This is a genomic window from Nocardioides sp., assembly GCF_041393715.1.
Taxonomy (GTDB): Bacteria; Actinomycetota; Actinomycetes; order Propionibacteriales; family Nocardioidaceae; genus Nocardioides.
The window spans coordinates 1-111,775 of sequence record NZ_JAWKJQ010000008.1 but is presented as its reverse complement, the minus strand read 5'-3'; the positions used below and the strand labels follow the sequence as shown (position 1 = coordinate 111,775).

General features: G+C 71.9%; 110 protein-coding genes, 4 tRNA genes, 1 other RNA gene and 3 pseudogenes. 29 read left to right on the top strand and 89 right to left on the bottom strand.

All coding sequences use genetic code 11. The annotated features are described in order from the left end of the window. Nucleotides 1–103: 103 nt before the first annotated feature. The 3 genes from metG to R2740_RS14010 are packed head-to-tail and all read right to left on the bottom strand — an operon-like array spanning nt 104 to nt 3,461. The gene (gene metG, locus R2740_RS14020; RefSeq protein WP_371303310.1) at nt 104–1,684 is read right to left on the bottom strand and encodes a methionine--tRNA ligase; all 1,581 of its coding nucleotides are present in this window, start codon (nt 1,682–1,684) and stop codon (nt 104–106) included. 51 nt (nt 1,685–1,735) lie between these two features. Further along, nucleotides 1,736–2,833: a peptidoglycan recognition protein gene (locus tag R2740_RS14015; protein ID WP_371303309.1), complete on the bottom strand. Its 1,098-nt coding sequence runs from the start codon at nt 2,831–2,833 to the stop codon at nt 1,736–1,738. A 10-nt stretch (nt 2,834–2,843) separates the two neighbouring features. Next, the gene (locus R2740_RS14010; protein ID WP_371303308.1) at nt 2,844–3,461 is read right to left on the bottom strand and encodes a DsbA family protein; all 618 of its coding nucleotides are present in this window, start codon (nt 3,459–3,461) and stop codon (nt 2,844–2,846) included. Nucleotides 3,462–3,543: 82 nt separating this feature from the next. On the opposite strand from R2740_RS14010, the gene R2740_RS14005 reads away from it, so the two are divergent. Beyond that, entirely contained in the window at nt 3,544–3,678 is a 135-nt protein-coding gene (locus R2740_RS14005; protein WP_371303307.1) for a hypothetical protein, read from the top strand. 33 nt (nt 3,679–3,711) lie between these two features. Further along, nucleotides 3,712–6,270 carry an aminopeptidase N gene (pepN, locus tag R2740_RS14000; RefSeq protein ID WP_371303306.1) on the top strand — a complete coding sequence of 853 codons (2,559 nt, stop codon included), beginning with the start codon at nt 3,712–3,714 and terminating at the stop codon, nt 6,268–6,270. Here the strand turns inward: pepN and R2740_RS13995 are convergent. Beyond that, nucleotides 6,267–6,611: a hypothetical protein gene (locus tag R2740_RS13995; protein ID WP_371303305.1), complete on the bottom strand. Its 345-nt coding sequence runs from the start codon at nt 6,609–6,611 to the stop codon at nt 6,267–6,269. The genes pepN and R2740_RS13995 overlap by 4 nt on opposite strands. A gap of 98 nt (nt 6,612–6,709) precedes the next feature. Here R2740_RS13995 and R2740_RS13990 point away from each other — a divergent pair, with 98 nt between their 5' ends. Then, entirely contained in the window at nt 6,710–7,663 is a 954-nt protein-coding gene (locus R2740_RS13990) for a mechanosensitive ion channel family protein (protein WP_371303304.1), read from the top strand. 46 nt (nt 7,664–7,709) lie between these two features. Here the strand turns inward: R2740_RS13990 and R2740_RS13985 are convergent, their stop codons facing one another. After that, a complete protein-coding gene (locus R2740_RS13985) occupies nt 7,710–8,135 on the bottom strand; it encodes an OsmC family peroxiredoxin (protein ID WP_371303303.1) in 426 nt (141 codons plus the stop codon). A 114-nt stretch (nt 8,136–8,249) separates the two neighbouring features. Here R2740_RS13985 and R2740_RS13980 point away from each other — a divergent pair, with 114 nt between their 5' ends. Then, nucleotides 8,250–8,636 (top strand): globin, encoded by a 387-nt coding sequence (locus tag R2740_RS13980; RefSeq protein ID WP_371303302.1) that lies wholly within the window; start codon nt 8,250–8,252, stop codon nt 8,634–8,636. Here the strand turns inward: R2740_RS13980 and R2740_RS13975 are convergent. Next, the gene (locus R2740_RS13975; protein WP_371303301.1) at nt 8,625–9,524 is read right to left on the bottom strand and encodes an acyl-CoA thioesterase; all 900 of its coding nucleotides are present in this window, start codon (nt 9,522–9,524) and stop codon (nt 8,625–8,627) included. The two genes, R2740_RS13980 and R2740_RS13975, sit on opposite strands and share 12 nt — an antisense overlap. A 73-nt stretch (nt 9,525–9,597) precedes the next feature. Next, on the bottom strand, nt 9,598–9,780 hold the full coding sequence (locus R2740_RS13970) for a hypothetical protein (RefSeq protein ID WP_371303300.1): 183 nt from the start codon (nt 9,778–9,780) through the stop codon (nt 9,598–9,600). A gap of 164 nt (nt 9,781–9,944) precedes the next feature. Between R2740_RS13970 and R2740_RS13965 the strand changes: the two genes are divergently transcribed. Next, on the top strand, nt 9,945–10,532 hold the full coding sequence (locus R2740_RS13965; RefSeq protein ID WP_371303299.1) for a TetR/AcrR family transcriptional regulator: 588 nt from the start codon (nt 9,945–9,947) through the stop codon (nt 10,530–10,532). 102 nt (nt 10,533–10,634) lie between these two features. After that, nucleotides 10,635–11,853: pseudogene (locus R2740_RS13960) on the top strand (acetyl-CoA C-acetyltransferase). 21 nt (nt 11,854–11,874) lie between these two features. Here R2740_RS13960 and R2740_RS13955 read toward each other — a convergent pair. The 6 genes from R2740_RS13955 to R2740_RS13930 all read right to left on the bottom strand — a co-directional run bounded on the left by R2740_RS13955 (nt 11,875) and on the right by R2740_RS13930 (nt 19,561). Continuing rightward, nucleotides 11,875–12,360 carry a MarR family winged helix-turn-helix transcriptional regulator gene (locus R2740_RS13955; protein WP_371303298.1) on the bottom strand — a complete coding sequence of 162 codons (486 nt, stop codon included), beginning with the start codon at nt 12,358–12,360 and terminating at the stop codon, nt 11,875–11,877. Between the two features lie 48 nt (nt 12,361–12,408). Next, nucleotides 12,409–14,091 carry an energy-dependent translational throttle protein EttA gene (gene ettA / locus R2740_RS13950; RefSeq protein ID WP_371303297.1) on the bottom strand — a complete coding sequence of 561 codons (1,683 nt, stop codon included), beginning with the start codon at nt 14,089–14,091 and terminating at the stop codon, nt 12,409–12,411. Next, the gene (locus tag R2740_RS13945) at nt 14,084–14,704 is read right to left on the bottom strand and encodes a single-stranded DNA-binding protein (RefSeq protein ID WP_371303296.1); all 621 of its coding nucleotides are present in this window, start codon (nt 14,702–14,704) and stop codon (nt 14,084–14,086) included. The genes ettA and R2740_RS13945 overlap by 8 nt, the downstream gene beginning before the upstream one ends. Nucleotides 14,705–14,898: 194 nt before the next feature. Next, nucleotides 14,899–16,554, bottom strand: a complete 1,656-nt coding sequence (locus R2740_RS13940; protein ID WP_371303295.1) for a GTPase — start codon at nt 16,552–16,554, stop codon at nt 14,899–14,901. A gap of 77 nt (nt 16,555–16,631) precedes the next feature. Further along, complete coding sequence (locus R2740_RS13935) at nt 16,632–18,422, bottom strand: dynamin family protein (protein WP_371303294.1); 1,791 nt, start codon at nt 18,420–18,422, stop codon at nt 16,632–16,634. Beyond that, on the bottom strand, nt 18,419–19,561 hold the full coding sequence (locus tag R2740_RS13930) for a PrsW family intramembrane metalloprotease (protein ID WP_371303293.1): 1,143 nt from the start codon (nt 19,559–19,561) through the stop codon (nt 18,419–18,421). Before R2740_RS13930 ends, R2740_RS13935 begins: the two co-directional genes overlap by 4 nt. A 71-nt stretch (nt 19,562–19,632) precedes the next feature. On the opposite strand from R2740_RS13930, the gene R2740_RS13925 reads away from it, so the two are divergent. Continuing rightward, nucleotides 19,633–21,105: an aminopeptidase P family protein gene (locus tag R2740_RS13925; RefSeq protein ID WP_371303292.1), complete on the top strand. Its 1,473-nt coding sequence runs from the start codon at nt 19,633–19,635 to the stop codon at nt 21,103–21,105. Nucleotides 21,106–21,337: 232 nt separating this feature from the next. Here R2740_RS13925 and R2740_RS13920 read toward each other — a convergent pair whose 3' ends face one another. Further along, entirely contained in the window at nt 21,338–22,012 is a 675-nt protein-coding gene (locus tag R2740_RS13920) for a TetR/AcrR family transcriptional regulator C-terminal domain-containing protein (RefSeq protein ID WP_371303291.1), read from the bottom strand. 95 nt (nt 22,013–22,107) lie between these two features. Here R2740_RS13920 and R2740_RS13915 point away from each other — a divergent pair, with 95 nt between their 5' ends. Beyond that, nucleotides 22,108–23,076 carry an NAD(P)-dependent alcohol dehydrogenase gene (locus R2740_RS13915; protein ID WP_371303290.1) on the top strand — a complete coding sequence of 323 codons (969 nt, stop codon included), beginning with the start codon at nt 22,108–22,110 and terminating at the stop codon, nt 23,074–23,076. Nucleotides 23,077–23,119: 43 nt separating this feature from the next. Further along, complete coding sequence (locus tag R2740_RS13910) at nt 23,120–23,893, top strand: DUF4386 domain-containing protein (RefSeq protein ID WP_371303289.1); 774 nt, start codon at nt 23,120–23,122, stop codon at nt 23,891–23,893. Here R2740_RS13910 and R2740_RS13905 read toward each other — a convergent pair. Next, the gene (locus tag R2740_RS13905) at nt 23,884–25,074 is read right to left on the bottom strand and encodes a cation:proton antiporter (protein ID WP_371303288.1); all 1,191 of its coding nucleotides are present in this window, start codon (nt 25,072–25,074) and stop codon (nt 23,884–23,886) included. The genes R2740_RS13910 and R2740_RS13905 overlap by 10 nt on opposite strands. A 143-nt stretch (nt 25,075–25,217) precedes the next feature. Here R2740_RS13905 and R2740_RS13900 point away from each other — a divergent pair. The 3 genes from R2740_RS13900 (at nt 25,218) to aqpZ (ending at nt 27,163) form a co-directional block, all read left to right on the top strand. Next, nucleotides 25,218–25,294: transfer RNA gene (locus R2740_RS13900), tRNA-Arg, on the top strand. Between the two features lie 200 nt (nt 25,295–25,494). Then, complete coding sequence (locus R2740_RS13895; protein ID WP_371303287.1) at nt 25,495–26,340, top strand: hypothetical protein; 846 nt, start codon at nt 25,495–25,497, stop codon at nt 26,338–26,340. A 112-nt stretch (nt 26,341–26,452) separates the two neighbouring features. Beyond that, nucleotides 26,453–27,163: an aquaporin Z gene (gene aqpZ / locus R2740_RS13890; RefSeq protein WP_371303286.1), complete on the top strand. Its 711-nt coding sequence runs from the start codon at nt 26,453–26,455 to the stop codon at nt 27,161–27,163. 35 nt (nt 27,164–27,198) lie between these two features. Here aqpZ and R2740_RS13885 read toward each other — a convergent pair whose 3' ends face one another. Both R2740_RS13885 and R2740_RS13880 read right to left on the bottom strand, forming a co-directional pair. Next, the gene (locus tag R2740_RS13885) at nt 27,199–28,086 is read right to left on the bottom strand and encodes a catalase family peroxidase (protein ID WP_371303285.1); all 888 of its coding nucleotides are present in this window, start codon (nt 28,084–28,086) and stop codon (nt 27,199–27,201) included. Nucleotides 28,087–28,135: 49 nt separating this feature from the next. Beyond that, the gene (locus R2740_RS13880) at nt 28,136–28,606 is read right to left on the bottom strand and encodes a MarR family winged helix-turn-helix transcriptional regulator (RefSeq protein WP_371303284.1); all 471 of its coding nucleotides are present in this window, start codon (nt 28,604–28,606) and stop codon (nt 28,136–28,138) included. A gap of 221 nt (nt 28,607–28,827) precedes the next feature. Here R2740_RS13880 and R2740_RS13875 point away from each other — a divergent pair, with 221 nt between their 5' ends. Then, nucleotides 28,828–30,696, top strand: coding sequence for an MMPL family transporter (locus R2740_RS13875; RefSeq protein WP_371303283.1), 1,869 nt, complete (start codon nt 28,828–28,830; stop codon nt 30,694–30,696). A 37-nt stretch (nt 30,697–30,733) separates the two neighbouring features. Here the strand turns inward: R2740_RS13875 and R2740_RS13870 are convergent, their stop codons facing one another. The 4 genes from R2740_RS13870 to R2740_RS13855 all read right to left on the bottom strand — a co-directional run bounded on the left by R2740_RS13870 (nt 30,734) and on the right by R2740_RS13855 (nt 34,416). Next, nucleotides 30,734–31,774, bottom strand: a complete 1,041-nt coding sequence (locus R2740_RS13870) for a TerC/Alx family metal homeostasis membrane protein (protein WP_371303282.1) — start codon at nt 31,772–31,774, stop codon at nt 30,734–30,736. Nucleotides 31,775–32,149: 375 nt separating this feature from the next. Continuing rightward, nucleotides 32,150–33,202 carry an adenosine deaminase gene (locus R2740_RS13865; protein ID WP_371303281.1) on the bottom strand — a complete coding sequence of 351 codons (1,053 nt, stop codon included), beginning with the start codon at nt 33,200–33,202 and terminating at the stop codon, nt 32,150–32,152. 4 nt (nt 33,203–33,206) lie between these two features. Then, nucleotides 33,207–33,923 carry a thioredoxin domain-containing protein gene (locus R2740_RS13860; RefSeq protein WP_371303280.1) on the bottom strand — a complete coding sequence of 239 codons (717 nt, stop codon included), beginning with the start codon at nt 33,921–33,923 and terminating at the stop codon, nt 33,207–33,209. After that, nucleotides 33,904–34,416 carry a MauE/DoxX family redox-associated membrane protein gene (locus tag R2740_RS13855; RefSeq protein WP_371303279.1) on the bottom strand — a complete coding sequence of 171 codons (513 nt, stop codon included), beginning with the start codon at nt 34,414–34,416 and terminating at the stop codon, nt 33,904–33,906. The genes R2740_RS13860 and R2740_RS13855 overlap by 20 nt, the downstream gene beginning before the upstream one ends. A gap of 80 nt (nt 34,417–34,496) precedes the next feature. Between R2740_RS13855 and orn the strand changes: the two genes are divergently transcribed. The 3 genes from orn to R2740_RS13840 all read left to right on the top strand — a co-directional run bounded on the left by orn (nt 34,497) and on the right by R2740_RS13840 (nt 36,348). Next, a complete protein-coding gene (gene orn / locus R2740_RS13850) occupies nt 34,497–35,201 on the top strand; it encodes an oligoribonuclease (RefSeq protein WP_371303278.1) in 705 nt (234 codons plus the stop codon). Between the two features lie 66 nt (nt 35,202–35,267). After that, nucleotides 35,268–35,343: transfer RNA gene (locus R2740_RS13845), tRNA-His, on the top strand. Between the two features lie 117 nt (nt 35,344–35,460). Continuing rightward, nucleotides 35,461–36,348 carry a GNAT family N-acetyltransferase gene (locus R2740_RS13840; RefSeq protein ID WP_371303277.1) on the top strand — a complete coding sequence of 296 codons (888 nt, stop codon included), beginning with the start codon at nt 35,461–35,463 and terminating at the stop codon, nt 36,346–36,348. A 33-nt stretch (nt 36,349–36,381) separates the two neighbouring features. Here the strand turns inward: R2740_RS13840 and R2740_RS13835 are convergent, their stop codons facing one another. Then, complete coding sequence (locus R2740_RS13835; protein ID WP_371303275.1) at nt 36,382–37,329, bottom strand: pirin family protein; 948 nt, start codon at nt 37,327–37,329, stop codon at nt 36,382–36,384. Nucleotides 37,330–37,499: 170 nt separating this feature from the next. Here R2740_RS13835 and R2740_RS13830 point away from each other — a divergent pair. After that, nucleotides 37,500–37,575, top strand: a tRNA-Lys gene (locus R2740_RS13830). 204 nt (nt 37,576–37,779) lie between these two features. After that, entirely contained in the window at nt 37,780–38,955 is a 1,176-nt protein-coding gene (locus R2740_RS13825; protein ID WP_371303273.1) for a hypothetical protein, read from the top strand. 25 nt (nt 38,956–38,980) lie between these two features. Here the strand turns inward: R2740_RS13825 and R2740_RS13820 are convergent, their stop codons facing one another. From R2740_RS13820 to R2740_RS13730, 19 genes are all read right to left on the bottom strand, one after another. Continuing rightward, nucleotides 38,981–40,135, bottom strand: a complete 1,155-nt coding sequence (locus tag R2740_RS13820) for a choice-of-anchor P family protein (protein WP_371303272.1) — start codon at nt 40,133–40,135, stop codon at nt 38,981–38,983. A 270-nt stretch (nt 40,136–40,405) separates the two neighbouring features. Next, nucleotides 40,406–42,442, bottom strand: coding sequence for a S8 family serine peptidase (locus tag R2740_RS13815; protein ID WP_371303271.1), 2,037 nt, complete (start codon nt 42,440–42,442; stop codon nt 40,406–40,408). Next, nucleotides 42,439–44,280: a copper resistance CopC/CopD family protein gene (locus R2740_RS13810; RefSeq protein WP_371303270.1), complete on the bottom strand. Its 1,842-nt coding sequence runs from the start codon at nt 44,278–44,280 to the stop codon at nt 42,439–42,441. The genes R2740_RS13815 and R2740_RS13810 overlap by 4 nt, the downstream gene beginning before the upstream one ends. Before the next feature lie 3 nt (nt 44,281–44,283). Continuing rightward, nucleotides 44,284–44,781 carry a hypothetical protein gene (locus R2740_RS13805; protein WP_371303269.1) on the bottom strand — a complete coding sequence of 166 codons (498 nt, stop codon included), beginning with the start codon at nt 44,779–44,781 and terminating at the stop codon, nt 44,284–44,286. A 107-nt stretch (nt 44,782–44,888) separates the two neighbouring features. Then, on the bottom strand, nt 44,889–45,992 hold the full coding sequence (locus R2740_RS13800) for a hypothetical protein (RefSeq protein ID WP_371303268.1): 1,104 nt from the start codon (nt 45,990–45,992) through the stop codon (nt 44,889–44,891). After that, nucleotides 45,875–47,923, bottom strand: a complete 2,049-nt coding sequence (locus tag R2740_RS13795; RefSeq protein ID WP_371303267.1) for a multicopper oxidase domain-containing protein — start codon at nt 47,921–47,923, stop codon at nt 45,875–45,877. The genes R2740_RS13800 and R2740_RS13795 overlap by 118 nt, the downstream gene beginning before the upstream one ends. An 8-nt stretch (nt 47,924–47,931) precedes the next feature. Beyond that, a complete protein-coding gene (locus R2740_RS13790) occupies nt 47,932–49,275 on the bottom strand; it encodes a multicopper oxidase domain-containing protein (protein WP_371303266.1) in 1,344 nt (447 codons plus the stop codon). Continuing rightward, entirely contained in the window at nt 49,272–49,673 is a 402-nt protein-coding gene (locus R2740_RS13785) for a hypothetical protein (RefSeq protein WP_371303265.1), read from the bottom strand. Before R2740_RS13785 ends, R2740_RS13790 begins: the two co-directional genes overlap by 4 nt. 38 nt (nt 49,674–49,711) lie before the next feature. Next, nucleotides 49,712–50,713 carry a multicopper oxidase domain-containing protein gene (locus R2740_RS13780; protein ID WP_371303264.1) on the bottom strand — a complete coding sequence of 334 codons (1,002 nt, stop codon included), beginning with the start codon at nt 50,711–50,713 and terminating at the stop codon, nt 49,712–49,714. Nucleotides 50,714–50,745: 32 nt separating this feature from the next. Further along, the gene (locus tag R2740_RS13775) at nt 50,746–54,759 is read right to left on the bottom strand and encodes a choice-of-anchor Q domain-containing protein (RefSeq protein WP_371303401.1); all 4,014 of its coding nucleotides are present in this window, start codon (nt 54,757–54,759) and stop codon (nt 50,746–50,748) included. 43 nt (nt 54,760–54,802) lie between these two features. Further along, nucleotides 54,803–57,445, bottom strand: coding sequence for an SdrD B-like domain-containing protein (locus R2740_RS13770; protein WP_371303263.1), 2,643 nt, complete (start codon nt 57,443–57,445; stop codon nt 54,803–54,805). Nucleotides 57,446–57,722: 277 nt separating this feature from the next. After that, nucleotides 57,723–58,838, bottom strand: coding sequence for a sensor histidine kinase (locus R2740_RS13765; RefSeq protein ID WP_371303262.1), 1,116 nt, complete (start codon nt 58,836–58,838; stop codon nt 57,723–57,725). Nucleotide 58,839: 1 nt separating this feature from the next. Beyond that, a complete protein-coding gene (locus R2740_RS13760) occupies nt 58,840–59,520 on the bottom strand; it encodes a response regulator transcription factor (protein ID WP_371303261.1) in 681 nt (226 codons plus the stop codon). A gap of 228 nt (nt 59,521–59,748) precedes the next feature. Continuing rightward, entirely contained in the window at nt 59,749–60,048 is a 300-nt protein-coding gene (locus R2740_RS13755; protein WP_371303400.1) for a co-chaperone GroES, read from the bottom strand. Nucleotides 60,049–60,143: 95 nt separating this feature from the next. Next, a complete protein-coding gene (locus R2740_RS13750; protein ID WP_371303399.1) occupies nt 60,144–60,386 on the bottom strand; it encodes a DUF3618 domain-containing protein in 243 nt (80 codons plus the stop codon). A 2-nt stretch (nt 60,387–60,388) separates the two neighbouring features. Next, nucleotides 60,389–61,141 (bottom strand): energy-coupling factor ABC transporter ATP-binding protein, encoded by a 753-nt coding sequence (locus R2740_RS13745; RefSeq protein WP_371303260.1) that lies wholly within the window; start codon nt 61,139–61,141, stop codon nt 60,389–60,391. Further along, nucleotides 61,138–61,872, bottom strand: coding sequence for a cobalt ECF transporter T component CbiQ (gene cbiQ, locus R2740_RS13740; RefSeq protein ID WP_371303259.1), 735 nt, complete (start codon nt 61,870–61,872; stop codon nt 61,138–61,140). The genes R2740_RS13745 and cbiQ overlap by 4 nt, the downstream gene beginning before the upstream one ends. Nucleotide 61,873: 1 nt before the next feature. Beyond that, nucleotides 61,874–62,248: a PDGLE domain-containing protein gene (locus R2740_RS13735; RefSeq protein WP_371303258.1), complete on the bottom strand. Its 375-nt coding sequence runs from the start codon at nt 62,246–62,248 to the stop codon at nt 61,874–61,876. After that, nucleotides 62,245–62,934: an energy-coupling factor ABC transporter permease gene (locus R2740_RS13730; RefSeq protein ID WP_371303257.1), complete on the bottom strand. Its 690-nt coding sequence runs from the start codon at nt 62,932–62,934 to the stop codon at nt 62,245–62,247. Before R2740_RS13730 ends, R2740_RS13735 begins: the two co-directional genes overlap by 4 nt. Nucleotides 62,935–63,034: 100 nt before the next feature. On the opposite strand from R2740_RS13730, the gene bcp reads away from it, so the two are divergent. From bcp to R2740_RS13715, 3 genes are all read left to right on the top strand, one after another. Then, nucleotides 63,035–63,511 carry a thioredoxin-dependent thiol peroxidase gene (gene bcp / locus R2740_RS13725; RefSeq protein ID WP_371303256.1) on the top strand — a complete coding sequence of 159 codons (477 nt, stop codon included), beginning with the start codon at nt 63,035–63,037 and terminating at the stop codon, nt 63,509–63,511. Nucleotides 63,512–63,537: 26 nt separating this feature from the next. Next, a tRNA-Leu gene (locus R2740_RS13720) sits at nt 63,538–63,611 on the top strand. Between the two features lie 70 nt (nt 63,612–63,681). Further along, nucleotides 63,682–64,434 (top strand): flavodoxin family protein, encoded by a 753-nt coding sequence (locus tag R2740_RS13715; protein WP_371303255.1) that lies wholly within the window; start codon nt 63,682–63,684, stop codon nt 64,432–64,434. Here the strand turns inward: R2740_RS13715 and R2740_RS13710 are convergent. The 4 genes from R2740_RS13710 to R2740_RS13695 form a co-directional block, all read right to left on the bottom strand. After that, nucleotides 64,431–65,057, bottom strand: a complete 627-nt coding sequence (locus R2740_RS13710; RefSeq protein WP_371303254.1) for a non-canonical purine NTP pyrophosphatase — start codon at nt 65,055–65,057, stop codon at nt 64,431–64,433. The genes R2740_RS13715 and R2740_RS13710 overlap by 4 nt on opposite strands. Then, nucleotides 65,054–65,782, bottom strand: coding sequence for a ribonuclease PH (gene rph / locus R2740_RS13705; RefSeq protein WP_371303253.1), 729 nt, complete (start codon nt 65,780–65,782; stop codon nt 65,054–65,056). The genes R2740_RS13710 and rph overlap by 4 nt, the downstream gene beginning before the upstream one ends. Before the next feature lie 109 nt (nt 65,783–65,891). Beyond that, a complete protein-coding gene (locus R2740_RS13700; protein WP_371303252.1) occupies nt 65,892–66,695 on the bottom strand; it encodes an ABC transporter permease in 804 nt (267 codons plus the stop codon). Beyond that, on the bottom strand, nt 66,692–67,609 hold the full coding sequence (locus tag R2740_RS13695) for an ABC transporter ATP-binding protein (protein ID WP_371303251.1): 918 nt from the start codon (nt 67,607–67,609) through the stop codon (nt 66,692–66,694). The genes R2740_RS13700 and R2740_RS13695 overlap by 4 nt, the downstream gene beginning before the upstream one ends. Nucleotides 67,610–67,742: 133 nt before the next feature. Here R2740_RS13695 and R2740_RS13690 point away from each other — a divergent pair, with 133 nt between their 5' ends. Further along, on the top strand, nt 67,743–68,903 hold the full coding sequence (locus R2740_RS13690; RefSeq protein WP_371303250.1) for a sensor histidine kinase: 1,161 nt from the start codon (nt 67,743–67,745) through the stop codon (nt 68,901–68,903). After that, nucleotides 68,882–69,550 carry a response regulator gene (locus tag R2740_RS13685; RefSeq protein ID WP_371303249.1) on the top strand — a complete coding sequence of 223 codons (669 nt, stop codon included), beginning with the start codon at nt 68,882–68,884 and terminating at the stop codon, nt 69,548–69,550. The genes R2740_RS13690 and R2740_RS13685 overlap by 22 nt, the downstream gene beginning before the upstream one ends. Before the next feature lie 22 nt (nt 69,551–69,572). Here R2740_RS13685 and R2740_RS13680 read toward each other — a convergent pair whose 3' ends face one another. The 11 genes from R2740_RS13680 to clpS all read right to left on the bottom strand — a co-directional run bounded on the left by R2740_RS13680 (nt 69,573) and on the right by clpS (nt 78,768). Beyond that, entirely contained in the window at nt 69,573–70,331 is a 759-nt protein-coding gene (locus R2740_RS13680) for an MBL fold metallo-hydrolase (RefSeq protein ID WP_371303248.1), read from the bottom strand. Beyond that, a complete protein-coding gene (gene murI / locus R2740_RS13675) occupies nt 70,328–71,221 on the bottom strand; it encodes a glutamate racemase (protein WP_371303247.1) in 894 nt (297 codons plus the stop codon). The genes R2740_RS13680 and murI overlap by 4 nt, the downstream gene beginning before the upstream one ends. A gap of 84 nt (nt 71,222–71,305) precedes the next feature. Beyond that, nucleotides 71,306–72,340 carry a VanZ family protein gene (locus R2740_RS13670; protein ID WP_371303246.1) on the bottom strand — a complete coding sequence of 345 codons (1,035 nt, stop codon included), beginning with the start codon at nt 72,338–72,340 and terminating at the stop codon, nt 71,306–71,308. A gap of 27 nt (nt 72,341–72,367) precedes the next feature. Continuing rightward, nucleotides 72,368–73,357 (bottom strand): ribose-phosphate diphosphokinase, encoded by a 990-nt coding sequence (locus R2740_RS13665; RefSeq protein ID WP_371303245.1) that lies wholly within the window; start codon nt 73,355–73,357, stop codon nt 72,368–72,370. A 44-nt stretch (nt 73,358–73,401) separates the two neighbouring features. Continuing rightward, nucleotides 73,402–74,592, bottom strand: coding sequence for a DUF3152 domain-containing protein (locus R2740_RS13660; RefSeq protein ID WP_371303244.1), 1,191 nt, complete (start codon nt 74,590–74,592; stop codon nt 73,402–73,404). Next, on the bottom strand, nt 74,583–75,533 hold the full coding sequence (locus R2740_RS13655) for a PLP-dependent cysteine synthase family protein (RefSeq protein ID WP_371303243.1): 951 nt from the start codon (nt 75,531–75,533) through the stop codon (nt 74,583–74,585). The genes R2740_RS13660 and R2740_RS13655 overlap by 10 nt, the downstream gene beginning before the upstream one ends. A 24-nt stretch (nt 75,534–75,557) precedes the next feature. Next, nucleotides 75,558–75,830 (bottom strand): MoaD/ThiS family protein, encoded by a 273-nt coding sequence (locus R2740_RS13650; protein ID WP_371303242.1) that lies wholly within the window; start codon nt 75,828–75,830, stop codon nt 75,558–75,560. Then, on the bottom strand, nt 75,830–76,288 hold the full coding sequence (locus R2740_RS13645) for a Mov34/MPN/PAD-1 family protein (protein WP_371303241.1): 459 nt from the start codon (nt 76,286–76,288) through the stop codon (nt 75,830–75,832). The genes R2740_RS13650 and R2740_RS13645 overlap by 1 nt, the downstream gene beginning before the upstream one ends. Before the next feature lie 80 nt (nt 76,289–76,368). Then, nucleotides 76,369–77,862, bottom strand: a complete 1,494-nt coding sequence (locus R2740_RS13640) for a hypothetical protein (RefSeq protein ID WP_371303240.1) — start codon at nt 77,860–77,862, stop codon at nt 76,369–76,371. Between the two features lie 85 nt (nt 77,863–77,947). Beyond that, nucleotides 77,948–78,532, bottom strand: coding sequence for a DUF2017 domain-containing protein (locus R2740_RS13635; protein ID WP_371303239.1), 585 nt, complete (start codon nt 78,530–78,532; stop codon nt 77,948–77,950). Next, the gene (gene clpS / locus R2740_RS13630) at nt 78,529–78,768 is read right to left on the bottom strand and encodes an ATP-dependent Clp protease adapter ClpS (RefSeq protein ID WP_371303398.1); all 240 of its coding nucleotides are present in this window, start codon (nt 78,766–78,768) and stop codon (nt 78,529–78,531) included. Before clpS ends, R2740_RS13635 begins: the two co-directional genes overlap by 4 nt. Before the next feature lie 103 nt (nt 78,769–78,871). Between clpS and R2740_RS13625 the strand changes: the two genes are divergently transcribed. Further along, nucleotides 78,872–80,170, top strand: coding sequence for a nicotinate phosphoribosyltransferase (locus R2740_RS13625; protein ID WP_371303238.1), 1,299 nt, complete (start codon nt 78,872–78,874; stop codon nt 80,168–80,170). Nucleotides 80,171–80,230: 60 nt separating this feature from the next. Here R2740_RS13625 and R2740_RS13620 read toward each other — a convergent pair whose 3' ends face one another. From R2740_RS13620 to R2740_RS13595, 6 genes and pseudogenes are all read right to left on the bottom strand, one after another. Continuing rightward, nucleotides 80,231–80,665: an META domain-containing protein gene (locus tag R2740_RS13620; protein ID WP_371303237.1), complete on the bottom strand. Its 435-nt coding sequence runs from the start codon at nt 80,663–80,665 to the stop codon at nt 80,231–80,233. A gap of 20 nt (nt 80,666–80,685) precedes the next feature. Then, the gene (locus tag R2740_RS13615; RefSeq protein ID WP_371303236.1) at nt 80,686–80,820 is read right to left on the bottom strand and encodes an META domain-containing protein; all 135 of its coding nucleotides are present in this window, start codon (nt 80,818–80,820) and stop codon (nt 80,686–80,688) included. Nucleotides 80,821–81,076: 256 nt separating this feature from the next. Next, a pseudogene (locus tag R2740_RS13610) lies at nt 81,077–82,204 on the bottom strand (arginine deiminase). Nucleotides 82,205–82,339: 135 nt separating this feature from the next. Continuing rightward, nucleotides 82,340–82,561: a hypothetical protein gene (locus R2740_RS13605; RefSeq protein WP_371303235.1), complete on the bottom strand. Its 222-nt coding sequence runs from the start codon at nt 82,559–82,561 to the stop codon at nt 82,340–82,342. Continuing rightward, nucleotides 82,516–83,708: pseudogene (locus R2740_RS13600) on the bottom strand (amino acid permease). The gene R2740_RS13605 and the pseudogene R2740_RS13600 overlap by 46 nt, the downstream one beginning before the upstream one ends. 273 nt (nt 83,709–83,981) lie before the next feature. Then, on the bottom strand, nt 83,982–85,034 hold the full coding sequence (locus tag R2740_RS13595) for a lysylphosphatidylglycerol synthase domain-containing protein (protein WP_371303234.1): 1,053 nt from the start codon (nt 85,032–85,034) through the stop codon (nt 83,982–83,984). A 72-nt stretch (nt 85,035–85,106) separates the two neighbouring features. On the opposite strand from R2740_RS13595, the gene R2740_RS13590 reads away from it, so the two are divergent. Next, nucleotides 85,107–85,682, top strand: a complete 576-nt coding sequence (locus R2740_RS13590; protein ID WP_371303233.1) for a nicotinamidase — start codon at nt 85,107–85,109, stop codon at nt 85,680–85,682. Nucleotides 85,683–85,691: 9 nt separating this feature from the next. Here R2740_RS13590 and R2740_RS13585 read toward each other — a convergent pair whose 3' ends face one another. Further along, nucleotides 85,692–86,663, bottom strand: coding sequence for an RDD family protein (locus R2740_RS13585; RefSeq protein ID WP_371303232.1), 972 nt, complete (start codon nt 86,661–86,663; stop codon nt 85,692–85,694). Between the two features lie 65 nt (nt 86,664–86,728). Continuing rightward, on the bottom strand, nt 86,729–87,265 hold the full coding sequence (locus tag R2740_RS13580) for a DUF1697 domain-containing protein (RefSeq protein ID WP_371303231.1): 537 nt from the start codon (nt 87,263–87,265) through the stop codon (nt 86,729–86,731). Nucleotides 87,266–87,342: 77 nt separating this feature from the next. Between R2740_RS13580 and R2740_RS13575 the strand changes: the two genes are divergently transcribed. Then, complete coding sequence (locus R2740_RS13575) at nt 87,343–87,924, top strand: hypothetical protein (protein WP_371303230.1); 582 nt, start codon at nt 87,343–87,345, stop codon at nt 87,922–87,924. Nucleotides 87,925–87,936: 12 nt separating this feature from the next. Here the strand turns inward: R2740_RS13575 and R2740_RS13570 are convergent, their stop codons facing one another. The 13 genes from R2740_RS13570 to ftsE form a co-directional block, all read right to left on the bottom strand. Continuing rightward, nucleotides 87,937–89,700: a DEAD/DEAH box helicase gene (locus tag R2740_RS13570; protein ID WP_371303229.1), complete on the bottom strand. Its 1,764-nt coding sequence runs from the start codon at nt 89,698–89,700 to the stop codon at nt 87,937–87,939. Then, nucleotides 89,700–89,981, bottom strand: a complete 282-nt coding sequence (locus R2740_RS13565) for a DUF3039 domain-containing protein (RefSeq protein WP_371303228.1) — start codon at nt 89,979–89,981, stop codon at nt 89,700–89,702. The genes R2740_RS13570 and R2740_RS13565 overlap by 1 nt, the downstream gene beginning before the upstream one ends. Before the next feature lie 50 nt (nt 89,982–90,031). Further along, nucleotides 90,032–90,604 (bottom strand): YqgE/AlgH family protein, encoded by a 573-nt coding sequence (locus R2740_RS13560; RefSeq protein WP_371303227.1) that lies wholly within the window; start codon nt 90,602–90,604, stop codon nt 90,032–90,034. A gap of 79 nt (nt 90,605–90,683) precedes the next feature. Then, nucleotides 90,684–91,715, bottom strand: a complete 1,032-nt coding sequence (locus tag R2740_RS13555; RefSeq protein ID WP_371303226.1) for a DUF3048 domain-containing protein — start codon at nt 91,713–91,715, stop codon at nt 90,684–90,686. Between the two features lie 297 nt (nt 91,716–92,012). After that, on the bottom strand, nt 92,013–92,366 hold the full coding sequence (locus tag R2740_RS13550) for a cupin domain-containing protein (RefSeq protein WP_371303225.1): 354 nt from the start codon (nt 92,364–92,366) through the stop codon (nt 92,013–92,015). 41 nt (nt 92,367–92,407) lie between these two features. Then, complete coding sequence (locus tag R2740_RS13545) at nt 92,408–92,821, bottom strand: HIT family protein (RefSeq protein ID WP_371303224.1); 414 nt, start codon at nt 92,819–92,821, stop codon at nt 92,408–92,410. 65 nt (nt 92,822–92,886) lie between these two features. Continuing rightward, nucleotides 92,887–93,258, bottom strand: a transfer-messenger RNA (tmRNA) gene (gene ssrA, locus R2740_RS13540). Between the two features lie 50 nt (nt 93,259–93,308). Further along, a complete protein-coding gene (locus R2740_RS13535; RefSeq protein ID WP_371303223.1) occupies nt 93,309–94,190 on the bottom strand; it encodes an amidohydrolase family protein in 882 nt (293 codons plus the stop codon). Further along, nucleotides 94,187–95,434, bottom strand: a complete 1,248-nt coding sequence (locus R2740_RS13530) for a YibE/F family protein (RefSeq protein WP_371303222.1) — start codon at nt 95,432–95,434, stop codon at nt 94,187–94,189. Before R2740_RS13530 ends, R2740_RS13535 begins: the two co-directional genes overlap by 4 nt. Nucleotides 95,435–95,446: 12 nt before the next feature. Continuing rightward, entirely contained in the window at nt 95,447–95,923 is a 477-nt protein-coding gene (gene smpB, locus R2740_RS13525; RefSeq protein ID WP_371303221.1) for an SsrA-binding protein SmpB, read from the bottom strand. Nucleotides 95,924–95,993: 70 nt separating this feature from the next. After that, nucleotides 95,994–97,283 (bottom strand): peptidoglycan DD-metalloendopeptidase family protein, encoded by a 1,290-nt coding sequence (locus R2740_RS13520; RefSeq protein ID WP_371303220.1) that lies wholly within the window; start codon nt 97,281–97,283, stop codon nt 95,994–95,996. Between the two features lie 55 nt (nt 97,284–97,338). Next, nucleotides 97,339–98,244, bottom strand: a complete 906-nt coding sequence (gene ftsX, locus R2740_RS13515; protein ID WP_371303219.1) for a permease-like cell division protein FtsX — start codon at nt 98,242–98,244, stop codon at nt 97,339–97,341. A gap of 60 nt (nt 98,245–98,304) precedes the next feature. Further along, nucleotides 98,305–98,994, bottom strand: coding sequence for a cell division ATP-binding protein FtsE (gene ftsE / locus R2740_RS13510; RefSeq protein ID WP_371303218.1), 690 nt, complete (start codon nt 98,992–98,994; stop codon nt 98,305–98,307). Nucleotides 98,995–99,100: 106 nt separating this feature from the next. Between ftsE and R2740_RS13505 the strand changes: the two genes are divergently transcribed. Beyond that, a complete protein-coding gene (locus tag R2740_RS13505; protein WP_371303217.1) occupies nt 99,101–99,772 on the top strand; it encodes a hypothetical protein in 672 nt (223 codons plus the stop codon). 89 nt (nt 99,773–99,861) lie between these two features. On the opposite strand, the gene R2740_RS13500 is transcribed toward R2740_RS13505, so the two are convergent. The 9 genes from R2740_RS13500 to R2740_RS13460 form a co-directional block, all read right to left on the bottom strand. Continuing rightward, complete coding sequence (locus tag R2740_RS13500) at nt 99,862–100,212, bottom strand: iron chaperone (protein WP_371303216.1); 351 nt, start codon at nt 100,210–100,212, stop codon at nt 99,862–99,864. Between the two features lie 9 nt (nt 100,213–100,221). After that, nucleotides 100,222–101,340 (bottom strand): peptide chain release factor 2, encoded by a 1,119-nt coding sequence (gene prfB, locus R2740_RS13495; protein WP_371303215.1) that lies wholly within the window; start codon nt 101,338–101,340, stop codon nt 100,222–100,224. Nucleotides 101,341–101,385: 45 nt separating this feature from the next. Then, nucleotides 101,386–102,594 carry a hypothetical protein gene (locus R2740_RS13490; RefSeq protein WP_371303214.1) on the bottom strand — a complete coding sequence of 403 codons (1,209 nt, stop codon included), beginning with the start codon at nt 102,592–102,594 and terminating at the stop codon, nt 101,386–101,388. Nucleotides 102,595–102,661: 67 nt separating this feature from the next. After that, nucleotides 102,662–103,870 (bottom strand): calcium-binding protein, encoded by a 1,209-nt coding sequence (locus R2740_RS13485; protein WP_371303213.1) that lies wholly within the window; start codon nt 103,868–103,870, stop codon nt 102,662–102,664. Between the two features lie 313 nt (nt 103,871–104,183). Further along, nucleotides 104,184–104,675 (bottom strand): hypothetical protein, encoded by a 492-nt coding sequence (locus tag R2740_RS13480; protein WP_371303212.1) that lies wholly within the window; start codon nt 104,673–104,675, stop codon nt 104,184–104,186. Further along, nucleotides 104,672–105,967: a DUF58 domain-containing protein gene (locus R2740_RS13475; RefSeq protein ID WP_371303211.1), complete on the bottom strand. Its 1,296-nt coding sequence runs from the start codon at nt 105,965–105,967 to the stop codon at nt 104,672–104,674. Before R2740_RS13475 ends, R2740_RS13480 begins: the two co-directional genes overlap by 4 nt. Beyond that, nucleotides 105,964–106,929, bottom strand: coding sequence for an AAA family ATPase (locus R2740_RS13470; RefSeq protein WP_371303210.1), 966 nt, complete (start codon nt 106,927–106,929; stop codon nt 105,964–105,966). The genes R2740_RS13475 and R2740_RS13470 overlap by 4 nt, the downstream gene beginning before the upstream one ends. Next, nucleotides 106,926–107,336 (bottom strand): hypothetical protein, encoded by a 411-nt coding sequence (locus R2740_RS13465; protein ID WP_371303209.1) that lies wholly within the window; start codon nt 107,334–107,336, stop codon nt 106,926–106,928. Before R2740_RS13465 ends, R2740_RS13470 begins: the two co-directional genes overlap by 4 nt. Beyond that, entirely contained in the window at nt 107,333–108,055 is a 723-nt protein-coding gene (locus R2740_RS13460; protein WP_371303208.1) for a DUF4129 domain-containing protein, read from the bottom strand. Before R2740_RS13460 ends, R2740_RS13465 begins: the two co-directional genes overlap by 4 nt. A gap of 138 nt (nt 108,056–108,193) precedes the next feature. Between R2740_RS13460 and R2740_RS13455 the strand changes: the two genes are divergently transcribed. Together R2740_RS13455 and R2740_RS13450 are read left to right on the top strand one after the other, a co-directional pair. Continuing rightward, nucleotides 108,194–109,186, top strand: a complete 993-nt coding sequence (locus R2740_RS13455) for an ATP-binding cassette domain-containing protein (protein ID WP_371303207.1) — start codon at nt 108,194–108,196, stop codon at nt 109,184–109,186. Further along, on the top strand, nt 109,183–110,040 hold the full coding sequence (locus R2740_RS13450; RefSeq protein WP_371303206.1) for an ABC transporter permease: 858 nt from the start codon (nt 109,183–109,185) through the stop codon (nt 110,038–110,040). Before R2740_RS13455 ends, R2740_RS13450 begins: the two co-directional genes overlap by 4 nt. 15 nt (nt 110,041–110,055) lie before the next feature. Here R2740_RS13450 and R2740_RS13445 read toward each other — a convergent pair whose 3' ends face one another. From R2740_RS13445 to R2740_RS13435, 3 genes are all read right to left on the bottom strand, one after another. Beyond that, nucleotides 110,056–110,523 (bottom strand): hypothetical protein, encoded by a 468-nt coding sequence (locus tag R2740_RS13445; protein ID WP_371303205.1) that lies wholly within the window; start codon nt 110,521–110,523, stop codon nt 110,056–110,058. 3 nt (nt 110,524–110,526) lie between these two features. Then, nucleotides 110,527–111,120, bottom strand: coding sequence for an RNA polymerase sigma factor (locus tag R2740_RS13440; protein ID WP_371303204.1), 594 nt, complete (start codon nt 111,118–111,120; stop codon nt 110,527–110,529). Nucleotides 111,121–111,221: 101 nt separating this feature from the next. Next, nucleotides 111,222–111,775: CHAT domain-containing protein (locus R2740_RS13435; RefSeq protein ID WP_371303203.1), on the bottom strand; the 554-nt coding region annotated here is incomplete at its 5' end.

Genomic DNA, 111,775 nt, shown 5'->3' with positions numbered 1-111,775 from the left:
TGGAGTAGTCGCCGGTGATGACGGGTACGTCGTCAGGCCGGCGCCGTTGTCGGGCTCGAGCTCCTCGACCTGCTCGATGCGCGGCATCGGCATGAACTCCCCCTCACCGCCCAGCGCCAGCCACACGGCGTTGGCGGAGTGCGGGAGGAACGGCGAGAGCAGCGTGTTGCAGTCGACCACGCACTGGGCGGCGACGTGCAGCACGGTCTCGAGCCGAGCCCGCTGCGAGTCGTCCTTCATCTTGTAGGGCTCGGTGACGGTGAGGTACTTGTTGACCTCGCCGACGATCCGCATCGCCTCGCCGATCGCGGCCCGAGCCGGTGCCCTCGATCAGCTCGCCCACCGAGGCGAACCCGTCGCGGACGGCGGTCAGCACGGCCTCGTCGACCGGCTCGAGGTCGCCGCACGCGGGGATCGCGCCGACGTTCTTGGCGATCATGGTGGCGGTCCGGTTGACCAGGTTGCCCCACCCCGCGACGAGCTCGGAGTTGGTGCGCTGCACGAACTCCGCCCAGGTGAAGTCGGAGTCGGAGGTCTCGGGCCCGGCCGCGCAGATGAAGTAGCGCAGCGCGTCGGGCTGGTAGCGCGACAGCATGTCCTGGACCAGGATCACGTGACCGCGGCTCGAGGAGAGCTGCTTGCTCTCCATCGTGAGGAACTCGCTCGACACCACCTCGGTCGGCAGGTTGAGGACGCCGTACTCGCCCGGCTCCCCACCGCGGTCGCCCAGGCCGGCGTACCCCAGCAGCTCGGCGGGCCAGATCTGGGAGTGGAAGGTGATGTTGTCCTTGCCCATGAAGTAGAACGACTCGGCAGCCGGGTCGTTCCACCACTGCCGCCAGGCCTCGGGGTCATCGCTGCGTCGCGCCCACTCGATGCTGGCCGACAGATAGCCGATGACCGCGTCGAACCAGACGTAGAGCCGCTTCGTCGGCTGCTCCTGCCAGCCGTCGATCGGCACCGGGATGCCCCAGTCGATGTCACGGGTCATCGCCCGCGGCTTGATGTCCTTGAGGATGTTCTGGCTGAACTTGATGACGTTGGGCCGCCACAGCCCGGTCGCCTCGCGCCCGTCGAGCCACTCACCGAGCGCCCCGGCGAGGGCCGGAAGGTCGAGGAAGAAGTGCTGGGTCTCGACGAACTCCGGCGTCTCGCCGTTGATCTTGCTGCGCGGGTCGATCAGGTCGATCGGGTCGAGCTGGTTGCCGCAGTTGTCGCACTGGTCGCCGCGCGCCTCGGGGAACTTGCAGATCGGGCAGGTGCCCTCGATGTAGCGGTCGGGAAGGGTGCGGCCGGTCGACGGCGAGATGGCCGACTGCATCGTCTGCTCGATCATGTAGCCGTTGAGCCAGTTCTGGTGGAACAGCTCCTGGGCGACGCGGTAGTGGTTGCCCGTCGTGGTGCGGGTGAACAGGTCGTAGGACAGGCCGAGGTCGACCAGGTCCTGCACGATGACCGCGTTGTAGCGGTCGGCCAGTTCCTTGGCGGGTACGCCGGCCTGGTCGGCGGCGACCAGGATCGGGGTGCCGTGCTCGTCGGTGCCGGACACCATCAGGACGTCGTGGCCGGTCATCCGCATGTACCTGCTGAACACGTCGGAGGGCACGCCGAAACCGGCCACGTGGCCGATGTGGCGCGGGCCGTTGGCATACGGCCAGGCGACGGCGGACAGGACATGGGTCATGGGCTGAATCCTAGGAGGAGGTGTCCACCGGATTCCCAGGCGTCCCGAGATTCACGAGAACCGGTCGACCCGATGCGCGGCGCGCTTGCGGATGTCCGGCAGCAGGTCGTAGAGCAGCTGACCCGGGCAGGCGGTCTGGTTGGTGTCGCGATGACCGTCGATCACCGGGAGCTTCACCCGCTCCCCCTTGGCGAAGAGGTCGCTCCCCTTGGAGGTGACCCAGATCTTGCCCTGCGGGTCGAGGCCGGCCTTGTCGAGCTTCCAGGCCGACAGCCGCACCAGCATCGTCACCACGTCGGCGCGCGGACTCTTGTCCTCGAAGTTGCCGATCACCGCGATGCCCGTCGAGGCGTGGTTGAAGCCGAGCGTGTGTGCGCCGCGGACCAGCTTGGCCGCACCGCCGGCCCGGCCGACCCAGGCCCTGCCGAAGCGGTCGACGAGGAAGTTGTAGCCGATGTCGGACCAGCCCAGCGTGTGCGTGTGGTAGCGGTAGATCGCCCGGATGATGCCGCGCACCTCCTTGCGCTTGTAGTCGTTGGTGCCCGCCGTGTGGTGGATGTGCACCTGCTTCAGCTTGGCGTTGTACCTCGGCTTGCCGTTGCGCCACCGCTCGTTGGCGCCCCAGTCCTTGCGGGTGTGGATCTCCGGGCGCGGGGCGCGCTTCGGCGCCGCCGCCCGTCCGGTCCTCGCCGCTGTCCGGCCTCCGGCGGCCGACTGCCGTTCGGGGTCGGCGCCCGGGTCGATCACGGTCAGCCGGGCGGTGCCGTTGCCACCCTCCACGCGCACGGCGACGGTGCCCGCCGACCCGACCCACTGCGGCTCGGTGCCCTCGACGGCCGAGGACTCGCCGAGGTCGGCCAGCGGCTCCCACGCCTCCCACCGACCACCGGGCAGCCGGAGCTCGACCGTCGGTGCGGCGCCGGTCCAGGTGACCGCCAGCAGCGCATGGCCCGACACCCGCCACCGCGACCGTCCCTCGGGCAGCCGGGCGGCGCCCTCGCGGGTCCCACCGGCAGCCACGGCGCGCAGCGGCACCCGGTCGACGGAGACGGCGGCCGACCCCACGGGCGCCGCGACGCCGACCGCGGGTGCCACCGCCGCGCCGACCGCCAGTGCCCCGCCCAGGGCACCGGCCGTCAGCCGCAGCATCCAGCGCACGTCAGCTGAAGTCCGGATCGCCGCAGCGGGCACGCTTGAGCTCGGAGAAGCACGGAACGCCCGCGAGGGTGACGCAGCCGTCCCAGAGACGACCGGCCTCCTCACCACGGGGGATCCGGCTGAGCACCGGCCCGAAGAAGGCCTTCCCGCCGATCGCCACCGTGGGGGTCCCCACATCGACCCCGACCCGGTCCATCCCCTCGAGGTGCGAGGCGGCCACCGCCTCGTCGAGCCCGGCGTCGTCCATGGCGTCGACCAGCGCCTCGTCGAGACCCACCTCGGCCACGGCGGCCGCGATCAGCTCGCGGGTGATCGGCAGCTTCTCGAGGTGGATGCGGGTGCCGAGCGCGGTGTAGAGCGGCAGCAGCACCTCGGCGCCGTACTTCTGCTCGGCGGCGATGCACACCCGCACCGGCCCCCAGGTGGGCTCGAGCTTCGCCCGGTGGGCGTCGGTGACGTCCAGGTCGCGGTTGAGGTAGGCCAGGCTCATGACGTGCCAGCCGACCGTGATGTCGCGCACCTTCTGGACCTCCAGGATCCACCGCGAGGTGATCCAGGCGAACGGACAGAAGGGGTCGAACCAGAAGTCGGCGTCGCTTCCACCTCTCGCGTCACTCACGTGCGCCACGGTAACAAGGCGGTATCAGCGGTCATCCCCACGGCTCCTCACCTGAGACCAACCCGCAACCGGAGGACCTGACATGGCCAGCAACCCTCTCGCCCTCGGCATCGCCACCCTGATGGCGCGCCGCCCCGACACCCGGCCGCAGCCGGTACGCCGGCGCGCACGACGCGCCCACGCCCGGACCCCGCAGCGCCGCGACGGGGACGGCTGACGCGGCTCACCCCCGCGGTGACATGATGCGGGCATGCCTGGAACCAACCTGACCCGGGACGAGGCCGCCACCCGTGGCTCGCTCCTGTCCGTCACCTCCTACGACATCTCGCTCGACCTGACCGTCTCCGACAAGGTCTTCGACAGCACGACCGTGATCCGGTTCTCGTGCGCGGAGCCCGGGGCGAGCACCTTCGCCGACCTCAACGGCGCGACCGACGTCCACGAGATCGTCCTCAACGGCGAGCCGCTGGACCCGTTCGAGGTCTACCGCGACCAGCGGATCCGGCTCGACGGACTGGCCGGCGACAACGAGCTGCGCGTCCACTGCGAGCTCCCCTACTCCCACACCGGGGAGGGCCTGCACCGCTTCGTCGACCCCGCCGACCAGCGCGTCTACCTCTACAGCCAGTTCGAGGTGCCCGACGCGCGGCGCGTCTACACCACCTTCGAGCAGCCGGACCTCAAGTCGGTCTTCACCTTCCACGTGACCGCACCCGACCACTGGGTCGTGGTGTCCAACTCGCCGACCCCCGACCCCGAGGGCCTCGGAGACGGCAAGGCGGTCTGGCACTTCCCGACCACCGAGCGGATGTCGACCTACATCACCGCCCTGGTCGCCGGCGAGTACCACGCCGTCTACGACGAGTACGCCGGCGCGCACGGCACCATCGCGCTGGGCCACTTCTGCCGCCAGTCGCTCAAGGACCACCTCGACCACGAGCAGCTCAACCTGATCACCAAGCAGGGCTTCGCGTTCTTCGAGGAGGCCTTCGACTATCCCTACCCGTTCGGCAAGTACGACCAGCTCTACGTGCCGGAGTACAACATGGGCGCGATGGAGAACGCCGGCTGCGTGACGTTCCGCGACGAGTACCTCCCCCGGTCCCGCCAGGTCCACGCGTTCTACGAGGCCCGGGCCAACACCGTGCTGCACGAGATGGCGCACATGTGGTTCGGCGACCTGGTCACCATGCGCTGGTGGGACGACCTGTGGCTCAACGAGTCCTTCGCCGAGTGGGCCAGCCACCACGCCATGGTGCACGCCACCGAGTTCACCGAGGCGTGGACCGGGTTCACCAACGCCCGCAAGAACTGGGCCTACCGCCAGGACCAGCTCCCCTCCACCCACCCGATCGCGGCCGACAACTACGACCTGCAGGCCGTCGAGGTCAACTTCGACGGGATCACCTACGCCAAGGGGGCCTCGACCCTCAAGCAGCTGGTCGCGTGGGTCGGCATCGACGAGTTCCTGGCCGGGCTGCGCGAGTACTTCCGGGCGCATGCGTTCGCCAACTCCGAGTTCGCCGACCTGCTGTCCGCGCTCGAGAAGGCCTCCGGACGGGAGCTGCAGAGCTGGGCCGAGGAGTGGCTGCAGACCTCCGGGGTCAACACGTTGACCCCCGTGTTCGAGCTCGACGACGAGGGCCGCTACGCCTCGTTCTCGGTGGCCCAGTCGGCGGCCCCGGAGTTCCCCACGATCCGCCGGCACCGGATCGGCATCGGCCTCTACGACCTCACCGACGCCGGCCTGGTGCGCCGCTCCTCGGTCGAGGTCGACGTCGAGGGCGTCTCGACCGACATCGCCGACCTCGTCGGCGAGCGGCAGCCCGACCTGCTGCTGCTCAACGACGGCGACCTGACCTACGCCAAGATCCGCCTCGACGAGCGGTCCCTGGCCACCGCGGTCGACCACATCGACCGGATCGACGACTCGCTGGCGCGCGCGCTGCTGTGGGGCGCGACGTGGGACATGACCCGTGACGCCGAGATGGCGGCGAGCGACTTCGTCGAGCTGGTGCTGCGCGGCATCGGTCTCGAGACCGACACCACCGCCGTGAGCCGGCTGCCGCTCTATGCCCGCACCGCGCTGCACTACTACTCCGACCCCGGCCATCGCGACGGCCTCGCCGACCGCTGGGAGGCCGGGCTGCGCGACCTGCTGGAGTCGGCCGCCCCGGGCTCCGACCATCAGCTGGCCTTCGCGCGGGCCTTCGCCGGCGCGGCCCACTCCGCCGCCGGTCTCGACCTGATCGAGGGACTGCTCGACGGCACCCGGACGCTGCCCGGCCTCGACATCGACACCGACCTGCGCTGGACGCTGCTGACCGGGCTGGCCAAGCACGGCCGCGCGGAGGCGGAGCGGATCGACGAGGAGCTGGCCCGGGACAACACCATCTCCGGCCAGGAGCACGCGGCGATGGCGCTCACGGTCCGGCCCACCCCCGAGGCGAAGGCGCAGGCCTGGCGCGACGCCATCGAGCGCGACGACGTGGCCAACGAGACCCAGCGGCAGATCGCCTACGCCTTCCCGGTGGCCGGCCAGGCCGAGCTGTTGGCGCCGTACCTCGAGAAGTACCTCGAGACCGCCGACACCATCTGGGACGAGAAGGGCACCCAGCGCGCGTCCACCGCACTGGAGTACATGTTCCCGATGCCGCTGATCTCACCGGAGACGCTGGCCCGGGTCGACGCCTGGCTCGAGGGCTCCGCGGCCAACCCGGCCGCCAAGCGCTACGTGCGCGAGGGACGCGCCGACATGGCCCGGGCCCTGGCCGCGCAGGCCAGGGACGCCCAGGGCGCCGTCGGCTAGCTGTCGGCGGGCTCCTCGGCGGCCTCGAGCGCCTCGGGCTCGTCACCGGCGAACAGCTCGTCGAGGTGCGCGGTGTCGTCCTCGGTGGCGGTGACGGCCGGCGACTCCTTCGCCGCGCTCGCCCACTGCGGGAACATGGCCAGCGCCGCGACCACGGCGACCAGCGCGAGCGGACCGAAGACGAAGACCGTGAGGGCGGCCAACCCGGAGACCGGGTCGGGCTTGCTCCAGCCCTCGGGCACCGCCGACGCGGGGCCCGCCAGGAGCAGCGCCCCAGCCATCGGCAGGAGGAGGGCGAGGGCGCGCCAGGCGCCTCGGGCGAGGGGGGTCCTGGTGGTCACGCCGCCAGGATAACGGCCGCGCGCGTCCGGCGTCGGGCCCGGTCCGGCTCGCGGGCCCAGGGCCCGGACCATCCGGACCGCCCGCCATACTGGCCCGCATGACCTGGGAAGAGGTGGGCCATTTCGTGGTCGGCTGGCCGCTGACCGTCATCCTCCTGATGATGCTCGGCCTGGTCGCGAGGTTCCTCCTCTACCGGGCCGTGGACCGGCTGGTCCGCCGGGCCGAGGAGGGCGTGCTCCCCGACCGGCTCACCCAGCTCAGCACCGACCCCACGCGGAGGGTGCAGCGGGCGCGGACCATGGGCAGCCTGTTCAAGAGCATCATCAGCGCCGTCATCGTGGCGGTCGTCGGCACGATGATCCTCAGCGAGTTCGTCGACATCGGCCCGATCCTGGCCAGCGCCGGCATCGCGGGCGTGGCCCTCGGGTTCGGTGCCCAGAGCCTGGTCAAGGACTTCCTGTCCGGCATCTTCATGATCTTCGAGGACCAGTACGGCGTCGGCGACGTGGTCGACGCCGGCGAGGCCACCGGCACCGTGGAGGCCGTCGGCCTGCGGGTCACCCGGCTGCGCGACGTCGACGGCACGGTGTGGTACGTCCGCAACGGCGAGATCATCCGGATCGGCAACAAGAGCCAAAACTGGGCGCGCAGTGTGCTCGACATCGGCGTCGCCTACGGCGAGGACCTGTCCCGGGTGCGCCGCATCCTCGAAGAGGTGGCCCACACGCTGTGGGAGGACGACGAGTTCCAGGGCGTGATCATCGAGGAGCCCGAGGTGTGGGGGGTGGAGGACCTCGCCGCCGACGCGGTGACGGTCCGGGTGACCCTCAAGACCGCGCCCCTGGAGCAGTGGCGGGTGGCCCGGGTGATGCGGGAGCGGATCAAGGCGCGCTTCGACCACGAGGGCATCGAGATCCCGTTCCCGCAGCGGGTGGTGTGGCAGCGGTCCGAGACCGACGACACCGACGCCGAGGCCGGTCACGACAAGGCCGGCGACGACAAGGCCGACGACACCGAGGCGGCGGCCACCGGAGCGGCGGGCGACGGCTGACCTCGCCGCTGCTCGGCAGCAGGCGGGCTCGGTCAGGCGGGCTCGGTCAGGCGAGCCGGGCGTCGAGCGTGATCGTGGTGCCGGTCAGCGCCGCGCTGACCGGGCAGTTGGCCTTGGCGTCCGCGGCGGCGGCGGCGAAGTCCTCCGCCGACAGGCCGGGCACCGTGCCCACCACGGACAGGTGGATGCCGGTGATCCCCTCGCCGGGCTGGAAGGTCACCTCGGCCTTGGTGTCCAGCGAGGTCGGCGGGGTCCCGGCCTGGTCGAGACCGTGGGACAGCGCCATCGAGTAGCACGCCGAGTGAGCGGCCGCGATCAGCTCCTCGGGACTGGTCAGGCCGCCGGGCGCCTCGGCACGCGCCGGCCACGAGACGTCGTAGGTCCCGAGCCCGGAGGAGGCCAGCGTCACCTGGCCGGCGCCCTGCATCAGGTTGCCCTCCCAGTGCGTGTCGGCGGTGCGGGTGGTGGCCATCAGCGGCTCCCTTCGACGGTGGCGGTCGGCTGCGGCAGACCCCTCGGGACCGCCTGCGGCGAGTCTGGCACGCCCCGGCGCCGGACCCCAGTGCCGGATCGGCAGAATGGACGCGTGACCACGTTCTACGACGAGATCGGCGGCATGGAGACCATCCGCACCATCGTGTCGGCGTTCTACGCCGGCGTGGCCGAGGACGAGACGCTCCGCCCGCTCTACCCCGAGGCCGACCTCGGTCCGGCCGAGGAGCGACTCACGTTGTTCCTGGCGCAGTACTGGGGCGGCCCCACGACGTACTCCGAGCGCCGCGGCCACCCGCGGCTGCGGATGCGGCACGCGCCCTATGCCGTGACACCGCACGCGCGGGACCGCTGGCTGCACCACTTCCGCGCCGGCCTCGACGCCGCCGGGCTGACGCCGGAGCAGGACCAGCGGTTCTGGGAGTACGCCCACCACGCCGCGATGTTCATGGTCAACGCGATGGACGAGTCAGCCGGCTGAGCCAGGGTCGTCCGACAGCGCCACCAGCCGCTCCCTCAGCGCCTCGGGCGGGCGGGTCGGCCGCTGCGCCTCGCTGTCCCAGAACACGACGACCACCCGGGCACGGGACAGCACCGTCTCGCCGTCGCAGATCTCGGCGACCAGCGTCATCGAGGTGGTGCCCACCCGCTCCACCTGGGTCCACAGGTCATAGCTGTCCCGGCGGAACAGGATCGGCACGTGGTAGTCCACGTCGATCTGCGCGACCACCGATCGCAACCCACCCGAGCCGGGGACCGAGTAGACCGCCCGCTCGGTCAGCCCCTCGGCGAGGCGCGACATCATCGCGATCCGGGCCTCCTGGAAGTACTCGAAGTACTTCACGTTGTTGACGTGGCCGTAGACGTCGACGTCGGAGAAGCGGACGTGCATGTCGTAGTGCGCCTCCGGGCGGCGCGGCACGACCGGCCGCGGCGCGCGGGCGACGCGCTCACCGGGCTCGTAGAACCGCTGGAGGCCGGCCCGCTCGTCGTCGGTCAGTCGGCGCGGGCGCTCGGTGCCGAAGACGTACGGCGTGAGCACCGTGGTCGCCCGCAGGTAGGTCGTCCGGCCGCTGTCGGTGTCGTCGACGACCTCGTAGGCGATGGTGAAGGAGGCCGCCCGGATCTCGGTGACCCAGCACTCGATGCGCACCGGCCGGAACCGGAAGTCCAGCGGCGCCAGATAGCTGACCTCGTGCCGGACCACGACCACCCCCTCGGCCAGGTCGTCGACCCGCCGGTCGGGTGCGTGGACCCGCAGCATGTCGACCCTGGCCTCCTGCAGGTAGTCGACATAGACCACGTTGTTGACGTGCCCGAGCAGGTCGAGGTCGGCCCATCGGACGGGACACTCGTAGACGTGGCGCACGCTCCGATGGTGGCAGACCCCGCGCCGAGGTGGCCTCGCCGCCTGCGGGCCGGACCGCCGGGAGCCGCCCGGGTCAGTGGGCGAGGACGAGGTGGCGGTAGTAGGCGGGGATCGACTCGTGGCGAGCCACCCGGGTCGCGCGGTGGCGCAGCAGGTCGCTGACGACGACCCCGACGGTGAGGGCCGCGGTGAGTGCCGCGATCGAGAAGAGGGCGATCAGGACCCAGGTGAGTCCGGGGAGCAGGTCGATGACCATGACAGGTCTCCTTTCGGGTTTCTACATTTGTAGACTCTACATCTGTAGAACACCGGATCGCTAGTCTTGCTTCCGCGCTCCGACGTGGCCGCGGTCACGTCCGTCGCGTCGCTCGCAGTCACGACGCGCCCACCGAGGCGTTCCAGAGAGGGGACCCACCCGACGTGCCCGACTCGCCCACGGTGCTGACGCCGCGTCGGCGCGAGCTGCTCGACGCGGCCCTCACGGTCACCGCAGCCCACGGTCTGCGCGGGCTCACCCATCGCGCCGTCGACCGGGAGGCCGGCCTGCCCGAGGGCACCTGCTCGGCCTACTTCCGCACCCGGCAGGCGTTGCAGCACGCTCTGGCCGGACAGGTGGCCCGGCAGCTGACCACGGACGTCGAGGACCTCTCGTGCAACATGCGGGACACCCCCGGTGACGTGGACCGGGCGACCGAGCTCACGACCGGTCTGTTCGCGCGCTGGCTCGGCTCGTCCGACCTGCTGCGTTGCCTGCTGGAGCTGACCCTCGAGGCCACCCGCGACGACGAGCTGGCCGCGGTGCTGGCCGGCTGGCGGGAGGACCTCGTCGGCGTGGTGGCGACGTCGCTGCAGCAGAACGGACACGACCGCGCACGGGAGCGGGCGGAGGCCCTGGTCTCGGCGTCGTACGGCGTCCTGCTGGCGGCGCTGCTGCGCCCCGCCGCGCGTCGTCGCACCGAGCTTGAGCAGCACCTCGCGCTGGTCTTCGCGGGCATCTTCACCGCGTGAGGATGCTCACCCACGGAGCGGGTGGTCGGCTCCCGACACGGGACTAGGGTGGGCGACAGTCGCCTCGGAACGTCCGGGTGGCCCGTCTCCCCGGAGGTTCCCATGCCCGAGGCCGTGATCGTCTCCGCCGCCCGCTCGCCCATCGGCCGGGCCGGCAAGGGCTCGCTGAAGGACCTGCGCCCCGACGACCTGGCCGCGACCATCGTCCGGGCGGCGCTCGACAAGGTGCCCGCGCTGGACCCGGAGGCGATCGACGACCTCTACCTCGGCTGCGGGCTCCCCGGGGGCGAGTCCGGGTTCAACATGGCGCGGGTGGTCAACATCCTCAACGGGATGGACTCGGTGCCCGGTGCCACCGTGACCCGCTACTGCGCCTCGTCGGTGCAGACGACCCGCATGGCCTTCCACGCCATCAAGGCGGGCGAGGGCGACGTCTTCGTCTCCGCCGGCGTCGAGACCGTGTCCCGCTTCGGCCACGGCACCTCCGACACCTGGCCCGACACCGAGAACCCCCGCTTCGCCGACGCGGTCGCCCGGACCGCCGAGCTGGCCCAGGGCGGCCAGGACTGGCACGACCCGCGAGAAGACGGCCGGCTGCCCGACGTCTACATCGCGATGGGACAGACCGCCGAGAACGTCGCTCGGATGCGTGGGCTGTCACGCCAGGAGCTCGACGAGTTCGGCGTCCGCTCGCAGAACCTGGCCGAGAAGGCGATCGCCGACGGGTTCTGGGAGCGCGAGATCACGCCGGTGACCGCGCCGGACGGCACCCTGGTGACCGGCGACGACGGCCCCCGGGCCGGCGTGACCTACGAGGCGGTGTCGCAGCTGCAGCCGGTGTTCCGGCCCGACGGGGTGGTCACGGCGGGCAACTGCTGCGCGCTCAACGACGGCGCGGCCGCGGTCGTGATCATGTCCGACACCAAGGCCGCCGAGCTCGGCCTCACTCCCCTGGCCCGGATCGTGGCCACCGGGGTCTCCGGCCTCTCGCCGGAGATCATGGGGCTCGGCCCGGTCGAGGCGACCCAGCGCGCGCTCGCGCACGCGGGGATGAGCCATCGGCGACATCGACCTCGTGGAGATCAACGAGGCGTTCGCGGCGCAGGTCGTGCCGTCGTACCAGGATCTCGGCATCGACCTCGACCGGCTCAACGTCAACGGCGGCGCGATCGCGGTCGGCCACCCGTTCGGCATGACCGGTGCCCGCCTGCAGAACACCATGCTCAACTCGCTCGACTGGCACGACAAGAGCACCGGCCTGATCACCATGTGCGTCGGCGGCGGCCAGGGCATGGCGCTGATCCTGGAGCGCCTCGGCTGAGGGGCGGGCCCGCGCCGCGGGCTACTGCCGGATGTCCATCTCCGGGTGGCCGACGACGAGCTGGTCGGCCACGGCGTCCATCACCCGGCCGAGGGCCTCGAAGTCCTCGGGGGTGGCCAGGTCGACCAGGTGGTTGCGGACGCCGGTCACGTGGGTGTGCGCCGCGGCGACCAGCAGCTCCCAGCCCTTCGGCGTCAGCCGGGCCAGGACGCCGCGCCGGTCGTCGGGGGTCTCGCAGCGCTCGACCAGCCCCTGCTTCTCCATCCGGCTCACGGTGTGGGTGATCCGGCTGCGACTGTGGGCCATCGCCCCGGCCAGCTGGGCCATCCGCAGCTGGCGGCCCTCGCCCTCGGAGAGCCGCACCAGGATCTCGTACTCGGCGAGTGAGAGCCCGTGGGCCGCGCGCAGCTCGTCCTCGAGGCGGTCGCTGAGCAGCGTCATGCCGACCAGCAGGGCTCGCCACGAGCGTTGCTGGGACTCATCGAGCCACTGTGTTCCCCCGGTCATGGGGTCAGTGTAGGAACCGGAGGACCGGTTCGGGGGTCGGCGCGCGGGTCAGTCGCGGGTGAGGCGGCGGTGGGTGACCCGGTGCGGACGCGCCGCCTCGGCCCCGAGGCGCTCGATCTTGTTCTGCTCGTAGGCGTCGAAGTTGCCCTCGAACCAGAACCACTTCGCCTCGTCCTCGTCATCGCCCTCCCAGGCGAGGATGTGGGTGGCGACCCGGTCGAGGAACCACCGGTCGTGGGAGGTGACCACCGCGCAGCCCGGGAACTCCAGCAGCGCGTCCTCGAGCGACTGCAACGTCTCGACGTCGAGGTCGTTGGTGGGCTCGTCGAGGAGCAGCAGGTTGCCGCCCATCTTGAGGGTCAGTGCCAGGTTGAGGCGGTTGCGCTCGCCCCCGGACAGCACGCCCGCCTTCTTCTGCTGGTCGGGTCCCTTGAAGCCGAACGACGCGACGTAGGCGCGCGACGGCATCTCGAAGTTGGCGACCTTGATGTGGTCGAGGCCGTCGGAGACGACCTCCCAGACGTTCTTCTGGGGGTCGATGCCGCCCCGGCTCTGGTCGACGTAGGAGATCTTCACGGTCTGGCCGAGCTTGAGCTCTCCCTCGTCGGGCTGCTCCTGCCCGGTGATCATCCGGAACAGCGTGGTCTTGCCGACGCCGTTGGGACCGATCACGCCGACGATGCCGGCACGGGGCAGCTTGAAGGACAGGTCGTGCATCAGCGGCCGGTCGCCGAAGCCCTTGCCGAGGTCGTCGGCCTCCAGCACCACGTCGCCGAGCCGAGGCCCGGCCGGGATGTTGATCTCGGCGGTGTCGATCTTGCGGTTGCGGTCGGCCTCCGCCGCCAGCTCCTCGTAGCGCTGCAGCCGGGCCTTGCTCTTGGCCTGGCGGGCCTTGGGGTTGGAGCGCACCCAGTCGAGCTCGCGCTCGAGCATCTTGGCGCGCTTGGCGTCCTTGGCGCCCTCGATCTTGAGGCGCTCCTTCTTGGTCTCCAGGTAGGTGGAGTAGTTGCCCTCGTAGGGGTGCGTCTTGCCGCGGTCGAGCTCGAGGATCCACTGGGCGACGTTGTCGAGGAAGTAGCGGTCGTGGGTCACGGCGAGGACCGCGCCGGGGTAGGACGCGAGGTGGCCCTCCAGCCATTGCACCGACTCGGCGTCGAGGTGGTTCGTGGGCTCGTCGAGGAGCAGCAGGTCGGGCTGCTGGAGCAGCAGCTTGCACAGCGCCACCCGGCGCCGCTCACCACCGGACAGGTTGTCGACCAGTACGTCGCCGGGCGGGCAGCGCAGCGCGTCCATCGCCTGGTCCAGGCGGCTGTCGAGGTCCCACGCCCCCGCGTGGTCGAGGTCGGTCTGCAGGTCGCCCATCTCGGCGAGCAGCTTGTCGTAGTCGGCGTCGGGGTCGGCCAGCTCCTCCGAGACCTGGTTGAAGCGGTCGAGCTTGGCCTTGATCTCGTGGACGGCCTCCTCGACGTTCTCCTGGACGGTGCGGCCCTCGGTCAGCGGCGGCTCCTGCTGGAGCATCCCCACGGTCGCCTCGGGGTCGAGGATCGCGTCGCCGTTGTTGGGCTGGTCGAGCCCCGCCATGATCTTGAGCAGCGAGGACTTGCCGGTGCCGTTGGGGCCCACCACGCCGATCTTGGCGCCGTGCAGGAACGACAGGGTGACGTTGTCGAGGACGACCTTGTCGCCGTGGGCCTTGCGCACGTTGCGCAGCGTGAAGATGTAGTCAGCCATGATGCGCCCAGCGTAAGGGGGGTGCCGGCCACCGGCCGATTCGGCGAGCGAGCCCGGACCGACCGGCCCGGCGCTCAGGCGGCCCGCTCCGCCGCGCCTGACTCGGTCGACCTCTCGGTCGACGTCTCGGCTCCTTCTCGGGCTCCTTCTCGGCCGGGGCGACGACCTGCCCGTCGGCGTCGAGGTCGGGGCCGGTCTCGTCGTAGGAGTGGATCACCTCGCGGACCGCCGACTCGTCGACGCCGGCCTGCTCACGCCTGGCCGTGCGCGAGAAGACGCTGGTGCCGAGGTTGAGGTCGTGGCCGACCGAGTGCGCCACCACGACATAGCGGGTGCTGGTGGTGCCGTCCTCGCGCTTCCACACGTCGGCGACCAACCGCCCCTGGACGACGACCGGGTCGCCGCTGCTCACGCAGGCGCGCACGTGCTCGGCCAGCCGCCGCCAGGCCTTGACCGTGAACCACGACGTGGGGCCGTTCTCCCAGCTGCCGCTGCGGAAGCGCCGCGGCGTGGTGCCGACCCGGAAGGTGGCCACCGGCACCCCCGGCGCGACCTCGGCCACCGTGACCTCGCTGCCGACCCATCCGCAGAAGGTGATCTGGGTGTCGTTCATCTCTCGCTCCTCTGCCCGTCCGCGGGCCGGGTGCCCGCTGGCAGCCAGCCTGCTCGCCGGCGACCGCGACGCGAGGCGGTCGCGGGGCGGCCTGGGGAGAAGCGGTCCCGACAGCGGCCTGGGGACGGAATCCGGCACGTCCCCACTCAGCCGCCACCGGGTCGGCACCGCGCCGCCGGCGGGTCGCGCAGGTGTCAGCGCAGCGCCACGGCGAGGTTGTCGCGGACCTGCTGGTAGGCCGCCAGCTCGGCCGCGATCGGCTCGACGACCAGCTCCTGGGAGACCTCGTTGATGGCGCCGCGCAGGCGGGCGTCGGCAACCCGAGCCCGCTTGCGGGCGGTCAGCGCGACCAGCACCCGGGCCAGGAGCGCCAGCAGGATGCCGGCCCCGATGCCGCCCGCCACCATCAGCAGCGGCACGGCCACGCCCTGCCAGGAGGGCGTGCCCGGGTCGGGGACGTTGACGTAGGAGCTGGCCGCGACCAGGGCGTACCACCCCAGTCCGGCCACCGCGGTCAGGATCAGCAGCCACTGGACGACCCGGAGCAGACCGGCCCAGACGGGGATCCGGTCCGCGCCGAGGTCGGTGCGGGCGAGTGCCGCGTCGAGACGGTCGTGGAGGTCGTCGAGCCGCGAGGTCGAGGCGTGCCGCACCGCCGCGGCCCAGGGGTGCGCCATGCCGCGGGAGACGTCCTCGGCCAGTGCCCGGACCTCGGTGTCGACGCGTGCCTGCTGCATCTGGGTGGGCTTGGGCATCGAGGTGCGGGCCGTGCCGGTGAGCTGCTTGCCGACCGCGCCGAGGTCGAGGTGGAGCCGCTTGAGCGGGTCGGGCTTGAGCTTGCTGACCCAGGCGACCAGGGGCCAGCCGGTGGCTCGGTTGGCGCGCATCCGGGTGGACTTCTCGACCGCCTCGACCACCGTGGGCACGCCGGCCGCATCGGCCAGCGCGTCGTCGAGCGCGGCCACCCGCTCGTCGGAGAGGGAGCGGGTCTTGGCGGAACCGGTCGCCTCGTCGAGCCGGCGCGCGGTCGCCTTGATGTCGGCCTCGGTGCGGGCCCGGTTGGCCTTCTTGCTCGCGACCCGGGCGGCGATCAGCTCGCGCAGCTCGTCGACGCCCTCGCCCTGGCGGGCGGAGATCGCGATCACCGGCACCCCGTCGAGACCGTCGGCGGCGAGCAGCCGGCGTACGTCGGCGATCATCGAGTCGCGCTTGTCGGCCGGCACGGTGTCGATGTGGTTGAGCACGACGACCATCACGTCACGGTGGCTGGCCAGGGGCGCGAAGTAGCGGTCGTGGATGGCGGCGTCGGCGTACTTCTGCGGGTCGAGCACCCAGACCAGCAGGTCGGCGAGGACGACCAGCCGGTCGACCTCGAGGTGATGGGAGACCTCGGTGGAGTCGTGGTCGGGGAGGTCGAGGAGCACCACGCCCTGCAGCGCCTGGTCCTCGCGTCCGGTGTCGAGCATGGAGTCGCGCATCGTCTGGTGACGCGGCGGGATGCCGAGCCACTCGAGCAGCTCCTCGGCACCCTCCTGCCCCCAGATGCACGCGCTGGCCCACGACGTCGTGGGGCGGCGTACGCCGACCGAGGAGAGGTCGAGCCCGGTCAGGGCGTTGAACGTCGACGACTTGCCGGAGCCGGTGGCCCCGGCGATGCCGACGACCGTGTGCTCGGCGGACAGCCGCATCCGGCCGGCCGCCCGCTCCACGATCGTGTCGGCCTCCGCGACCAGGGAGTCGTCGAGCCGTCCTCGTGAAGCGTCGGCGGCGGCTTCGAGTGCCGCGACCCGGGCGCCCAGGTCGGTGCCCCGAGTCACCAGCTTCTTTGCTCCTTCGAGCAAGGACGTCATGGTCTCCCTCAAGCAACGCCGCACACCCGACCCTCGGGTGCCTCAGGGATCACCCTAGGGGGTCGGGTCCAGAATGCTCAGACTGGCGCGCGCTCGCTGCCGTCGTCGAGCCCGGTGGGCGCTCCCTGGGCGGCGAACCGCAGGTCGTCGATCCGGCGGGCCGCCGCACGCAGCTGGTCGGCGGCGTCGTCGGTGATCTGCAGACTGTCGAGGAGGTCGAGGTAGCGGGCCCGCTCGCCGGCCAGCAACGCCGCCACCCGCTCCTGGAGCTGCGCCTGGGCGCGGGCGGCGAGCTCGCGGACCGCCTGGTCGCCGAACACCGCCTCGAGGAGCTTCTGCCCGACCACGGCGCTGCCGCCCGCGATGCCGACCTCGGCGCCGGTCAGACCGGCGGTGTGCGCGAAGACGACGACCATCAGCGCCACCGAGAGCCCGTTGACGCCGTAGGCCATGAAGCGCGCGGTGGTGCGCTTGTCAGCACCCTCCGTGCGGATCATGTCGAGGAGGTCCTGCTGCCACTCGCGAACGGCTCGCTCCGCGCGGCGCCGGAAGTCGCGGGAGGCCCGGCCGAGGTCCTCGCCCGCGTCCGCCAGCAGCGCCTGGCCCGAGGCGAGCGACTGCCACGAGGCCTCGGCGCGCTCGGCGGCCGCCTCGGCGTGCTCGAGGATCAGCGACTCGAGGCCGGACTCGACCGCCACGGTCACCCGCTCGGCCTGGGCCGGCCGACCCTTGAGGGAGTTGACGATGCGGTCGCGCAGCGCGCCGATGCGGGTTTCCAGGGAGCGCAGCAGCTCGCCGGTGCCGACGAACTCCTGCCAGCGCGCCAGCACCTCGCCGCGCAGCAGGGTGCCGTCGGCGGAGGCGACGGCGACGGCGTCGATGGCCTGGTCGTAGGCCTTGTCGACGTCGCCGCGCAGCCGGTGCACCACCTCGGTCTGCTCCGCGGCGGCGTCGGCGACGCTGTGGGTGCGCCAGGCGAGGGTGCGGATCGCGCCGTCGAGCGTCTGCTTGACCACCGCACCCCGGGCCGTGGTGTCGGCGGCCAGCGACTCCAACCAGCCCCTGATGTCGCCGACGAAACCCGCGGGGAGCAGCCCGTCGTCGTCGATGGGCCCCTCCCGGACGATGAACATCGGGGAGTCCTTCAGACCGCGGCTGGCGAGCATCCGCGCGAGGTGGGCCGAGACGGTCTCGACGGCCTCGTCGGGGGTGCGGTCGAGCACGATCGCCACCGCGGCGCTGCGCTCGGCGGCCTTGCGCAGGAAGTCCCACGGCACCTGGTCGGCGTACCGCGCGGCCGAGGTGACGAACAGCCACAGGTCGGCGGCGGCGAGCAGCTGGGCGGCCAGGGTCCGGTTGCGCTCCTCGACCGAGTCGATGTCGGGTGCGTCGAGGATCGCCAGCCCGCGGGGCACGCTGTCGGAGGGCACCAGCTGGAGGGCGCCGGGGTCGTTGGTGGAGTGGGCGACCCGCTCCAGGTCGGGCAGCAGCCGGTCCTGGCCGAACCAGCGGGCATCGTCGGGGTGGTGGACCAGGACCGGAGACCGGGTCGTCGGCCGGAGGACGCCGGGCTCGGTGACCCGCCGTCCGACCAGCGAGTTGACGAGCGTGGACTTGCCGGCGCCGGTGGAGCCGCCGACCACGGTGAGCATCGGCGCGTCGATCGTCATCAGCCGCGGGATGACGTAGTCCTCGAGCTGGTCGACCATCTCGGACTGCGCGTCGCGCTGCTCGTCGGCGCCCGGCACGGCCAGCGGCAGCCGGGCCTGCTGGAGCGCGCCCCGAAGCCTGACCAGGGCGGTCAGCATCTGCGTGGCCTCCAGGCCGGCGTCCTGCCGCGGCTCGGGAACGCCGTGGATGTCGCTCATCGGGTGGGTACCACCTGTCCGGGGAAGGAGATGTACGGCCTCGCGGCCGCGATCCGTCCAACGTAGTGCTGTCCCCGCGCGGCGAAGTCGGGCGGGGGTGTGCCTCTCAGATAACGATGATGCAGGAAACCGAGCTCGATCGCCGCCTGCTGGTAGGCGCGCATCGCCCGCTCGCCCTCCGCGCCGCCCCGCTCGCGGGCCCAGGCGCGGGCCCGGCGGCGCGCCGTCAGGTCGACCACCCAGCCGATGTCGGTGGCCGGGATCAGCCCGCGCTGGGCAGCGTCGGAGAGCGCCGCGGTGAGCATCCGGCGCTCGCTGCTGCGGCTCCACACCGCGAGACCGACCAGGCCGAGGAAGACCGGCGCCATCACCACGACGTAGACGCCCACGAAGCCCTGGGCGCCGTAGAGCGTGGACGCGTTCCAGGTCGCGTGGGCGAGCACGGCCAGGGCGTATCCGCCGACGGGGGCGAGCACACGGACGGCCGGGCTGCGGCTCGCGACCGCGATCCCGACACCGATGCCGGTGAACGACGTGAACAGCGGGTGGGCGAACGGACTCGCCAGGCAGCGCACGACGAAGGTCCAGGTCAGCGCCTCCGTGCCGCCGGGGCCCATGCCGTCGGTGCCGTCGTAGGCCGCGGCGAGATAGAGGACGTTCTCCACGAAGGCGAACCCGATGCCGACCATGCCGGCATAGACGATGCCGTCGAGGACGCCGTCGATCTCGTGCCGGCGCCACCACAGGAGCAGCAGCAGGACGAAGCCCTTCGTGGCCTCCTCGGTCACCGGCGCCACCACCCCCAGCATCACGTCGTGGTCGAGCCCGGCCACGAAGCCGCCGACGCCCTGGATCAGGATCGCTGCGGCGGTCGCGACGAAGCCGCCCCACGCCAGCCCCGCGACCAGCAGCCAGCGCGGCTCCGGCTCGTAGCGGTCCAGCCACATGAACGCGCCGACCAGCGGGCCCACCGGGATCGCCGCCAGCGCCGCGGCCAGCAGCAGCGTGCCGGGCGCCCCGGACAGCGCGATCACCAGCATCATCAGGCCGCCGCCGAGGACGGACAGCACCGTCACCAGGACCGTGAAGCCGACCCCCGACCGCGGCACGGCAGGGCCTGGGGCGGGGGCGGCAGGCATGGGGCGAAGCCTAACCGAGCGGCGGCCCCGTGCCGGGTGTCGCGGGCGCGCCCCGGCGTACAGTGAACCGGGTGAGCGACGACACCCCAGGCACCGACGCCGAGCTGACGCTGACCGAGCCCGCGGAGACCCCGCCGGAGCACCACGAGCAAACGCTCAACACCGAGCAGCACGACCCGACGGTCCCGGATGCCTGGGCGGCGTTCATGCGCCAGGGCTGGGGCGATCGCGAGCTCGACCTGCCACCGCACGCCGTGGCGCCCTACGCCGCCGCGCGCCGGCAGCGGCTCGCCGAGCAGTTCCCCGGCGAGCGGCTGGTGCTGCCCGCGGGTGGCTACAAGGTGCGGGCCTACGACACCGACTACCGCTTCCGCTCCGACACCGCGCACACCTACTTCTCCGGCAACCAGACCTCCGACGCGGTGCTCGTCGTCGAGGACGGCGAGGCGGTGCTCTATGCCCGCCCGCGGTCCTCGCGCGAGACCGACGAGTTCTTCCGCGACCGGCAGTACGGCGAGCTGTGGGCCGGCCGACGGCCCTCGCTCGGCGAGATGACCGCGTCGCTCGGGCTTCCGGTGCGGCACCTCGACGAGCTCCCGGCGGCCCTGGAGGGGACCGGCAAGACGCGGGTGCACCGCGGCCTGGACCCGCGGGTCGACCACCTGGTCCCCGGCGACGAGTCGCTCGACACCGACTTCGCCCGGGCCATCTCCGAGATGCGTCTGGTCAAGGACGAGTGGGAGGTCGGCGAGCTGCAGCAGGCCTGCGACATCACCGCGCTCGGCTTCGAGGACTCCGTGCGCGAGTGGGACCGGGTGCTGGAGTTCGGTGAGCGCTGGCTCGAGGGCACCTTCTTCCGCCGGGCCCGGGCGATGGGCAACGACCTCGGCTACGACTCGATCGTCGCCGGCGGTTCGCACGCCACCACGCTGCACTGGATCGACAACTCCGGCCCGGTCACCCCGGGCGAGCTGATCCTGCTCGACATGGGCGTGGAGGGGCACAACCTCTACACCGCCGACGTGACCCGCACGCTGCCCGTCGACGGCCGCTACTCCCCGCTGCAGCGCGAGCTCTACGAGCTCGTGCTGGCCGCGCAGACCGCCGGCATCGAGGCGGTGCGACCGGGGGCCGCCTTCCTGGCCGCCCACCAGGCGGCGATGGAGGTGCTGGCCCGCGGACTGGAGTCGATGGGGCTGCTGCCGGTGTCGGCCGACGAGGCGCTCGACCCCGAGTCGAAGGTCTATGCCCGCTGGACCCTGCACGGCACCTCGCACATGCTCGGCATGGACGTGCACGACTGTGGGCACGCCTCGCCGGAGGCCTACAACAAGGGTGTCCTCGCGGCCGGCATGGTGCTGACCGTCGAGCCGGGGCTCTACTTCCAGGAGGACGACCTGCTCGTCCCCGAGGAGCTGCGCGGCATCGGCATCCGCATCGAGGACGACATCCTGGTCACACCCGAGGGGTCGCGCAACCTGTCCGCCTCGCTCCCCCGCGCCGCCGACGAGGTCGAGGCGTGGATGGCGCGGCTGCGCGGCTGAGCCGTCGTACGCCGGGCGCCGGCGGCGGGGTTCAGCGGCCGCGTGGGGCGTCATACCGACCGGTCGCCCCCACGCCCCCTCCGGATGACATCCGCAACGCGGCGTCGTCGGGCGACCGGCGTCTCGTCGTCTACTGGTGCGTACGACGCAACACGCGCGTCGTACGCACCAGTAGTCGCCACCCGACGAAGCGGGTGAGACCCCCGAGGAGCCGCACCCGACGACCCACGGATCAGCCGTCGGACTCCTCGGCCAGCCGGCGCGCCAAGGCGTCGAGCACCAGGTCGAGCGTCACCTCGAACTCGTCGCCGAAGTCGTAGCCCGGCTGCAGGGCCTGCTCGAGCGTGAACTCGCGGAAGTAGGGCAGCTGACCCTCCGGGAGCGCCGACAGGATCTGCTCCCCCAGCGCGGCCAGGTCGGCGCCCGGCTCGAACGGCAGCGCCAGCTCCTGGAGCAGGAAGCCGTAGAGATGGGCGTCGATGACCGCGAAGGCATGTCCGGTCAGGGTCAGCGAGAAGCCGGCCTCCCGCAGACAGCCGAGCACGGCGTCGTGGTGGAGCAGGGTCTCCCACCCGGAGTTGCGGCGCGAGTCCATCAGGCCGAGCGCCCACGGGTGCCGCTTGATCGCCTGCCGGGCCGACACCGACCGCCGCCGGAGCTCGGAGCGCCACTCGGCCCCCGGCACCGGCGCGTGGAACTCCGCATGCACGACGTCGACCATCCCGTCGAGGATCGCCTCCTTGTTGGCGACGTGGTGGTAGAGCGACATCGCCTCCACCCCCAGACGGCGGGCCACGGCCCGCATGGAGAGCGCCGCGATCCCCTCCTGGTCGGCGAGCTCGACGGCCGCCGCGACGATCGCCGCGCGGGTCAGCCCGGTGCTTCGCGACCGAGGTCGACCTGACATCCACCCCACCCCCCTTCGGCCTGCATCTTGACGAAACTTACGGCGTAAGTCTACTCTGGACGAACATTCCTTACAACGTAAGAAACGAGATCGAGATGCGTGCAGTGACCCAGGCCCAGTACGGCGGCACCGACCAGCTGTCCCTCAGCGAGATCGCCGCCCCCACCCCCGGCCCCCGCGACGTGCTGGTCCGGGTCCGAGCCGCGGGCGTCGACCGCGGCACCTGGCACCTGATGACGGGCCTCCCCTACGCCGTCCGGATGATGTTCGGTCTGCGCCGGCCCAAGTCCCCGGTGCCGGGCCGCGACCTCGCCGGCGTCGTCGAGGCGGTCGGCAGCGAGGTCACGACGGTCGCCGTCGGCGACGAGGTGGTCGGCACCGCCGACGGCTCGTTCGCGGAGCTGGCACTGGTGCCCGAGAAGCGCGTCGGCCCCAAGCCGACCGACCTGTCCTTCGAGGAGGCCGCCGTGCTGCCCGTCTCCGGGCTGACCGCGCTCCAGCTCGTCCGCGACGCCGCCCGGGTGCGGTCGGGCGACCGGGTGCTCGTCATCGGCGCCTCCGGCGGGGTCGGGTCCTACGCCGTCCAGCTCGCGGCCGCGGCCGGGGCCGACGTCACCGGGGTGGCCAGTGGCGCGAAGGCCGACCTGGTCCGCTCCCTCGGCGCCGGCCGGGTCATCGACTACACCCGCGAGGAGATCGGCGCCGACGGCACGCGCTACGACGTGATCATCGACCTCGCCGGCCTCCGGCCGCTCCGCGAGCTGCGCCGTTCCCTCGCCTCCCGCGGCACGCTCGTGATCGCCGGCGGCGAGGGAGGCGATCGTTGGGTCGGCGGCATCCATCGACAGCTCGCGGCGCTGGCGCTGTCGCCGTTCACCCGGCAGCGGCTGACCAGCCACCTCAGCAAGGAGAGCGGCGCCGACCTGGCCGAGCTCGCTCGTCTGGTCGACGCCGGCGAGGTGCGGCCGCTGCTGGAGCGGACCTTCACCCTCGACGAGGCCGCGCTGGCGATCGACCACGTCGCCGACGGCCACGCCCGCGGCAAGGTCGCGCTCGTCGTCTGACCGCGCTCGCCCATCCCCAGACCCGACCCACGAAGGACCCGACATGACCTCCCAGACCCTCGACCAGACCCCCGGCCCGACCCTCGACCAGACCCTCGACCCGCCGCCCACGCGGGGCCGCGCGACCTCGGCCCGCAGCGCCGCCGGCTGGGCCGGGGCCTGCTACGTCGCCATCTTCGTGCTGGCGATGTTCGCCAACTTCCTCGCGCTCGACGCGGTGCTGCAGCCCGGCGACGCCACGGCCACCGCCGACGCGCTGCGCGAGCACGACGGCATGTTCCGCCTCGGGACGACCGCCTTCCTCGGCATCTTCCTCGCCGACCTGGTCGTCGCGTGGGCGCTCTATGTGCTGTTCCGTCCCACGCATCGCGACCTGGCCCTCGCGGCGGCCTGGTTCCGGATCGCCTACACCGTGGTGCTCGGCGCCGCCCTCGGGCTGCTCTACGCCGCCCTGTGGCTGGCCGACGCCCCCGCAGAGCTCTCCGGCGGGGCCGCCGACGGCGGCGTGCTGCTGGCGCTACAGACCTTCGACTTCACCTGGGTGATGGGCCTCGCGGCCTTCGGCGTGCACCTGGTGCTGGTCGCCCGGCTGCTCTGGATGGCTCGGGGGCCCCGCTGGATCGCGACCCTGCTGGCCCTCGCGGGCCTCGGCTACGCCCTGGACACGGTCGCCCACATCGTGCTCGCCGACTACGAGTCCTACGCGACGGTCTTCCTGGCGATCCTCGCGGTCCCCTCGATCGTCGGGGAGCTCAGCCTCGCAGGCTGGCTGATGCTGGTCGCGCTCGGCCGTCGTACGGCGCCGGCTCAGGCCTGAGCGTCGGCCGGCGCGTCGTGTCGGCCGAGCACCAGGATCGCCGAGGGCGGGCAGAGCAGCACGGTCATCGCCCCCGCCGCCACCAGGATCGAGGCGTTCTCGGTCGACATCTGGCCGGCCGCCACGGACACCGAGGTGACCGCGACGATGATCGGCAGTCCGGTGGCGGCGAACAGCCCCACGGACGCGGACGGCCGGCCGGCCATCGGGTCGCGGCGGTCGGTCCGCTGACCGAGGAAGACCACCGCACCGCGCGCGACCAGGATCAGCAGCACCGCGGCCACGAACGCCCTCGGCTTGGCGGCGATCGCGGCCGGGTCGATGGTCATCCCGGACGTGACGAAGAACAGCGGCACCAGCAACCCGAACGCGATGCCCTCCAGCCGGGTCTCCAGGCGCGCGTCGCCCTCGGGCAGCGCGGCCCGCAGGATGAACCCGGCGGCGAAGGCGCCCAGCACGATGTCGAGGTGGAAGACCTCCGCGACGGTCACCAGCGTGATCAGCAGCAGCATCGTCAGCCGCACCGGCGTCTGGCCCGTGGTCTCGGCACCCGCCCGCACCAGCTGCAGCAGTGACCAGGTCCCCTGCCTGATCCGCAGCGACGGGAGCGCGACGACGACCGCGACCAGGGCGAACGCCGCGAGGATGGCCAGCGACAGTCCCGGGCCGCGAGCCCCGAGCAGCACCGCCATCGCCACGATCGGCCCGAGCTCGCCGTACGCACCGTGCCGCATCACGCTGGCGCCCACCCGGGTCGCGAGCAGCCGGTTGTCCTTGAGCACCGGCAGCAGCGTGCCGAGGGCGGTGCTGGTGACCGCGATCGCCACGGCGACCTCGTAGTCGACGACGTCGCTGACATCGAGCAGCACGACGACGCCCAGAGCGAACAGCAGCGAGGTCACCCAGGTGCCGAGCGCCCGACGCCCGGCGCGACCGGTCAGTTCACCCAGCTCGATCTCGAAGCCCGCCAGCAGGAACAGCATCGCCAGCCCCAGCTCGTGCAGCAGCTGCACGGCGTTGTCGGTCTCGGCGAGGTCGAGGACGTGCGGACCGAGCAGCGTGCCCAGCCCGAGCAGGATCACCACCTCGGGCACCAGCCGCCGGGGCACCAGGTGGGCGACCAACGGCGCCGCGACACCGGCCAGCGCGATCCACCACAGCGACAGGAACGTGTCCTCCACGGCCCACCCCCGGTGTCTGCCGGCGCCACCATGACGACTGGCAGGAGACTACCGGTGACCTGACGTGGTGCCGGGGCCGACAGCTGCCGGCCCCGGCGATCCCGCGGGACATGCGCACGCCGGATCAGTCACAATGTGGCCCTGCCTCCGTAGCTCAGCTGGATAGAGCAGCGGCCTTCTAATCCGCCGGTCACAGGTTCGAATCCTGTCGGGGGCGCCAGATGCGTGTGCTACTTCGGTTGAGAGGTGACACTCGGCCGCCGGCCTGCAAAGACGCCAGGTCGGGCGGAACGACCCACGATCATCGCAAGCTTCGGAGCGGTTGCACCGGTGCCCCGCGCGGCCCTCGATTCGCGACCCCGTTATCGGATCGTTATCCTGGGCCGCTGGCTCTCGGACCCCCACCCCAGGAGAACCCCCGTGCTCCGGACCCGGCCCCGCTCCGTCCGCTCCCTGCTCACTCTTCCCGCCCTCGTCGCCCTGGTCGTGTCCGGGCTGATCGCGGTGACCGGCTCGCCCGCGCAGGCGGCGAACTGGAAGAAGCTCACGAAGCTCTGCATCATCAAGGACACCCGCATCAAGGAGAACAGCGGGATGTCGCGCAGCACCTACCGCCGCAAGACGATGTTCGTCCACAACGACTCGGGCGGCGGGCCGCAGTTCTTCGCCCTGGGCGCGCACTGCAAGACCAAGGCGGTCTTCGACGTCCCGGGCGCGCCGGCCCGCGACTGGGAGGACATGGCGACCGGCCCCCATCACACGCTCTGGTTCGGCGACATCGGCGGCAACAACCCGCGCGAGGTCGTCAACGTCGTGAAGGTGAAGGAGCCGCGCAAGCTGAAGAGCCGCGACCTCGACCACACGGCGTACCCGCTGACCTACCCCGACGGGGCGCACAACGCGGAGACGCTGCTGGTGCACCCGCGCACCGGACGGGTGTACGTCGTCACGAAGTCGCCCCAGGGCGGAGCGATCTATCGCGCCCCCAAGACCCTGGACACCGCCGGCCCCAACACGATGAAGAAGCTCGGCGACGCCCCGATCGGGCTCACCGGCGGCGACTTCCTGCGCGACGGCAGCCGGATCGCGATCCGCGGCTACACCAAGCTCTACCTCTACCGCAGCATCAAGGACACCACGCCTCGGATGACCCGGCTGCCGAAGGCGGCCCAGAAGGGCGGCGAGGCGATCGCGTTCAGGCGCGGTGGCGCGCTGGTGTTCGGCAGCGAGGGCGTGGGCAAGTGGGTCTGGAAGGCCAAGCGCTGAGCGGCTCCCGCCTGAAAGTGCCCTCGGACCACCCCTAGGGGTGGCGCTCGACCCGCGACGGGCATAGGTTCCTGACGGCGCCCACTCGGCGGCGCCGGACAAGGAGACCGTGATGTCCGCACCCGAGCCCACCACCACCCACCGGCTGTCCGCCGAGTTCCTCGGCACCTTCGTGCTGGTCCTCGGCGGCTGCGGCGCGGCCGTCCTCGCCGGCGGCGAGATCGGCTACCTCGGCATCGCGCTGGCCTTCGGCCTGACCGTGCTCGCGATGGCCTTCGCGGTCGGCCACATCTCCGGCGGGCACTTCAACCCCGCGGTGACCCTGGGCCTCGCCGCGGCGAAGCGGTTCGCCTGGAAGGACGCGCCGGCGTACATCGCCACCCAGGTGGTCGCCGCCATCGCCGCCGCGGCGGTGCTGTTCGTGATCGCCAGCGGCAAGGACGGCTTCTCGGCGTCCGACGGCTTCGCCAGCAACGGGTACGGCGACCGGTCGCCCGACGGCTACACGCTGCTCGCCTGCCTGGTGGCCGAGCTGGTGCTGACCGCCGTGTTCCTCTTCGTCATCGTCGGCACCACCGACCCGCGCGGCGTGCCCGCGGGCTTCGCCCCGATCGCGATCGGCCTGGCGCTGACCCTGATCCACCTGGTCAGCATCCCGGTGACCAACACCTCGGTGAACCCCGCCCGCTCCATCGGGCCCGCGCTGTTCGCCGGTGGCGACGCGATCACCCAGCTGTGGCTGTTCATCCTGGCTCCGATCGCCGGAGCACTGATCGCCGGCTTCTCCTACCACGCCCTGGTCGGCCACGAGACCATCGACTGAGTCCCCGCCGCACCCACCGGTGGACCGGCCGGCCCTCAGACCCGCCGGTCCACCGACACGGAGTAGGCCGCCGGCCGGAACAGCAGGATCGGGTCGTCGGAGAGCTCGATGCCGTCGACGACCCGGGTCGGGTCGAACACCACGACCGCGCCCTCCCCCTCCGGGTCCGGCACCGCCGCCGTCACCTCGATCCGTCCCGCGGACAGGTCGGCTTGGCCACCCCACTGCGACATCGGGTCGTGCGGGTCGTCATCGGGGCCGGCCAGCGTCACCCGGAGGTCGAAGACGACCGGCCCCCGCTCCAGCCGGGCGAGGATCTCCTCGCGCAGCCGGTCCCGGCCGGCGAACTCCCCCGCCGGCCGCCCGGCCGGGGCGTCCACCGGAACGATGCGGTAGCGCACCCACCGCTCGTCCCCGCCGGCAGCGACCCAGCGATAGGCGTGGATCGGGAAGTAGGTCGCCTCGGCGTAGGACCTCGGCGGACGGAGCGCGCCGGCGCGGAAGTTGCCCAGCAGCGACATCGCGGTGGCCGGCCGAAGGGCCAAGAACAGCGGCAGCTTCCACGGCGTCGCCACCGCCTCGGTCAGCTCGACGAAGTCCTCGGGGGTCCGCACCGGGAAGTACGGCGCGGTCTGGCCGAGCAGGTCGGTGGCCGAGCCGTCAGGCAGCAGGAACTTCACCGCCATCCCCCGCACATCCGAACCGGAGTCCTTGTTGCGCGGATGGCCGGCACCGTTGGACCAGCGCACCTGCACGGGCACCGGGTCGCCCTGGAGGTGCCCGGCCCGACACAACGCGGCCGCCTCCGGGGAGGCGGTGAAGGTCCCCTCGAAGAACCATCCCTTGGCGTGCAGGGTGCGGGACCCGGGTTGCGACCCGGTCGCGGCGGCGATCCGGTCGACCGCCTCGGTGGGCTCGATCATCCCCGCACGCTAGCGCTCCGACGGCGCCGCGCACCACGCCCGCAGAGGGCTAGATGAGCCTCCGGATCGCCGCGATGGCACCGCGCAGATAGCGGTCGACGACGGCACGCTCGGCGTCGTCGAGCCCGGCGTCGAGCTGGGCGAGCGCGACGAACATCGGCATCAGTTGGCCCAGCACCTCCTCGCGGCCGGAGTCGGTCAGCACGACCCGGGTGCGCCGGCCGTCGCTCGCGTCGGCCTCGCGGGTGACGTGCCCCCGGGCCACCAGGCGGTCGACGATGCCGGAGGAGGCCGCCGAGGTGACGCCCAGGTGACGCGCCAGGTCGGCGGGGCCCACCTGGCGCTCGACGAGCAGCTCGAGGGCGGCCAGCTCGGTGTGCCCCAGCTCGGCCCGCTTCGCCACCGCGGGGCCCACCTGCTGGGCCACCTGCAGGAGCTCACGCAACGCGAGCAGCGTCGAGGTCTGGTGCCAGTCCTCGACGTACGCCGTGTGCGGGGCGCCGGGTCGCTCCTCAGTCATTTTTGCTCACTGTGTTAGTAATCTGATAAGTAATCAAGTGAACTACTTTCCTCATCCTACCCCCCCGAGGAGCACCCGATGCCGGACCTCACGTCGGTCACCGTCCGCCGCCGACGCAGCTGGTGGCTCGCGCCCCTGTTCCTGCTCGCCGCCGTCGGGGTGATCGGTGGCGTCGGCCAGGCCGAGCGGACGCCCAGCCCCTGGACAACCTCCCCCAGGGCATGGACTCCACGACGGCGGTGGAGCTCTCCGAGCAGCTGCCCCAGGACAGCGGCACCAGCGCGGTCGTGCTGTACACCGCCGACCAGGGCACGCTCAGCGACCAGGCGATCGGTCAGCTGCAGGCCCGCTACCCGGCGTCCGACCAGGGTCCGGGGCTGGTGGTCAGCGACGACGGCACCGCCGCGATCGCGGTGGTCCCGGTCACCGAGACCGGCGCGACCGCGATCGCCGACAAGGTGGCCGAGATCCGCCAGGAGGCGGCCGAGGCCCTGCCCGCCGGCGTCTCGTCGGCCGTCACCGGACCGGCCGCCATCCAGGCGGACCTCGCGGCCGTGTTCGAGGGTGCTGACCTCACCCTGCTCCTGGCGACGGCGACCGTCGTGGCGGTGCTGCTGCTGATCACCTATCGCAGCCCGTTCCTCTGGCTGGTCCCGCTCACGGTCGTGGGCGTCGCGGACCAGCTCGCCGCCACGCTGGCCACCCACGCCCTGTCGCTCGGCGGGCTGGCCTGGGACGAGTCCACCGTCGGCATCCTGTCCGTGCTCGTGTTCGGTGCCGGCACCGACTATGCGCTGTTGCTGATCTCGCGCTACCGCGACGAGCTGCGGACCACCGAGGACCGCTACGCCGCCATGCGGCACGCGCTGCGCCGCACCGCCGAGTCGATCATCGCCAGCGCCACCACGGTGGTGCTCGGCCTGCTGACCCTGCTCCTCTCGCTCGTCCCGGCGACCCGGGGCCTGGGCCTGGCCTGCGCCGTCGGCATCCTCGTGGCCGCGTCGTTCGCCCTGGTGGTGCTCCCCACCGTGCTGGTGCTGTTCGGGCGCTGGGTGTTCTGGCCCGTCGTGCCCCGGGTCGGGCAGCAGACCCTGGTCGAGTCCGACCGGTCGCTGTGGCGGCGGATCGGCAACGCCGTGGCACGACGGCCCGGCTCGTTCGTCGCCGGCAGCCTGGTGCTGCTCGCGGCCCTGTCCTTCGGCACCACGCAGATCACCTCCGGGCTCTCGGAGTCCGAGCAGTTCCTCGACACCCCGGAGGCGATCTCCGCCGGCCAGCGTCTCGCCGAGTCCTTCCCGGCCGGCGCGTCCGACCCGACCATCGTGCTGACCCGGGCCGACGTCGACGAGGTCGCCCGTACGGCGGGGGACGTGGACGGGGTGGTCTCGGCGACACCGACGGTGAGCGACGGCAGCCTCAGCCAGATCAACGTCGTGCTGGACGCCGGCGGCGGCAGCCCGGAGGCCCGCGCCCTCGTCGGCGACCTGCGCGACGCGCTGTCGTCGTACGACGACACCTGGGTCGGCGGCACCGAGGCCGAGTCGGTCGACGAGGCGGCCGCGGCGAGCCGGGACCGGCTGGTGATCATCCCGCTGATCCTGGTGCTGGTGCTCGGGGCCCTGGTGCTCCTGCTGCGCTCGGTGGCCGCGCCGATCATCCTGGTGGCCACGGTGGTCGCGACCTATCTGGCCGCGCTCGGCGCCTCGTGGTGGCTGTTCACCGGACCCCTCGGCTTCGAGCGGCTGGACAGTGGGGTGCCCCTGCTGGCCTTCCTCTTCCTGGTCGCCCTCGGCGTCGACTACAACATCTTCCTGGTCAGCCGGGCCGCCGAGGAGGCGAGGGACCACGGTCCCCGGGAGGGCATGCTGCGCGCACTCACGGCCACGGGAGGGGTGATCACCAGCGCCGGCATCCTGCTGGCCGCCGTGTTCGCGGTGCTCGGGGTGCTGCCGCTGGTGGTGCTCGCGCAGCTCGGGGTGGTCATCTTCGTCGGCGTCCTGCTCGACACGCTCCTGGTGCGCACCGTGCTGGTGCCGGCGATCGCGCTACGGACCGGCGCCCGCTTCTGGTGGCCGCGGCACGTCGGCTGACCGGCGTCCGACGGCGTGCGGAGACCCGGGTCGCCGGTCAGCCGGCGCCGACGGTCTCGCGGCGTCGGACGGCGCGGAGACTCGTCACGGTGGTGACGGCGAGGATGCCGATGATCACCACCAGCGACGCCGGTGTCGGGATCTCCGGCACCACCGGCCAGGTCAGGTGGGCCCAGTGCAGCACCAGCTTGGCGCCGATGAAGAGCAGGATCGCCGACAGACCGAAGCCCAGATGCACCAGCTTGTCCAGCGCGCCCTGGAGCACGAAGTAGAGCGAGCGCAGACCGAGCAGCGCGAAGGCGTTGGTCGCGAACACCAGGAACGGGTCGCCGGTGATGCCGTAGACCGCCGGCACCGAGTCGACGGCGAAGACCACGTCGGTGGCCAGGACCGCCACCACCACGACCGCGAGCGGCGTCAGCGCGCGACGCCCGTCGACGCGGGACAGCATCCGCGGGCCCTCATAGTCGTCGGTCACCGGGAAGAGCCGGCGCAGCCACCGCACGGCGCGCATCCGGTCCGCGTCGAAGGCGTGGTCGGCACCGGAACGGGCATCGCGCAGCACCTTGACGCCGGTCGCCACGAGGATCGCCCCGAAGAGCAGGAACACCCAGTCGAAGGCCGCGAGCGCGGCCGCCCCCGCGGCGATGAAGGCGCCGCGGAGCACCAGCGCACCCACGATGCCGAACAGCAGCACCCGCTGCTGGAGCTCGGCCGGCACGGCGAACGACGCCAGCAGCAGCATGAAGACGAACAGGTTGTCGACGCTCAGCGACTTCTCGACGAGGTAGCCGGAGTAGTACTCCAGGCCCCGTTGGCTGCCGTGGGCCGACCAGACGTAGCCGCCGAACGCCAGCGGCAGCGCGATGTAGAACGCCGACCAGGCGACCGCCTCGCGCATCGTGACGCGGTGCGGTCGCCGGGTGATCAGGAAGTCGAGCACCAGCAGCAGGGCCACGGCGCCCAGCAGCATCGCCCACAGCAGCGGTGTGCCGATGCTGTCGAGGGTCGCGTCGGCGGGCTGGGCGCCGGCGGTCTCGAGGGTCGACGAGACGACGGACGGTGGGAACGGGGGCACGGGGCTCCTCAGGTCGGACGGCCTGAGGTCTCCTTCGCCCGGAGGGCCGCCGCCCGGGGCACCGCACGGGCGGCGCCGGAATGACCGGGACGGACGTTGGGAAGTACTCCCCTCGCGGGGAAGTCTAGGCGCCGTCGGCGATGACCCCAAGTCGGCGCCGACGCGACCCTGTCGTGGCATCGGTCCTGCAGCCGCGCGACACACCCCGCGCTCCGGGGCCCAAATCCCCGGGATCGAGGCGACGAGTGGATACAAAGGGTGAGGCCCCGCAAAGTATGAGTTTGCGGGGCCTCGATGTCTTCGGGGCCTTGCGGCTCCTCCGACACTCCAGTTGTAGACCTCGGGCCGGGTGCGGCGCAAGAGGGCGGGCGGATTTCAGTCGGGCTCGGCGCGGGTCCACGTCGCCAGGTGGGCGTCGATCGCGGCGACCAGGTCGGTCTTGACGCCGTCGGGCGCCCACGAGGCCGCGACCGCGGCCCGGGCCAGGTCGGCGACCCCGGCCTCGTCGAGGTCGAGCAGCGTGGCCGCCAGGGCGTACTCCCGGGTGAGGGAGGTCCCGAACATCGGCGGGTCGTCGGAGTTGATGGTGACGGTGACGCCGGCGTCGACGAAGGCGCGCAGCGGGTGCTCTGACAGCGAGGCGACGGCACGGGTCGCGACGTTGGACGACGGGCACACCTCGAGGGCGATCCCCGTCTCCGCGAGGTGGGCCAGCAGCTCGGGGTCCTCGGCCGAGGAGGTGCCATGTCCGATCCGCTCCGCGCCCAGCAGCCGGAGCGCCTCCCAGACCGTCTCCGGGCCGGTGGTCTCGCCGGCGTGCGGCACCGAGCGGAGCCCCGCGGCGCGAGCCGCGTCGAAGTGTGGCTGGAAGAGCCGGCGCGGCCAGCCGATCTCGGGTCCGCCCAGCCCGAACCCGACGAGTCCGTCCGGGGCGTGTCGGAGGGCGATGTCGAGCGTGCCGTCGGCGCCGCGCAGCCCGGTCTCGCTGGGGATGTCGTAGATCCAGCGCAGCACGGTGCCGAAGTCGCGCTCGGCCGCCACCCGGGCGTCCTCGATCGCCTCGGTGTAGGCCTCGACCGCCATGCCGCGGTCGTCGTGGTGCGGCCACACCGAGGTGTACGGCGTGCAGGTCAGCTCGGCGTACCGGATCTGCTGGCCGGCCATCTCCCGAGCGATCTCGTAGGTGAGCAGCCGCACGTCGTCGGGCGTGCGCACCAGCCCCACCACCGCCATGTAGAGCTCGATGAAGTGGGCGAAGTCGCGGAACTCGAAGAAGTCGGCCAGCAGCGCCGGGTCGTCGGGCACCCGCCCGGGGTGGCGGCGGGCCAGCATCGCGACGATCTCCGGGGACGCGCTGCCGACATGGTGGACGTGGAGCTCGGCCTTGGGCAGGCCGGCCACGAACTCCTCGAGCCGGGGCTCGGTCATCGGGTCAGCCGACCGCGTCGAGGACCTGCTTCGCGACGTCGTCGAGGTTGCCGGCCTGCACCAGCTCACCGTTGAGGTAGACCGTCGGCGTGCTCCGGACCTCGCTGGCGTCGGCGGTGGCCTTGTCGACCCAGTCCATGTACTCCTTGTTCTCGATGGCCGGGCGCACCTTGGCCTCGTCGGCACCGGCGGCGACCGCCTTCTCGACGAACCAGTCGGAGTCGGGGAACGGTCCCTCCTCCGACGGCTGGTCCTTGAAGAGCGCGTCGTGGAACTTCATCGCGGCATCCTCGCCGGCCGTCTCCCACACCGCGCGGAAGGCGTTGGCCGCCTCGCCGGAGTAGGGGCCGAGCCGGGACAGGAAGTTGAAGGGGCGGTACTCGACGTAGACCTTGCCGTCGGCGGCGGCCTGCTCGAGCTTCTCGTGGGTCACGCTCTCGAAGTAGCCGCACGCCGGGCAGATGAAGTCCTCGTAGATCACGACCTTCGTGGGCGCGTTGGGGTCGCCGAGGGGGAAGCTGTAGGGGCTGGAGGCCACCGTGGACGAGCTGGTCTTGTCGGCCTTGCTCATCACGAAGAGCCCCGCGCCGACGATGACGGCGAGCACCACCATCACCGCGCCGACGATCATCAGCTGACGACGGCGCTCGGTTCGCGCCTGCTCCTTCATCAGCGCGGCGGTGCGCTCCGCGCGGGTGGCGTCAGTGGACTTCTTCGACATCGAGGATCCTTTCGGGGTCGCCCGACGGGGGGCTTCGGTGCAGCAAGACGTTGTCGACGGCGTACTTGGTCCTGGGCCACAGGACCAACCATCCGGCCATCAGGAACAGCCCGACGTCGCGCGCGATCTCCCAAGGGTAGTCGGCGGAGGCACCGGGCTTGGCACCGCCGTCACCGAAGCAGCCGCAGTCGATCTCCATGCCGCGGGCCCAGACCGAGGCGATGCCGATCACGAACATCACCATCAGGCCGGCCGCGAAGACGCCGGTCACCCGGGTGATCAGCCCGAGGATCAGACACAGGCCGACCAGCACCTCGATGATCGGCAGGGAGTAGCCGAGCAGCTTGACGAGCGGCTCAGGGAGCAGGTCGTAGGCGCGCACGGACATGACGCTGGCGTAGGGGTCCTTCAGCTTGTGCCAGCTGGCCGCCAGCAGCGTGCCACCCAGCACCAGACGGATGACCAGCCCCGCCCACTGCTTCCATTCGCTCACGAGACCTCAGACTAGGCCAGAGTTCTTAACCATTTCTGAGGAAGCGCGGACTTCGGCCGCTGTGAGTAGGGTGACATTCCGTGAACGACCGACTCGTCTGGATCGACTGCGAGATGACCGGGCTCGACCTCGGCGCCGACGCGCTGGTCGAGGTGGCCGCCCTGGTGACCGACTTCGACCTCAACGTCTTCGGCGAGGGCATCGACCTGGTCATCAAGCCACCGGCGGCGGCGCTGGCCCAGATGGGCGACTACGTCCGGACCATGCACGAGACCTCCGGGCTGCTCGACGAGCTCGACGCCGGCACCACCCTCGCCGAGGCCGAGGCGCAGGTGCTCGGCTACATCCGGGAGCACTGCCCCGGCGGCAGCCGGCCGCCGTTGGCCGGCAACACCGTGGCCACCGACCGGGCCTTCCTGGCCCGCGACATGCCCGACCTCGAGGCGTTCCTGCACTACCGGATCGTCGATGTGTCCTCGATCAAGGAGCTGGCCCGCCGCTGGTTCCCCAAGGCGTGGTTCCAGTCCCCCCTCAAGCAGGGCAACCACCGGGCGCTCGCGGACATCCAGGAGTCCATCGAGGAGCTCCGCTACTACCGCGAGGCGGTCTTCGTCGCACCGCCCGGCCCCGACACCGAGACCGCCCGAGGCATCGCCGCCCGGCACGGCGGTTCGCTGACCGGACTGTCCGCGCCGACGGCCGAGGCAGCCGACCCGACGGGCAGCGGCGCGGGCTCCGAGACCGGCTCCTCGGCGGCTGCCGCCGATGATGAGCGAACCGGCTGACAGCGCTACACTCTGACGTCGGACGCCCGGTTCTCCCGCCTCGCCGGCGGCGGGCGTCGTTGCATGGTGGGTGTAGCTCAGCTGGTAGAGCACCTGGTTGTGGTCCAGGTGGTCGCGGGTTCAAGTCCCGTCACTCACCCCATCGTCGAGGGGCCCCGGGCAGCCGCCCGGGGCCCTCGACCTTTCTCGGGCGCATGCTCGGGCCGCTTCTCGGGGCGCGGCTCTTCCGCACACGCCTTCCTCTGACTAAAGTCAGAGAATGCCGGAATCCGCCACCACGCTGCGCGCCTTCAACCGCACCTGGAGCCGCCACGTGGGCGTGCTCGAGGAGTCGTTCCTCGGCACCGGCCGCAGCCTCGGGGCGTCGCGACTGCTCTTCGAGATCGGCGGACAGCCGGAGGGGGTGGGCGTCCGCGCACTGCGCGGTCGCCTCGGCCTCGACTCGGGCTACCTGAGCCGGCTGCTGCGCGGCCTGGAGCGCGAGGGGCTGGTCGAGGTCCGGCCCGACCCGGCCGACGCACGCCGCCGGGTCGCCGTACTCACCGCCCGCGGGGGCGACGCCCGGGCCGAGCTCGACCGTCGGTCCGAGACGCTCGCTCGCGACCTGCTCGACCGCCTCTCCCCCGGCCAGCGGACCCGCCTCGACGAGGCGCTCGCCGTCGCCGAGCAGCTGCTGCGCGCCGGCTCGGTGCGGATCGAGCCGGTCGAGCCCGGCTCCCCCGAGGCGGTCGGCGCCGTCCGCCGCTACTTCGCCGAGCTCGACGCCCGCTTCCCGGGAGGATTCGACCCCGGTGACGCGGCCACCAGCGACGTGGCCGGGATGACCCCGCCCCGGGGCAGCTTCCTCGTCGCCCGGTCCGACAGCGCCGTGGTCGCCTGCGGAGGCGTGCAACCGCACGCCGACCACGTCGGAGAGATCAAGCGGATGTGGGTCGACCCCACCTGGCGCGGCCTGGGGCTCGGGCGCCGGATGCTCGCCGCTCTCGAGGAGGAGGTACGCCGGCTCGGCTACGCGACCGTCTACCTCGACACCAACGCGACCCTGACGGAGGCGGTGGCGATGTACGACCGGGCGGGCTACCACCCGATCGAGCGCTACAACGACAACCCCTACGCCCAGCGGTGGTTCGCCAAGGCGCTCGCCTGAGCAGCTCCCGACCGACGCGGGGGCGGACCCGGCTCAGACCGGGATGTGCCCGAAGCAGCCCTTCTGGAAGTCCTCGTAGGCCTGCAGGACCTCGGCCTTGCTGTTCATCACGAACGGGCCGGCCCAGGCCAGCGGCTCCCGGATCGGCCGGCCACCGAGCAGCACGATGTCGAGCTTCGGCGAGCGGCCCTCCTGGGCCCGGTCGGCCGCGACCGTGACGTAGTCGCCTCCACCGAACAGGGTCGCCTGCCCGGTGTGCACCGGTCGGCCCTCGCTGCCGACCGAGCCGTGCCCGTTGAGGACATAGCCCAGCGCGTTGAACTCCGGGTTCCACGGCAGCTCCAGCCGGGCGCCGGGCTCGATCGTCGCGTGCACCAGCGTCATCGGGGTGTAGGTCGACCCGGGACCGGCATGACCGTCGACGTCACCCGCGATGACCCGGACCAGCGCGCCGCCGTCGGGCGAGGACACCAGGGCGACCTCGCCGGAGCGCAGGTCCTGGTAGCGGGGGTCGGTCAGCTTGGCGTCGCGCGGCAGGTTGACCCAGAGCTGGAGTCCGTGGAACAGCCCGCCATTCTGCACCAGCCACTCGGGCGGGGTCTCGATGTGCAGGATGCCCGACCCGGCGGTCATCCACTGGGTGTCGCCGTTGGTGATGCTGCCGCCACCACCATGGGAGTCACGGTGGTCGAAGACGCCGTCGATGATGTAGGTGACCGTCTCGAAGCCGCGGTGCGGGTGCCACGGGGTCCCCTTGGGCTCGCCGGGGGCGTACTCCACCTCGCCCATCTGGTCCATCATGATGAACGGGTCGAGCCGCGCCAGGTCGATGCCCGCGAAGGCCCGGCGCACCGGGAAGCCCTCGCCCTCGTAGCCCGACGGCGCGGTGGAGACCTGCCAGACCGGCCGCGGCTGGTCGCCCAGTCCGGGCGTGCGCAGCCGGGGCAGCGTGGTCACGTCGTCGACGGTGATGGCGGGCATCGGAGACTCCTCAGGCAGCAGGGTGGCAGCTGTCCGGCACAACGGTAGTTGAAAGTTGGATATTCCCACCAGGGCGGTCGCGCCGCGCTCGGCGAGAGGCCCTTTTCGATTTCGCTCCCCCCTGGGCGCGCTGCTAGGCTGGACGTCGCTTCGGAGGCGACTCCGGACGGGCGCCATTAGCTCAATTGGCAGAGCAGCTGACTCTTAATCAGCGGGTTCGGGGTTCGAGTCCCTGATGGCGTACCACCTCAGTGTGATACCTCAGTGTTCCGGGCCCGGCACCCCTCAGGTGAGGGGCCGGGCCCGCGTCTTTCCGGGCCGTCTGTCCCGGCCGTCGGAACGGGCCGATGACCACCCGATGACGTTTTCGTCCAACTACCCGCCGTGGCCCTATGATGTGCGCGGAGTGCTGGCACACGCGAGGCACGCTCGACCTATGGGGAGGTCGTCATGTCGGCACACATCGTGGCCGGAGGACGCATCGGGATCCGGCTGCGCCACGCGGCACGCTCATCTCTGGCGATCGTGCTCGGCACGCTCGCCCTGGCGCTCGGCGTCGGCCTCTCCCCCGCCTCCGCGTCGCCGGCCCAGTTCGTCTCGCCGCCCATCCAGTCGTGGCGCCTCAACGGACAGGGCTACGCCACCGTCGTCATCGGCGACACGGCGTACGTCGGCGGCTCGTTCTCGACCGCCAAGTCCTTCGACGGCAAGAGCAAGGCGACCCGCCTCGACCTGGCGGCCTTCGACGTGCACACCGGCGCGCTGGTGACGACGTTCAGCGCCGACACCGACGGGGTCGTGCGGGCACTGGCGACCGACGGCACCCGACTGTTCGTCGGGGGCGGCTTCACCACCATCGGCGGTGTGGCCAGGCAGAACCTCGCGGCCCTCGACCCGGTCACCGGCGACGTGCTCACGGGCTGGCGGGCCGACGCCAACAAGGCGGTCTGGGCGCTCACCGAGGAGGCTGGCGTCCTCTACGTCGGCGGCGCCTTCGGCCAGCTCGGCGGCAAGACCCACGGCCGGATCGGGTCCGTCGACGCGACCACCGGAGCGGTCCGCGCCTGGGCGCCGAGCTCCACCGGCCAGATCCGCGCGCTGGCTGCCGACCCGGTGACCGGCGACGTCTACGCCGGCGGCCGACAGACCGCGGTCAACGGCCAGCCCGCGGCCTACCTCACCAAGCTCGACGCCGCGGGCAACGTCGTGCCGGTCACGTTCACGCTGCTCAAGGGCTACGGCCAGGGGCTCGACCTCAACGCCGACGGCAGTCGGATCGCGGTGGCCGGCGCCGACAACCAGGTCCGCTACTTCGACACCACCACCGGCGTCGAGTCGTGGCACTACCACTGCGACGGCAACGGCCAGGCGGTCAAGATCATCGGCGACACCGTCGTGGGTGGCTACCACGACGGATGCAACGGCGTGGCCGGCCGCGACCTCGCGCTGCTCGACCTCGCGACCGGTGCCCGCGACACCTCGTTCATGCCGGTGCTCGACCAGTTCTGGGGCGTCGCCTCGGTCGACGGCAACGCCGACGTGCTGGTGATGGCCGGCCGGCTGACGCAGGTCGACGGCCAGGTCGCCGGGGCGTTCGCGATCTTCCCGGCCGCGCCCACGCCCTGACCCTCGGATCGGCCGCTGCGCTGCGTCAGCGCCCGCTCGGGAGCACCTGCACGTTGGCCCGCGCCAGGTCGACCACCGCGCCGGACCCGTCCAGCAGGGTCAACCGCAGGCCGACCACCGAGATCTTGTCCTTGCCGCGGGTGACGACCTTGGTCTCGATCTTCGCCACTCCGGGAACCCTCAGCCGCCCGGACGCGGGCAGTCTCACCCGATGCCCGTCGACCCGGATGTCACCGAGACCGGTGCCCCGCGCGTCGGTCCTGACCCCGCTGCGGGTCCGCACGGCGTGGGCCTGGGCCACGATGTCGCGAATCACCAGGGCCCCGTCGCCGACGTCCACGCGCGCCACGGTGGCCGACTCCCGACCCCACGCCCTGCCCGACTCCTGGTCGGCCACCTGTCGGCTGGTCAGGGTGTCGACGACCAGGGCACCGAGGTCGACGGTGGTCATCGCCTTGCGGCGGGCCTTCCCGTCGGTGCCCTGGCAGGGCATCAGCGACAGCGGGTGCCGACCGACGGTGGCCGTGCCGCCCAGGGCGTCGGCGTCGACGGCGTACGACGAGCCGCGGAACAGGCCGACGGTCACCCCGCCGCTGATGGTCGCCTTCGCCCGCGCGATCTCCACCCGGGTGTCGGTGCCGGGCACCGTGAGCAGCAGCCCGGTCGTCCGCGCCCAGGCACCGCGCGAGCCGCCGCCGAGCTTCGGGTCTCCCATCGAGAGGGTGAGCACGCCAGGTACCACCAGCGGGTGGCCGACGGTCGGCACGTCTAGCGCCACGGCCGGCCCGGCCAGCGGGGTCAGCGTGATCGACCCGATCGTGGTCCCCGCGTCGCCGTGGTAGCCGCTGGCGTTGTGCCAGGCCCGCGCGGTGGAGGTGATCGCCTTGATCGACACGGTCCCCGCGACGGTGTCGGCCACGGTGACCTCCGCGACGGAGTGGGTCGAGACGGCCTTCGTGGTGCCCCCCGACCGCACCGTCGACACCTGGGTGTCGACCCCGGTGGCGGTCCCGAGACCGGCCAGGTCGACCGACTCGACGTGCTCCCCGTGCGCGACACCCGCCTTGTTCGTGCAGCCGATGGCGTCGTACGACGAGGTGCCCGACGACACCGGCACGTCACCGCCACGCACCCGGGTGCCGAACCCTGCGGCCGACATGGCATAGGCCGTGCGCGTCACGGTCGTGCCTCGCTGGGCGGCAGAAGCCGCTGCCACCGAGGGCAGGGAACCGGCCACGAGGGCCGTCGCCGACACGGCCACCAGACCGAGGGCGAGGCGATGAGAAGGGGACGTTGCGGACATGTTCACACTCCCGAGATCGATGAACAGTCCGTCAAGCATGCGTCCGCCCGGTCGGCCCCACGGGTGGGTTCGCCCGTTTCTTTACCCGCCGGTCTAGAGGTGCCGGCGGCCTCGGCCCCTGCGGGCGCGGCCCCGCCCCACTCGGACTCAGGGCAGGTCGACGGCGTCCAGGTCGAGGCCGCCCACTCCGCCGAGCCCGTGCGCAGAACCGTCGAAGGTCCGGGTCCACCGACCCCCGCGCGAGATGACGTCCTCGTCCTCGACCTTGCCCACGCCGCTGACCTTCAGCGAGTCGTTGCTGAGGGAGACCGCGAGCTTGGTCGAGCTGACCCAGGCGAGACCGTCGACGTTGGCCGCACTCGGCAGCCCGCGCTTGGTGGCCCGCCAGACCCGGGTGAACCGGCTGCCGTCCCATCGGTAGACGTCGGCGTTGTCCGGCGTGCCGCTCACGCCCTTCACCCGCACGTTGCCGCGGGTCGAGAAGAAGAGCTTGCCCTGGCGGACGGTCAGCGCGTCGATGTCGCCGCCGGCCGCACGCAGGCCGTGTCCGGTGCCGTTGAAGAACACCGACCAGGCGCCGGCGTCGTACTCCACGACGTCCTCGTCCTGGACCTTGCCCACGCCGGGCACCCAGGTGTCCACGTCGAAGGAGGCGTAGAAGTGGTCGGGCGCCACCACGTCGAGGCCGTCGATGTCGGCCTTGCCGCCGAGCCCGGCCGTGGCGGCCTCGACGCGGATGCCGAAGGTGTCTCCGTCCCAGGCATAGACATCGGCGTCATCGCCGGCGCCCAGCCCCGGGAGGGCGGCGCTGCCCAGGGTGGAGAACCACAGCTGGTCGGGCGCCGGGTCCGGCAACGCGGCGTAGGCGGCCGCGACGTCGAGCCGTCCGGCGCCGTAGACGTCGTCCGTGCCGGCGGCGCCCAGGTCGACGGCGCTGCTGGTCAGCAGCCCGGTCACCTGGTCGGGGGTGAGCGCGGGTCGCGCGCCCAGCAGCAGGGCCGCCGCGCCGGCCACCTGCGGCGCCGAGACCGACGTGCCGTTCGTGGAGTCGGCCAAGCCGTAGAGACCGACCGTGGGGATGCCGGTCCCCGGAGCCACCAGGTCGGGGAACGCCCGGGTCCGCCCACCGCAGTCGCTCGGCCCTCGGCTGCTGTCGGACCGGATCAGGTCGCTCGCGTTGACCGCGCCGACCGACAACGACTCGGGGTAGTTGGCCGGGCTGACGCTGCTCGAGGCACCACCGCCGAAGTTGCCACCGGCGAAGACCGGGAGGATGCCGGCGGAGCGGAGCGCCTGGACGTCGGACCGGAACTCCAGGTTGCAGGACGGGCCGCTGCCGATGGACCACGAGCCGTTGACGATGTCGGGGGCGTCGTCGGTGGCCGTGTTGCCGTCGGGGTCCAGCAACCACTGGAACGCCAGGTGGATGTCGCTCAGGGTGGCGCCGCCCGCGTCGTTGTAGATGCGGGCGGCGATCCAGCTCGCCCCCGGGGCCGTGCCGACGGCGGCACCCGTGTCATCACCGCCGACGAGCGCACCGAGCACGTTGGTGCCGTGACCGGTCAGGTCGGCGGGCGTCGCATGCTGACCGTAGGGGTCGTACCAGCTGTTGGAGCCGCCCCGCCAGCTCGCGGCCAGGTCGGCGTCGGTGGTGTCGACGCCGCTGTCGAGCGTCGCGACCACCACGCCCTGGCCGGTCTGACCGGCCGCCCACACCGTCGGGCTGCCGATGGTGACCTGGTTGGCACTCGGGTCCGCTGCCGGGGTGATCACCACCCGGTCGGGCTCGACGGACAGGACGTCGGAGCGGGCTGCCAGCCGCCGGACGACGCTCGGCGTGGCGGTCACCGCGATCTGGTTGGAGATCCACAGCGACCGCACCGAGGCGACCTCGCCCTGGCCCCGCCAGCCTTCCAGCGCGCCACGCAGCGCCCGTTGCGAGGACTCGGCGCGCGCCTGCAGCCGCCGCTTCACCGCCCCGGGCCTGAGCGCCTCGGCGGCGCCGGGACCGTCGAGGTCGGTGCCGGCCCGCAGGGTGACGACGACCGACTCCAGCGCGGGGGGTGGCGCCGGGGCCGCAGCGGAGGAGGGGGGAGTCCCCGCTGTCAGCCCCGGCACCGTGACGCAGAGCACCAGCGGTACGACGAACGTCCCGGTGACCCGGCCCGCCCGGAGCAGTCTCATGAACCGATCCGCTCGAGTGTGGGGTGGGGTCGGGCCGGGTCGCCGGGTGGTGTTCTGCGACGTCGGAGGGTGAACCCGGCCACGACCAGCGCGAACAGGATCAACAGCGCCGCGAGCCCGGTCAGGGTGCGCAGCGTGTGCGGCAGCTGGTCGGGGGTGGCCGACTGCTGCCAGGTGGTGGACACGACCGTGTCCGGGTGCGCCTGCCGGTGCAGGCGGAGGGTGGTCGACCAGCGACCGGGGGTCTCGGTCGGCAGGCTGCCTTCGTAGCGGCCCTCGTCGATCTGCTCCAGTGGCACGGTCGTGGTCTGCTGGTCGGGTGCCACCACGTCGGCCTCGACGGCCACGATCGGCGCCACCGCCGGAAGGACGGTGGGCACGGCACGGACCACGATCCGGCGCTGTCCCTCACCGGACGGCACGGCCTCGACGGTGACGAACATGCCGTCGACGTTCTCGACATGGGGCACGGCCGGACGGGTGGCGACGGCGATCTCGCGAGACGTGGGCACCGAGGTGAGCACGCCGGCCGCGAGCACGGCCACGACCAGCACGATCGCCTCGAGCGACACCGTCCGCCAGAAGGTACGCCGGACGTCGTCGCCCTGCGGGAGCCGGGCGCGCACGGCCGGCCACCGGGCCGCGAGGTCGGGGTTGACCAGCAGCGTGTTGAACCCGGCCACGGCCAGGGCGGCGACCACCAGCAGCATCTTCAGCAGCACGGCCCGGCCGTAGAGCGTGGAGGTGAAGCTGTCGACCGTCGGCAGGTGCCGACCGGCCTCGTAGAGCCCGGTGGCCACCAGCACCGCGGAGGCCACGGCGGCCCGAGGGCTGTAGGCCCGCCAGACCCCCGAGTCGGGGCGAGCGGCCGGGTCGGCCGAACCCCGCCGGAAGACCCGGAGCACGGTGGTCGCCAGGACCGCGAGTCCCCCGACCCAGACCCCTGCCGCCAGCACGTGGCCCGCCGCCATCAGCGCGGCGACGACCGACTGCTCGGGGAGCGCCGCCGCGTGCCCGGCGAAGCCCTCGACGAGGACGGCGCCGGCGAGCGCGGCCGCGGCGACCCGCCGCTCCGGGTCGGCGTCGCTGCGGCGCCACCGCCACAGGGCGACGGCGGCCACGACCAGCATCGCCTCGCGGGCCAGCCAGAGGTTGCCCCAGGCCGACGAGGTCAGCGACAGCCAGGTCTGGTCGACCCAGGCCTGGAGCGGAGCACCGGCCGCCCGGGTGCGCAGGAAGGCCAGCAGCACGCCGGTGTAGCAGGCGGCGATGGCCGCGTAGGCGGCGTACCGACGCACCCGCCGGCGGATCACCGACCCGCCCGGTCCGGCGGCCCGGAGAACCCGGCCCCCGACGCTGACCGCGCCGAGTGCGACCAGCAGTGCCGCGAGGTCGAGCCAGCGCGCCACGACCAGCTCGGTGGGAGCGGTCTCACCCCCGGTGGCGACCACGTCGGGTCGCAGCCCGGACCCGAAAATCACCTGCCCGGTGGAGGCGTGACCGTCGACCATCGAGAAGGCGTGCCAGTCGATGACGTAGGACCCGCGCTCGAGGGCCGTGGTGTGGATGACCATCCGGTGTCCGTCGTCGCTGATCTCGAAGTCCGACGTGACCACCTGGCCACCCAGGGTGCGCACCTCGACGTTGCTGAACGACGCGCCGACCGCCTCGTCGAACCACAGCGACAGCTCGGTGCGGCCCTCGGCGACCATGCCGCCGTTGGGCGGGTCGGAGCGCACCAGCTCCGTGTGCGCGGACGCCGGAGGCGCGCCCAGCAGCACCAGCGCTGCGATGGCCACCAGGGCCGCTGCCAGGCGGCCCCACCTCCCCGAACCCATGGCTCAGCCTTCGACGGTGAGGTGCTCGAGCCGAGCGTCCCCGATCACGAGCGTGACCAGCGAGCCCTGGTGCAGGGCGTTGCGGGTGTTGGCCATCAGGAAGAAGTACTCACCGCCCGGCCGCAGCTCGGCGCCGTGCCGGTGTGGCGGTGAGGCCATCTGCAAGGTGGCGCCGCTCGTCTCCTCGACCAGGACCGGCGCCAGCTCGTCGTCGTGGAGCAGCCGGTTGGCCTTGTCCGGGTCGACGACCTGGTAGCGGAGCTCGACGAGCCCGCCCCGGGCGGTGACCGCGATGAGGTTGACGTCGACGCCGTAGCGCCCCGCCATCTCATCGACGGTCACCGCATCCGTGCCCGCCCGTACGTCGGCCTGCCGGTGTGACCACCACGTCGCGCCGAGCACCACCGCCAGCACCAGCCCTGCGACCACCACCCAACGGCGACGGCGTCCTGACCGGGCCGGCGACGCGACCGCCGCCGGGTTCCGCACATCCTGACTCATCTCTCTTCTCCCCCCTCAAGGATCCGATGTGAGCTGTTCGTTTCCTACTGTGTGTCTCCTGCCCGGCTCGAACGCCGGCTCTTGTCCACGCTGTCCTCGGACTCCTCTCAGGGAATGTCGATCGCGTCGACGTCGCGGGCGCCACCGCTGACACCGTGCCGGCTGCCGTCGAAGTACGTCACCCAGCTGGCGCCGGGGCCGTACTTGTGGACGACGTCGTTCTCCGGCGTGTTGCCCAGCCCGGGGACGTTGGTCGTGGTGTCGAAGCTGACGTAGAAGTCGTTGTTCCCACGCCAGACCAGACCGTCGACGTTCTCGTTGCCCGCGATGCCGTTCTGGGTGGCGTCCCAGACCCGGGAGTAGTCGTTGCCGGTGCCGTTGTAGCGGTAGATGTCCGCGTTGTCACCGGGAGCGCCACCCACGTTGGGAGGCCGCACGTTGCCGCGGGTCGAGAAGTAGAACACCTGGTTGTCGACATCGGTGACGTGGAAGGCGTCGATGTCCTCGGCACCGGTGGTCAACCCGTGCGCGGTGCCGTCGAACCACACCGTCCACGCACCGCCGTCGTACTCGACGATGTCCTCGTCCTGGACGGTGGGACCGCCCGGGAGCGCCACGTTGGACGGCGCGAACGACAGCAGGTAGTGATCGGCGCCGAGTCGCTGGAACCCGTCGAGGTTGGCGTTGCCCGGCGTCAGGCCGCTCAGGTCGAGCTCCCGGGTGTGCGACACGCCGTTCCAGAAGTAGGCGTCACGTCGGTCCCCGCTGCCGCCGTTGGTGAGCGGCGACGGGTTGGAGTCGCCAGCGGTGGAGAACCACAGCTGCGGCGTCACGTCGACCGAGGTCGTCTTGGTGCCGCTCCAGTTGCCGGCGGCGTCCTGGACCCGCACCTTGACCGTGACGTTCCGGTCGCCGATCAGCGACAGGTCGATCGTCTCGTTGATCGTGGTGCCACCGGTCACGGTGAGCGGGGTGCCGGTGCCCGGAGACGCCGTGCCGACCCACCACTCGGCCGCGACCACACCGGTGCCGACGTCCGAGACCGTCGCCGCCAAGGTCGCCGTGGTCCCCTGCGTCGGGCTGGGCGTGATGCTCAGCGAGTCGACGACCGGGTTGTCGGTGTCCACCACCAGGGTGCCGGTGGCATAGGAGCTCCAGTTGCCGGCGCGGTCGCGGGCCCGGACGTAGATGGTGTGGTTGCCCGTGCCCATCTGCCGCACCGTCGAGAGCGGGATGTCGCCGTAGGCGCCTCCGCCTGCTCGTTGAACAGCCCGTCGAGCGACGTCATCGGGATCGCGAACGCGGTCGCCGGTGCCACCACGGTGTCCGGGTTCTCGTCGACGTACATCTCGACCTTGGCGATCGTGCCGGTGTAGCCGGCAGCGACGTCGGAGATCTGCTGCACCGAGACCCGAACGACCGGCTGGGAGCTGGTGAGCGGGATCAGGCCGTTGTTCGGCGACTTCTCCACGACCACGGGTCCGACCGCGGGCGCCGACAGGTCGACGTCCAGGTTGACCGAGACCGCGTCGCCCCAGTTGCCCTGGGCGTCCTGGGCGCGCACCCAGACGGGGTGGCTGCCCTCGGTGAGGGTGTCGAGCACGGTGGTCGGGATCGTGCCGGTCAGCTCGGCCACGGGGGCCGGGTTGGTCACGTCCATGTCGACCCAGCCGCCGTCACCGGCGCTGGTGCCGATGGAGTACTGCGCGGCGGTGACCTGGCTGTTGCCGCTCGCCGAGTCGTCGCCCGTGGCGGTGACCGTCACGTCCTTGGGTGCCGCCTGTCGGGTCACGTCGGGGTTGACCACCGGTCCGACGACCGTGGGGCCGCCGGCATCCGCACCGGTGACCAGCACCGAGGTCAGCGGACCCCAGGTGGTGCCGTCGAAGCCCTGCACATAGATCGTGTGCTCGCCGCTGACCACGGGCACCGAGCCCGTGACGTCCTCATCGGCGCTGTCGAACGTGCCGTCGGCCGCAGCGAGCCCGATCGGCGCGGTGGGCAGGTCGTCGAAGTAGGCGCGCGCCTCGGTGATCGCGTGGCCGCCACGGTTGGCGTCGCTGACGTGCGCGGTCAGCGTGTCGGCCAGCCAGGCGGCCCCCGAGCTGACCGGACCCTGGTCGTCGGTGCCCGGCGCCACGCCGTCCACCTGCAGGGTCGCGAGCATCCCGCCGAGGCCGTCCGCGTTGGCGTTGCGCAGCCGCATGCCGGCGTCATAGACCGAGAGCCGCTGGTCCACCGGGCCGGTGGCGGGGGTGTGCACCAGCGCGTCGAGCGTCTGGCCGGGGCCGATCGTCTCGGCGACGTAGGTGCGCGCGTCGTTCAGCGGGAAGCCGTCCATCGCGATGACGGTCTGGCCGGAGGCGCCGAGCACGCCCATGGAGTGGTTGGTGACACCCGCGTTGACGTAGCGAAGCAGCACGTCGGCGTCGGCGGGAGCCGAGATCGTGTCGATCTGCGGGTGCGCCTTGCCGTCGACCAGGAAGAAGCGCGGCTTGTAGTTGCGCATGTCGAACGCTGCCGGGTCGGCGGCGTTGTTCAGGTTGGGGTCGAGCTCGCTGAGCACGAGCACGGAGGCCGCGGCGTAGGAGGTGCTGGCGTCTCCGTAGGCCTGGTTGGCGATCGGCACGTCGGGAGCGCTCGTCGGCTGCACCACGAAGGCACCGTGCAGGCCCATGGCGGTCTGGTACTCCGTGTTGGGGAGCAGACCTGCCTCGTAGAGGAACGTGCCCGGCTCGTCGGCGGTGAAGGTGTAGGTCGCCGTGCCGGCGTCGGCCGCACCCACCAGGTCGGGCACCAGCGGCTGCCCCTTGATCAGCAGGCTGGTGTCCGCACCGGTCCCGAGCTCGTTGTGCAGCGTGATCGTCACCAAGTCACCCTGGTTGACCACGATCACCGGGCCACCGGGCTTGTCGACCGGGGCGTTGGTGGTGTTGTAGCCCAGGACGTCGACCGTCGTGCCGTTGGGCAGGGTGGTGCTGCCGGGGACGGCGTACAGGTCGATGGTCTGGTCGGCCGCGGCTGCCGGGCTGGCGGTCCCGAGCAGCACCCCGAGGGTGGCGGCGGCCGAGGCCCCGAGCAGGCCCAGCGCGGTGCGACGGAGGTTGCTCCAGCGCGACATCGTGATGTTCCGCATCGTCATCTCCCCCCTCACTGTCCGCAGCTGCCGTGGTCGGTGCCGGGCGGATCGATCCGCATGTAGGTGATGGGCCCGGTCATGTTCACTCCCCAGGAGGTGATCTGGTACAGGGCGTGGTTGTGCGAGATGATGTAGTACTCACCGCACTGGTTGAGTCCCTCGGAGCCGGTCGGCAGCGACTGCTGACCACCGAGGTAGGGGCTGCCGCTGTAGAACGTGCCGATCACGGAGTTCGCCAGGCTCGGCACCGTCACCGGCACCGGGTTCGCCTCGGAGTAGTGCTCCGCGTCGTACCACTTGAACAGCACGTCCCAGGTCTGGCCGGGGCCGATGTTGATGTCGAACTTCTCCATCGAGAGGTCGTCGCCGACCCCGTTCTTCAGCTCGTGGCCGTCACGACCGACCACCAGTCCGTTGTTCCCGTGCGGGTGGAACGGGTAGTTGTCGGAGCCGACGCTGAGGTAGCGCGCCATCGACGGCCGGTCGCCCGTCCCGGCGAACTCGAAGATCTCCGCGAGCGCACCGTAGGGCTGGTTGGGCAGCCACGAGGCGTAGTTGTCGGCGATGCTGTCCGGGAAGCCACGACCGTTGATCAGCCAGTAGCGCGGCTTGTAGTTGTTGACGTTGAAGGACCGCCCCTGCTCGACCGCCTGGTGCTGGTAGGGGTCGATCTCGGAGAGCAGGACCATGAACTCCTCGGACGGCTCGAACTGGCTGTCCGCGCTGTTGTAGGCGTAGTCGGCGCCCATGGTCGGCCGCACGATCAGCGCGCCGAACAGGCCCATCCGGACCTGCTTGTCGGGGTTGGTGCCGGACTCGTAGAGGAACGTCCCCGCGTGGTCGGCCTCGAAGGTGTAGGTCATCGTGCCGCTCAGGGCCGCGGCCGCCGGCGCCAGGGCCGTGGCGCTGCCCGCGGTGACCTCCTGGCTGGTCGGCAGTCCGTCGGCCAGTACGCCGGTCTGGCCCGGGAAGGTGACCGACACCGGCTCCTCGAGCGTGTTGTGGAGGATCACCGTCACCTGGTCGCCCTCGTTGACGCACAGGACGTTGCTCGGGTGCTGGAAGCCGCCGTGGCCGGCGGAGTAGCCCCACATGAAGGCGGTGTTGCCGTCGGGGAGGCTGATGTAGCCGGTCTTGGTGGTCAGGTTGAAGACGGGGTGTCCAGGGTTGTTGCCCTCGCCGTAGGTGCAGACGATCCCGATCGGCTGGTCGGGCGGCGCCGCGGCGTCGGCCTGGGACGACTGCCCGCTGATGGCAGTGACGGCGAGCGCCACGAGGCCGACCAGGACCAGCAGCGTCCGGCGCAGGTCCCGGCGCACCGCCGCGACGGCGTACGAGCTCACTCGGGTGCTCACGGCGCAACCTCCGCCCAGTCGTTGGGATGGACCTGTTCGAGGAGGTGTCCCGGTGGGTACACCTCGATGTGGGTGGCGGCACCGCCGAAGCCGCCGCCGGCGAGGTTGTTGGACCGCTCGTACTGGCGGTTGTAGAGGACGTAGATGTCCGGGTCGGTCCCGCCGCCCTGGTAGGCCGGGGCCTCGAAGATCACGTCGTAGCTCTCACCGGGGCTCATGTTGATCGTCTCGGTGACGTACGACGTGTCGTGGCCGTCGCGCCCCGTCATGTGGGTGGCGTCGCGGCCGACGACCCGCATCGGGATGCCGGCGATGCTCATCGCCGTCTCCTTGAAGCCCAGGTTGGCGAACCGCAGTGCGACCTTCTCCCCCGCGTTGCAGCGCACCCGCGAGGACATCGGCTGGAACTGCAGGTCGTCGCGGCCGTTCGGCGCGATCAGGTCGCCGTTGGCGTCGTAGCGCTGGCCGGCGGCGCGAACGGGTTCACGTCGGAGCCGTTGGGCTCCAGGGTGTCGGGGTAGGCGCGTCCGTTGAGCAGCACGAAGTCGGCCCGGTAGTCGCTCCACTCCGGGAGCTGGATGTGCGCGTCGGCCCAGTGCGACTCGGCCCACACCTCGCTGATGAACATCGCGAACTCGCGGTCGTAGGCCGTCGACGCCTCGGCGCTGACGGGCAGCCCGTCGTTGTAGATGTAGCCCATCGGCGCACCGGCCGCGGTGTTCCCGGCCACCCTGGCGACCGGCGCCCCCGTGGCGCCGGTCTCGTTCTGCAGCGGGCGGACGAAGACCATGCCGGTCATGCCCATGTGCACGTGCTCCACGTCCTCGACGTGGCAGTGGTACATGTAGGTGCCGGGGTCCCGCGGCCGGTAGGCGTAGGTGAAGACCCGACCCGAGGGCACCGAGATCGACCCCGACGGCTCGCCGTCGAAGAAGGGGATCACGTTACGGAACCCGTGCCAGTGCAGGGTGTGCGCGTCGAACAGGTCCGGCCGCAGGGCCAGGCCCAGGTTGGTGAGCTTGACGAAGAAGCCGGCGCCGCCGTCGTTGTACTGCGGCACCCAGAACAGCGGGGCCGTGTGCTGCGCCTTGTTCTTCTGGGCCAGCCGCTGCGCCTCCGACATCCCGGTCAGGTTCCGGAACCCGAAGATGTAGGTCGACAGTCCGTCCGGCGCCAGCGGGTCCGGGTGGAACGGCGGGATCGCCGGCGTCTGGGGCAGGCTGATCCAGCCGTCCGTGCCGCCGATGAACAGATCCGGGTCCCCGGCGCTCCCGGCTGCTGTCGCCGTCGGCTCGAGCACCTTGCCGGCCCAGGCCATGCCGCCGATGGCGGCCACACCACTGCCTGCGCGGAAGAGCCCTCGCCGGTCCAGCCGGAAGCGGCCACCCGCGGCCTCCACGGCCGGCACTGCCGGGGTCAGCTCCTGAGGTGAGTTCATCGTGTTCACCAGATCCCTTTCGTGCCTGCTGTTCACGGGATGTCGAACGCGTCGACGTCGAGGTCTGCGGATCCACCGAGACCGTGGGTGGAGCCGTCGAAGTAGATCGACCAGCTGTTGGCGACGACCATCAGCACGTCCTCGTCGTCCTGGAGCCCGATGCCGGGCAGCGTGACGCCGGTGTTGTTGCTGAAGGACACCAGCCACGAGTTGTTCGAGGACGGTCCGTTGCGCACCAGCCCGTCGACGTTGACCGCTCCGGGCACACCGTGTGCGGTGGCGTCCCAGGCCCGGTTGAACGAGCCGTTGACTCCGTTGGTGCCCCGCGCCCAGCGGTAGATGTCGGAGTTGTCCGCGTTGCCGCCCACCCCCGGTGGCGAGATGTTGCCGACCGTGGAGAAGAACAACGTGTTGTCGTCGAGCACCCAGATGCCGTCGACGTCCTCGCCGGCCTGGGTCAGTCCGTTGGCCGTGCCGTCGAAGAAGAGCTCCCAGGCGCCGTCGTTGTAGAAGACGACGTCCTCGTCCTGCACCGTCCCGAGGCCCGGCACGCTGGTGTTGTTGTCGAACGACGCGTAGAAGTGCGTGCCGTCCACGTAGTCCAGACCGTCGAGGTTGGCGCTGGCCGGCAGCCCGAGGGCGGTGGCGTCGAACGCACGCCCGAAGGCTGAGCCGTCCCAGGTGTAGACGTCGGCGTTGTCCGGTGCCGTCAGGATGCCGTCGGGCGACGTGCTCCCGACCGTGGAGAACACCAGTGGGCTCACCGTCGGCGGCCGCGCCCCGGCGTCGCCACCGAAGCTGAACGCGTCGATGTCCTGAGCGGCCTGCGCGTCGAGCCCGTAGGCCGACCCGTCGAACCAGCTGCTCCAGGTGCCGTTGTCGTACTCCACGATGTCCTCATCGGCCACCAGGCCCACGCCGGGCACGTTCTGGTCGGTGTTGTTGGAGAGCGACACCCAGAAGTGGGTCGCGCTGAGGAACCGCAGGCCATCGACGTTGAGGCCGTTGCCGACACCGAGCGTCGACAGGTCCACGACCTTCGTGTAGCTGGCGTTGGCACCGATGCCACCGTCGTAGCGGTAGACGTCGCCGTTGTTGTACGGCGCCGCCGCACCGGGCGGACCCGGGTTGTTGGCGCGCAGGCTGAAGTACAGCGTCTGCCCGTCGATGGCGATCGCGTCGATGTCGAACGCGGCGTCGGTCAGACCCGAGGCGCTGCCGTCGAACCACATCACCCAGGTGCCGTCGTCGTAGTAGACGACGTCCTCGTCACCGACCGTGCCGAGGCCCGGGACGGCGGTGTCCGCGGCGAACGACAGGTAGAAGTGCGTCGCGTCGACCGCTGCGTAGCCGTCCACGTCGGCGCCACCGGGGAGCGCGTGGTCCTGAGCGTCCCAGATCTTGCCGAACACCTCGCTCTCGAAGCTGTAGAGGTCAGCGTCGTCGTAGGGGCCAGACAGACCGGGCACCGTGCCGTTGCCGACCGTCGAGAAGGTGAAGTCGTGCGGCGCGGCGGGCGGCGGGGCCACGCCGGCCCCGAACTCGTCCGCGCCGATGTCGAAGCCACCGTCGGCGGGACGAAGCCCGTCGTCGAGGTCGGTGTCGGGCGCCGTGACCGCACCCACCGCCGGCGTACCGGCGTCGATCGCGGGCGAGCCGGCCGTCAGGTGGTAGTCACCCAGCTGCGACACCGGAGCGTCGACGGTGACCAGCGTGGCGTCCACGAAGGCAGGGTTCTGCCGCCAGGCGGTGAAGCTCACCGACACGTCGAGGGCGTCGGCCACGGCCGGGTCGCTGCCCACGTTGCTGGCGTCGGCGGCGTAGTCGTGCCCACCGTTGTCGTCCTGGATCACCGAGTACGTCGGCGCGAGCACCTGGCCCGGGTCGGTCGGGTCGGCCACGCCCAGGTCCCAGTGCTCGACATCCGTGGCACCGCCGAGCCCGAGGCCCTGCACCGTGCCGCCGGCACGGGTGCCCGCACGGTTGTCCCAGAAGATGTTGTTGAACAGGACCGGGTTGCTGAACAGCGGTGAGCCGGACGGCAGGGTTGCCTGCAGCTGGTCGCTGTTGAGCGAGGTCGACAGACCGGCGGGGGCCGGCGAGCCGTTCGAGGTCACCGCGGTGGCCGTCGTCAGGTTCTTCATGATCGTGTTGTTGACGATCCGCACGTTGGAGGCGTCGTTGAGCGAGATGCCGCCACCCTCGTGGGTCGAGACGTTGTCCGCGATCACGTTGTCGTTGACGTTCATGGCGGCGCTGCCGGCCATCAGGAAGCGGATGCCGCCACCGTCGTCGTTGGACATGTTGGCCTTGATCTGGTTGTGGTCGATCGAGACCGAGCCGCTGCCCGGCGACAGGTCGTCGGGGTTGGCCGGGAGCGCGCCGGCGATCATGATGCCGCCGCCCTCGTCGTTGGCCTGGTTGAGGTAGACCGCGTTGTGGTGGATGCGCCCGTTGGGGCTGCGGCCGTAGACCGAGATGCCGCCGCCGTACTCGAGCGTGAAGTTGCCACACACGTCGTTGTGGTCGATCTCGTAGTTGTCCGCCCCGGCGAACACACCGATCGCGCCGGCGAGGTTGGTCCCCGCGTTGTTGACGATGCGGTTGTGGGAGATCCGGATGTTCTCGTTCTGGCCGTCCGCCGCTGCCCCGGTCAGGTCGGGCGTGCCCAGCCGGATCGCGCCGTAGGCGCCACCGTTGTTCTGGATCACGTTGTTGGTGACCTGCAGGTAGCGGGCGTAGGAGTTGGCGAAGATCGCGCCACCCTGCGTGCTGATGTTGGCCGGCAGGCCGCTCGGCGCACCGGTCAGCTCGTTGATGTTGCCCGGGAAGCCGCGCTGGTCGCCGCCGCGGATGTCGAAGCCGTCGATCGAGGCCTTGAACCCGCTGGTGAACTGGCGGGCGTTGCCGCCACCGCCACCGCCGCCGCCGGACCGCGCGAGGACGTAGATGCCCTGGCCGTCGTTGACGGTCTGGTTGCCGTCCCAGTTGAGGGTGCCGAGCAGGTTGTACCAGGCCGTGGCGTGGTCGGTGTCACCACCGAAGGCGCCGGCGTCGAGGATCGTGCCGGGCACGTAGTCGCTGCCCTGGAAGCCGCCCGGACCGACACCCTGGAGCTTGACCGGCGAGGCCATGATCAGGTTCTCGTAGTAGGCGCCGAGCGGGTTCATCCGCGGGTTGGCGAGGTCGGGCACGCCCGGGTAGACCACGACGAGGTAGCCGTTGCCGGAGTTCTGCGAGCGGGCCTGGTTGAGGGCGTCCTGGATGGTGGCGAACGAGGAGCCCTCGTTGCCGACCTCCAGCACGTTCGGGTTGTAGCTGCCGCCGAGGACGTGGAACGTCAGGCCGTTGCGGGTGACGTTGCCGTTGTCAGCGGTGACGAGCAGCTGCTGTGGGCCGGTGGCGGCGCCGGAGGGCACCGACACGCTGATGGAGGTGTCGCTCCAGCTGGTCACCGGCAGCTCGACGCCGTCCAGGGTCACCGAGCCGGCGCCCTGGTTGGCCCCGAAGCCCAGGCCCTCGATGACGAAGTCGCCACTGCCGTTGACGTAGGGCTGGTTGACCGCGAACAGCTGCGGCACCGCGTTGTCCACGGGGCACTCGACCGGGACCACCTGACCGGTGACCGGACCGCGGATCTGCGCACCCACCTGGGTGGGCGCCAGGTCGGTCGGGATCGTGACGCCCGGAACCGCCTCGAACTCGGTCGCGATCACCCGGTAGCGCGGGTTGTAGTTGGGGTTCAGGGCGCCCGGAACACCGGGGTCGTTGCCCACGAACCGGTACATGCCGGCGCAGATGCCCGAGGGAGTCGGGCAGTTGATCTGGTTGGTCGAGGGAAGCAGCACGTCGTAGAAGCCGTTGAAGTCGGACTCCACGGTGGTCACGAGCCGGTTGGTGTAGTCGTAGATGCCGATCGGCACGAACTCGGCCGGCAGCTTCTCGCCGTACGCCGTGTGCTTGGGGTTGCCGGAGAAGTTGATGTCGTCGATGATCAGGCCGCGCAGCCGGCTGGGCAGCGGGACCTCGGTGAAGATGTTGAACATCGGCACGACCGACTTGCCGTTGTTGAGCTCGACCAGCTTGGTCTCACAGGTCGGCTTGGGCGTGCCCTCGTAGGGCGACCCGCCGATGTCGATGACCGTGGGGCTGTCGACCGGTTGGGACCGTCGCCACCGAACGCCGGGTTGGGGTCGCCGTTGTCGAGGAGCTGGAGGTCGCCCTCGGCGTCGATGCCCAGGACGTCGACCGTGTGCAGCGGGCCGGCGCACGCCGGCGGCGGCACCTGCGGCACGATCTCGTTGCCGTTGCCGATGTTGATGTCCTCCTCGCCGGTGGCCTTGTAGAGCGGCTGGTCGGTGACGGAGTCGTGCGGGATGTCGAGGCTGACCAGGTAGTCGCCGGCCGCCAGTGGCTGGAAGGTGCCGCCGTTGCAGCCCGGGTGGCCGGGCCGTTGCTCAGGTCGAGGGTGCCGGTGCAGCCGTCGCCGAAGCCGTAGTTGCCGTTGACCGTGGCGCCGAAGTTGGCGTCGGCGGTGCCCTGGTCGGTCGGGTAGGCGCCGATCTGGACGCTCTGGGAGAAGGCGGGGATGCACTTGCCGTCGACCTCCTGGTTGAGGGCCTGGTGGTCCTCGTCCACGCCGTGGACCAGCGGGTTGCCGTCGACGTCGCGGGCGGTGCAGCCGCGCGGGGTCTCCCAGCTCTCCGACAGGTAGCTGTTGATCAACGCGCCCTTGGCGTAGGAGCCGTCGGGGGCGAGCTCGTAGCGCTCGTCGGCGTCACACGGCGTACCGGTGTGGGTGCCGCAGGGGACGGTCTTGTAGAGCATCACCGGGATGTCCGGGACGCCGGGCTGCCAGTCCTCGGACGCGGCGTAGCGCGGGTCGAGCTCGTTGCGCGTCGTGTCGTAGGAGATGGAGCCGACGATGCCGCCGTTGCGCGGGTCGATGCCGTTGGCGCCGGTCGGGTCGTAGGCGTGCACGCCCCACTCGACGGTGGCGCCGAGACCGATGATGTTCAGCGTGCTGAGGTCGACGCCGGCACCCTTGATGGTCTCGGGCTCGGGCATGTTGTCGGCCTGCCAGGTGATGCCGGTGGTGTAGTAGGAGTCGCTGTAGGCCTCCATCACCGTGTAGCCGAACTCGCCCAGCGGGTAGGCGCCCTCGATGGCGTAGTTGCCGTTGGCGTCGGTGACGGCGCCGGTCTGGCCGCGGTCCATCAGCGTGTTGTCGCGCTTGCGCATCGTCAGGGCGAAGTTGGGGACGCCGTTCTCGCCCGGGTCCCGCTTGCCGTTGCGGTTCTTGTCGTTGAAGACGGTGCCGGTGTACTCGGTCCACCAGCCGCTCATCGGCAGCACGCCCAAGTCGACGGCCTCGCCGCCGGCCACGGTGACGTTCTGCAGCGCGAGCAGGTTGTTCTGCGCCTCGTCCCACCAGGTGATCTGGTAGTTGCCGTCGGGCACGTGGTCGATCGTGAAGTTGCCGTTGGGCTGGGCCTGGCCCACCCAGACGGCCTGGTCGCCGTTGTCGAGGTCGGCCAGCGAGATCCAGGCGTCGGGGATCGGCCGCTGGATCTTGGTGCCGGTGTAGCCGTTGAAGACGTCGAAGCTGCCGCCCTTCGGGGGCACGTAGTGCAGGGTCCGCATCACCCGGCCGGAGATCGAGCCGGCGACCGCGTTGCCACCCAGGGGCTGGCCGTTCTTGATCGCCTTGGCGAACCCGAACAGCGGCGTCGGGACCGCCTCGCCGGCCACCGCGAACTCGGTGTCGAAGCCGGTGGACCCCTCCATCACCCAGGTGTCCCAGTCGTGGTTGCCCTCGAGGGTGGTGGTCTGGATGTAGCCGGAGCCGTCCGGCGGGATGACCTGCTGGGTGTAGCGGTTCGTGCCCATGTGCGGGTAGGTGACGATGCCGTCGGCGTCGCTGCGGCAGATGCCACCGACCTTGTCGACCACCGGGGCGCCGTCGACCAGCTCGCTGTCGGGGATCTCGTGGGACACCGGGTCCTCACCGACGTACGTCGTGCACAGCGGGTTGCCGTAGACGTCGGTGCTGATCTCGCCGAGGGTGTCGAACAGGTGGCCCTCGAACCCCTCGAGGGGAACGTCGCCGTTGTCGAAGGCACCGTTGGTGGGCGCCATGTCCTCGAACACCAGGCCCTTGACCGTGGAGTCGGGCAGCGGGAACGGCTGGAGCCCGACGGTCACCGGGGACTCGTCGGGCAGCGGGATGGAGAAGTAGGCACCGTCGAGGCGGTAGCCGTCGGCGAGCACGGAGATCAGGTAGTCACCGTCGGGCAGGGCCAGCCCGGAGCCGATCGTGTCCTGGTCGCCCTGGGTCAGGATCGGGGAGGCGTCGGCCGCGGCGTTGATCGACGTCCAGGGGCAGTTGTCGGGGTAGTTCGGGTCGCCACCCGTCGGCGTGCAGTCGCCCGTGGGCGTGCGCACCGAGGTGTCACCGACGTTGTTCTCGTTGATGATGAACTTGTAGTCGGTGATCGGGTCGCCCTCGGAGACGCCGGCGCCGCCGAAGGCCCGAGCCTCGTCGCGGGCGCTCTGCACGTCCAGCGTGAGCACGTTGGTGGGCGCGGCGTGCGCCGCCGGGAGCGGCAGCCCCGCCAGCGTCGCCAGTGCCAGCGCCAACGCCAGCAGCCCGGACGCCATCCAGCGCACCCGGTCCTCCTGTCGGCCGCGTCCGCTTCGCGCGGCCGTCACCACGATCGTGCCCTTCGCCATGCCTGCCCCATCTCGCATCGACGTCACCCTTCTCGGGAACAAAGTTCGACGCGTCCCAAGATGCGGCCTGGGAAGGCGCACGAGGCGGTTCGTGACCGCGCTGTCATGCCGTTGTCATCAAGCGCTCATCAAGCGCAGAAAACGTGACCCTTCGGGGGTTGACAGGCTGAGGAAAGCCCTCCCTCAGCGCCGGGGCGGGCGCTTCCCTCCACTGTCCGTGCAGGTCAGCGCCGGGTTCCAGGCGTACGACGCCCGGTCGAGGACCCCGCGACCGGGGTCAGCCGGCCGCGAGCGCGTCGGTGGTGCTGCGGGCGACGGTCCGGGTCTGGCCGGGCTGGACGGCGGGCCGGGTGAGGTCGGGCACGACCATCAGCAGCAGGGCACCGCCCTCGGCCGAGCGGCCCGCCACCAGGCAACCACCCCGAGCCGCTGCCGCCTCGCGCACCAGGTGCAGCCCGAGGCCGGTCTTGCTGAGCGGGTCCGAGCCGTGCCGGGCGTCGAACTCGTAGGGGTCCGCGTCATAGGGCGTCGTGTTGATCGCCAGGGCCGTGTCGGTGGCCAGCCCCTGACCGGAGTCGGCGACGCCGATCACCAACCGATCCCCCAGCCGCCGCCCGATCACGCGGACGGTGTCGAGGTCGTCGGTGTAGCGCACGGCGTTCTCGATGAGCGTGTCGAGGCACGCTCGGACCCGGTCGGGTGAGCACGTCAGCACCACCGGGTCGGCCTCGACCAGCCAGCGTCGTTCGGCGACGACGTGCCAGCGCGCCGTCGTCTCGTCGATCAGCTCGGACAGGACGACCTCGTCGAGTCCGTCCTGCTCGGGCATCCGCATCATCCGTACCAACCGGTCACTGGCCAGCACCAGGCGCTGCAGCTCGCCGTGGATGACCTCGAGGTCCCGACGACTCTGCTCGTCGGTCTCCCGCGCGAGCAACAGGTCGGTGAAGCCCTGCGCGATCGTGGCCGGGGTGCGCATCTCGTGGGAGGTGAGCCGGCTCAGCCGGACCCGCAGCGCCGCGCGCCGTCGGTCGCGCTCGTGCACGCCGCGCAGCGCCTCGATCGCCTCGTAGCGGCGCCGGCTGTTCCACAGCACCAGCAGCAGCAGCGTCGTCATCAACGGGATCTCGGTGGTCTCCTCCCAGTGGAGGACACCCTCCCAGACCCGCAGCACCATCACGGCGCCGGTGATGGTGGTCGTCGCGATCACCGCGACCACGGTGGTGCGCCACGGCCAGACCTCGCGGTCGTGGGCGAGCGCCAGCCCGATCCAGATCAGGTGGTAGGCCACGGTCTCCGAGCCCGGGGCCATGATCATCGACGCGGTCTCGAGGACCGCGCACGTCAGCCAGAGGACGAGCAGCGGGTAGCGACCGAGGACTCCCAGCGGCACGTCACTCCCCGTAGAAGCAGTAGCCCAGACCGCGGACGGTCTCGATCGGCGGGTCACCGAGCTTGGTGCGCAGTCGGCGCATGCAGACGTCGACCACGTTGCTGCCAGGGTCGAAGTCGAGGCCCCACACGTCGTGGAGCAGCTCGTCGCGGCGGCACACCGACCCGCGGCGGCGCATCAGGTGGGAGAGCAGGCCGACCTCACGCTCGCTGAGCGCCACATCGGCTCCGGCGTGCCGGGCACGCCTGCGGTCGAGGTCGACGGAGACTCCGCCTGCGCTGAGGTAGCGGCTGGCGACCTCCTGCCGGGGCCGCGGCACCGCCGCGGCGAGGTGCCGGCGCACGCGGGCCATCAGCTCCGCGGCGTGGAACGGCTTGGACACGAAGTCGGCGGCGCCCTTGTCGAGAGCGGCCACCCGGGTGCCGACCTCCTCGACCGCGGACAGCACGATGACGGTCGGCGATGACTGGCGCTGCGCCAGGTTGTTGAGCACCGTCATGCCGTTGGTGCGCGGCATCGACAGGTCGAGCAGCACCAGGTCGACGCCCGGGCCTCGGTCGAGCACCTCGAGCGCCTCGGCGCCGTCGTAGGCCGACGCCACCTCATGTCCGTCGGCCACCAGGAAGCGGCTGATGAACTCGACGACACGCTTCTCGTCGTCGACAACCAAAACTCTGCTCACGACCCCCACGAGTTCATGAGTGCAGTGTGTGCTGTCCCGAGTCGCGAGACCTTCGCCTGCCCCGGCCCCGGTCTCGCTCGGAGATCGCCCCCATGGCTACCCCCCAGCCCACCAGTTATCTCCCGGACCCACGGGGGGTGTCAATGAAAATCTCGGGCTATTGCCATCGGTCCAGACAGGGTGTACGTACGTCTTGGCGGCCCGTGTGGTCCAGGGTCCGGGCCCGCGTCAGAGGTAGAGCCCGGTCGCCGAGTCGCCCAGCCGGTCGGCGGCCACGGCGTGGATATCGCGTTCCCGCAGCACGACGTAGATCTCGCCGTTGACCTCGACCTCGGCCTTGTCGTCGGGGTCGAACAGCACGCGGTCACCGGACTCGACCGAGCGGGCGTTGGGGCCGACCGCGACGACCTTCGACCAGGCCAGCCGCCGCGCGCCCATCGCCGCGGTGGCCGGGATCACGATGCCCCCGGACGAGCGGCGCTCGCCGGTCTCCTTGTCCAGCTCGACCAGGAGCCGGTCGTACATCATCTTGATGGGCGTCTTGTCGGCCACGGTCCTGGGCGTCTTCCGGGAGTCGTCATCGGCGGCCCCACCGCGGGTGGGTGGCGCCAGCGCCACGGAGCTCACCGGACCAGCTTGCGGATCACCGCGAAGGCGACGACCACGCCCACGACGCCGCCGACGACCTTGAGGATGTTGTCGGTGCGGGGGGCGCCGGTCTGCGGGTCGACGAAGTGGGCCTTCGTCGTGGCGACCTGGCGTCCGACGATCGTCTTCGGACTGACCCGGTAGACGAGTTCGTCGATGGTCGAGGCCAGCCGTTCGCGGGTCGCCTCGACGTCGGACTCGAGCGCAGTGGGATCCATGGTCACGTGGGAAGGCTATCAACCGTTCGCGGGTCGAACCCGAAGGGCAGCTCCAGCCTGTGGGCGGCCATCAGGTCCCGGTCGGTGAGCACGTCGCGGGTGCCGCCGTCGGCGACGATCGTGCCACCCGAGAGGACCACCGAGCGCGGGCACAGCTCGAGGGCGTAGGGCAGGTCGTGGGTCACCATCAGCACCGTGACGTCGAGGGAGCGCAGGATGTCGGCGAGCTCGCGACGCGAGGCGGGGTCGAGGTTGGACGACGGCTCGTCGAGCACCAGGACCTCGGGCTCCATCGCCAGCACGGTGGCCACGGCCACCCGCCGGCGCTGCCCGAACGACAGGTGGTGCGGGGGCCGGTCGGCGTACTCCGTCATGCCGACCTGGTCGAGCGCCGAGTGCACCCGCTCCTCCAGCTCGGCCCCGCGCAGCCCGAGGTTGGCCGGCCCGAACGCCACGTCCTGACGGACCGTGCCGAGGAACAGCTGGTCGTCGGGGTCCTGGAACACGATGCCGACCCGGCGCCGGATCTCCTGGAGGTGCTGCTTCTCGACCGGAAGGCCGCTGACCGACACCGTGCCGGCGCCAGCGGTGAGGATGCCGTTGAGGTGCAGCACGAGGGTCGTCTTGCCCGCGCCGTTGGGCCCGAGAAGAGCCACCCGCTCCCCGCGGTGGACGTGGAGGTCGACGCCGAAGAGCGCCTGGTGGCCGTCGGGATAGGCGTAGGCGAGACCGCGTACGTCGAGCACCGGCGTCATCGCGCCGCCTCCTCGATCGCTGCCGGCCGGCCGTGGTGGTGCTCGTGCCCCCGGGCGCCGGAAAGGTCCGGGAGCCGGCCCTGGTAGCCGCGGGACAGCATCGCGAGGTGGACCCGCTCGCCTCGCTCGTAGGACCGGATGAAGAGGCTGCCGAGGCCGCGGGCGAGCACCGGCCAGTGTCGAGGTGAGCGCGGGTCGAACCCGCGGGAGCGCATGCCGGTCAGCATCCGTCGCAGCTCGGCGGTGACGACGTCGAGGTAGCGGATCATCAGACCCATGATCTGCACCAGCAGGTCGGGGAGGTGCAGTCGCTGCATGCCGCGCAGGATCTCGTCGGGCTCGGTCGTCGCGGCGAAGGTCAGCGACGCCAGCACCCCCAGGGTCCCCTTGGCGACCAGCCCCCAGGCGGCCAGCAGCCCCGGTCGGCTGAGCTCGAGGCCGAGCACCTCCACGGTCGGACCGGTGGCCACGAACGGCATCAGCAGCGCGAAGAGCAGGAACGGCACCTCGATGACGAGCCGCTTGAGCAGGTAGGTCGGGGGCACCCGCGACCAGGCAATGACCACGGCCAGCACCAGGAGGTAGCCGCCGAAGACGGCGTACCAGGCGCGCGGGGTGCTCACCACGACGAGCATGAAGCCGACCAGGGCGAGGAGCTTGACGTGGCCGGCCGCGCGGTGGACCCGGCTATGGCCGTGGAAGTAGAGACGGTGCCCGTGCCCCGCGCCCACCTCAGTCGGACCCCGGGTCGCGGTGCGGGCCGGGTCCGGCGCCGGGTGCTGCGGCGGGACGGCGACGCAGAGCCCAGAACAGCCCGCCACCCACCAGCAGCACCACCCCGACCCCGACGACACCCGCGAGACCCTTGCCGAGGCGCCGGTCGTGGATGCCGGCCGTCTGATAGTCGGCGAACGGGCTGTCGGTCGCCGCAGAGTCCTTCTCGGTCGCGCTGAAACCGGTCTTCTCGGCCACGAACTCCAGGCCGTCGGGGTGGCTGCTGGCATAGAAGCTGGCGACGCCGGCGAGCAGGAGGGTGAGGACCAGCCCGGCCAGCAGGAGGCCACGGCGACCCACCCGGCGCCGCACCGTCTCAGGCGTGGCGGTCACGCGGTCGCCCCGCTGCGGATCTCGAGCTCGTGACCGGTCATCAGGCCGCGGGCGCCGTAGACCAGGTCGGGGCGTACGGCGACCACGGAGCCCACCACGAGCAGCGTGATCAGCGCCTCGCCCGTGCCGATGACCAGGTGCCAGCCGACCATCGCCGTGGCCACCGCCGTGGCGGACACCGGTGCGGTGCCGCCGATCGCGAACAGCACGGAGAAGGCCAGCGCCGCGACCGGGACGCTGACGAAGGCGCCGACGGCCGCCGCGACCGGCACCGACGAGACGCGCTTCGGCAGCACGGCGAGGACACCGCGGAACACCAGCCAGCCGACCAGCACCCCGATCAGTCCCATCAGCGTGATGTTGGTCCCGAGCGCGGTGATGCCTCCGTCGGCCATCAGCAGGCCCTGGACGAGCAGCACCACCGTGAGGCAGAGGATCGCGGTCGACGGCCCCACGAGCACCGCTGCGAGGGCACCCCCGAGAAGGTGGCCGCTGGTGCCGCCGCCGACCGGGAAGTTCATCATCTGGGCCGCGAACACGAAGGCGGCCACCAGTCCGGCCATCGGCGCCGTGCGGTCATCGAGCTCGCGCCGCGCCCCGCGCAGCGCGGCTGCCACGCCACCGACCGCCACGACCGCCGTGGCGACCGAGGTGGGTGCGTCGAGGAAGCCGTCGGGCACGTGCACGGGGTCGCCTCCGGGTCGGTAGATTGGAGCGGCGTCTGATGCCAACCCCACGTTATTGCGAACGATGTGCAATAACAACCTACCTCCGCCAGGAGCCGCGATGACCGAGCCCGCCCGCCTGTCCCCCGGAGACACCGCTCCCGACTTCACGCTGGCCGACGACACCGGCGCGGAGGTCACCCTGTCGGGGCTGCGCGGGCGCAAGGTGATCGTCTACTTCTACCCGGCGGCGATGACCCCGGGGTGCACCAAGCAGGCCTGCGACTTCACCGACTCGCTGGACTCCCTGCACGCGCAGGGCTTCGAGGTGCTGGGCATCTCCCCGGACAAGCCCGAGAAGCTCGCGAAGTTCCGTGCCCGCGACGGTCTCACGATCACCCTGCTCTCCGACCCCGACAAGGCGGTGATGACGGCCTACGGCGCGTTCGGCGAGAAGAAGCTCTACGGCAAGGTCGTGCAGGGCGTGATCCGCTCGACCCTGGTCGTCGACGAGGACGGCAAGGTCGAGCTGGCGCAGTACAACGTCAAGGCCACCGGTCACGTCGCCAAGCTGCGCAAGGACCTCGGCCTGACCTGACCACATCCGGCCACCGGCCGGCCACCGCGCCCGTAGCCCAATTGGCAGAGGCACCAGGTTTAGGTCCTGGCCAGTGCGAGTTCGACTCTCGCCGGGCGCACCTGTGACGTGTTGGTGACGCCTCTCGCCAGCGCTGGGAAGTCGACTCCAGCGGGTCTAGCGTTGGCCGCGTGCTCCCCGACTCCGTCCAGGCGTTCATCGACGCCGAGATCGCCGCCGCCACGACCGACTTCTCCGACCTGAGAGCGGTCTACCTCAACGGGACCCTCAAGCGGTCGCCCGAGACCAGTCACACCGACGGCCTGCTCGCGGTCAGCAAGCACGTCCTGGAGGGGGTCGGCGCCCGGGTCGACGTGGTCCGCACCGTCGACCACGTGATCCCGCCCGGCGTCTATCCCGACATGCGCGAGCAGGGCTGGGAGCGCGACGACTTCCCCGAGCTCTATCGCTCGCTGATCGAGCCCGCCGACATCGTGGTGCTGTGCACGCCGATCTGGCTGGGCGACCAGTCCTCCCCCACCCGGCTGATCGTCGAGCGGCTCTACGGCTGGTCCGGAGAGCTCAACGCCTCGGGGCAGTGGTCCTACTACGGCAAGGTCGGCGGCGTCATCGTGACCGGCAACGAGGACGGCGGCAAGCACTGCGCCGCGCAGCTGCTCTACGCGCTGTCGCACATCGGCTTCACGATCCCTCCGCAGGCCGACGCCTACTGGAACGGCGAGGCCGGACCCGGGCCGTCGTACCTCGACGACAACCGGGGGGCGCAGAACCACTGGACCACCCGCAACACGGTCTTCGCGGCCTGGAACATGCTGCACGCGGCCCGGCGGATCAAGGACGCCGGCGGCATCCCCGCGCACGGCAACATCACGACCAACTGGGACCTGAGCGACCCCGACCACCCCAACCCGGAGTATCGCTAGACGGTGAGGCACGCGGCGACGGCCGGCGCGATGGCCCGCAGCGCCCGGCCGCGGTGGGAGATCGCGTCCTTGTCGGCGACGCTCAGCTCGGCGGTGGTGAGTCCCGACCCGTCCCACTCCTGCGCCACGAACAGCACGTCGTAGCCGAAACCGCCGCTGCCGCGGAGCTCGCGGATCACCCGGCCGGCCATCCGACCGCTCTCGTGCAGCTCGGTGCCGTCGGGGTGACAGAAGGCGACCGAGCACTCGAACCACGCGCCGCGTCGCTCGTCGGGGACGTCGGCGAGCTGGGCGAGCAGCAGCTCGTTGTTGCGCAGGTCGGACTTGGGCGGCCCCGCCCACCGGGCGGACAGCACGCCCGGCATGCCGTGCAGCGCCTCGACGCACAGCCCACTGTCGTCGGCCACCGACGGCAGCCCGGTGGCGGCCAGGCCGGCGCGCGCCTTGAGGAGGGCGTTGCCGACGAACGTCGGCTGGTCCTCGACCGGCTCGTCGTAGGCAGGCACGTCGTCGAGCCCGACGATCCGGACGCCCGGGACGCGGGCGGCCAGGATCCGCTCCATCTCCGCGATCTTCTTGGCGTTGCGCGACGCCAGGAACACCTGCGGCCCGGCGCCGGTCATCCGGCGAGCGCCTCGCTCTGCAGCCGGGTCAGGTCGGCGCATCCCTTGGCCGCGAGGGCCAGCAGCGCGTCGAGCTCGGCGCGGTCGAAGGCGGCGCCCTCGGCGGTGCCCTGCACCTCCACGAACTTGCCCTCGCCGGTCATCACGACGTTCATGTCGGTCTCGGCGCGGACGTCCTCCTCATAGGGCAGGTCGAGCCGCGGCACGCCGTCGATGATGCCGACGCTCACCGCAGCGACGGAGCCGGTCAGCGGCTCGCCGCGCAGCGCACCCGACGCCCGCAGGTGGGCCACGGCGTCGGCGAGCGCGACGTAGGCCCCGGTGATGGCCGCCGTGCGGGTGCCGCCGTCGGCCTGCAGCACGTCGCAGTCGAGCACGATGGTGTTCTCCCCGAGGGCGGCATAGTCGATCACGGCCCGCAGGCTGCGTCCGACCAGCCGGGAGATCTCGTGGGTGCGTCCGCCGATCCGGCCACGCACCGACTCGCGGTCGGACCGGGTGTTGGTGGCGGCGGGGAGCATCGCGTACTCAGCAGTGACCCACCCGAGGCCGGAGCCCTTGCGCCAGCGCGGCACCCCCTCGCTGGCCGAGGCGGCGCACAGCACGCGGGTGCCGCCGAACTCCACGAGCACCGAGCCCGCGGCGTGGTCGAGCCAGTGGCGGGTGAGGCGGATCGGGCGGAGCTCGTCGTCGGCCCGGCCATCGGCGCGTGTCGCATCAGTCATGCGCCCGATCCTAGGCACCGGCGCCGACGCGCCAGGAGGCGGCGTACGCCGGTGAGGACCCCCGTGGCCTCACCGGCCGTACGCCGGCCCTGGCAGCAGCCCGCGCGCGCTACTTGATCTCGGCCCGCAGCACCCGCCAGAGCCCCACGACCAGCGGCAGCACCAGCCAGATGACGCCGGCGACCGCGAGGTGCGCCCAGTCGGAGCCGGACACGCCGCCGTCGACGAGCGGCTCCTGGGCGGCGCTGAAGTCGACCCACGGCTGCAGGTCGTTGATCCAGCCGACGAGCGCCGCCCCGATGCCGAACAGCGGCGGCAGCACGAACGAGTAGACGAAGTAGACGACGATCGCCACGGCGGTGTTGAGGAACAGCGTGCCGAACGCGAAGCCGGTCGCCAGCCCGAGCACGTGCAGCAGGAAGTAGCGACCGATGTCGCCCACTCCGACCGCCCAGGTGACGTCGTTGCCCGACAGGGCGCCGTAGAGCACGTTGGCGACGCTCGCGAGCAGCAGCCCGATCACCACGGCGGCGACCGCCAGCGCGAGGGTCGCGACGAACTTGGCGGCATAGACCGTCAGCCGCGACGGCACCTGGGTGAAGGTCGTGAGCGCGGTCCGCTGGCCGAACTCCTGGGTGACGCTCATGATCCCCAGGACCGGGAGGAAGATGCCCATCGGCGTGTTCATGCCGATCATGAAGTCGCTGAAGCTGACGTGGAGGTCCTGCGCGACCACGACCCAGAGCTGGATCACCAGCACCAGGGCGGTGACGAGGCCGGTCGAGATCAGCAGCCAGCGGCCGGCGCGGGTGTCGACCATCTTGCGGGTCTCGACCGACACCAGTCGGCCGAACGGGATGGCCGGGGTGCCCGAGAGGTCGAGCGCGCGGGGTTCCAGGGTCTGGCTGGTCATGACGGGGCCCCTTCCAGGGTCGGGACGGCCTCACGGGAGCTGTCGGCCGTGAGCTCGAAGAAGATGGACTCCAGACCACCGCCACCCGGGCGGAGGTCGGTGAGCACGAGTGCGTGGCGCGCGGCCACGGTGCCCACCTGGAGTGGGGTCGCGTCGACGTGCAGGCCTTCGCCCGCGGGCCTGACGGCGAGACCCTCGGCGACGAGCGCCGCCGTGAGTGCGGCAGGGTCGGTGCCCTGCACCAGCGCACCGGTGTGGCTGGAGGCGAGCAGCGTCGCCTTGTCACCGGCGGCGACGATCCGGCCGTTGCCGATCAGCACCATGTCGTCGGCCACCTGCTCCACCTCGTTGAGCAGGTGACTCGACAGCAGCACGGTGCCGCCGCGGGCGGCGAAGTCCCGGAGCAGGTCGCGCATCCACCGGATGCCGGCCGGGTCGAGGCCGTTGGCCGGCTCGTCGAGGATGAGCACCGAGGGGTCACCGAGCAGCGCATGGGCGATCCCGAGCCGCTGCCGCATGCCCAGCGAGTAGTTGCGGACCCGTCGCTTGGACTCCTCGGGCGACAGCCCGACCAGGGCGAGCATCTCGTCGACCCGGGAGTCCGGGAGGCCCATCGTCCTGGCGCCGATCGTCAGCACCTCACGGCCGGTGCGCCCGGCGTGCTGGGCGGAGGCGTCCAGCAGCACCCCGACGTGGCGTCCGGGGTTGGGGATGTCCGCGAAGTGGTGGCCGCCGATGGTGACCTCGCCGGCGGAGGCCGGTGTCAGCCCGCACATCACGCGCATCGTCGTCGTCTTGCCCGCGCCGTTGGGGCCCAGGAAGCCCGTCACGCGGCCGGGCCTGCAGGAGAAGGTCACGGCGTCGACCGCCGTGAACCCCCCGTATCTCTTGGTGAGTCCGGAAACAGTGATCATGCGGCCCAGTCTTCCGGCCCGGTCCGCCTCCTCACATCGAGCCCGGGTCTCGACCCGGGTCCTACCAAAGTCGTACGCCGACCGCGACGCGGGCAGCATGCGCCGACCGGGTTCCGTCTCCTAGCCTGACCACGTGGACCGCTCCGACCCCGCGCTGTGGCAGCCACGGCTCGTGTGGTGGCAGCACGGCTGGCGGCTGGTGCTGATGCTGGCCATCAGTGCCGGCACCTCCATCGGCGCGTTCACCACGCTCCGCGACGGCCACCTCATGCCGTGGATGGCCCTGGACCTGCTGGTGGGCGTGGCCGGCCTCGTGCTGGTGCACGTCCGGCGGCGCTGGCCCGTGGGGGTGGCGGTCGCGCTGGCGCTGGCCGGGTGCGTCTCGGCCAGCGCCACCGGGCCGGGCCTGCTGGCCGGTGTCTCCCTCGCGACCCGTCGTCGCTGGGTGGAGATGGTCCCGGTCGGGCTGCTGGTGGTCGCCAGCGGGGAGGTCTACTCCTGGCTGGTCCCCGCGGACGATGGCGGGCTCTGGTGGATCGACCTCACGGTCAGCTTCCTGTTCACGGCGGCGGTGCTGGGCTGGGGGATGTACCTCGGGTCGCGCCGCGAGCTGCTGTGGGCCCTCCGGCAGCGCGCCGAACGCGCCGAGGCGGAGCAGGTGCTGCGAGCGACCCAGGCCAAGTCGACCGAGCGGGCCCGGATCGCCCGGGAGATGCACGACGTGCTCGCCCACCGCATCTCGCAGATCGCGATGCAGGCCGGCGCGCTGTCCTTCCGGGAGGACCTCGACGCGGCCCAGCTCCGCGGCGGCGTCGGCGAGATCCAGGCGCAGGCACACCTCGCGCTCACCGACCTGCGGGAGGTGCTGGGGGTGCTGCGCGACCCGGACACCGGGGAGCCGGCCGACCGGCCGCAGCCGACGTACGACGACGTGCCCCGGCTGGTGGCCGACTGCCGCGCCGCCGGGCTCGCGATCGAGCTGCAGGACGAGGTGACCGCGAGGCTGCCGGAGGCGTTGGGCCGGACGGTCTTCCGGATCGTCCAGGAGGGCATCACCAACGCCCGCAAGCACGCCCCCGGCGCGGCGGTGCGGGTGCGGGTCAGCGGGGGCCCGCAGGAGGGTGTCGACGTGACGGTGGTGAACCCGTTGGGCTTCCAGGTGACGCCGCCACCCGGGTCGGGGCTGGGTCTGGTGGGGCTCACCGAGCGGGCCCAGCTGGCGGGTGGCACCCTGCGCGCGGTGACCCGCAGCGGTGCCTTCGAGCTGCACGGGTGGCTGCCGTGGGCGGCGTGATCCGGGTGCTGGTCGTCGACGACGACCCGCTGGTCCGCTCGGCGCTCTCCCTGATGCTGGGGGGTCAGCCCGACCTCGAGGTGGTCGGCGAGGCGGGAGACGGTGAGGCCGGCGTGGCGCTCGCGCGCGAGCTCCGCCCCGACATCGTGCTGATGGACATCCGGATGCCGGTGCTCAACGGGCTGTCGGCCACCCAGCGGCTGCTCACCGACCCGACGCCGCCGCGGGTGATCGTGTTGACGACGTTCGACGCCGACGACTCCGTCGTGCGGGCGGTGGCGGCCGGTGCCGATGGGTTCCTGCTCAAGGACACCCCACCGACGCAGATCGTCGAGGCGATCCGCCGGGTCGTCGACGGCGAGCCGATGCTGTCCCCCTCGGCCACCCGCAGCCTGGTCGCCAGGGTCCGGCAGGAGGCGGCCGACGACCGGTCCACCGAGGCTCGGGACCGGCTCGGCGTGCTCACCGAACGGGAGCTCGAGGTCGCCGTCGCGGTCGGTCAGGGACTGTCGAACGCCGAGATCGCGGCAGACCTGGTGCTGTCGGTGCCGACCGTGAAGACCCATGTCTCACGGCTCTTCGACAAGCTCGGCGCCACCAACCGGGTGCAGATCGCGATCTGCGTGCACGACGCCGGCCTGGTCTGAGCCTCCTCGCCCCCGGGCGGGGTCAGACCTCGACGACCAGCCCGGGGACCGCCAGGTCGACCGGGCCGCTCCACGTGGTGCGGGCCTCGTCCACCGCCACCCGGCGGTCGTGCCAGGGCGGGATGTGGGTGAGCAGCACCCGTCCGACCCCGGCCGCCGTGGCGGTCCGGCCGACGTCGCGTCCGGTGAGGTGGATCTCGGGCGGGTCGTCGTGGCCCACCCGGAAGGACGCCTCGGCCAGCAGCACGTCGGCGCCCTGGGCCGCGCGGTCGAACGCCTCGCAGGGCGCGGTGTCACCGGAGTAGGTGAGGGTCCGGCCGTCGGCCGTGACCCGCAGGGCGTACGCCGGCACCGGGTGGACGACCTCGAACGGCTCGACGGTGAACGGCCCGACCACGACGGAGGCGTGGGCGTACTCCTGGAACTCGAACTGCTCGGTCATGCCCGGGTCCTCGGGCAGGTCGTAGGCACGCGCCATCCGGGCGGCCACCCCGACCGGACCCCACACGGGGATGCTCGGCTGCTCGCCGGTGGGGTGGTACTTCCGCATCACGTAGTAGCCGCACAGGTCGAGGCAGTGGTCGGCGTGCAGATGGCTCAGCAGCACCGCGTCGATCCGCAGCGGGTCGGTGTAGCGGTGCAGGGCGCCAAGGGCGCCGTTGCCGAGGTCGAGCAGCACCCGCCAGGTCCGCCCCTCGTGGTCGGCCTCAAGCAGGTAGCAGCTCGACGGCGACTCCGGCCCCGGGTAGGACCCGGAGGACCCGACGACGGTCAGCCTCATCGCGCACCGCCGGGCGCGGTGCCGCTGCCGATCTGCTCGGGCGCGAACGGGCCACCCGCGAACTGCGAGGCGGCGTGGAGCTCCGGCCCCAGGAAGCGGCGCCCGACCGTCTCGAACTCCTCGGGGGACCCCGTGGTCAGGAAGGTGTAGGTCGGCTCGCCGCTCTCGCGCATCAGGCCGGTGGAGGCGAGCATGCGGTAGACGTCCTTGGCGCACTCCTCCGCCGACGACACGAGCGTGACCTCCTCACCCATGACGTAGGAGATGACGCCGGTGAGCAGGGGGTAGTGCGTGCAGCCGAGCACGAGGGTGTCGACGCCCTGGGCGACCAAGGGGTCGAGATAGTCGTGGGCGACCCGGAGCAGCTCCTCACCGCCGGTCACGCCCTGCTCCACGAAGTCGACGAAACGCGGGCAGGCCCGGGCGTGCAGGTCGATGTGGGGCGCCGCGGCGAAGGCGTCGTCGTAGGCCAGCGACTCGACGGTGGCGCGGGTGCCGATCACGCCGATGCGGCCGCTGTGAGTGGCCGACACGGCGCGCCGGGTGGCCGGCAGGATCACCTCGACGACCGGCACGTCGTAGCGCTCGCGCGCGTCGCGCAGCATCGCCGCGCTGGCCGAGTTGCAGGCGATGACCAGGGCCTTGACGCCGCGGGCGACGAGATGGTCGAGGCACTCGAGGGCGTACTCCCGGACCTCGCTGATCGGCTTGGGGCCGTAGGGCTGGCGCGCCGTGTCGCCGAGATAGACGATCGACTCGTGCGGCAGCTGGTCGATGACCGAGCGGGCCACGGTCAGGCCGCCGAACCCGGAGTCGAAGATGCCGATCGGCGCCTCGGGGCCGGGCACCGCCGCCGGGCTCACCGGCGCACTCACATCGACGTGGGACATCGGTGCCTAGCGTAGGCGGGCGCACTCCCGCACGCACCGTGACGCGGCGCACGTGCCGGTGCGATGCCGTCGGAGGTCCCCCGATCAGCGCGAGATCCGCAGGTCCATCCCCGCCAGCCAGTGGGAGAGGCCGCGGTGCTCCCGCGTGCCGACGCTGGCGACCAGCGTGACCACGACGAACGCCGCGAGCAGCGCGCCGCCCCACCGGAGGTCGGGCACGGCCAGCACGGCGAAGCCGCCGATCCCGGCCACCAGCTTGACCACGCGCGCCACCGGCGCCGGCAGGCGGCGCGCCACGGCACGCACGGAGATCGCCCACTCCCCCACCGTGCGACCGGCGAGCAGCACCAGCAACGCCTCCGCGAGCAGGGGTACGCCGACCTGCACGGCCGCCGTCGTCGTCCGGTCGGGCGGCCCCGCGTCGGCTGCGTAGCGGTGCGCGGCGCGCCAGAGGACACCCGCCGCGCCCCCCACGACCACGAGGAAGACCACATCGCTCACGAAGCCGACCCACCGCCTCCCCAGCGTGATCCGGGTCGGCAGCCGCTCCGGCTCGTGCCGGTCCTCGCGCAGCACCAGCCAGGCCAGCACGCCACCGATCAGCGCGCCGGCGGTGTTGGTGATCAGGTCGTCGACGTCGAAGGTGCGGTAGGGACAGTCGTAGAGGCCCCACACGCCGGTGCGCTGGGTGGTCTCGATGGCCAGCGACACCAGCGCGCCGAGCACCGTGGCGGCCACGACGCCGCGGTGCAGCACCAGCCGGACGAAGAAGCCGAGGGGCACGAACAGCAGCACGTTGAAGGCGAGCTGCTGGAAGGCCACCTGACGCATCAGCTGCGACAGCGGCAGCAGCCCGTGGTCGAGCACCGGCTGCAGCGAGGTCCAGATGCTCAGCCGGCTGGGCTGACAGCGGTAGGCACCCTCGGCCGGGAACGGCAGCAGGGTGTAGGTCCACAGGGCCAGCCCGTAGACCGCCGCGCCGACCAGCGTGGCGAGGTCGCCGACGCCGAGCCGGCCGTCGCGGCGATACTGCACGGCCGCCGTCGGCACCAGGAGCAGCACGGCGACCACCAGCCCCAGCGTGGTCGCGGCGAGCGCGTTGAAGACCTGGTCGGACAACTCGGGTGGGTCTCGGTCCGGACCGGATCAGCCGAACAGCTTGGGCTGCGGCGGGCCGAAGGCCGGGTCGACGCCGTCGAAGAGGCTGCTGACGGACTTGCCGGCGTGCACCCGCGCGATCGTCTCGGCGAACAGCCCCGCCACCGAGAGCACCTGGAGCTCCGGCCAGTCCCGCGGCGGCGGCACGGTGTCGGTGGTGACCACCTCGGAGATCATCGGGTGCTGCCGCAGCCGGTCGACGGCCTTGCCGACGAACAGCCCGTGCGTGCAGGCGACCGCGGCCGACGTACACCCCTCGTCGGCGAGCCGGTCGAGCAGCTCCACGATCGAGCCGCCGGTGGCGATCTCGTCGTCGAGCACGATCGCCCGCTTGCCCGAGACGTCGCCGACGATCGAGTCGATGACCACCCGGTCGTCGGCGAGCCTGCGCTTGTTGCCCGCGGCGACCTGGAGTCCGAGCAGCCGGGAGAACTGGGTGGCGGTCTTGGCGTTGCCCAGGTCGGGTGAGACCACGATCGCGTCGGAGAGGTCCTGGCCGAGGAAGTGGTCGGCGAGGACGCCGAGCGCGGTGAGCTGGTCGACGGGGACCGAGAAGAACCCGTGCACCTGCGGGGAGTGCAGCGTCATCGTGAGCACCCGGTGGACGCCGGCCGCGGCCAGCAGGTCGGCCACCAGCCGCCCGCCGAGCGAGATGCGCGAGGCGTCCTTCTTGTCGGACCGGGCGTAGGCGTAGTGCGGGATCACCGCCGTGATCTGCGCCGCGGAGGCACCGCGAGCGGCGTCGACCATCAGCAGCAGCTCCATCAGGTGCTCCTGCGTGGGCGGCACCAGCGGCTGGACGAGGTAGACGTCGCGCTGCCGGCAGTTGGCCTGCAGCTGGACCTGGAGACAGTCGTTGCTGAAACGGCTGATCTCGACCGAGTGCAGTGGGACCCCGAGGTCCTCGCAGATCGCCTCGGCGAGGGGTCGGTGAGCGCTACCGCTGAAGACGATGACGTCGCGGAGGTTCTTGGCCACAGGAGCTCCGTCGGGGGCCGTGCCGATGGTGGGTCGCGGTCACCCTAACCCGCGACCGCCCACGGCGACAGAGGGCCCTCGGCCACCTCTCGCCCCTCGGGACGACCGACCTCCGTGCGGCCCGCGATGCGGAACCAGCGCTCGGACTTCAGCGGCCAGGGGTTGTGCCGACAGCCGGCGAGGCTCTTGGACTGCTGCATCATCACCGGGGCCAGGCGACCGGCGCCGGGGCAGCCGATGTGGCCGTGGCCGAGCCAGTGACCGGTCTCGTGGTCGACGACCATGTGGCGGTAGCCGCGCAGTGGCAGGTGGCGGCTGTTCCACGAGGGGGTGGCGTGCTGCCAGCGCAGCTGGTTGATGATGACGTAGCGACCGACCCGGCAGCTCCACTGCGCGCTGCACTGCGACGAGAACGACGGCACCTTGCCGGCCTGCGCCAGCACCACGGTGAAGCTGCCCCCGCGCTTGACCCGGTGGAACTCGATCCCGGCCGCCCGCCAGCCGCGCGGGTCGTCGTAGGTCTGCTGCACCTGCCGCTTGAACACGGCGAGGTCGGCGGTGATCGTGCCGCGGGTGACGACGGAGTAGGTCACCGACCTCCGCACGGGGATCAGGTGCCGGATCGCCCGGGTGGCGCTCGACGTGGCGGTGGCCTTGACGTAGCCGGGGCGGCGGACCGTCACCTGCACCTTGATCCGGCGCCCGACGTCCTTCACCCCGAGCCGGTACGTCGGCTTCGTGGCGCCCTTGACCGGCTTGCCCGCGCGCAGCCACCGGTAGCGGACCGACGCCGGCTTCGCCGACCACGAGCCGGCGGTGGTCGCCAGCTGATGGGTGTAGCGGGTCACCCCGGAGATCTCCGGACGCGACTCCAGCGAGAAGCGGGCACGGCGCACGACGTCGGTCGGCGTGGTGACGACGGACAGCGTGGCGCCCGTGCCGTCGGTGGCCGTCACGGTGGCGGTGAGGGTGTGGCCCAGGTCGTCGAGGTTGGTCCGGTGCCACCGGGTGGTGGCGCCGGGGATGGCGACCCCGTCGCGCTCCCAGGAGTAGCTCAGCGTCAGCCCGTCGGGCGTCCAGGAGCCCTTGCTGGTCTCGAGCACCACGCCGAAGGTGGCCGCACCCGTGATCACCGGCGGGTCGGTGTTGACGATCGGGTCGGCGGCTCGCGCGGGTGCCGGGGCCAGCCCGGACATGACGACGGCCAGGCCGACGACCAGCGCTCTCAGGCCCACAGCTGGCCCTCGAGTCGGTCCTCGGCCTCGTCGATGGTGCCTTCGTAGGCCCCGGTCGAGAGGTACTTCCAGCCGCCGTCGGCGACCACGAACGCGATGTCGGCGCTCTCCCCCGCCTTGACCGCCTTGGCGGCCTGGCCGAGGGCGGCGTGCAGGATGGCGCCGGTCGAGATGCCGGCGAAGATCCCCTCGAGCTCGAGCAGCTCGCGGACCCGGCGCAGCGCGTCACGCGGCCCCACGGAGACGCGCGAGTCGATCAGCGAGGCGTCGTAGAGCTCCGGCACGAAGCCCTCGTCGAGGTTGCGCAGGCCATAGACCAGCTCGCCGTACCTCGGCTCGGCGGCGACGATGCGCACCTCGGGCTTGTGGTCGCGGAAGAACCGTGAGGTGCCCATCAGGGTGCCGGTGGTGCCGAGACCGGCGACGAAGTGGGTGATCGTGGGCAGGTCGGCCAGCAGCTCGGGGCCGGTGCCGTGGTAGTGAGCGAGCGCGTTGGCCTCGTTGCCGTACTGGTAGAGCATCACCCAGTCGGGGTGCTCCTCCGCGACCAGCTTGGCCACCCGGACCGCCTCGTTGGAGCCGCCGGCGGCCGGCGAGGAGACGATCTCGGCGCCCCACATCCGCAGCAGCTGGCGGCGCTCCTCGGAGGTGTTCTCCGGCATCACGCAGACCATCCGGTAGCCCTTGAGCTTGGCCGCCATCGCCAGGCTGATGCCGGTGTTGCCCGACGTCGGCTCCAGCAGCGTGCAGCCGGGCCGGAGCAGGCCCTCCTTCTCGGCGTGCTCGAGCATCGACAGCGCCGCCCGGTCCTTGATCGACCCGGTCGGGCTGCGGTCCTCGAGCTTGGCCCAGAGGCGTACGTCGGGGCTCGGGGACAGGTTCGGCAGCCCCACGAGCGGCGTGCCGCCCACGGAGTCCAGCAGGTTGTCGAACCGGGCCACGACGTCTCCCGCGCGGGGGCGCGCTCAGCCGCCGGCGACGGCCGGCAGGATGACGACCTGGTCGCCGTCTGCGAGGGTGGCCTCGAGGCCGCCCAGGAAGCGCACGTCCTCGTCGTTGACGTAGACGTTGACGAACCGGCGCAGGTCCTCTCCGTCGATCAGCCGCTCCCGGATGCCGGGGTGGTTGGCCTCCAGGTCCTCGATCAGCGCCGCGAGGCTGTCGCCGGTCGCCGGCACGGACTTCTCGCCCCCGGTGTAGGTGCGGAGGATGGTCGGGATCCTGACCTCGATGGCCATCAGGTGGTGCTCCTGTCTGCGTGCTCGCTCGCCTCGACGTCGTCCAGCACGGCGACCTCTTCCTCGGTCACCTCGCCGTCGAGGATCCTGTAGGACCGAAACTCCACCGGCCCCTCGTTATTCCCACATTCTCGCGTGCTGACCAGCACATAGTGGGCACCGGGCTCCTGCGCCAGGTTGATGTCGGTGCGGCTGGGATAGGCCTCGGTCGCGGTGTGGGAGTGGTAGATCACGACCGGCTCCTCGTCGCGGTCGTCCATGTCCTTGTAGAGCTGCAGCAGCTCGGTCGAGTCGAACTCGTAGAACGTCGGGCTCCCGGCCGCGTTGACCATCGGCACGAACCTGGCCGGGGTGTCGCTCCCGGCCGGCCCCGCGACCACGCCGCACGCCTCGTCAGGGTGGTCGCGGCGCGCATGGGCCACGATCGCGTCGTACGTCGTCCGGTCCAACCTCAGCACGACAGCCAAGCCTACGGGCGGGATGGCTGCCGGCGTGGGAGGGGCCAGCATGCGGGTCGCGGTCGGGCCGCCGCGTCGCCTCAGCCCGGGGTCACCCGGGCCACGCTCAGCTCTCCGGACCAGCCGCCGAACAGGTTCCACTCGAAGTGGTAGTCGCCGGACGCGGGGATCTGCCAGACGTCACCGTCGGGGGCGACCACCTGCCCGTCCGGGCCGACCAGCGCGGTCAGCTCGCTCACCTGGAGCCCGTCTGCGGTGGCGGTGGGCCGCACCACGTCCCCCGCCGTCGCGGTGAAGGTCTGCCAGACCCACTGCCAGGAGTAGCCCTCGGTCGAGACCGCCGTGGGCGCAGCGTCCAGAGCGGTGGCGACGACGACCGGTCGGGTGAACTGCACGCTCTTCGAGCCGGGGCCGTCCCCCACCACGAGGTGGTAGACGCCCGGCGCGGGGTCGGGGTGCCTCGGGTCGAGTGGCTCGCGCAGGTCGGTGTCGTCGGGGTCGTAGAACCAACCGAAGCCGCGGAAGAACTCGTCGGAGTGCAGGGTGAACGGCTGGCCGGCCGGGATGTCGATGGACACGACGGCCACCGACCCTGCGTCGGGCAGCTCGAACGTGGTGGCCGGCGCGTCCAGGGACGCGGTCAGCTCCAGCGCCGGCCTCAGCCGGATCGGCCCCGGGTGGTGGTCGGTGACGCGCACGGTCACGCTGCCGTTGCCGTCCAACCGGTAGATCGTGGGGCCGGAGATCTCGCGCGGCACGAGCCAGGGAGCCAGCGGCTCACCCGACGCGGTCACCAGCTCATGGGCGGTGAGGGAGGCCGTGTCGACGAACGGCTGGCCCGGCTCACCGGTGAACCGCACGTCGACCAGCTGCCCGGGAAGATCCGGAACCGGGTCGATGGTGTCGCCGAGCTGTGCCGTGACCTGCTTCGGGGTCGAGGCATACAGGGGGTGGCCGCCCGACTGGGAGCCGGGGAACGTGATCCGGTAGTCACCCTCGGCGTCGGCCACGAAGTCCCGGCTCCACGACCGGTCGAGAAGCAGCGAGCCGTCGGGCGCCGTCACCGACATCCGCTGTTGCCAGCCTCCACCGAGGCTGACCCGATCACCTGCGGACGCCGCGACGAGCACCGTCACGAGCGGCTGCGGCCCCTCGATCAGCACACCGCCGGCGTCGTTGAGCGCCACCCGATAGGACTGGGGGGCGGGAACGACCGCGACCGCGGTCGCGCGCAGCCGGTGCCGGGTGGCAGGGAGCCTGACGCGGATCTTGACGCCGGCGCCCGGCATCCCCTTGGGCGGAGTGCCACGGAACCTGCCGGACGAGAGGGCGAGGTAGCCCAGCCCATGCCATTGCCCCGCTGTCCGCATCTCCAGACGAACGCGCCCGTTGCCGGCGTACGACGTGGTGCCTGCCGCGATCAGCTGCCGACCGCCAGCATCGGTCTTCTTCCAGTGCAGGCGAAGCGTGATGCTCGGGCGCCACCCGGCCTCGGCAGCCGCATGTGCGGGAGCATCAGTGAGGGCCGGCCCGAGCAGGATCGTCGCCACCAGCGACACGATCAGTCGTCGCATGTCTCCCCCGTGATCTCGGCCTGGCGCCGCCATGATCACATCGGAAGCCAGCCCCCGTCGGCCGAATCACGAAATCGGTGGCGCGCTATCCGGTCAGCGCCGCGACCAGGGTCTCCTGGAGGTAGCCCACCCAGTCGTAGATGTCGTGCGCCTGGGCCCGCGGGTCGTCGTCGGGGAGCGACATCCAGTAGTCCTCGTCGTCCTCCTCGACGCCGAGCCGGGTGGCCAGGGCGAGCCGGACGTCGGTCAGCGAGCGCATCCAGGTCTCGGCCTCACCGGGCGAGAGCTCGACGTCGATCATCAGGCCGCTCTCCTCCAGGGTGGGCGGCAGCCCGGCCTCCTCGAGGCTGTCGATGATGGCCGAGGCGGCACCGGCCTTGCCGTCGCGCAGCGTGCCCTCGGTGAAGCGCCGGAACTCCGCGGCGGCCTCCTCGTCGTCGGGATAGGCCGTGGGGAAGAGCCGGCGCAGCACCGGGTCCTCCGGCTCGGTGGTCGGGCCCGAGAAGTCGAGCATCGCCTCCAACGGGTCGCCGATGTCGGCGACGACGGCGCGTTCGTTGCGCAGCAGCTCGACCAGCTGGGAGGCCAGGGAGCGGAGCAGGTCGGCCTCGAAGCCGGAGAAGGTGGCGATCACCTGACCGCTCGCCAGGTGGCGCGCGAAACCGCTCACTCGTTGCGCTCCATGGTCGCCCACAGGCCGTACTCGTGCATGGCCTGCACGTCGCGCTCCATCTCCTCGCGGCTGCCGGCGCTCACCACCGACCTGCCGTCGTGGTGCACCTCGAGCATCAGCTTCTCGGCCTTGGTCTTGTCGTAGCCGAAGTACTTGCAGAAGACGAACGTCACATAGCTCATCAGGTTGACCGGGTCGTTCCAGACGATGGTCACCCAGGGCTTGTCGAGCATCACGATCTCGTCGGGCGTCAGGTCCTGGTCCAGGGTCGGGTCGACCTCGACGGGGCTGGCGGCTGACACGCCCCCATGGTGGCACACGCTCTAGCCTGGGCCCGTGACCACGAGCGGATCGACGGCGCTGCTGACCGACCACTACGAGCTGACCATGCTCCAGGCCGCACTGGCCGCCGGCACCGCCTCGCGGCGCTCGGTGTTCGAGCTCTTCCCGCGACGGCTTCCCGAGGGTCGGAGGTACGGCGTGGTGGCCGGTGTCGGCCGGGCCCTGGACGCGATCGAGCGCTTCCGCTTCGACGACGAGGTGCTGTCGGTGCTGCGCGCCGGCGAGGTGGTCGACGAGCCCACGCTGGCCTGGCTGGCCGACTATCGCTTCGGCGGCCACGTGTGGGGCTATGCCGAGGGCGAGGCCTACTTCCCCTACTCCCCCGTCGTGGTCGTCGAGGGCACCTTCGCCGAGGCGGTGCTGCTGGAGACGCTGCTCCTCTCGATCTACAACCACGACTCGGCCATCGCCTCGGCCGCGTCACGGATGACGACCGCCGCGGCCGGGCGCTCCTGCATCGAGATGGGCTCGCGGCGCACCCACGAGGAGGCGGCGGTGGCGGCCGCCCGGGCGGCGTACCTCTGCGGGTTCACCGCCACCTCCAACCTCGCCGCCCGCGAGCGCTACGGCGTCCCGACGGCCGGCACCAGCGCCCACTCCTTCACGCTCCTCCACGACAGCGAGGCGGAGGCGTTCCGCGCCCAGGTGTCCTCGCTCGGGCGGGGCACCACGCTGCTGGTGGACACCTACGACATCGAGGAGGCGGTCCGACTCGGCGTCGAGACCGCCGGGCCCGAGCTCGGCGCGGTGCGCATCGACTCCGGCGACCTGGGGGTGCTGGCCGTCCGGGTCCGCCAGCAGCTCGACGCGCTCGGCGCCACCCGGACCCGGATCCTGGTCACCAGCGACCTGGACGAGTTCGCGATCGCGGCGCTACGGGCCGCCCCCGTCGACGGCTATGGCGTCGGCACCGAGCTGGTCACCGGCTCCGGCCACCCGACCTGCGGGTTCGTCTACAAGCTGGTCGCGCGCGCGGACGACGACGGCGTGCTGGTGCCGGTGGCCAAGAGGTCCCACGACAAGATCAGCATCGGCGGCCGGAAGTTCGCCCTCCGCCGACGCGATGCCGCAGGTGTCGCCGAGGCCGAGGTGGTCGGCATCGGCACGCCGCCGGACAACGACGGCGACGACCGGCCCCTGCTGGTCGAGCTGGTGCGCGGAGGCGAGGTGGTCGGCCGGGAGCCGCTCGAGACCGCCCGCCAGCGGCACCTGAGCTCGCGGGAGGAGCTGCCCGTCGCCGCCCGGCAGATGTCCCGGGGCGAGCCGGTCATCGAGACGATCCATCTCCCCTAGGTGCAGGTCGCCACCCCGACGACCGCTCGGGCTGCTCCGTGGGTCCGGGACCCGCCCGGCTCAGCGGACCTGGATGACGAGGCCGACGTCGCCCTTGGTCACCACCAGCACCTTCCCGTCGGTGTCCACGGCGTCCGCGGGCCCGTCGAGCACAGCCAGCACCCGGCGCTCGGTCTCGCGCGTCGGTTCCGGGCAGGCTCGGCGCGTCGTGGTGGTGGGCCCGAAGACCAGCACACCGCCGTCCGCCCGGACGACCGTTCGCCCACTGTTGCATCCAGTGCCGAGCCGGGCGAGGCCGTCGGCCCCGACGTGGAGGCGCGGCACCCCGGCCGAGCGGGGCACCCGTTCGGTGGCGCCGTCGAGAATCGTGCCCACGACGGTCCAGGTCCGGCCGAGGAGCGCCTCCAGGTCGGGGGACGTGGTCTGTGCGACGAGCACCATGGTGTGGTCGTCCGAGGCGAGGGTCAGGGTGTCGCCGTCGAGCGAGGCCGACATCCCGCGGGTCAGCAGGGTCGTCAGGAGCTCGTCTGAGCCGTCAGCTCCGGCGTGCACGCCATCCGGGTCTGGGCGGGCGCGCCGGTCCAGGCGAGGACTCCGTCCTCGACGGCGTGCGCCCCGAAGATCGTGTTGCAGCCCGCCGAGACCGACATCGTCCCTGCTCGAAGAGCATCGTGACCGAGGCGCCGTCAACGAAGCCGTCACCGTCGAGGCTCGTGGACACGTACGCCGCGCCGAGGTCGTCGCTGGTGACCTCGGTCGTGGCCTGGATCGACGAGGACGTCGTCGGCGACTCGCTCAAGGTGTCGGAAGAGCCGGTGGTGGAGTCGTCGGAGCCGCAGCCGGCCAGTGCGAGCACTAGAGCCGCGACCGCGACGCCCCCTGCTCGTCTCACTGGTCGTCTCGGCATCAGAAGTCCACGGGCTCCCGAATGATGGGGCAGGTCATGCAGTGACCGCCGCCGCGCCCGCGGCCGAGCTCGGCCCCGACGATCGTGATCACCTCGACGCCGGCCTTGCGCAGCAGGGTGTTGGTCAGGGTGTTGCGGTCGTAGGTGAAGACCACGCCCGGCTCGAGTGCGACGGCGTTGTTGCCGCTGTCCCACTGCTGGCGCTCGGACTGGTAGACGTCTCCACCGGTCTCGATCACCCGAAGACTGTCGAGCCCCAGCCCGCGGGCCACCACGTCGACGAAGGGCGTCGAGCCCTCATCGACGACCTCCACGCCCGGCGCCGTGTCCGCCGGGAGCAGGCTGAAGGTATGGACCGCGTCCATGATCGTCGGGTAGAGCGTGACGATGTCGCGGTCGGCGAAGGTGAACACGGTGTCGAGATGCATGGCCGCGCGCAGCGGGCATGCCGGCCACGATCACCCGCTCGGCCGCACCTTGGGCGAACAGCGCCGCCGCCACCTGGGTGATCGCCTGCCGGGAGGTCCGCTCGCTCATGCCCATCAGCACCACGCCGTTGCCGACGGGCATGATGTCGCCGCCCTCGAAGGTGGCCTGGCCCCAGTCCTGGTCGGGGTCTCCCCACCAGACGGTCGACCCGACGTAGTCGGGTGGAACTCGTAGATCGCCTTGTAGAGGATCGTCTCGTCCTTGCGCGCCGGCCAGTAGAGCGGGTTCATCGTGAGACCGCCGTAGAGCCAGCAGGTGGTGTCACGTGTGTAGAGCGTGTTGGGCAGTGGCGGAGGAGGCTACTCGCGCGCCGGTGGACTCCCGGGCCAGCGAGACGTAGCCGGACCGGAAGTCCTCGGGCAGGTCGTTGACGGCCATGCCGCCGATCAGGAACTCTGCCAGCGCCTTCGGCTCCAGCGACTCCAAGAAGGCGCGGGTGCCGTCGACCAGGCCGAGGCCGACCTGGTTGGGCACCACCTTGCGATCCAGCAGCCACGACCGCGCTTCGGGATGGCCATCGTCTGGGCGACGAGGTCGTGCAGCTCGACGACCTCGACCCCACGCTGGGTCATCTTGTTGACGAAGTCGGCGTGGTCACGCTGCGCGTTCTCCACCCACATCACGTCGTCGAACAGCAGCTCGTCGTTGTTGCTCGGCGTCAGCCGCCGGTGGGCCAGTCCCGGTGAGCACACCAGACCCAGCAGCCGGCCCACCTCGAGTGGACGCCGTAGGTGGCGGAGACGGGATCAGACATGGGGTCCCTTTCTAGAGGCTCAGAGAGTGATGGCACCGGACCACAGCCCGACGACCCCGACCACGGCGGCGGCCACGATCAGGACGAAGAGCGCGATCTCGGTCGGGGAGAAGATGCGGCGCCCCTGCTCGCTGCGCGCCTTGATGTAGAGCAGGGTGAGCGGGGCCAGGATGATCGTGCACAGCAAGAGGTACTTCACGCCCGCCGCGTCGAACAGGAACAGCACGTAGGCCGTCGCCACGCCGGCGATGATCGACTCCCGACGCCGGGTCCGTCGGTCGACCTCCTCGTAGGCGTCGCCCGTGAGACCGAGCTTGAGGGCTGTAGGCGGCAGCCAGGGTAGGGGATCAGGGACAGGCTGGTCGCGAGGTCGAGCAGGAAGTTGAGGGCGTCGGTCACGACCAGCGTGAGCGCCAGCACCCCTTGCACGGCCAGCGAGGTCACGACCAGCGACGTGATCGGTGTCCCGTTCTCGTCCTCGCGGCCGAGGAAGGCGGGCAGGTCCTCGTTGCGTGCCGGGATGTACATCACCTCGGCGGCCATCAGCGTCCAGGCGAGATAGGCGCCCAGCACGGAGACGATGACGCCGACGCTGATGAACGTCTCACCCCAGTCGCCGACCACCGACTGGAAGAGTCCCACCATCGAGGGCTGTCGGGTTGCTGCGATGTCGGGCTGCGGCAGCACCGCAAGCTCGACAGGGTGACCAGCGCGAAGATCGACAACACGCTCAGGAATCCCAGCACCGTTGCCTTGCCGACGTCCTCGCGACGTTTCGCGTAGCGGGAGTAGACGCTGGCGCCCTCGATGCCGATGAACACGAAGGTCGTGATGATCATCGTGTTGCGGACCTGCTCGTCGAGGGTGCCCAGGTCGCCGTAGCCATAGGCGGTCCAGTTGGCCCGGAAGACCTCGGAGTCGAAGTTGACCAGCAGCACGACGATGAAGACCAGGATCGGGATGATCTTGAAGATCGTGACGATGCGGTTGACCACCGCGGCGTCCCGCACGCCCCGGGCGATGAGGTAGTGGAAGAACCACACGCCCACCGTCGAGAGACCTGCGGCGAGCACCGTGTCACCGTCCCCGAACGCGGGGAAGAACGCCCCGAGGGTCGCCGAGATGAAGACCCAGTAGAAGGCGTTGCCGGCGACGGTGCCGGCCCAGAAGCCGATGGCCGAGTTGAAGCCGGCGTAGTCCCCGAAGCCGGCCTTCGCGTAGATGAACACACCGGAGTCGAGATCCGGTTTGCGGATCGCCAGGTTCTGGAAGACGAAGGCCAGCATCAGCATGCCGGTGCCCGCGATCGCCCACGCGATCAGCGACCCGAGGATGCCGGTCGCCACGCCGAAGCGCGCGGGGAGGGAGAACACCCCGGCCCCCACCATGCCGCCCACGACCATCGCGGTGAGGGTGGGGAGGCTCATCTTGGCAACGGTGGACTCCGCCGCGGTGTCGGTAGCACTCATGTCAGGACCAGCTTCCGTGGGTGAACCTGGATCCGGCCTCGACCGGACGAACCTGTGCCATGGTGGCGTGCACGTGGACGCGCCCCCTGTCCCGAGGGTCAGCATAGGGCTCCCGGATGTCGTGTCCAGCGACGCCTGGTTGCGGCTCGGTCCGCCGGCAGACCTGCGCCCCGACCTCGCCCACCGGCACGCTCAGGACGACGCCGTCCCGCTCCCGCCACCCGAGGCGACGCTCCGCCGCCACAAGACGAGGGCGCCGAGGCCCATCAGGACGGGCAGCCCGACGGTGAAGACCCGCCAGACCAGCAGCCCGGCGACGGCCGTCGCCTCGATCGGGGCGCCGCCCTCCTCCACCAGCGCCGCCAGGATGAGCGCGTCGACGATCCCGATGCCGGAGAACGGGAACAGGGTGAACGGATAGGCGAACAGATAGGCGATGGCGATGCCGACCAGCCCGACGGCCGCGGTCGAGAGCCCGACGAAGCGAAGGCTCAGCACCAGGACGGTGTAGTCCGCCGCGAGCAGGCCCGTCATCGCCAGCAGCGAGCGCCCGAAGCCGTACCTGAAGGTCGCGGAGATGTCGTGGCGGAACGTCCGGCAGGCCTCCGCCCATGCCTCGGGGTCGACCGACCGTCGCACCCTCTTCGCCCACCGCCCCGCCGTGGTGCCCACCGACGTCGCGAGCGACTCGCTGCGCAGCACGAGGAACACGGCGACCGTGATGCCGACGGCGATGGCGATGCTCAGCACCTCCGCCTTCCGCAGGCCGGCCGGCCGGTCGGTGGCGGCGAGCAGCACGAAGCCGAGGGCCGGCGCCGAGAAGCGCACGATGTAGAAGGTGAGCGTGTTCATCAACGTCCCGGCCACGCCCTTGGCCGCGGGGACCCCCCACGAGGTGAACATCGCCACCCGGAGCGCCAGGTCGCTTGGTGGCGGCGCGATCGCGGACATCAGCACGGCCCCGAGGTCGTTGATCGTGGCCCGCACCACCGAGACCCCGCGGATGTAGAAGGCCAGCGGCATCCCGTTGAGGACCTGACGGACCGCCACGACCGCGACGAGCACGAGGGGCTGCCACCACGCGAGCTCTCCGAGAGCACGCCCCACCGCATGCCAGTCGATCCGACCGACCAGCCGCACCATCACCACCGTGATCGCGAGCGCCACGACCAGCAGCCCGACCCGGACCAGCCAGGCGCGGCGCCCGGCGCGGCCCTGCTGCTCGACTGCCTCGACGGGTGCCAACCCACGCTCCTCGTGATCGTTGCGCCGCTTCGCCAGAGAGCCTAGGCCCCGGGGAGGCAATAGGCTCGGGTCATGAAGCGCGCGTTGATCGTGGTCGACGTCCAGAACGACTTCTGTGAGGGCGGGTCGCTGCCGGTGACGGGTGGGGCACAGGTCGCCCACGAGGTCGGGACCCTGCTGCACCGCTGGTCCGCGGGCGGCCCCGACGCGCCGCCGTACGCCTACGTGGTGGCGACCAAGGACCACCACATCGACCCGGGCGAGCACTGGTCGCGAGAACCCGACTTCGTCGACTCCTGGCCGGTGCACTGCCGGGTCGGCACCGACGGGGAGGCGTTCCACCCCAACCTCGACCCGCAGCCGTTCGACGCGATCTTCCTCAAGGGCGACCACGAGGCGGCCTACTCCGGTTTCGAGGGTCGGGAGCAGTCGGGGTCCGGGCTGGCCGACTGGCTGCGGGCGCACCAGGTGACCGAGGTCGACGTGTGCGGGATCGCCACCGACTACTGCGTCCGCGCCACCGCGCTCGACGCCGCCCGGGAGGGCTTCTCGACCCGGCTGCTGACCCGGATGTGCGCGGGCGTCGCGCCCGAGACGACGTCGGCCGCGCTCGCCGAGATGGCCGAGGCCGGCGTCGAGCTCAGCTGACCGCGCGCCTCAGCGCGTGCGGACCACGTTGGTCTTCGCGATCTTGTCGTGGATCGCCTGCCGGTGCGGGTCCCACAGCGGCCAGAGGCCGTCCAGCGGCGTGTAGAGCGCCGCGAGCGACCCGACGAGCGGGATCAGCGAGAACAGCGACGCGATGTTCTGGCCCAGCCAGCGCATCAGCACGGTGCTCCACGACAGGGGTCCGGGCGCGTCTCGCAGCCGCACCTTCAGGCCGAGCGCCATCTTGCCGGGGGTGGCGGCCCGCCAGCGCAGAAACCCGACGTGGTAGACGAACCCGATCACGATCGCGATCACGACGACCACGGACAGCTCGGGCCGGACCTGGTCGGCGAACGACTGCGGGTCGGGGGCCTGGCCGCCCTGCTCGGCGGCGTCGATCGACGCGTTGATGAACTCGATGTAGGCCGAGACGATGCGGCGCCACCAGGGCATCCCGATGAGGAAGCCGAGCAGCCCGGTGATCAGCCCGTCGATGACGTAGGCGCCGAACCGGCGCCACCACCCCGAGAGCCGCTCCCCGTCGGGGGTGAAGTCGCGCGGGTTGGCCCACGGTGTGCCGAAGGGCGGCGCCCCCGGGTAGGGCGCGGGCGGGTACGGCGAGCCGGGGTAGGGCTGGCCGGCGTACGGCTGACCGGGGTAGGGCTGTGGGGGGTAGCCGCCGACCGGCGGCTGGCCCGGGGCGACCGGGGGCGGGCCGGCATGCGGGTCGGTGCCGAACGGGTACGCCGCCGGGGGCGGCTGGGTCGGCGGGCTCGACGACCCCGGTGCGGTCGGCTCCGGCGCCGTCGGTGCGACGCCGTACGGCGCGGTCTGCTGGTCGGTCGACCCCGTCGGCGGAGCCGCGGGCTGCTCGGGGGCGGCCTGCACGTGCTGGGTCCACCGGGTGCCGTCCCAGTAGCGCACCACGCTGGTCCCGCTCGACATGGGATCGGGGTACCACCCCGCCTGCATCTGGCTCATGCTCCGATGCTGTCACGCGCCCCGCGCCGCGGGGCGGCGAACCTCCGCAGCACCCGGGTCGCCGTTCAGCACCAGCGCGCGGCGAGCTCCCGGAGAACCCGGATGTTGCGGTTGGTGGCCACCCCGGCTCGACGCTCGACGAGGTCGTTGGTGAGCGTGGCCTGCTGATAGCTCTCCTGCTCGAGGATCATGTGCACGGCCCGGCCACGCACCCGGACGTGCTCACCCTCGGCGGCGTGCGAGCCGAGTCGGTCCGCAGCCGCCTTCGCCGGCGCCTCCTTGAGCAACGAGACGTACTGCCGCGCGCCGCGGACGTCGGCCTCGAACTCGTCGGCGTCGGCCACGATCCCCCTGAGCTCGGCCGGTGTGAACGCGATCGTCGGCACCTCGAAGCCGCGGTCGGCCAGGAACGCTCCCTCCAGGGCCTGCTCCACCGTCCGGTGCGAGCGCCTGCCGGTGGTCACCCGCAGGTTGCCGGTGTTGATGTAGGTCTCCACGTCGGTGCAACCGGCGGCTTCCGCCGCGGCCTTGATGGCGTCCTTGGGGAACTTGCGGGTGGCCCCGAGGTTGATGGCCCGCAGGAACGCGACGTAGGTCGGCATGGGCGTCATCCTGCCCGATCGGGCGCGATCCTGCGGATCGCCGGACACGGTCCCGCGGCCCGGGGATACTCCGGGGAATGAGCTTCTCGGGCGACCCGGCGTCCGCCGGACCACATGCCTACGCCGTCCCCCCGGCGTACGCCGCTCCGCCGCCACGACGGGCCGGCCGCAGGGGGCCGCCCCTGTGGCTGGGGGTCCTGGTGCTGCTGGCCGGCCCGGCGGCCTATCTCGTCGCGCTCTTCCTGGTCATCGGCCCGGCCCTGTCGGGCGCCGCGGAGGGCGTGACCGCCCACGGCCGGGGCAAGGCGTTCCCGGTGCGCGGCGACAGCGACTACATCGTGGTCTCGCCGCAGCGGCCCGCCTCCTGCACCGTGCGGCTGCCCGACGGCAGCAAGGTCGCACTCAGCCACGGGGTCCGCGAGAACCATCCGGTGCGGTTCGACGGGCAGGTCTACTACCCGATCGGCTACTTCGACCCCGTCGAGGACGGGCGGGCCAAGATCACCTGCTCCGACCGCGTGCCCCTGGCCACCATGCGCTGGGAGGGCGACGTGGGCCAGATGGTGGCCATCGCCCGCTACGGCGGCTACGCGGCGGGCGCCGCCGTGCTCCTCGGCATCGTGATGATCGTGCTCCGCCGGAGGCGGCCCGCCTGGTGACCTCGAGTCGCCTCAGGAGGTCTGGCGGGTCGCCCACTCGCGCAGCCGGTCGATCCGGGCGGTGAGCTGGGCGGCGTTGGCGACCGCGGCCGGGGGGCCGCCGCACTCCTTGCGGAGGGCCGCATGGGTGAGGCCGTGCGCCTGGCCGGTGCGGTGGTGCCAGGCGGCCACCAGGCCGTTGAGCTCGCGACGGAGCACGGCGAGCTGCTCGTGGGTGGCGACCTCGGTGAGGGCGTCGGCCTCCCGGGCGACGAGCTCGTCGCGGCGCCGGGCCCGCTGCCGGTGGCTGAGCAGCTCGCGGACCTGCTCGGGCTCGAGCAGGCCGGGGATCCCGAGGAAGTCCATCTCCTCCTCCGAGCCGACGTGCACCTCGCCCTCGTGCCCGAAGGCGGCCCCGTCGTAGAGCACGTGGTCGAACCTCGCCTGCGACCCGAGGGCCTCGAAGGCAGACCCCTCGTCGTCGGGGCCGGCGTCGCCCGCCTCGGCACGCGCCAGCAGGTCCTGCTCGGCGGCGAACAGGTCGTCCTCGTCGGCCACCCGTCGGCCCAGCGCGTGGTCGCGCTCCACCTCCATGTCGACGGCGAAGGACAGCAGGGTCGTGACCGACGGCAGGAACACCGAGGCGGTCTCGCCGCGCCGCCGGGCCCGGACGAACCGGCCCACCGCCTGGGCGAAGAACAGCGGGGTCGCCGTGGTGGTGGCATAGACGCCGACCGCGAGACGGGGCACGTCGACACCTTCGGACACCATCCGCACCGCGACCATCCAGCGGGACTCACCCTCCGCGAACCCGGCGATCTTGCGCGAGGCGCCGCGCTCGTCGGAGAGCACGACCGTGGCCTTCTCCCCGGAGATCTTCTTCAGCAGGGTGGCGTAGGCGCGCGCGGAGTCCTGGTCGGTCGCGATGACCAGCCCGCCGGCGTCGGGGACGTGCCGGCGTACCTCGGAGAGACGACGGTCGGCCGCTGTCAGCACCGCCGGGACCCAGGACCCCTGCGGGTCGAGCGCGGTCCGGAGCGCCTGCGCGTGCAGGTCCTTGGTGAGCGGCTCGCCGAGCCGTGCCGCGACCTCGTCGCCGGCGCGGGTGCGCCACTGCATCTCACCGGAGTAGGCGAGGAACATCACCGGGCGGACCACCTGGTCGGCGAGCGCCTGGCCGTAGCCGTAGCTGAAGTCCGACACCGAGCGAGGGATGCCGTCGGGGCCGGGTGCGTAGGTCACGAACGGGATCGGGTTGACGTCGGAGCGGAACGGCGTTCCGGTGAGCGCCAGCCGGCGGGTGGCCGGGCCGAACGCCTCGAGCACCCCCTCGCCCCACGACAGCGCGTCGCCCGCGTGGTGCACCTCGTCGAGGATGACCAGCGTCTTGAACCGCTCGGTGCGGATCCGCAGCGCGAGCGGGTTGACGGCCACGCCGGCGTAGGTGACCGCGATGCCGACGAAGTCGGAGGAGGTCTTGCCCTTGCCTGCGGAGTACGCCGGGTCGAGGGGGATGCCGGCCCGGGCGGCGGCCTCGGCCCACTGGACCTTCAGATGCTCGGTGGGCGCGACCACGGTGACCCGCTCGACGACCCGCCGCCCGAGCAGGTCGGCGGCCAGCGCGAGCGCGAAGGTGGTCTTGCCGGCACCGGGCGTCGCGACGGCCAGGAAGTCGCGGGGCTGCCGGGCGGCGTACTCCTGCAGGGCCTGGACCTGCCAGGGTCGCAGCGAGCGTGGCTCGGGCGAGGCCGCGCGCGCGGCAGAGCCACCCGGCGACCGGGTCGTCGGGGAGGGCATCAGGCGTCGGAGCCCCCACCGTCGCCGTCGCCGCCCGGCTTGAGCGACTCCCAGATCTCCTTGCACTCCGGACACACCGGGAACTTCTCCGGGGCGCGGCTCGGCACCCAGACCTTGCCGCACAGCGCGATCACCGGGGTGCCCATCACCATCGCCTCGGTGAGCTTGTCCTTGGGGACGTAGTGGCTGAACCGCTCGTGGTCGCCGTCCTCGGTCGGCAGCGTCCGGCGGTCCTCGAGGGTGTCGGTGCCGGGCGTGAAGCCGATCGTCGGGTTGCTCACGAGGGTCGAGTCTAGACGCTTCCGCGGGGCGCCCGGACCAACGGCGCGGGTCAGTTGAGCTCGGGGTCGGCGGGCCGCGTGGAGTGCCAGGCCAGCTGGCCCGGCTGGCGGCGGAGCACGTCGCGCCGCAGGTCGGAGGGGTCCAGTCGGAAGACGTCGGGGGCCTGGGCCGCGACGACGTACCAGCTGCCCTCCTCGACCTCCGCCTCGAGCTGGCCCTCGCCCCAGCCGGCGTACCCGGCGAAGATGCGCAGTCCCGCCAGCGAGCCGTCGACCAGCTCGACCGGGGTGTCCAGGTCGACGATGCCGAGGCGCCCGTGCACCGGCCGGAAGCCCACCGGCTCGGCGTCCGCGTCGCGGAGCAGGCCGACCGCCAGCGCACCCTGGGTGCTCACCGGGCCGCCTTGGAAGAGCACCTCGGGTTCGTCGACCACCTCGCTCCACGCGTCGAGCACGGCGGTCACCGGCACCCCGCTCGGCCTGTTGAGCACCACGCCGAGGGCGCCGTCGCCGTCGACGTCGAGCAGCAGGACGACGGTGTCGGTGAAGTTGGGGTCGACCAGGGCGGGCGTGGCCAGCAGCAGCATCCCCGCCGCCAGGGTCCCCCGCTCAGCGGCCGTCATACCGCCATGATGCCCAACGGGCGGGCGCGACAGTAGACCGGTGGGGGTGAGGCGGACCTGGCAGGCCCCTCGCCCGGGCTCAGCGGAAGGTGACGCTGCCGTTGGAGAACCGCGGGTCGCCGCCCGCTGCCGGGACCAGCTCGATCCAGGTGTGGCCGGCCGGGACGGGCAGGTCGCCGGCCTGGGTGGAGAGCTGGACGGGCGCGTCGAGCGCGGACTTGCTCCAGGTGCCCCGCACCAGGCGACCACCGTGGAACAGCATCGCCGGGCCCTGCCCGACGAACTTCGACTCGGGGACCGGGTTGCCGGCCGGGTCGCGGTAGCCCGCGTCGCCCACCTGCACCCGCAGCACCAGCACCGTGTCGGCCGGGAACTGGTCGTCGGCCGCCGCGTTGGTGTTGGTGTTGACGTACCCCCCGTTGCGGTAGGTCCAGGCGGTGGAGTGCCCGCCGGAGAAGCTCACGTCGATCGTCGTGGCGGCCTTGCCCCGCGGCAGGTCGTCGGCGCTGCCCCAGGGGAGATAGTCGGCCGGGCGGGCAGGGGGCACGGCCGCGGTCTTGGCGATCGTCGTCAGGTCGGCCATCACGTTGTAGGGCGCCGAGCGGTCACTCGCGCGGGAGATGCCGGCTGCGCCTTCTTCGTAGAAGTCGATGCCGGCGCCGCTGATCTTGTTCTTGGTGACGGCCGCGGCGCCCGAGGTGACGATGGAGGCGTCGACCGGCGAGACGATGCCGACGTCGCTGGCCCGCATCGAGCGGACCGGCCCGACCTGGTCGGGCAGCTGGGAGTAGTAGAAGACGGCCAGCCGGGTCAGACCGCCCTCGACCAGCTCCTCCACCACCATGTCGGCGGAGCCGAGGCCGACCTGGGGGGCCGCCGAGGTGGTGTTGTCGATCTTGGTGACGATCACGGGATAGGGCTGCTCGACGTCGTCGTCACCGGTCGCCTCGAGGCCCGTCAGGGGCCAGGTCGCGGTCAGCGTCTCGCCGGGGGTGACGCTGGGTGAGACGTCCGACGGGTCGGCTGAGGGCTGGTCGTCGCCCCCACAGCCGGCCAACAGGGTGCCGGTCAGCACCAGGGGGACGACAGCGGTGAGGCTGAGGCGTCGCACGGTCGCTCCGTTCTGGGTCGGGGCGACCGTCGTGTGAGCGGCGGCCCGGTCCTGCGGGCGCGCGGACGGCCCGTGGCCGCAGCGCGAGACCAGTGTGAACCCCGGGCCAAGCCGAACGCGGCAGGCGCGCCCGTGGGGTTGGCTTGGCCCGGGGCGCTGGAGCCGACACCGTGACGCGTCGGTCGGGCGCCCGGTCGCCCCCGTGACCCCAGGGTCCGTCCACCTTGCCAGCAAACTGCCGACGTGGTCCAGATGCCGTCCACGGGCGGCGGGACGACGCCGGCGGGCCCTCGCCGCTCAGCCGGCGACGTAGATCTTGCGCAGCGGCGTGGTCACCGTCCACTCGGTGCGCTCGCCGGCGTGCAGTCGGACGGCCACGCCCGGCGTGAGCGCGACGCTCGTGCCGTCCTCGAAACGCACCTCGCCGGCGCCGCTCAGCACCACGAACACCTCGTCGGCCTCGGTGTCGCGGGCGCTCCCCTCGCTCATCTCCCAGACACCGACCTCGACGTCGCCGAGCTCGGCCAGCGGTCGGACGGCGGCGGTGGGCGAGCCGGCCAGCACCTCCTCGGCCGGCAGCGGCTGGTGGTCGAGCGCGGCGGTGAGCAGGGCGGAGCCGAGCACCCGGCCCGGGTCGTGCGCAGGAGTCATGGGGCGCATCGTGCCACGGCGGGCGCGCGGTCTCCGGCCGCTCAGGCGAGTGCGTCCCGCAGCCGCTGGGCGTACGCCGGCGCCTCGTGGTCGGCGTACTTCGTGCGCGGCCAGAAGAAGCCGCGCAGACCGTCGCCCTTGGTGCGCGGCACCACATGGCAGTGCAGGTGTGGCACCGACTGCGACACGGTGTTGTTCATCGCCACGAACGACCCCTGCGCACCCAGCCCGTCGAGCATGGCCGCAGCCAGCCGCTGCTGCTGCTCGACGAAGCCGTCGCGCAGGTCGGCGGGCAGCTCGGGCAGGGTCACCACGTGCTCCCGCGGGACCAGCAGCGTGTGGCCCTTGAACACCGGACGGACGTCGAGGAAGCCCACGAAGTCGGGCGTCTCGAGCACCACCTCGGCCGGGGTCTCCCCCGCCGCGATCGAGCAGAACAGGCAGCCGTCGACCATGGACCGACCCTAGACCCGGGAGCGCGACGAGGGCCGCTGCCTGCCGGCAGCGGCCCTCGTCATCATCGTGGAGCTGGCGGGAATCGAACCCGCGTCCTCGAGCGTCGAACCAGGTCTTCTCCGGGTGCAGTCAGTGGTGACGTGTTCTCATCCCCGGCGCTCGCACTGACACGTCGCCGACGGGATCAGCCGCAGAAAGAGTCCCGGTCATCCCCTACGGCAGGGAGTGACCAGCGAGTCCCCTAGATGAGGCCTGGGTCCGGGACGGAGACAGATGCCCGGTCAGACCCTTCGATCACCGCAATCAGGCGGCGAGAGCGAAGTCAGTGCGCTTAGCGTTGGCACTTGTGGTTTCCAGCGGTCGTTAACGAGATGTCGCTGGCTCCTCGACCCGCTTCTCCTGGAACTAACGTCCCCAGTCGAAACCGATCAGCCCCTCTTGAGTTGTGTGGTCAGTCTACCCGGGTCAACGGTCTCCGACCGAGCGCTATTCCGACGCCGCGGGCGGCTCGCCCCAGATCGCGACCGCGTTGCGCCACAGCACCGCCCGCAGCCAGTCGTCGCCGAGACCGAGCCGCTCCAGTGCCTCGAGCTGGTGCTCGTAGGGATAGGGGATGTTCGGGAAGTCCGAGCCGAGCAGCACCTTGCCGGCCAGACCCAGGTCGTGCAGCCGGGGCAGCAGCGCGGCAGGGTACGCCGACCCGATCCGCTCGAAGAAGTCGGTGAAGGCCATCGTGGTGTCCAGGCACACCCGCTCGTGCCGCTCCGCGAGCGCCAGGAAGTCGGCGTACTCGGGGGCGCCGGCGTGCGCCACCACCAGCCGCAGGCGCGGGTGCCGATCGAGCAGCTCGGCGACCGGCGCCGGCCCGGTGTGGGCCGTGGCCACCGGCCCCGAACCGGCATGGACGACCACCGGGGTGCCCGCCTCCGCGAGGACTCCCCAGGCGTCGTCGAGCACCGGCTCCCGCACGTCGAAGCCGCCGACCTGGACGTGCACCTTGACGACGTCGAGCCCGCCGGCGACCCGGGCGGCGACGTAGTCACCCACGCCCGGCTCGGGATAGAGCGTCGCGGAGACCAGCGCCTCGGGCACCCGGTCGGCGAAGCCGGCCGCCCAGTCGTTGAGCCACTCCGCCATGCCGGCCCTGTGGGCGTAGGGCAGGGCGGTGAACCGGCGCACGCCCAGCTCCCGCAGCGTGCCCACGAGGGCCTCGTCGTCGGCGCGGTAGTGGATCGGCCAGGGTCGCCCGATCAGCGGTCCGGCGGAGTCGAACTGGGCACGCACCTTGGCCATCACCCGCGGGGGCAGGAAGTGGGTGTGCACGTCGAAGACCCCCGGCAGGTCCAGCCGCTGCCAGAGCAGGGTCATGCCGAGGTCTCCGCGGCCTCGTGGACATGCCGGTGCTCCGACGCCGGGCCGCGCGCCACCAGCACCGCCAGCAGCGTGGTGATCGGGACGGCAAGCACCAGGCCGATCGTCGAGGCGAGGGTGCGGACCACCTCCTCCGCAACGCCCTCGTCGAGCAGCAGGTCGGCGAGCGGCCGGTCGTAGAGCGAGACCAGGGCGAGCAACGCCAGCGAGGTGCCGGCGTAGGCGAAGACGATGGTGTAGATCGTGGAGGCGATGTGGTCGCGGCCGATCCGCATGCCGCTGCGGAACAGCTCGAGCCGCGACGCGGCCGGGCCGGCCGCCCGCAGCTCCCACACGGCCGACGCCTGGGTGATCGTGACGTCGTTGAGCACGCCGATGCCGGCGATGACCACCGCGGCGAGCAGCAGGTCGCGGAACGGCAGGTCGCCGGCCTGGAGCAGCAGGGCGTCGCCCGCCTCACCACCGAGCCCGGAGAGCCGCGCAGAGCCGACGCCCCAGCCACCCACCAGCGCCGTCACGGCCACGCCGAGCAGCGTGCCGGCGAGGGCGACGCTGGTGCGCAGGCTGACGCCGTGGGTGAGGTAGAGGACGACGTAGAGGATCACCGAGGCCGCCGTCAGGGCCACCCACAGCCCGGCCTCGCCCTCGAGCAGCGCCGGCAGCATGAACCACCAGCCGATCGCGGCCGCGAACCCGAGCCCCACCATCGCGAGCAGCCCGCGCAGCCGCGCCACCAGCAGGATCACCGCGGCCGCGACCAGGGCGAGCAGCAGCAGCGGCTGGTGGCGGACCACCCCCGCATAGGCGTAGGACGCCTCCTCGCCGCCCGGGATCCGGAACACCCGGACGGTGTCGCCGGGCTCGAGGCCGGACCTGGAGGCGTCGGGGGTCGCCTGCACGGTCACCTGGGTGCCCGCCTCGGGACCCGAGGTCGGCTGAACCCGGAGCTCGTCGCAGCCCTTCGGGCGCTCCACCTCCGGAGCCGTGAGCTGGTCGGGGTCCACGATGACCACCGGGCACGGCTCGCCCACCTTGGTGACCGTGGCGTCGGTGACGCTGACGCCGTCGGCGTAGTAGGGCACCGAGCCGACCTTGTCGCCGTCGGGCCACAGCCGCCAGAGGCCGACGAGCGCGGCCAGCGCGATCGCGACCATCACCGCGACCAGGACCAGCCGCACCACCGGCCCGGGGTCGGCCGCGCTCAGGTCATGGTCGCGGCCGTGCGCGTGGGCGCCTCCCACCTGGTCCGCCCCTCAGTCCATACCCTTGAGCCGGCGTCCCAGCGCCTGCTCCTTCTCACGGTTGGCCTGCCGCTCGGCGATGCTGTGCCGCTTGTCGAACGACTTCTTGCCGCGAGCCAGGGCGATCTCGACCTTGGCCCGACCGTCCTTGAAGTAGAGCTGCAGCGGCACGAGGGTGTAGCCCTTGTCGCTGATCTTGCGCTCGATCTTGGTGATCTCCGAGCGGTTGAGCAGCAGCTTGCGCTTGCGGCGGGCGGCGTGGTTGGTCCAGGTGCCCTGGGAGTACTCCGGGATGTGGACGCCCAGCAGCCAGACCTCGTGGTCGTCGATCTCGGCGAACCCGTCGACCAGGGACGCGCGGCCGGCGCGCAACGACTTCACCTCGGTGCCCTGGAGGACCAGCCCGGCCTCCCAGGTGTCCTCGATGTGATAGTCGTGGCGCGCCTTCTTGTTCTGCGCGACGAGCTTGCGCCCCTGCTCCCTGGCCATGGGGGCGATTCTCTCAGCCCGGCTCAACGGGGTTTCGGGCGGCGGTCGCCGACCCCGAGCGACCCGGGGGCTACAGCCAGTTCATCGGGTCCACGGCCTTGCCGTTGACCATCACCGTGAAGTGCAGGTGGCAGCCGGTCGACCAGCCGGTCGAGCCGACGTACCCGATCACCTGACCGCGCTGCACCTGCTGGCCGACGGACACGGTGTAGCTCGTCGCGTGGTTGTAGATCGTGGCCAGCCCGACGCCGTGCACCAGCCCGTGGTCGATGACCAGACGGTTGCCGTAGACCGAGCTCCAGTACGACGAGATCACCTTGCCGGGGGCCGCGGCCCGCATCGGCGCGCCGCAGCCCGGCGCCAGGTCGACGCCGTCGTGGAGTCCCCAGTAGTGGTAGATCGGGTGGATCCGGTAGCCGAACGGCGACGTCACCGGGCCGGACGTGGGATAGCTGAGGTAGCCGCCGGTGGGACCGCTGGGGTTCTTGGCCGCAGCGGCGCGTCGGGCCAGCAGCTCCTCGATGCGCTGCTGCTCACGCTCCAGCTGGCGCAGCTTGGCCAGGTCGGCACGGCGCGCCGCCAGGGCGGAGGAGCGTGCGGCCCGGCTGTCGGCCACACTCTGCTCGACCGCCTGCTCGGCCTGCTGGGCCTTCTCCTCGGCCGCCTGCGTCTCCTTCAGCTGAGCCGCCGCCTCACGGCGCCGCTCCGCGGTCTCCTGCTTCGCGTCGCGCACCTCCTGGGCGCGGACCGCGAGCAGCACCTCGGTGGCGCGCAGCTGGTCGTACTCGTCGTCCTGGGTCGAGACCATCACGTCCTGGGCCTCGAGCGTCGCCACCAGCTCCGAGGGCGTCTGGGACCTGAGGATCCCGGACAGGGCGTTCAGGCGGGGGTCGCCGCCGGTGTAGAAGTCGACGATCATCGACTGCACGTCGTCGCGCTGGTCGACGACGTCCTGCTCACCCCGGGCGAGGTCGGCCCGGGCCCGCTCGAGCCGGGCGACCGCCTCGTCGAGCTTCCGCTGCATCTCCTGGTCGCGCACCTTCGCGACGGTGAGCGCGGCGCGGGCGCTGGCCAGGTTGCCGCGGGCCGTCTGGAGGCGGGCCTGCGCGGCCTCGAGAGCCTTGGCGGTGCGCGTCGCCCTGGCGCTGGACTCCTCCACGTCGCTGTGGGCAGCCTTGACCTGCTTGTCGACCTGCGACTTCTTGTCCTTCAGGTCGTCGGCCCGGGCGTCGGGAGCGGCGATCGCGGAGGTCAACCCCGCGGTCAGCAGCGCGACGACGAGGGCGGCCGCGACGTGGCGGCGCCGCGCGCTGCCCGCTGCGGGCGCGCGTCGGCTGAGGGTACGGGGGAAGGAACGCACCGGTCTGCCTTCGGGTGTTCGGGGAAGTGAACGACCCGAGGCTAACCGCTGGCGATCACACCTTGAGGTATTTGCGGGTCAGCACGAGTGTCGGAAGCACGGTGAGGGCGGGAGCGAGCAGCGAGGTCCAGAACACCGCGGTGCGGTACTCCGGCCATCCGATCCACTCCAGGAACGCCAGCTGCTTGTCGATCCCCTCCGTCACCCCGAAGTGCATGAACGCCGCCAGCGCCCCCGCCGTCAGGGCCGCACCGATGGCCGCGGTGACCAGTGCCTCGAACAGGAACGGCAGCAGGATGTAGAAGTTGGAGGCGCCGACCAGCCGCATGATGCCGATCTCTCGGCGTCTCGCCATGGCGGCCAGCCGGATGGTGTTGCCGACCAGCAGCAGCGCGGTCACGATGAGCGCGGCCGCGACCCCCAGCGAGCTCCACTTGAGCACGTCGAGGACCCGGAAGATCTTGCCGACCAGCTCTCGTTGGTCGGTGATCTTGCTGACCCCGTCGAGGCCGCTGACGGCGCTGGTGATGCCCTCGAACTGCTTGGCGTTCTTGAGGGTGATCCAGATCGACTCGGGCAGCGCGTCGGCGGTGATGATCGGGTTGGGGCCCTCGAACTGGTCGGCGCCGTACTGCTCCTTGACCTTCTCGAAGGCCTGCTCCTTGGTCTCGATGCGGTACGACGCGACCTCGGGGTTCTCGTCGACCACCTGGAGGATCGCGTCCTTCTGCGCCTTGGTGGCCTCGCTCGAGCACGCCGGGTTGTCGTCGTTGGTCCGGCACAGCCAGACCGTGATCTCGAGCTCGGAGCCGATCGCCTCGGTCGTGGTGACCCGCTGCGCGTTGAGCAGCAGGCCCATGCCGACCATGGTCAGCGAGACGAACAGGGTCAGCACCACCGCGACGTGCATGGACAGGTTGCGGCGCAGGCCCTGGCCCAGCTCGGTGAAGGTGTAGCGCATGGAGGACTGGTCTCTCTTCGGGTGAGGTGAGGGACGGTGGCCGACGGACGCGGCCGGCGGTCAGTGCTGGAAGCCGTAGACGCCCTGGGACTGGTCGCGCACGACGTGACCGGCCTCGAGCTCGATGACACGCTTGCGCATCTGGTCGACGATGCCGTGGTCGTGGGTGGCCATCACGACGGTCGTGCCGGTGCGGTTGATCCGGTCGAGCAGCTTCATGATCCCGACCGAGGTGGACGGGTCGAGGTTGCCGGTGGGCTCGTCGGCGATCAGGATCATCGGCCGGTTGACGAAGGCCCGGGCGATCGCGACCCGCTGCTGCTCACCGCCGGACAGCTCGTCGGGCATCCGCTGCTCCTTGCCGGCGAGGCCGACCAGCTCCAGCGTCTCGGGGACGGTGGCGTTGATGTGGGAGCGGGACTTGCCGATCACCTGGAGGGCGAAGGCGACGTTCTCGGCAACGGTCTTGTTGGGCAGCAGCCGGAAGTCCTGGAAGACGGTGCCGATCTGCCGGCGCAGCCGCGGGACCTTCCAGCCCGCCAGCCGGTTGATCTCCTTGCCGGCGACATAGACCCGCCCGGAGGTGGGCCGCGCCTCGCGCAGCACCAGGCGGAGGAAGGTCGACTTGCCGGAGCCGGAGGTGCCGACCAAGAAGACGAACTCGCCCTTCTCGACATCGACGGTGACGTTGTCGAGGGCAGCGTGGCTCTGGCCGGGGTAGGTCTTGGTGACCTTTTCGAAGCGGATCACTTCGCCGAGGGTAGCCGAGGCGACCAGGTGACCACGGGAGGCGGCCCGCCGGGCGTCTTCGCGGGTCGCGCGGACGCACCGCAGCCGCGCGACTACCGTGGGGGCGGTGCACAGGGGCATCCGCGATCGGTCGGTCCGTCGCGCCGCGTCGTGGCTGCTGGCGGCGGCCCTCACCGGCGGGGCGCTGAGCGCCTGCTCGGGGAGCGACGACGCTCCGGAGCCCCGGCCGACGCCCGACCGGGGTACGCCGCTGGCCGAGGTCGACACGGTGCACCTCGCGATCGCCCGGGCACCGTTCTGCGAGGCGGTCGACGGCGCGGCGGTGACCCGCGCCCTGGACGGCGATGCCCGGTCGGAGTCGGCGTACGCACCGGGTGACCGGGTCAAGCTCGGCCCGCACCTGAAGGACGTCGCCCATGAGTACGGCTGCGTGTTCAAGGGGGCGGCCAAGGCCGAGGCCCGGGCCTGGGTGTTCGCGCCGCCGGTGACCCGGCCGCAGGCGCGAACGATGATCGCCGGCGCCGTCCCGAAGGGCTGCCGCGCGCTCGCCGACGCGCCCGCTCTGGGCAAGCCGTCGACCGCGAGCTGGTGCGTCGATCGCGGCACGAAGACCGCTGCGGCGCCGGCCACGGTGACGTTCTCGGGGCTGTTCGGCGACGCCTGGCTGACCTGCTCGGTGCGGGCCAAGAAGGTGGCCGAGGACGACCTGGTGGACCGGGCCGGGCGCTGGTGCACGGCGGTGGTGGCCGCGGTCGAGGCCGAGCCGGCCGCCGGCTGACCGAGACGCCCTGCCACAGCGCCGCCGGCCGGGGTCGTGTGTCCCGCCCCGCGGGGACGACGACGGCTCAGACACACAACCCGGGCGACTCAGCCGCGGATCGCGCCGATCCGGAACTCCACGACCCGGCGGACCAGGTCGAGTGGCAGCGGGGCAGTGTGCGGGAACTGCACCGAGCCCTTGCCCTGCTTGAAGGCGGAGAACTCCTCGGCGAAGGCCTCGTGGCCGTTGGGGGTGGCGTAGAAGCCGACGTGGCCGGCGTACCCGGCGAAGTAGACCAGCGGCTTCTTGTCCAGCTTGTAGGCGGGCATGCCGTAGGCGATCGACTCGACCGCGTCGGGCGCGGCCGCGCGGATCGCCGCCCGCATCTGGTCGAGCCGGGCGCGGGTGTCGCCGTCGAACCCCGCGAGGTAGTCGTCGACGGTGGCTGGTCCGGCCATGGCGAGCGCCTAGTTCTCCGCGGCGCGCTCGGCGCCGCGGCGCCAGCGGATGCCCGCCTCGATGAAGTCGTCGAGGTCGCCGTCGAAGACCGCCTGCGGGTTGCCGGTCTCGTGGCCGGTGCGGAGGTCCTTGACCATCTGGTAGGGGTTCAGCACGTAGGAGCGCATCTGGTCGCCCCAGGCGGCGGCGACGTCGCCCTTGAGCTCGCGCAGGTGCGCCTCCTCCTCGGCCTTCTTCATCGCGAGCAGCTTGGCCTTGAGCACGATCATCGCGGCCGCCTTGTTCTGCAGCTGCGACTTCTCGTTCTGGCAGCTGACGACGACGCCGGTCGGGATGTGGGTCAGCCGGACGGCGGAGTCGGTGGTGTTGACCGACTGTCCGCCGGGCCCCGAGGAGCGGTAGACGTCGACCTTCACCTCCTCCTCGGGCACCTCGATCTCGTCGGTCTGCTCGAGCACCGGCACCACCTCGACGGCGGCGAACGACGTCTGCCGGCGGCCCTGGTTGTCGAAGGGGCTGATCCGCACCAGCCGGTGGGTGCCGGCCTCGACCGAGAGGGTGCCGTAGGCGTACGGCGCGTGCACGGCGAACGTCGCCGACTTCAGCCCCGCCTCCTCGGCGTAGGAGGTGTCGAAGACCTCCACGGGGTACTTGTGGGCCTCGGCCCAGCGGGTGTACATCCGCATCAGCATCTCGGCGAAGTCGGCCGCGTCGACGCCACCGGCGCCGGAGCGGATCGTCACCAGCGCCTCGCGGGCGTCGTACTCCCCGGAGAGCAGCGTGCGCACCTCGAGGGCCTCGACGGCCTTGGTGACCTTGCCGAGCTCGGTCTCTGCCTCCGCGAGCGAGTCGGCGTCGCCCTCCTCGCGGGCCAGCTCGACGAGCACGCCCAGGTCCTCCACCCGGCCGTGGAGCTCGGTGAAGCGGTCGACCTCGGCGTTGAGCGCGGAGAGCCGGCTGGTCACCCGCTGCGCGTTGGCCTGGTCGTCCCAGAGGTCCGGCGCCGCGACCTCCTCACCGAGGGCGGCGATCTCGGCACGCATCGCGTCGAGGTCGAGGACCTGCTCGATGGTGTGCATGGTCGCCTGGAGCTGCTTGATCTCTGCGTCGAAGTCGGGGCCTGCCACGAGGGTCAACAGTACGGCGCCCGCGGGAGGGCTGTCGAAGCAGCGTCAGCTCACGTGCTCGCAGTCGTCGGCAGGGAGCCGCTCGACCCGCACGCAGGTGTCGGTGCCGCCGCCGGTGCGGGCGGTGTCGATGCCGGGCCCACCGTCGACGCGGTCGTCGCGACCGGAGGAGCGGACCTCGTCGTCGCCGGCGCCCATCACGGCGAAGATCGCCGCGCCGCTGCTGGCCCGATAGACGTCCGGGCCGGGGGTTCCGAGCGCCGTCCAGTCGACCCGGCCGCGGACGGCCACCTCGGCCAGGCTCGAGAACGGGATGGTCACGCCGGCCGTGGGGAACGTGAGGGTCCCGGCCGTCAGGTCCGTCGTCATCGGCGCCCGCACGACCGTGCCGTCCTGCGTCACCCGCACGTCCAGGGTCGCCCAGTCGTGACCGGGCCCGCCGACGAAGGCCTGCTCCGCCGAGACGATGACGGTGTCGGCGAGGTAGTCGTTGCCCGGTCCGCCGTCCATCCGGTCGGGCAGCAGGTCCTCGCCGGAGAGCAGGTCACCCCCCTTGCCGCCGATCATCCGGTCGCTGCCGTCCCTGCCGAGCAGCCGGTCGCGACCCGGGCCGCCGCGCAGCGTGTCGTCCCCCGGCCCGCCGGTCAGCCAGTCGTCGCCTCCGCCGCCCCACAGGTGGTCGTCGCCACCGCCGCCGTCCAGGTCGTCGCTGCTCCTCAGTCCCCGGAGCCGATCGCCGAAGTCGCTCCCGACGACCGCCACCGGCGCATGCAGCACCAGGGTGTCGTAGCCCCAGCCGGTCGCGAGCCCCCGGCCGAGCCGCACGGAGACGCCCTGGGGAGCGTCGGCCCAGCTCAGCACCACGGGGTCCGCCCGCCCGGCCACCTGCGCCACCAGGCGGTCGTCACCGGCGCCGCCGAGCAGCACGTCGGGGACGCTGGCCCGGTTGCGTCCTCCGGGGTCCGCACCGCCGCTGTAGAGCCGGTCGGCCCCCGCACCGCCGCGCAGCAGGTCGCCGCCGTCACCGCCGCAGATCAGGTCGTCGCCGTCGCCGCCGTCGATGGTGTCGTTGCCGCCCAGACCGACGATCACGTCAGCGCCGTCGGTCCCGACGATCGTGTCGCGACCGGACGCCCCGACGATCGTGGCGACCTGACCGCCGCAGCGGGGAGCGGCGGCGTACGCCGCGGGTGCGGTCAGCGCCGAGGCGGCGGCAACCAGGGCGAGGGCGAACACAGCGGTTCGAGGACGCATCGGCTTCTCCAGGAGGTCACGGGGTTCCGCCCTTGTGACGCTCGGTGCCGCCGTCCGGTTGTGACCGTCAGCCGGTCTCCTCACACGATCCGAGCGGGAACCTCTCGAACCCGACGCAGACGTCGTGGCCGCCGAAGGGCTTGACCGTGTCGGTGCCGGCTCCGCCGTCGAGGTCGTCGGCCTTGCTGGACCCGGTGACCCGGTCGTCGCCATCGCCCATCGACGCCACCAGCTTGGTCAGCCACCCGGTCACGTAGACGTCGTCGCCGTCGGTCCCGATCGCGGTCCAGCGACCCTTGCCGTCGACCTCGAGACGTTCCAGGCCGGTGAGTGGGAAGGAGACCGACTGGTCGGTGAACGTCCACGTGCCGGCCGGCATGTCGGTGGCGACCTTCGTGAACGCCGGCTTGCCCGACACCAGCCGTCGCCAGCGGAGGAAGGCCCGGTCGCTGCCCGATCCCCCGGAGATCTCCTGGTCGGCGGACACGGGGACGGTCTCGTCGATCACGTCGTCGCCGGCGTCGCCGAAGACGTGGTCGGCCTTCCAGTCGAAACCGAAGATCGAGTCGTTGCCGCCGTTGCCGTGGGCGGTGTCGTGCCCGAAGGCGACCATGATGTCGTCGTCGCCCGGCCCACCGGACACGGTGTCGTCACCGGCGCCGTCATCGAGTCTGTCGTCGCCGGCAAGGCCGCTGATCGTGTCGTCGCCGGCTCTACCCTCGAGCCAGTCGGCACGCGCGCTGCCGGTCAGCACATCGTCATGAGAGCTGCCGACGACCTCGACCCAGGTGCGGGCCAGGATCGTGTCACTGCCCCAGCCGCTGGCCGTCCCCGCTCCGAGGTCCACGGTCACTCCTCGGGGAGCGCCGACGTAGCTCAGCACGACGGCGTTCTTGCGTGGCCGCGGTCCCGCCGCGACCAGGGTGTCGTCGCCGGGACCGCCGACCAGGGTGTCCTGCGGCCCGAAGTGGTCACCCCCGTTGCCCGCGGGAGGCCCGGAGAGGAGCCGGTCGTTGCCCGGGCCGCCGACGAGCCGGTCGCCTCCGGGCCCGCCGCAGATGATGTCGTTGCCGCCGCGGCCGTCGATCGAGTCGTTGCCGGCGAGGCCCGCGATCACGTCGCGGCCGGAGGTGCCCACGAGCCGATCGGAGCCCTGGGTGCCGACGATGGTCGCGACCAGGCCGTCGCAGGTGACGGAGGCGGCGTGCGCCGGGGGGACGACCCCGACGGCGACCAGGGCGAGGGTGGTGGCGCCGAGCGCCCGCGGGAGGAGCATCCGTTCTCCTGGGAGTGAGGGGGCGGCGTCGGCAGGACGCGGCCAGGACGGAGGAGCTGCGAGGAGCGGCCGAAGCAGTCCGGCCACGCATGTAGAGCACGATGCGGCGCTCCGGATACCTCCCGGCCCGGGTCGCTAGCGCGCCGACGCGTGCCGCCCAATGGCCCAGATGGGTCATGTCGTGACCGGCGTCGCGACGGATGCTGGTCACGACGATCCGCCGGAGCTATGTGGGGGGGTCTGGCGGTGGACATGGCCCGGGGCCTGGGCCCGCTTGCTTGGCCCCGGGCCATGTCGCTTCTCCGGCGCGCTGCTACGCGTCGCTCGAGCTCGGGCCCGGCTGCGTGCCCCGGGACCGCAGGACCAGCAGCCCGGCCAGCAGCACCGCCACGGCCGTGGCGAGGCCGGCCGGCCAGGCCCAGGTCGGTCGCCATCCCGCCGCCGGCTCCAGGACCGCCCAGACCAGCGATGCGAGCCCGGCCATGACGACTCCTCGGGTCAGCCAGCGGCGCGCGAGGGTCGGGTCAGGGCTCAGGTCCGCCGGACCCGACGACGCCAGGTGTGCCGCGACATGCGCCACGACGAGTCCGATGACCGCCACCAGGAGCCGCGGGGCGGAGGTCCCGGTCGCGTGCTCGGCCCACACCAGGATGACGACCAGCCCGGCGGCCAGCGGCAGCTGCCCCTCGGCCCACCAGCCGGCCGCGGCGGCGAGCACCGCCATCAGCACCATGGTCCGCGGCGACGGACCGGCGCTCACGGCCGCGACCAGCAGGCCCAGGGTGCAGACCGCTCGGGCGGTCATGCGGGTCGCCGATCCACCCGGGTGAGCCGGCGCAGCACCTGGTCGAGCGAACGGGGGCCGACCCACGGGATCACCGGTGCGCCCGCCCGCTGCAGCGTCAGCACGACCTCCTCCCGGTCCAGTGCCCGCATCCGCCAGGCCAGCGAGGCCAGCTCCGGGTCGGTGTGCTTCTCGATCGCCGGCCGTACGCCGGGAGGAAGGGTGTCGACGACCACCAGCACCTGACCGCGCCGCCGCAACCGGCCCAGGGCGTCGACCACCCGGGCGCTCAGCAGCGGCGAGAACAGCACCATGGTGGTGCCGGGGGCGACGGTCAGGCGCGTCAGCGCGGCCTGGGTGTCGCCAGCCCCGGCGATGGTGCCCGCGAGCACCGCCTGGATCCGACGCAGGTGCCGACGCCCGGCACCGGGCCGCACCATCGCACTCGTGGCGCTGAGCACCTGCAGGCCGACGCGGTCGCCCTGGACGAGATGGTGCCGGGCGAGCGTCACGGCGGCCCGGACGGCCCGGTCCGCGCTGGTCGGTCCGGCCTGGGGGTCGCCGATGTCGGAGGTCAGGTCGACCACCAGGAGCAGGCTGGCGTCGTCCTCGGTGCGGGTGGTGTCCACCTGCAGCGTCGGGGTCCTCGTGGAGACCCGCCAGTTGACCCGGCGGAGCCGGTCGCCGGGAACGAACGGGCGGGTGTGGAGGTACTCCAGCCCCCGGCCCTCACGACGGGACCCGTGGACACCGACCAGCCCGAGGGGGTGCGGCAACGGCGCCGAGGCGTCGTAGGACTCGACGGCGGGGAGCACGCGCCGGGTCACCGGCGGCAGCGGGGTGGGGCCGGCGACGAACCCGCCCCACGCGCTGTGCAGCTGGTAGGCCTGCCGGTCCAGCTCGGCCGGGCCCCACCGGAGCGCCTCCACCCGGAGCGACACCGCGGCGTCGCCGACGCCCGACACCGCCTCGGGCTCACACCGCAGCCGCGCGGGCGGCCGGACCACCCAGGTGACGTGTTCGGTCTCGTCGCGAGCGGTCGGGTCGGTCAGGGTGAGGGTCGCGGTGCGGGCCTGCCCCTCCACGAGCTCCCGCAGGCCCCACGACGTCACCGCAGGCGACGGTGCCCGCCGCGGCCGTCGTACCGCGGCCACGGCCGCGTGCAGCGCGAACGGCGCGCCGAGGACCACGAGTGCCGGCTCGCCGAAGACCACACCTCCGACCAGGCCGGCGGCCGCCCAGAGGAGCGCTCGGACCAGGGCGGGCGACGGCCGCCAGCCGGCCGAGGCCCACGGGTCGGCGGGCGTCGTCACCGGCTGCTCGGGGCCGGGACCGTGGCCAGCACCGCGGCGACGACACCGGCGTTGCTGGCCTCGGTCATCCAGAGCTCGGGGCGCAGGGTGAGGCGGTGGTCGAGCACAGCGTGCGCCAGCGTCTTCACGTCCTCCGGGACGACGTAGTCCCGGCCGCCCACCAGCGCCAGCCCGCGGGCGACGAGGACCAGGGCGAGCGAGCCGCGCGGGGACGCGCCGACCAGCACGTCGCTGTGGGCACGGGTGGCGGCCGCGAGATCGACGGCATAGCGCTGCACGCTCTCGTCGACGCGCACCTGCTCGGTGACGGCCTGCAGCTCGAGCAGGCCGGCCGCGTCGGTCACCCGGCGGATGTCGACCGGCTCCTGCCGGCGTTCGAGGCGCCGCTCCACCACGTCGTACTCCTCGGTGCGGCCGGGGTAGCCGAAGGAGACCCTGGTCAGGAAGCGGTCGAGCTGCGCCTCGGGGAGCGGGTAGGTGCCTTCGTACTCGACGGGGTTCGCCGTCGCGATGACGTGGAACGGCGGCTGCAGCGGGAACGTCTCGCCCTCGATGGTCACCTGCCGCTCCTGCATCGCCTCGAGCAGCGCGGCCTGGGTCTTCGGGGGCGTCCGGTTGATCTCGTCGGCGAGCAGGAGGCCGGTGAAGACCGGGCCGCGGCGGAAGACGAACTCACCGGCGCGCTGGTCATAGACGAAGGAGCCGGTGAGGTCCGAGGGCAGCAGGTCGGGGGTGAACTGGGCCCGGGCGAAGTCGAGACCGAGGGCGGTGGCCAGCGACCGGGCGGCGAGGGTCTTGCCCAGCCCGGGGAGGTCCTCGACGAGCACGTGACCACCGGCCAGGATGCTCGCCAGCACCACGGTCAGCGCCGAGCGCTTGCCGACCACGGCCCGGCCCACCTCGTCGAGCACCGCAGCCGCCGTCGCCGCCGCGGCGGCCGTCTCGGACCGTCGATCGCTCATCGCAGCTCCTCGATGTCGCGCACCAGGTCGTCGATCTGGCGCCGGGTGAGCCGGCCGCGCTGTCGCGCGGGCTCGGTGACGTCGACCCCTCGCAGCCGCGCCCGGGTCTGCCGCAGCGTGGTGAGTCGGTCGGCCAGCGCGGCCTGCCCGGCGCGGGAACGCTCGTTGTCCTCCAGCAGGTGCACGTAGTGCATGAACCTGTCGTCGGGCGTGTGGTTGCGGAGCGCCGTCGACCGCGTCGGCCATCCGGGCCGGTCCTCGCCGAGCGCCGCGGCACCCAGACCCACGCCGAGCACGGCGGCCACCCCCAGCAGCAGGACCGGGACGGGGTCGGGGTCCAGCCCGCCGAGCCACAGCGCGGCCAGGCCCGCCGGTGGGAGGACCACGGCTGCCCACAGCCACCTCATGCCCACACCCGCGCGCTCTCGAGGATCGTGGTCATCAGCGCCAACGCCCGCCGGCGCTGGTCCTCGCCCATCTCGTGGTCGGAGTAGCGCGCCTCGCGGAACAGCTCGGCGAGGTCCTGGGCGGCCTCGGGGTCGGCGCCGAGCCCTCGCAGCAGCCGGAGGGCGAACTCGGTCGAGGTGTCGGTGGGCCGCGGACCCACGCCCCAGTGCGTCGCCTCCTCCTCGACGGCGACCCAGCACCGGGTGATCGCGTCGCGCACGCTGCCCCGTTGCAGGTCGGCGAGCTGGAGGGACATCGCGCGCGTCAACGACTCGACGGCCTCGGCGTCGAGTCCCGACGGCGGCGTCGGCTCCGACCCGGCCCCGTCGCGGCCCGGGCCGAGCCGCCCGAGGCGCACGTGCCGGACCGTGCTCAGGGCCGCGAAGCCCACGAGCACGGCGATGAGCCCCGCCGTCGCGATCAGGGCCACCACGACCAGGGCGAATCCGGCGACCAGCCCGTTGTCGTCGGCCGGGCGCTTGCTCGACTCCTCGGTGTCCCTCGGGCGGGGGGACGCCGACGAGGAGGGGCTGGTGTCCTGCACGACGGGGGCGGTGGTCGGCGTCGTCGGACGTACGACGGCCCGGGGGCCGACCGCGGCTCCCCAGCCCACGATCAGCACCACCGCGAACACGGCCGCGCCCACCCCCACGACGGTCCAGGTGGCGCGGCCCCTCATGGGGGCATCCTAGGAGGCTGGCGGGCTCGCCGGGTCGGTCCGCCGGCGGGCGACGCGGCCGTCGTACCGCTCCGCTGCCGACGGCGGCCGGCAGGAATGGAGAAGCGCGCTGTCGGCGACCCGGGCTACGGTCGAGCCATGACCGCCACACCTGCTGCCGGCGCGCCCGCGATCGAGGCCGTCGACCTGGTCAAGCACTTCGGGGAGACCGTCGCCGTCGACGGAGTGAGCTTCTCGGTGCCGACCGGGACCGTCCTCGGGATGCTCGGACCCAACGGCGCCGGCAAGACCACCACCGTCCGGATGATGACCACGCTGACCCGCCCGACCAGCGGCACCGGCCGGGTGGCCGGCCACGACGTGGCCCGCGAGCCCGACGCCGTGCGCCGGGCGATGGGGCTGACCGGCCAGGCCGCCACGGTCGACGAGCTGCTCACCGGCCGCGAGAACCTCCGGCTGATCGGCTCGCTCTACGGCCTCGACCGAGCCACGATCAAGCGGCAGAGCGACGACCTGCTCGAGCGCTTCTCGCTCACCGACGCCGGCGACCGGGTGGTGAAGACCTACTCCGGCGGCATGCGCCGGCGCCTCGACCTCGCGGTGAGCCTGGTCGCCACGCCGCCGGTGCTCTTCCTCGACGAGCCGACCACCGGGCTCGACCCGCGCAGCCGGGTGGAGCTGTGGGAGGTGCTGCGTGAGCTGGTGGGCGACGGCACCACCCTGCTGCTGACCACGCAGTACCTCGAGGAGGCCGACCAGCTCGCCGACCGCATCGTCGTGGTCGACCGGGGCCGGATCATCGCCGAGGGCACGCCGCTGGAGCTCAAGGACGCCTCCGGCAAGGCCGCGCTGGTGGTGACGGTGTCGCGTCCCGACGACCTCGACGCCGCCGAGGGGATGCTGCGCGGGATCTCCGACGAGGTCCACGTCGACCGCGCCGCCCGCAGCCTGACCGCGCCCGCCGAGGGGCTGCGCGACGTGACCCGGGCGGCCGCCCTGTTCGAGGGCAGCGAGATCGAGCTCGACGACCTCGGCCTGCAGCGGCCCAGCCTCGACGACGTGTTCCTCCACCTGACCGGCCATCGGGCCGAGGAGCCGACCGACGACGGCCTCGAGGAGGTCTCCGCATGAGCAGCGACATCGACACCCGCGCGACGACCACCGGTCACCTGGAGCGACCGGTCATCCACCAGACCAGCCTGCTGCGCCAGTCGCTGGCGATCACCCGGCGCAACCTGATCCACATCAAGCGGATGCCCGAGATGCTGATGGACGTCACCATCCAGCCGGTGATGTTCGTGGCCCTGTTCGCCTATGTCTTCGGTGGCTCGATCGCGGTGTCCGCCGCGGCCGGCTACCGCGAGTGGCTGCTCGCCGGCATCATGGCGCAGACGATCGCCTTCGCGTCCTTCGTGGTGGCCGTCGGGCTGACCGCCGACATCGACAAGGGCATCGTCGACCGGATGCGCTCACTCCCGATCCGGACCTCCTCGATCCTCGTGGGCCGCAGCCTGTCCAGCCTGATCCACTCCTCGATCGGCATCGTGGTGATGTCGCTGACCGGACTGGTCATCGGCTGGCGGCTCCGCGGGTCGTTCATCGACGCGCTGGGCGGCTATGCCCTGCTGCTGCTCTGGGGCTTCGCGATGATCTGGCTGGGCATCCTGGTGGGCTCGGCGATGCGCTCGGTCGAGGCGGTGCAGGGGGTCATGTTCACCACCATCTTCCCGCTCACCTTCCTGTCCAACGCGTTCGCCCCGAGCGAGAACATGAGCCCGGTGCTGCGCACCCTCGCCGAGTGGAACCCGATCTCCTCGCTGGTGCAGGCCGTCCGGGAGCTCTGGGGCAACACCGGGCCGGCCCCCGACGGCTCGGCACTCCCGCTCCAGCACCCGGTCGTCGCGACGCTGCTCTGGATCGCCCTGCTCACCGCGGTCTTCGCGCCCCTGTCGATCCGCACCTTCCGGCGGCGGACCGAGAAGTAGGCCCGGACCCACTCCTCAGATCGGGAACCAGTCGGTCACCAGCCCGGCGTCGGTGCCGCGCAGGGTGAGCCGCACCGGGCTGCTGGCCGGGCGGCGGAGCAGGAAGAAACCACCGTCGTCGGTCTCGGTCTCCTGCGTCTCGCCCTCGCGCGTCTCGAGCCGGACCAGGTCGGTCGTGGCAGGCACCACGTGCCCCATCAGGGTGGCCGGGCCGATCTCGACCTCGAGGGTCAGGTCGCCGCTCTCGAAGACCACGATCCGCGGGCTCTCCCCCTCGGCGGCGCGAACGCCGACCGGCGGCTGCACGGCCGAGTCGCGCACCAGGGTGAGCAGCTCGAGCTCGAGGTCGAGGTGGCGCATCGCGAAGGCGGCGTACCCCGTCTCGCGCACCCAGTCGGGCACCGACTCAGCAGCATCGAGCGCCTCGCCCAGGTCGGCGAGGAACGCGTCGTCGTCCGGCTGGTGCCTGCCCGTGGTGTTCATGTCTCAGATCCTTCCGCTGTCGCCAGTGTCGTCGAAGGGCCTGAGCGCGTCGGACTGCCTGAGCTTCGACAGACATCGTCCCCGGGTGGGTCCGATGCTGCCGACCGGCAGGCCGGTGCGCCGCCCGATCTCCGCATAGCTCAGCGGCGGGTCGGCAAGGAACATCCTCATCAGAGCGCGCTCGCGGGGTGCGAGCGACGCCAGCGCCTCACGAAGCGCGTGCTTCAGCTCGGCGTCCAGCAACCGTTCGTCGAGGTCGGCTGGGCCCTCCACCAGCCATTCCTCGCCCGCGTCGAACGGGTCGTGCACGAACGAGCGCTTGCGCAGGGCCAGCACTCTCAGCGCCTCGTTGCGGGTGGTCGACTTGATCCATCCGGGTAGCGCGCGCGGCTCGCGGAGCCGGTCGAGGTGCTCGACCAGACGCAGCCACATGGTGCTCACGACCTCCTCCTGGTCGGCCCGGTTCAGCCCGAAGGAGCTCGCCACGGCGTGCGCCAACGGGGAGAAGCGGTCCACCAGGGCTCGCCACGAGCCCTCGTCGCCCTCCTTCGCTGCGGCCACCAGGGCCGCCACGGTCTCGGCTTGCGACTCAGCCATCGCACCTCCTCCTCCCGGGGGCGATCGCGTCTGTTCTGGTCCTCTCAACGGTTCAGAGGGACCGGCTGGTCCGGTGATACATCCGATGTCCACCGAAGTCCCTAGGCGGCTCCGAACACGGTGAAGCCGCAGGCGTTCACCAGGTCGACAGGGTCGGCCAGGTCCAGCGTCCGGCGGGCGTCGTGCAGGGCCTGGGCCAGGCTGGCGCCGTCGGCCAGTCGGCGGTGCACCACGGACATCAGCGAGGCGGTGGCGTGGTCGGGGGCCAGGTGCTGGCTGGCCAGCACCCCGGCCGTGCCCCGCGCGATCAGCGCGCTCACGAAGCCGATCATCCCGCCGCCCGCGACGGCGACGTCGGCGCCGGCTTCGCAGGCGGCCAGCACCGCACGGTGCGGCGCGACGCCTCGCATCTCGAGCTCCTGCACGGTGAGATCGCCGTCGCTGAGCCGCAGGCCGGAGAAGACCGGGTTGTCGGCTCGCATCCGGGCATGGCACGCGAAGTGCACCGTCGAGGTCTCACCCAGGGCGTCGACCACCGCCGCCACCGAGCTCTCCGGTGGTCGGAGGCAGACCGCGGCCCGATGGACGCCGGCGAGCTCCTCCACCTCGCGCAGCGCCCCGGAGAGCCCGGGCCCGGCGGCCAGCAGCACCGCCC

What these genes read in the sequence shown, in the direction of transcription:
- R2740_RS13930 (WP_371303293.1), bottom strand. Translation starts at nt 19,561, where the DNA reads ATGCCTGCCGCCCCCGCCCCAGGCCCTGCCGTGCCGCGGTCGGGGGTC.
- R2740_RS13885 (WP_371303285.1), bottom strand. Translation starts at nt 28,086, where the DNA reads ATGATCGAGCCCACCGAGGCGGTCGACCGGATCGCCGCCGCGACCGGG.
- R2740_RS13590 (WP_371303233.1), top strand. Translation starts at nt 85,107, where the DNA reads ATGAAGCGCGCGTTGATCGTGGTCGACGTCCAGAACGACTTCTGTGAG.
- R2740_RS13770 (WP_371303263.1), bottom strand. Translation starts at nt 57,445, where the DNA reads ATGGCGAAGGGCACGATCGTGGTGACGGCCGCGCGAAGCGGACGCGGC.
- R2740_RS13455 (WP_371303207.1), top strand. Translation starts at nt 108,194, where the DNA reads ATGACCGCCACACCTGCTGCCGGCGCGCCCGCGATCGAGGCCGTCGAC.
- R2740_RS13750 (WP_371303399.1), bottom strand. Translation starts at nt 60,386, where the DNA reads ATGGATCCCACTGCGCTCGAGTCCGACGTCGAGGCGACCCGCGAACGG.
- R2740_RS13550 (WP_371303225.1), bottom strand. Translation starts at nt 92,366, where the DNA reads ATGACTCCTGCGCACGACCCGGGCCGGGTGCTCGGCTCCGCCCTGCTC.
- R2740_RS13745 (WP_371303260.1), bottom strand. Translation starts at nt 61,141, where the DNA reads ATGACGCCGGTGCTCGACGTACGCGGTCTCGCCTACGCCTATCCCGAC.
- R2740_RS13910 (WP_371303289.1), top strand. Translation starts at nt 23,120, where the DNA reads ATGACCTCCCAGACCCTCGACCAGACCCCCGGCCCGACCCTCGACCAG.
- R2740_RS13990 (WP_371303304.1), top strand. Translation starts at nt 6,710, where the DNA reads ATGACCTGGGAAGAGGTGGGCCATTTCGTGGTCGGCTGGCCGCTGACC.
- aqpZ (WP_371303286.1), top strand. Translation starts at nt 26,453, where the DNA reads ATGTCCGCACCCGAGCCCACCACCACCCACCGGCTGTCCGCCGAGTTC.
- R2740_RS13460 (WP_371303208.1), bottom strand. Translation starts at nt 108,055, where the DNA reads ATGAGGGGCCGCGCCACCTGGACCGTCGTGGGGGTGGGCGCGGCCGTG.
- R2740_RS13920 (WP_371303291.1), bottom strand. Translation starts at nt 22,012, where the DNA reads ATGTCAGGTCGACCTCGGTCGCGAAGCACCGGGCTGACCCGCGCGGCG.
- R2740_RS13780 (WP_371303264.1), bottom strand. Translation starts at nt 50,713, where the DNA reads ATGAACTCACCTCAGGAGCTGACCCCGGCAGTGCCGGCCGTGGAGGCC.
- R2740_RS13935 (WP_371303294.1), bottom strand. Translation starts at nt 18,422, where the DNA reads ATGAGCGACATCCACGGCGTTCCCGAGCCGCGGCAGGACGCCGGCCTG.
- R2740_RS13480 (WP_371303212.1), bottom strand. Translation starts at nt 104,675, where the DNA reads ATGACCGCCCGAGCGGTCTGCACCCTGGGCCTGCTGGTCGCGGCCGTG.
- R2740_RS13810 (WP_371303270.1), bottom strand. Translation starts at nt 44,280, where the DNA reads ATGGGTTCGGGGAGGTGGGGCCGCCTGGCAGCGGCCCTGGTGGCCATC.
- R2740_RS13470 (WP_371303210.1), bottom strand. Translation starts at nt 106,929, where the DNA reads ATGAGCGATCGACGGTCCGAGACGGCCGCCGCGGCGGCGACGGCGGCT.
- R2740_RS13640 (WP_371303240.1), bottom strand. Translation starts at nt 77,862, where the DNA reads ATGCGACGACTGATCGTGTCGCTGGTGGCGACGATCCTGCTCGGGCCG.
- R2740_RS13945 (WP_371303296.1), bottom strand. Translation starts at nt 14,704, where the DNA reads ATGAACGACACCCAGATCACCTTCTGCGGATGGGTCGGCAGCGAGGTC.
- R2740_RS13865 (WP_371303281.1), bottom strand. Translation starts at nt 33,202, where the DNA reads ATGACCGAGCCCCGGCTCGAGGAGTTCGTGGCCGGCCTGCCCAAGGCC.
- R2740_RS13795 (WP_371303267.1), bottom strand. Translation starts at nt 47,923, where the DNA reads ATGACGATGCGGAACATCACGATGTCGCGCTGGAGCAACCTCCGTCGC.
- R2740_RS13970 (WP_371303300.1), bottom strand. Translation starts at nt 9,780, where the DNA reads ATGGTCATCGACCTGCTCCCCGGACTCACCTGGGTCCTGATCGCCCTC.
- R2740_RS13875 (WP_371303283.1), top strand. Translation starts at nt 28,828, where the DNA reads ATGGACTCCACGACGGCGGTGGAGCTCTCCGAGCAGCTGCCCCAGGAC.
- smpB (WP_371303221.1), bottom strand. Translation starts at nt 95,923, where the DNA reads ATGGCCAGGGAGCAGGGGCGCAAGCTCGTCGCGCAGAACAAGAAGGCG.
- bcp (WP_371303256.1), top strand. Translation starts at nt 63,035, where the DNA reads ATGACCGAGCCCGCCCGCCTGTCCCCCGGAGACACCGCTCCCGACTTC.
- R2740_RS13535 (WP_371303223.1), bottom strand. Translation starts at nt 94,190, where the DNA reads ATGACCCTGCTCTGGCAGCGGCTGGACCTGCCGGGGGTCTTCGACGTG.
- R2740_RS13940 (WP_371303295.1), bottom strand. Translation starts at nt 16,554, where the DNA reads ATGACGTCCTTGCTCGAAGGAGCAAAGAAGCTGGTGACTCGGGGCACC.
- R2740_RS13615 (WP_371303236.1), bottom strand. Translation starts at nt 80,820, where the DNA reads ATGTCGGTCTCGGCGGGCTGCAACACGATCTTCGGGGCGCACGCCGTC.
- R2740_RS13710 (WP_371303254.1), bottom strand. Translation starts at nt 65,057, where the DNA reads ATGACCGGCGCCGGGCCGCAGGTGTTCCTGGCGTCGCGCAACGCCAAG.
- R2740_RS13955 (WP_371303298.1), bottom strand. Translation starts at nt 12,360, where the DNA reads ATGACCGGGGGAACACAGTGGCTCGATGAGTCCCAGCAACGCTCGTGG.
- R2740_RS13860 (WP_371303280.1), bottom strand. Translation starts at nt 33,923, where the DNA reads ATGTCGAAGAAGTCCACTGACGCCACCCGCGCGGAGCGCACCGCCGCG.
- R2740_RS13440 (WP_371303204.1), bottom strand. Translation starts at nt 111,120, where the DNA reads ATGGCTGAGTCGCAAGCCGAGACCGTGGCGGCCCTGGTGGCCGCAGCG.
- R2740_RS13700 (WP_371303252.1), bottom strand. Translation starts at nt 66,695, where the DNA reads ATGACCAGCCAGACCCTGGAACCCCGCGCGCTCGACCTCTCGGGCACC.
- R2740_RS13490 (WP_371303214.1), bottom strand. Translation starts at nt 102,594, where the DNA reads ATGCGTCCTCGAACCGCTGTGTTCGCCCTCGCCCTGGTTGCCGCCGCC.
- R2740_RS13570 (WP_371303229.1), bottom strand. Translation starts at nt 89,700, where the DNA reads ATGCCCTCCCCGACGACCCGGTCGCCGGGTGGCTCTGCCGCGCGCGCG.
- R2740_RS13805 (WP_371303269.1), bottom strand. Translation starts at nt 44,781, where the DNA reads ATGAGTCAGGATGTGCGGAACCCGGCGGCGGTCGCGTCGCCGGCCCGG.
- R2740_RS14005 (WP_371303307.1), top strand. Translation starts at nt 3,544, where the DNA reads ATGGCCAGCAACCCTCTCGCCCTCGGCATCGCCACCCTGATGGCGCGC.
- R2740_RS13465 (WP_371303209.1), bottom strand. Translation starts at nt 107,336, where the DNA reads ATGAGGTGGCTGTGGGCAGCCGTGGTCCTCCCACCGGCGGGCCTGGCC.
- R2740_RS13775 (WP_371303401.1), bottom strand. Translation starts at nt 54,759, where the DNA reads ATGTTCAACATCTTCACCGAGGTCCCGCTGCCCAGCCGGCTGCGCGGC.
- R2740_RS13585 (WP_371303232.1), bottom strand. Translation starts at nt 86,663, where the DNA reads ATGAGCCAGATGCAGGCGGGGTGGTACCCCGATCCCATGTCGAGCGGG.
- R2740_RS13545 (WP_371303224.1), bottom strand. Translation starts at nt 92,821, where the DNA reads ATGGTCGACGGCTGCCTGTTCTGCTCGATCGCGGCGGGGGAGACCCCG.
- R2740_RS13450 (WP_371303206.1), top strand. Translation starts at nt 109,183, where the DNA reads ATGAGCAGCGACATCGACACCCGCGCGACGACCACCGGTCACCTGGAG.
- R2740_RS13785 (WP_371303265.1), bottom strand. Translation starts at nt 49,673, where the DNA reads ATGTCCTCGCGGGTGCGCTGCAACGCGGGGGAGAAGGTCGCACTGCGG.
- R2740_RS13840 (WP_371303277.1), top strand. Translation starts at nt 35,461, where the DNA reads ATGCCGGAATCCGCCACCACGCTGCGCGCCTTCAACCGCACCTGGAGC.
- rph (WP_371303253.1), bottom strand. Translation starts at nt 65,782, where the DNA reads ATGACTGATGCGACACGCGCCGATGGCCGGGCCGACGACGAGCTCCGC.
- R2740_RS13880 (WP_371303284.1), bottom strand. Translation starts at nt 28,606, where the DNA reads ATGACTGAGGAGCGACCCGGCGCCCCGCACACGGCGTACGTCGAGGAC.
- metG (WP_371303310.1), bottom strand. Translation starts at nt 1,684, where the DNA reads ATGACCCATGTCCTGTCCGCCGTCGCCTGGCCGTATGCCAACGGCCCG.
- R2740_RS13575 (WP_371303230.1), top strand. Translation starts at nt 87,343, where the DNA reads ATGAGCTTCTCGGGCGACCCGGCGTCCGCCGGACCACATGCCTACGCC.
- R2740_RS13835 (WP_371303275.1), bottom strand. Translation starts at nt 37,329, where the DNA reads ATGCCCGCCATCACCGTCGACGACGTGACCACGCTGCCCCGGCTGCGC.
- R2740_RS13650 (WP_371303242.1), bottom strand. Translation starts at nt 75,830, where the DNA reads ATGGCCATCGAGGTCAGGATCCCGACCATCCTCCGCACCTACACCGGG.
- R2740_RS13620 (WP_371303237.1), bottom strand. Translation starts at nt 80,665, where the DNA reads ATGTCGGCCTCGCTCGACGGCGACACCCTGACCCTCGCCTCGGACGAC.
- R2740_RS14015 (WP_371303309.1), bottom strand. Translation starts at nt 2,833, where the DNA reads ATGCTGCGGCTGACGGCCGGTGCCCTGGGCGGGGCACTGGCGGTCGGC.
- ettA (WP_371303297.1), bottom strand. Translation starts at nt 14,091, where the DNA reads ATGGCTGACTACATCTTCACGCTGCGCAACGTGCGCAAGGCCCACGGC.
- R2740_RS13580 (WP_371303231.1), bottom strand. Translation starts at nt 87,265, where the DNA reads ATGCCGACCTACGTCGCGTTCCTGCGGGCCATCAACCTCGGGGCCACC.
- clpS (WP_371303398.1), bottom strand. Translation starts at nt 78,768, where the DNA reads ATGCTCGACAAGCCCTGGGTGACCATCGTCTGGAACGACCCGGTCAAC.
- R2740_RS13680 (WP_371303248.1), bottom strand. Translation starts at nt 70,331, where the DNA reads ATGAGGCTGACCGTCGTCGGGTCCTCCGGGTCCTACCCGGGGCCGGAG.
- R2740_RS13755 (WP_371303400.1), bottom strand. Translation starts at nt 60,048, where the DNA reads ATGATGTACGACCGGCTCCTGGTCGAGCTGGACAAGGAGACCGGCGAG.
- R2740_RS13500 (WP_371303216.1), bottom strand. Translation starts at nt 100,212, where the DNA reads ATGGCCGGACCAGCCACCGTCGACGACTACCTCGCGGGGTTCGACGGC.
- R2740_RS13485 (WP_371303213.1), bottom strand. Translation starts at nt 103,870, where the DNA reads ATGCTCCTCCCGCGGGCGCTCGGCGCCACCACCCTCGCCCTGGTCGCC.
- R2740_RS13800 (WP_371303268.1), bottom strand. Translation starts at nt 45,992, where the DNA reads ATGGGCACGGGCAACCACACCATCTACGTCCGGGCCCGCGACCGCGCC.
- R2740_RS13825 (WP_371303273.1), top strand. Translation starts at nt 37,780, where the DNA reads ATGTCGGCACACATCGTGGCCGGAGGACGCATCGGGATCCGGCTGCGC.
- R2740_RS13695 (WP_371303251.1), bottom strand. Translation starts at nt 67,609, where the DNA reads ATGATCACTGTTTCCGGACTCACCAAGAGATACGGGGGGTTCACGGCG.
- R2740_RS13560 (WP_371303227.1), bottom strand. Translation starts at nt 90,604, where the DNA reads ATGACGGCCGCTGAGCGGGGGACCCTGGCGGCGGGGATGCTGCTGCTG.
- R2740_RS13985 (WP_371303303.1), bottom strand. Translation starts at nt 8,135, where the DNA reads ATGGCCACCACCCGCACCGCCGACACGCACTGGGAGGGCAACCTGATG.
- murI (WP_371303247.1), bottom strand. Translation starts at nt 71,221, where the DNA reads ATGTCCCACGTCGATGTGAGTGCGCCGGTGAGCCCGGCGGCGGTGCCC.
- ftsX (WP_371303219.1), bottom strand. Translation starts at nt 98,244, where the DNA reads ATGCGCTACACCTTCACCGAGCTGGGCCAGGGCCTGCGCCGCAACCTG.
- R2740_RS13915 (WP_371303290.1), top strand. Translation starts at nt 22,108, where the DNA reads ATGCGTGCAGTGACCCAGGCCCAGTACGGCGGCACCGACCAGCTGTCC.
- R2740_RS13445 (WP_371303205.1), bottom strand. Translation starts at nt 110,523, where the DNA reads ATGAACACCACGGGCAGGCACCAGCCGGACGACGACGCGTTCCTCGCC.
- R2740_RS13815 (WP_371303271.1), bottom strand. Translation starts at nt 42,442, where the DNA reads ATGAGACTGCTCCGGGCGGGCCGGGTCACCGGGACGTTCGTCGTACCG.
- pepN (WP_371303306.1), top strand. Translation starts at nt 3,712, where the DNA reads ATGCCTGGAACCAACCTGACCCGGGACGAGGCCGCCACCCGTGGCTCG.